Origin of the sequence: uncultured Gelidibacter sp., assembly GCF_947500795.1 — a bacterium.
In the GTDB taxonomy this organism is placed as follows: Bacteria; Bacteroidota; Bacteroidia; order Flavobacteriales; family Flavobacteriaceae; genus Gelidibacter.
The window spans coordinates 115343-230685 of sequence record NZ_CANMTE010000005.1 but is presented as its reverse complement, the minus strand read 5'-3'; the positions used below and the strand labels follow the sequence as shown (position 1 = coordinate 230685).

The 115343-nt window shown below is 38.1% G+C and carries 99 protein-coding genes and 2 riboswitches (1 of these 101 cut by a window edge); of the genes, 26 read left to right on the top strand and 73 right to left on the bottom strand.

The genetic code is table 11. From position 1 onward, the window contains the following. The first annotated feature begins 389 nt into the window (after positions 1-389). The 4 genes from Q0947_RS12965 (at position 390) to Q0947_RS12950 (ending at position 6037) form a co-directional block, all read left to right on the top strand. On the top strand, positions 390-995 hold the full coding sequence (locus Q0947_RS12965; protein WP_299398359.1) for a ribonuclease HII: 606 nt from the start codon (positions 390-392) through the stop codon (positions 993-995). 26 nt (positions 996-1021) lie between these two features. After that, positions 1022-3448 (top strand): ribonuclease HII, encoded by a 2427-nt coding sequence (locus Q0947_RS12960; RefSeq protein ID WP_299398297.1) that lies wholly within the window; start codon positions 1022-1024, stop codon positions 3446-3448. Positions 3449-3558: 110 nt separating this feature from the next. Next, entirely contained in the window at positions 3559-4869 is a 1311-nt protein-coding gene (locus tag Q0947_RS12955) for an OmpA family protein (RefSeq protein WP_299398295.1), read from the top strand. Positions 4870-4987: 118 nt separating this feature from the next. Further along, the gene (locus Q0947_RS12950) at positions 4988-6037 is read left to right on the top strand and encodes a nucleoid-associated protein (protein WP_299398291.1); all 1050 of its coding nucleotides are present in this window, start codon (positions 4988-4990) and stop codon (positions 6035-6037) included. Between the two features lie 493 nt (positions 6038-6530). Here Q0947_RS12950 and Q0947_RS12945 read toward each other — a convergent pair whose 3' ends face one another. The 3 genes from Q0947_RS12945 to Q0947_RS12935 form a co-directional block, all read right to left on the bottom strand. Beyond that, positions 6531-7007, bottom strand: coding sequence for a hypothetical protein (locus Q0947_RS12945; protein WP_299398285.1), 477 nt, complete (start codon positions 7005-7007; stop codon positions 6531-6533). 3 nt (positions 7008-7010) lie between these two features. Next, positions 7011-7727 carry a lipoyl(octanoyl) transferase LipB gene (gene lipB / locus Q0947_RS12940; protein WP_299398282.1) on the bottom strand — a complete coding sequence of 239 codons (717 nt, stop codon included), beginning with the start codon at positions 7725-7727 and terminating at the stop codon, positions 7011-7013. Positions 7728-7995: 268 nt separating this feature from the next. Further along, positions 7996-8154: a YqaE/Pmp3 family membrane protein gene (locus tag Q0947_RS12935; protein WP_299398277.1), complete on the bottom strand. Its 159-nt coding sequence runs from the start codon at positions 8152-8154 to the stop codon at positions 7996-7998. Positions 8155-8295: 141 nt separating this feature from the next. Here Q0947_RS12935 and lysS point away from each other — a divergent pair, with 141 nt between their 5' ends. The 3 genes from lysS (at position 8296) to Q0947_RS12920 (ending at position 13587) form a co-directional block, all read left to right on the top strand. After that, on the top strand, positions 8296-9984 hold the full coding sequence (gene lysS, locus Q0947_RS12930) for a lysine--tRNA ligase (protein WP_299398274.1): 1689 nt from the start codon (positions 8296-8298) through the stop codon (positions 9982-9984). 5 nt (positions 9985-9989) lie between these two features. Beyond that, positions 9990-10895, top strand: a complete 906-nt coding sequence (locus Q0947_RS12925) for an endonuclease/exonuclease/phosphatase family protein (protein WP_299398271.1) — start codon at positions 9990-9992, stop codon at positions 10893-10895. Positions 10896-11115: 220 nt separating this feature from the next. Further along, a complete protein-coding gene (locus tag Q0947_RS12920; RefSeq protein WP_299398267.1) occupies positions 11116-13587 on the top strand; it encodes a zinc-dependent metalloprotease in 2472 nt (823 codons plus the stop codon). 92 nt (positions 13588-13679) lie between these two features. On the opposite strand, the gene Q0947_RS12915 is transcribed toward Q0947_RS12920, so the two are convergent. After that, on the bottom strand, positions 13680-14237 hold the full coding sequence (locus tag Q0947_RS12915) for a GDYXXLXY domain-containing protein (RefSeq protein WP_299398264.1): 558 nt from the start codon (positions 14235-14237) through the stop codon (positions 13680-13682). 4 nt (positions 14238-14241) lie between these two features. Beyond that, positions 14242-15531 (bottom strand): DUF2157 domain-containing protein, encoded by a 1290-nt coding sequence (locus tag Q0947_RS12910; RefSeq protein ID WP_299398262.1) that lies wholly within the window; start codon positions 15529-15531, stop codon positions 14242-14244. Between the two features lie 199 nt (positions 15532-15730). On the opposite strand from Q0947_RS12910, the gene Q0947_RS12905 reads away from it, so the two are divergent. Next, positions 15731-16174 (top strand): hypothetical protein, encoded by a 444-nt coding sequence (locus tag Q0947_RS12905; RefSeq protein WP_299398259.1) that lies wholly within the window; start codon positions 15731-15733, stop codon positions 16172-16174. A 62-nt stretch (positions 16175-16236) separates the two neighbouring features. On the opposite strand, the gene hemL is transcribed toward Q0947_RS12905, so the two are convergent. Genes hemL through Q0947_RS12885 form a run of 4 tightly spaced genes read right to left on the bottom strand, consistent with a single transcriptional unit; the run spans position 16237 to position 19624 of the window. Further along, a complete protein-coding gene (gene hemL, locus Q0947_RS12900; protein WP_299398256.1) occupies positions 16237-17523 on the bottom strand; it encodes a glutamate-1-semialdehyde 2,1-aminomutase in 1287 nt (428 codons plus the stop codon). A gap of 10 nt (positions 17524-17533) precedes the next feature. Beyond that, a complete protein-coding gene (locus Q0947_RS12895; RefSeq protein WP_299398253.1) occupies positions 17534-18376 on the bottom strand; it encodes a glucosaminidase domain-containing protein in 843 nt (280 codons plus the stop codon). A gap of 7 nt (positions 18377-18383) precedes the next feature. Then, positions 18384-19295, bottom strand: coding sequence for a pyridoxal-phosphate dependent enzyme (locus Q0947_RS12890; protein WP_299398250.1), 912 nt, complete (start codon positions 19293-19295; stop codon positions 18384-18386). Beyond that, positions 19292-19624, bottom strand: a complete 333-nt coding sequence (locus Q0947_RS12885; protein WP_299398247.1) for a hypothetical protein — start codon at positions 19622-19624, stop codon at positions 19292-19294. The genes Q0947_RS12890 and Q0947_RS12885 overlap by 4 nt, the downstream gene beginning before the upstream one ends. A 47-nt stretch (positions 19625-19671) precedes the next feature. Here Q0947_RS12885 and Q0947_RS12880 point away from each other — a divergent pair, with 47 nt between their 5' ends. From Q0947_RS12880 to Q0947_RS12865, 4 genes are all read left to right on the top strand, one after another. Beyond that, positions 19672-19833 carry a DUF5522 domain-containing protein gene (locus Q0947_RS12880; protein WP_166643253.1) on the top strand — a complete coding sequence of 54 codons (162 nt, stop codon included), beginning with the start codon at positions 19672-19674 and terminating at the stop codon, positions 19831-19833. Positions 19834-19847: 14 nt separating this feature from the next. Next, entirely contained in the window at positions 19848-21842 is a 1995-nt protein-coding gene (locus Q0947_RS12875; RefSeq protein ID WP_299398356.1) for a urocanate hydratase, read from the top strand. Positions 21843-21860: 18 nt separating this feature from the next. Beyond that, positions 21861-22409, top strand: a complete 549-nt coding sequence (locus tag Q0947_RS12870) for a DUF4136 domain-containing protein (RefSeq protein WP_299398244.1) — start codon at positions 21861-21863, stop codon at positions 22407-22409. A gap of 130 nt (positions 22410-22539) precedes the next feature. After that, positions 22540-24210: a SulP family inorganic anion transporter gene (locus tag Q0947_RS12865; protein ID WP_299398242.1), complete on the top strand. Its 1671-nt coding sequence runs from the start codon at positions 22540-22542 to the stop codon at positions 24208-24210. 49 nt (positions 24211-24259) lie between these two features. Here the strand turns inward: Q0947_RS12865 and Q0947_RS12860 are convergent, their stop codons facing one another. From Q0947_RS12860 to Q0947_RS12770, 19 genes are all read right to left on the bottom strand, one after another. Further along, positions 24260-24523, bottom strand: a complete 264-nt coding sequence (locus Q0947_RS12860; protein WP_299398241.1) for a hypothetical protein — start codon at positions 24521-24523, stop codon at positions 24260-24262. Between the two features lie 61 nt (positions 24524-24584). Then, on the bottom strand, positions 24585-26669 hold the full coding sequence (locus Q0947_RS12855; protein WP_299398239.1) for a thiamine pyrophosphate-dependent enzyme: 2085 nt from the start codon (positions 26667-26669) through the stop codon (positions 24585-24587). 154 nt (positions 26670-26823) lie between these two features. Next, positions 26824-28131, bottom strand: coding sequence for a dihydrolipoamide acetyltransferase family protein (locus Q0947_RS12850; protein WP_299398237.1), 1308 nt, complete (start codon positions 28129-28131; stop codon positions 26824-26826). 118 nt (positions 28132-28249) lie between these two features. Further along, positions 28250-28846 (bottom strand): transferase hexapeptide repeat family protein, encoded by a 597-nt coding sequence (locus tag Q0947_RS12845; protein ID WP_299398235.1) that lies wholly within the window; start codon positions 28844-28846, stop codon positions 28250-28252. A 125-nt stretch (positions 28847-28971) separates the two neighbouring features. Beyond that, positions 28972-29724, bottom strand: coding sequence for an enoyl-CoA hydratase/isomerase family protein (locus Q0947_RS12840; RefSeq protein ID WP_246919249.1), 753 nt, complete (start codon positions 29722-29724; stop codon positions 28972-28974). 45 nt (positions 29725-29769) lie between these two features. After that, positions 29770-30054: a GIY-YIG nuclease family protein gene (locus tag Q0947_RS12835; RefSeq protein ID WP_299398233.1), complete on the bottom strand. Its 285-nt coding sequence runs from the start codon at positions 30052-30054 to the stop codon at positions 29770-29772. A gap of 60 nt (positions 30055-30114) precedes the next feature. Next, entirely contained in the window at positions 30115-32613 is a 2499-nt protein-coding gene (gene paaZ / locus Q0947_RS12830; protein ID WP_299398230.1) for a phenylacetic acid degradation bifunctional protein PaaZ, read from the bottom strand. A gap of 179 nt (positions 32614-32792) precedes the next feature. After that, positions 32793-34004 carry a 3-oxoadipyl-CoA thiolase gene (gene pcaF / locus Q0947_RS12825; RefSeq protein ID WP_299398227.1) on the bottom strand — a complete coding sequence of 404 codons (1212 nt, stop codon included), beginning with the start codon at positions 34002-34004 and terminating at the stop codon, positions 32793-32795. A gap of 158 nt (positions 34005-34162) precedes the next feature. Next, positions 34163-35026, bottom strand: a complete 864-nt coding sequence (locus Q0947_RS12820) for a neutral zinc metallopeptidase (RefSeq protein WP_299398225.1) — start codon at positions 35024-35026, stop codon at positions 34163-34165. A 54-nt stretch (positions 35027-35080) separates the two neighbouring features. Continuing rightward, positions 35081-35488 carry a hotdog fold thioesterase gene (locus Q0947_RS12815; RefSeq protein ID WP_299398223.1) on the bottom strand — a complete coding sequence of 136 codons (408 nt, stop codon included), beginning with the start codon at positions 35486-35488 and terminating at the stop codon, positions 35081-35083. Positions 35489-35578: 90 nt separating this feature from the next. Next, positions 35579-36760, bottom strand: a complete 1182-nt coding sequence (locus tag Q0947_RS12810; protein ID WP_299398348.1) for a 3-hydroxyacyl-CoA dehydrogenase NAD-binding domain-containing protein — start codon at positions 36758-36760, stop codon at positions 35579-35581. A 57-nt stretch (positions 36761-36817) separates the two neighbouring features. Continuing rightward, positions 36818-37180: a four helix bundle protein gene (locus Q0947_RS12805; RefSeq protein WP_299398222.1), complete on the bottom strand. Its 363-nt coding sequence runs from the start codon at positions 37178-37180 to the stop codon at positions 36818-36820. An 80-nt stretch (positions 37181-37260) separates the two neighbouring features. Next, positions 37261-38040: an enoyl-CoA hydratase-related protein gene (locus Q0947_RS12800; RefSeq protein WP_299398220.1), complete on the bottom strand. Its 780-nt coding sequence runs from the start codon at positions 38038-38040 to the stop codon at positions 37261-37263. A 103-nt stretch (positions 38041-38143) separates the two neighbouring features. Next, on the bottom strand, positions 38144-38644 hold the full coding sequence (gene paaD, locus Q0947_RS12795; protein ID WP_299398218.1) for a 1,2-phenylacetyl-CoA epoxidase subunit PaaD: 501 nt from the start codon (positions 38642-38644) through the stop codon (positions 38144-38146). 86 nt (positions 38645-38730) lie between these two features. Next, a complete protein-coding gene (gene paaC, locus Q0947_RS12790; RefSeq protein ID WP_299398216.1) occupies positions 38731-39486 on the bottom strand; it encodes a 1,2-phenylacetyl-CoA epoxidase subunit PaaC in 756 nt (251 codons plus the stop codon). 91 nt (positions 39487-39577) lie between these two features. Next, positions 39578-39865 (bottom strand): 1,2-phenylacetyl-CoA epoxidase subunit PaaB, encoded by a 288-nt coding sequence (paaB, locus tag Q0947_RS12785; protein WP_133757339.1) that lies wholly within the window; start codon positions 39863-39865, stop codon positions 39578-39580. A gap of 139 nt (positions 39866-40004) precedes the next feature. Further along, on the bottom strand, positions 40005-40961 hold the full coding sequence (gene paaA, locus Q0947_RS12780; protein ID WP_299398212.1) for a 1,2-phenylacetyl-CoA epoxidase subunit PaaA: 957 nt from the start codon (positions 40959-40961) through the stop codon (positions 40005-40007). A gap of 158 nt (positions 40962-41119) precedes the next feature. Beyond that, positions 41120-42193, bottom strand: a complete 1074-nt coding sequence (paaE, locus tag Q0947_RS12775; RefSeq protein ID WP_246919281.1) for a 1,2-phenylacetyl-CoA epoxidase subunit PaaE — start codon at positions 42191-42193, stop codon at positions 41120-41122. A gap of 217 nt (positions 42194-42410) precedes the next feature. Then, positions 42411-43001, bottom strand: coding sequence for a TetR/AcrR family transcriptional regulator (locus Q0947_RS12770; RefSeq protein ID WP_299398208.1), 591 nt, complete (start codon positions 42999-43001; stop codon positions 42411-42413). A 69-nt stretch (positions 43002-43070) separates the two neighbouring features. Here Q0947_RS12770 and Q0947_RS12765 point away from each other — a divergent pair, with 69 nt between their 5' ends. Then, positions 43071-43379 carry a rhodanese-like domain-containing protein gene (locus Q0947_RS12765; protein WP_299398206.1) on the top strand — a complete coding sequence of 103 codons (309 nt, stop codon included), beginning with the start codon at positions 43071-43073 and terminating at the stop codon, positions 43377-43379. Here the strand turns inward: Q0947_RS12765 and Q0947_RS12760 are convergent. The 3 genes from Q0947_RS12760 to gldB are packed head-to-tail and all read right to left on the bottom strand — an operon-like array spanning position 43374 to position 45287. Next, positions 43374-43985 carry a DUF4230 domain-containing protein gene (locus Q0947_RS12760; protein WP_299398344.1) on the bottom strand — a complete coding sequence of 204 codons (612 nt, stop codon included), beginning with the start codon at positions 43983-43985 and terminating at the stop codon, positions 43374-43376. The two genes, Q0947_RS12765 and Q0947_RS12760, sit on opposite strands and share 6 nt — an antisense overlap. 7 nt (positions 43986-43992) lie before the next feature. Beyond that, positions 43993-44328, bottom strand: coding sequence for a gliding motility protein GldC (gene gldC / locus Q0947_RS12755; RefSeq protein WP_299398203.1), 336 nt, complete (start codon positions 44326-44328; stop codon positions 43993-43995). Beyond that, a complete protein-coding gene (gldB, locus tag Q0947_RS12750; protein ID WP_299398201.1) occupies positions 44328-45287 on the bottom strand; it encodes a gliding motility lipoprotein GldB in 960 nt (319 codons plus the stop codon). The genes gldC and gldB overlap by 1 nt, the downstream gene beginning before the upstream one ends. Before the next feature lie 96 nt (positions 45288-45383). Between gldB and nadE the strand changes: the two genes are divergently transcribed. Then, positions 45384-46172 (top strand): NAD(+) synthase, encoded by a 789-nt coding sequence (gene nadE / locus Q0947_RS12745; RefSeq protein ID WP_299398199.1) that lies wholly within the window; start codon positions 45384-45386, stop codon positions 46170-46172. 150 nt (positions 46173-46322) lie between these two features. Then, a complete protein-coding gene (locus Q0947_RS12740) occupies positions 46323-46952 on the top strand; it encodes a response regulator transcription factor (RefSeq protein ID WP_299398197.1) in 630 nt (209 codons plus the stop codon). Positions 46953-46954: 2 nt separating this feature from the next. Here Q0947_RS12740 and dnaG read toward each other — a convergent pair whose 3' ends face one another. From dnaG to Q0947_RS12670, 14 genes are all read right to left on the bottom strand, one after another. Continuing rightward, entirely contained in the window at positions 46955-48922 is a 1968-nt protein-coding gene (gene dnaG / locus Q0947_RS12735) for a DNA primase (RefSeq protein ID WP_299398194.1), read from the bottom strand. Positions 48923-49084: 162 nt separating this feature from the next. Next, on the bottom strand, positions 49085-50062 hold the full coding sequence (locus tag Q0947_RS12730) for a polyprenyl synthetase family protein (RefSeq protein WP_299398190.1): 978 nt from the start codon (positions 50060-50062) through the stop codon (positions 49085-49087). A 183-nt stretch (positions 50063-50245) separates the two neighbouring features. Further along, positions 50246-51286 (bottom strand): 23S rRNA (adenine(2503)-C(2))-methyltransferase RlmN, encoded by a 1041-nt coding sequence (rlmN, locus tag Q0947_RS12725; RefSeq protein ID WP_299398188.1) that lies wholly within the window; start codon positions 51284-51286, stop codon positions 50246-50248. Between the two features lie 239 nt (positions 51287-51525). Then, positions 51526-52575, bottom strand: coding sequence for a tRNA preQ1(34) S-adenosylmethionine ribosyltransferase-isomerase QueA (queA, locus tag Q0947_RS12720; protein ID WP_299398183.1), 1050 nt, complete (start codon positions 52573-52575; stop codon positions 51526-51528). Positions 52576-52758: 183 nt separating this feature from the next. Continuing rightward, the gene (locus tag Q0947_RS12715) at positions 52759-53991 is read right to left on the bottom strand and encodes a 3-phosphoshikimate 1-carboxyvinyltransferase (RefSeq protein WP_299398178.1); all 1233 of its coding nucleotides are present in this window, start codon (positions 53989-53991) and stop codon (positions 52759-52761) included. Between the two features lie 154 nt (positions 53992-54145). Further along, positions 54146-54472, bottom strand: coding sequence for a nucleotide pyrophosphohydrolase (locus Q0947_RS12710; protein ID WP_299398174.1), 327 nt, complete (start codon positions 54470-54472; stop codon positions 54146-54148). 1 nt (position 54473) lies between these two features. Further along, positions 54474-56483, bottom strand: a complete 2010-nt coding sequence (locus Q0947_RS12705) for a hypothetical protein (RefSeq protein WP_299398170.1) — start codon at positions 56481-56483, stop codon at positions 54474-54476. 4 nt (positions 56484-56487) lie between these two features. Next, positions 56488-58389, bottom strand: a complete 1902-nt coding sequence (locus Q0947_RS12700) for a DUF3857 domain-containing protein (RefSeq protein WP_299398166.1) — start codon at positions 58387-58389, stop codon at positions 56488-56490. Positions 58390-58441: 52 nt separating this feature from the next. After that, positions 58442-58894, bottom strand: coding sequence for a D-aminoacyl-tRNA deacylase (gene dtd / locus Q0947_RS12695; RefSeq protein ID WP_299398161.1), 453 nt, complete (start codon positions 58892-58894; stop codon positions 58442-58444). 111 nt (positions 58895-59005) lie between these two features. After that, entirely contained in the window at positions 59006-59953 is a 948-nt protein-coding gene (gene rsgA / locus Q0947_RS12690; protein WP_299398156.1) for a ribosome small subunit-dependent GTPase A, read from the bottom strand. Between the two features lie 256 nt (positions 59954-60209). Beyond that, positions 60210-61292: a bifunctional 3-deoxy-7-phosphoheptulonate synthase/chorismate mutase type II gene (locus Q0947_RS12685; RefSeq protein WP_299398151.1), complete on the bottom strand. Its 1083-nt coding sequence runs from the start codon at positions 61290-61292 to the stop codon at positions 60210-60212. Positions 61293-61390: 98 nt separating this feature from the next. Next, positions 61391-62242: a prephenate dehydrogenase gene (locus Q0947_RS12680; protein WP_299398146.1), complete on the bottom strand. Its 852-nt coding sequence runs from the start codon at positions 62240-62242 to the stop codon at positions 61391-61393. Between the two features lies 1 nt (position 62243). Then, positions 62244-63389 (bottom strand): aminotransferase class I/II-fold pyridoxal phosphate-dependent enzyme, encoded by a 1146-nt coding sequence (locus Q0947_RS12675; protein ID WP_299398143.1) that lies wholly within the window; start codon positions 63387-63389, stop codon positions 62244-62246. Beyond that, positions 63386-64213: a prephenate dehydratase gene (locus Q0947_RS12670; protein ID WP_299398138.1), complete on the bottom strand. Its 828-nt coding sequence runs from the start codon at positions 64211-64213 to the stop codon at positions 63386-63388. The genes Q0947_RS12675 and Q0947_RS12670 overlap by 4 nt, the downstream gene beginning before the upstream one ends. A gap of 669 nt (positions 64214-64882) precedes the next feature. Here Q0947_RS12670 and gldA point away from each other — a divergent pair. After that, positions 64883-65776: a gliding motility-associated ABC transporter ATP-binding subunit GldA gene (gene gldA / locus Q0947_RS12665; protein ID WP_299398133.1), complete on the top strand. Its 894-nt coding sequence runs from the start codon at positions 64883-64885 to the stop codon at positions 65774-65776. A 6-nt stretch (positions 65777-65782) separates the two neighbouring features. On the opposite strand, the gene Q0947_RS12660 is transcribed toward gldA, so the two are convergent. The 19 genes from Q0947_RS12660 to Q0947_RS12570 all read right to left on the bottom strand — a co-directional run bounded on the left by Q0947_RS12660 (position 65783) and on the right by Q0947_RS12570 (position 88943). Continuing rightward, entirely contained in the window at positions 65783-66532 is a 750-nt protein-coding gene (locus Q0947_RS12660; RefSeq protein WP_299398129.1) for a head GIN domain-containing protein, read from the bottom strand. A gap of 10 nt (positions 66533-66542) precedes the next feature. Further along, the gene (locus tag Q0947_RS12655; RefSeq protein ID WP_299398126.1) at positions 66543-67637 is read right to left on the bottom strand and encodes an acyloxyacyl hydrolase; all 1095 of its coding nucleotides are present in this window, start codon (positions 67635-67637) and stop codon (positions 66543-66545) included. A gap of 99 nt (positions 67638-67736) precedes the next feature. Beyond that, positions 67737-68693: a methylenetetrahydrofolate reductase [NAD(P)H] gene (gene metF / locus Q0947_RS12650; protein ID WP_299398121.1), complete on the bottom strand. Its 957-nt coding sequence runs from the start codon at positions 68691-68693 to the stop codon at positions 67737-67739. A gap of 145 nt (positions 68694-68838) precedes the next feature. After that, a complete protein-coding gene (gene metH, locus Q0947_RS12645) occupies positions 68839-71514 on the bottom strand; it encodes a methionine synthase (protein WP_299398116.1) in 2676 nt (891 codons plus the stop codon). Positions 71515-71567: 53 nt separating this feature from the next. Continuing rightward, on the bottom strand, positions 71568-72569 hold the full coding sequence (locus tag Q0947_RS12640; RefSeq protein ID WP_299398111.1) for a homocysteine S-methyltransferase family protein: 1002 nt from the start codon (positions 72567-72569) through the stop codon (positions 71568-71570). A 50-nt stretch (positions 72570-72619) separates the two neighbouring features. Continuing rightward, a riboswitch (SAM riboswitch) is annotated at positions 72620-72760 on the bottom strand. A gap of 57 nt (positions 72761-72817) precedes the next feature. Next, positions 72818-73705, bottom strand: a complete 888-nt coding sequence (gene cysM, locus Q0947_RS12635) for a cysteine synthase CysM (protein ID WP_299398339.1) — start codon at positions 73703-73705, stop codon at positions 72818-72820. Then, positions 73705-74490: a serine O-acetyltransferase EpsC gene (gene epsC, locus Q0947_RS12630; protein ID WP_299398107.1), complete on the bottom strand. Its 786-nt coding sequence runs from the start codon at positions 74488-74490 to the stop codon at positions 73705-73707. Before epsC ends, cysM begins: the two co-directional genes overlap by 1 nt. A 38-nt stretch (positions 74491-74528) precedes the next feature. Then, positions 74529-75578 carry an NAD(P)/FAD-dependent oxidoreductase gene (locus tag Q0947_RS12625; RefSeq protein ID WP_299398103.1) on the bottom strand — a complete coding sequence of 350 codons (1050 nt, stop codon included), beginning with the start codon at positions 75576-75578 and terminating at the stop codon, positions 74529-74531. 1 nt (position 75579) lies between these two features. Further along, entirely contained in the window at positions 75580-76155 is a 576-nt protein-coding gene (locus Q0947_RS12620; protein WP_299398100.1) for a bifunctional precorrin-2 dehydrogenase/sirohydrochlorin ferrochelatase, read from the bottom strand. Between the two features lie 3 nt (positions 76156-76158). Next, on the bottom strand, positions 76159-76926 hold the full coding sequence (gene cobA / locus Q0947_RS12615) for a uroporphyrinogen-III C-methyltransferase (protein ID WP_299398096.1): 768 nt from the start codon (positions 76924-76926) through the stop codon (positions 76159-76161). A gap of 51 nt (positions 76927-76977) precedes the next feature. Further along, positions 76978-79071: a HEPN domain-containing protein gene (locus Q0947_RS12610; RefSeq protein ID WP_299398093.1), complete on the bottom strand. Its 2094-nt coding sequence runs from the start codon at positions 79069-79071 to the stop codon at positions 76978-76980. Between the two features lie 138 nt (positions 79072-79209). Further along, positions 79210-80457, bottom strand: a complete 1248-nt coding sequence (locus tag Q0947_RS12605; protein WP_299398088.1) for a GTP-binding protein — start codon at positions 80455-80457, stop codon at positions 79210-79212. Positions 80458-80570: 113 nt separating this feature from the next. After that, complete coding sequence (gene cysD / locus Q0947_RS12600; protein ID WP_299398083.1) at positions 80571-81476, bottom strand: sulfate adenylyltransferase subunit CysD; 906 nt, start codon at positions 81474-81476, stop codon at positions 80571-80573. Positions 81477-81488: 12 nt separating this feature from the next. Next, on the bottom strand, positions 81489-82103 hold the full coding sequence (locus tag Q0947_RS12595; RefSeq protein WP_299398079.1) for a phosphoadenosine phosphosulfate reductase family protein: 615 nt from the start codon (positions 82101-82103) through the stop codon (positions 81489-81491). After that, complete coding sequence (locus Q0947_RS12590) at positions 82103-82378, bottom strand: DUF2061 domain-containing protein (protein WP_299398334.1); 276 nt, start codon at positions 82376-82378, stop codon at positions 82103-82105. Before Q0947_RS12590 ends, Q0947_RS12595 begins: the two co-directional genes overlap by 1 nt. Before the next feature lie 119 nt (positions 82379-82497). Then, positions 82498-82911, bottom strand: coding sequence for an Rrf2 family transcriptional regulator (locus tag Q0947_RS12585; protein WP_246919389.1), 414 nt, complete (start codon positions 82909-82911; stop codon positions 82498-82500). 18 nt (positions 82912-82929) lie between these two features. Beyond that, entirely contained in the window at positions 82930-84105 is a 1176-nt protein-coding gene (locus Q0947_RS12580) for an aminotransferase class I/II-fold pyridoxal phosphate-dependent enzyme (protein ID WP_246921458.1), read from the bottom strand. 79 nt (positions 84106-84184) lie between these two features. Further along, positions 84185-87580 (bottom strand): bifunctional aspartate kinase/homoserine dehydrogenase I, encoded by a 3396-nt coding sequence (gene thrA, locus Q0947_RS12575; RefSeq protein ID WP_299398069.1) that lies wholly within the window; start codon positions 87578-87580, stop codon positions 84185-84187. 70 nt (positions 87581-87650) lie between these two features. Next, positions 87651-88943, bottom strand: coding sequence for an aminotransferase class I/II-fold pyridoxal phosphate-dependent enzyme (locus Q0947_RS12570; protein WP_299398064.1), 1293 nt, complete (start codon positions 88941-88943; stop codon positions 87651-87653). A 120-nt stretch (positions 88944-89063) separates the two neighbouring features. After that, positions 89064-89186, bottom strand: a riboswitch (SAM riboswitch). 395 nt (positions 89187-89581) lie between these two features. On the opposite strand from Q0947_RS12570, the gene metK reads away from it, so the two are divergent. Next, the gene (gene metK / locus Q0947_RS12565) at positions 89582-90877 is read left to right on the top strand and encodes a methionine adenosyltransferase (protein ID WP_299398062.1); all 1296 of its coding nucleotides are present in this window, start codon (positions 89582-89584) and stop codon (positions 90875-90877) included. Between the two features lie 126 nt (positions 90878-91003). On the opposite strand, the gene Q0947_RS12560 is transcribed toward metK, so the two are convergent. From Q0947_RS12560 to Q0947_RS12550, 3 genes are all read right to left on the bottom strand, one after another. Then, entirely contained in the window at positions 91004-92551 is a 1548-nt protein-coding gene (locus Q0947_RS12560) for a M20/M25/M40 family metallo-hydrolase (protein ID WP_299398057.1), read from the bottom strand. A 295-nt stretch (positions 92552-92846) separates the two neighbouring features. Beyond that, the gene (locus Q0947_RS12555) at positions 92847-95603 is read right to left on the bottom strand and encodes a carboxypeptidase-like regulatory domain-containing protein (RefSeq protein WP_299398053.1); all 2757 of its coding nucleotides are present in this window, start codon (positions 95601-95603) and stop codon (positions 92847-92849) included. A gap of 41 nt (positions 95604-95644) precedes the next feature. Next, the gene (locus Q0947_RS12550; RefSeq protein ID WP_299398048.1) at positions 95645-96523 is read right to left on the bottom strand and encodes a GLPGLI family protein; all 879 of its coding nucleotides are present in this window, start codon (positions 96521-96523) and stop codon (positions 95645-95647) included. A 214-nt stretch (positions 96524-96737) separates the two neighbouring features. On the opposite strand from Q0947_RS12550, the gene Q0947_RS12545 reads away from it, so the two are divergent. The 3 genes from Q0947_RS12545 to ppk1 all read left to right on the top strand — a co-directional run bounded on the left by Q0947_RS12545 (position 96738) and on the right by ppk1 (position 100299). Then, a complete protein-coding gene (locus Q0947_RS12545) occupies positions 96738-97517 on the top strand; it encodes a hypothetical protein (protein WP_299398044.1) in 780 nt (259 codons plus the stop codon). Between the two features lie 2 nt (positions 97518-97519). Next, the gene (locus tag Q0947_RS12540) at positions 97520-98134 is read left to right on the top strand and encodes a deoxynucleoside kinase (RefSeq protein WP_299398040.1); all 615 of its coding nucleotides are present in this window, start codon (positions 97520-97522) and stop codon (positions 98132-98134) included. A gap of 116 nt (positions 98135-98250) precedes the next feature. Next, complete coding sequence (gene ppk1 / locus Q0947_RS12535) at positions 98251-100299, top strand: polyphosphate kinase 1 (RefSeq protein WP_299398036.1); 2049 nt, start codon at positions 98251-98253, stop codon at positions 100297-100299. Between the two features lie 57 nt (positions 100300-100356). Here ppk1 and Q0947_RS12530 read toward each other — a convergent pair whose 3' ends face one another. The 4 genes from Q0947_RS12530 to Q0947_RS12515 all read right to left on the bottom strand — a co-directional run bounded on the left by Q0947_RS12530 (position 100357) and on the right by Q0947_RS12515 (position 105749). After that, positions 100357-101361: a phosphatase domain-containing protein gene (locus Q0947_RS12530; RefSeq protein ID WP_299398032.1), complete on the bottom strand. Its 1005-nt coding sequence runs from the start codon at positions 101359-101361 to the stop codon at positions 100357-100359. A 1-nt stretch (position 101362) separates the two neighbouring features. Next, positions 101363-102628, bottom strand: a complete 1266-nt coding sequence (locus tag Q0947_RS12525) for an MgtC/SapB family protein (protein WP_299398028.1) — start codon at positions 102626-102628, stop codon at positions 101363-101365. 81 nt (positions 102629-102709) lie between these two features. After that, a complete protein-coding gene (locus Q0947_RS12520; protein ID WP_299398025.1) occupies positions 102710-105100 on the bottom strand; it encodes a sodium-translocating pyrophosphatase in 2391 nt (796 codons plus the stop codon). A gap of 121 nt (positions 105101-105221) precedes the next feature. Beyond that, entirely contained in the window at positions 105222-105749 is a 528-nt protein-coding gene (locus Q0947_RS12515) for an inorganic diphosphatase (protein ID WP_299398020.1), read from the bottom strand. Between the two features lie 318 nt (positions 105750-106067). Here Q0947_RS12515 and Q0947_RS12510 point away from each other — a divergent pair, with 318 nt between their 5' ends. Next, positions 106068-106598: a hypothetical protein gene (locus tag Q0947_RS12510; RefSeq protein WP_299398015.1), complete on the top strand. Its 531-nt coding sequence runs from the start codon at positions 106068-106070 to the stop codon at positions 106596-106598. A gap of 20 nt (positions 106599-106618) precedes the next feature. Here the strand turns inward: Q0947_RS12510 and Q0947_RS12505 are convergent, their stop codons facing one another. Beyond that, positions 106619-109117 carry a DUF5686 family protein gene (locus Q0947_RS12505; RefSeq protein ID WP_299398010.1) on the bottom strand — a complete coding sequence of 833 codons (2499 nt, stop codon included), beginning with the start codon at positions 109115-109117 and terminating at the stop codon, positions 106619-106621. Positions 109118-109192: 75 nt separating this feature from the next. Further along, positions 109193-110170 (bottom strand): pyruvate dehydrogenase complex E1 component subunit beta, encoded by a 978-nt coding sequence (locus Q0947_RS12500; RefSeq protein WP_299398006.1) that lies wholly within the window; start codon positions 110168-110170, stop codon positions 109193-109195. Positions 110171-110391: 221 nt separating this feature from the next. On the opposite strand from Q0947_RS12500, the gene Q0947_RS12495 reads away from it, so the two are divergent. The 5 genes from Q0947_RS12495 to Q0947_RS12475 form a co-directional block, all read left to right on the top strand. Further along, on the top strand, positions 110392-111138 hold the full coding sequence (locus Q0947_RS12495; RefSeq protein WP_299398002.1) for an electron transfer flavoprotein subunit beta/FixA family protein: 747 nt from the start codon (positions 110392-110394) through the stop codon (positions 111136-111138). Positions 111139-111208: 70 nt separating this feature from the next. Next, a complete protein-coding gene (locus Q0947_RS12490; RefSeq protein ID WP_299397998.1) occupies positions 111209-112171 on the top strand; it encodes an electron transfer flavoprotein subunit alpha/FixB family protein in 963 nt (320 codons plus the stop codon). A gap of 199 nt (positions 112172-112370) precedes the next feature. Next, positions 112371-112979 (top strand): bifunctional nuclease domain-containing protein, encoded by a 609-nt coding sequence (locus Q0947_RS12485; RefSeq protein ID WP_299397993.1) that lies wholly within the window; start codon positions 112371-112373, stop codon positions 112977-112979. Between the two features lie 12 nt (positions 112980-112991). Continuing rightward, positions 112992-114701 carry a nucleoside transporter C-terminal domain-containing protein gene (locus Q0947_RS12480; protein WP_299397990.1) on the top strand — a complete coding sequence of 570 codons (1710 nt, stop codon included), beginning with the start codon at positions 112992-112994 and terminating at the stop codon, positions 114699-114701. A gap of 213 nt (positions 114702-114914) precedes the next feature. Further along, positions 114915-115343: the 5' portion of a thymidylate synthase gene (locus Q0947_RS12475; protein ID WP_299398330.1), read on the top strand. Its footprint extends 396 nt past the window's final position; the window shows 429 of its 825 coding nt (coding positions 1-429); its start codon is at positions 114915-114917; its stop codon lies beyond the right edge, outside the window.

Genomic DNA, 115343 nt, shown 5'->3' with positions numbered 1-115343 from the left:
CTTTACCACTTACCTATTTTTTTAACATTTCTATTGCATTTTTATAAATTTTTAATTGCAAACATTTCACTTTAGATAGTACGTCATAAATTTTTATTTTTTAACATTGGTTTTTCTTAAGATTAATTGAAATTGAAGAATCAAGCACCAATTTTTTAAGTTCACAATCAACTTGAAAATATTGGACAATTAGTTTTAAAAATAAATCTCGAAACACAGATGATTTTCAAATTGGAATAATCAATAATGAGCTGGAACCCAATTCAAGTTCACATCTATTTTTATTTAAAACCTTAACCAAAATATCCAAGCACATAAAAAAGCGATTAAATAAACCTTACTCAGAATGGATTATTTTAAAATTCTAACTTTGCCTAAATTTTTAACAGATTTTGAAACTTCAACTTTCTTATACTTTAGATCCATTTGAATGTGGCACAGATGAAGCTGGCCGTGGTTGTCTTGCCGGACCAGTTACCGCTGCAGCCGTCATATTGCCCCAAGATTTCGAGAATTTAATTTTAAACGATTCAAAGTTGCTTTCGGAATTAAAGCGCAACAACCTAAAGCCTCTAATTGAACAAGAAGCCGTCTCATTTGCAGTTGCCCATGTTTTCCCTGAAGAAATTGATGAGATTAACATCTTAAACGCTTCTATTTTGGCGATGCACAAAGCCATCGGCAATTTAAAAACTTCACCTAAATTTATTAGTGTGGACGGGAATCGCTTCAAACCGTATGCTAACATTCCGCATCAAACCATTATTAAAGGAGATAGCAAACACATGAATATAGCTGCAGCCTCAATTCTCGCAAAAACGAACAGAGACTTATATATGTCTAAAATTCATGAAGAATTCCCAATGTACAATTGGAAACAAAACAAAGGCTACCCCACTAAGGAGCATCGCGAGGCCATCAAAAGGTATGGTATTACCAAATATCATCGGAAAACCTTTAGATTATTACCACAACAATTTCAATTAGACCTCTAACTTTTTATATTTGCAAGAAACCCTCTATGAGAACAATTTGGTTATTACTTACGTTTATTCTCGTTATTAGTTGCGACACCGATTCCAAGCAACATTCCAATCTCATAAATTTGGTTCCCAACAACAGCTCTGTAATTGTCAGAACCACCTCCATAGCCGGTTTAAAAAACGTATTTAAAAATAACAGCTTGCTGAATCAGTTTTCAGGCAAAACAATTCAGAACTTAAATTCAAAGCTGGATTTCCTTGACCATCTCAAACCTTCAGACGAGGTTTTGATGACTTTTGGAAAACTTAAATCCGATAGTCTCCAAGTTTCAATCATCACAAAATACCACAAGGATCTTTTTAATCTCGATTCTGTTCCTAACCATTCCAGAGAAACGTTCACGTCTCAAGGAAATTCCTTGACGAAAACGACTATTGACAACACCATTATATATAGCGTTATAAAAGACAGCATATTCTTTGCTTCCAATGACAGGTCACTCACAGAATCTGCATTTCAGAAAAAAGAGTCCGATCCTGAACTAAATCGACTGTACCAAACTATAGGAACAGGAACTTCCGTATCAATAATCGTTAACACAAAAAACAAAGCTTTTAAACCGCATCTATTTATAGATAAAGAGCTCAACACCGTCCAACTCACCAATTACATGCTTTTGGATGCTGATTTAACTCAAGATCAACTAAAATTTGACGGCATCACCACTGCAAAAGATTCGCTAAAAAGCTTAATCAATGTTTTTAAAAATACAACGCCTCAAGAAAATCAATTACCAAATATCGCACCGTCAGATGTTGATGGGTTTTTAAGTTTTACATTCAACAATTATAAGATTTTTAATGAAAATCTCTCCGCATTTAGAACTCCAGACTCCGTATTGGACACGTCCATCTTTGAAAGTGTTCTGGAAGTTGGAACCTTCGATAAAAATGAACATCAAGCGGTATTTTTAAATAGTATTGATGCGCCAAACATGAGCAATTTTTTGGGTATTCAAAATACCATTGAAACCTATAGAGACATTACCATTTACGGCTATGACCAGCCAGCATTATTCTCGAAGGTTTTTGGCCCATTTATCAATTATAAAAACGCCACAAATTATATTAGAATTGACGACTATTTTGTGTTTTCAGACCACATTGACTTACTGAAAGACGTAGTGAGTAGTTTTCAAAATAGTACTACGCTTTCAACCTCGGCGACTTTTGAAGACATGATGGAGCAACTAAGTGACGAATCTTCACTCTTTGCTTACACTAATGCCGATCAATTAAAATCGATTATCAATTCAAATTTTGATCTTGAAACTGCCGTAAATCCGGATGGTTTTAATGCCTCCGCTATTCAGTTTGTATATGATACTGATTTTGCGCACGTGCACGCCATCAGCCAGAAAAACAAGAAAAAATTGACTTCTACAGCCGTTTACGAAGATATGAGCGTGACTTTAGATGCCGATTTATTGACAAATCCGCAGTTTGTAAATAATCACACCAACAACCAAATGGAAGTGGTGGTACAGGATGTCAACAACAACTTGTATCTCATTTCTAAGGACGGAAAAGTGCAGTGGAAAAAGCAATTACAAGGAAAAATATTAGGCCGCATAGAACAGCTGGATATTTTTAAAAACGGCCGACTCCAATTGGCATTTGCGACTCCTAATGAAGTATATGTTTTAGATCGTGAGGGCAAAAACGTTAGCGGATTCCCATTAAAATTTAAGGATCAAATTACCCAACCGCTTTCTGTTTTCGATTATGAAAACAATCGCGACTACCGCTTAATGGTCACGCAAGGAAAATCAGTATTGATGTATGATAAAAGAGGGAAAACGGTTTCAGGATTCACCTATAAAAAAGCCGAAAGCACCATTAATACGCAACCGCAACACTTCCGCATTGGCAGAAAAGATTACATTGTATTTGTTCAGGGCAAGGAGCTTGAAATCTTGAGCCGCGTAGGTAAAACACGCGTGAAAATTAAAAATAATATCGACTTTAGCGATAGTGGCATCTTCCTTTACAACAACCGATTTACAACTACCACGGCTAAAGGTGACCTCATTCAAATTGATGAAAACGGCAAACTCTCCAGCGTGAATTTAAGCTTGGGTGAAAAGCACGCCATCACCTCCACGAGTAAAACCTTGGTAACGCTTTCTGAAAACATTTTACATATAAAATCGAATAAAGTAGAACTGGATTTTGGTGAATACACACCTCCAAAAATATTTTATGTTAACGATAAAATCTATGTTTCAGTTACAGATTTACAGGCCAAAAAAGTGCATCTTTTTGATAGTTTAGGGAAACCAATTGACAACTTCCCAGTTTATGGAAATTCCACTATTGACCTTGATAATATTGATAAGGATAAACGCCCAGAATTTGTGACCATTGGCGACAAAAACAGCATCATCATTTATCAGATAAATTAACCGTTAGTTGCCAATCACACGCAATTAACAACCAACCATACTATTTGTTCTCATTAATCAGCTGGTTTTCACTATGTTAAACCTTGCTATTAATTAATAAATTACTGAGAATGAGAACAGTTATGAATTTTAAAAACCTATTGGGCACAGTTCTAATAGGTTTTTTTTTAGTGCCTAGCGCTAATGCACAAATATTAAAGCGGTTGCAAAAAAGTGCCGAACGCACCGTGGAGCGCAAATTAGAACAAAAAACAGAAAAAGAAACTGGGAAAGTGATGGACTCCATTCTTGAACCGAAAGACCGATCGTCTACCAAAAAATCTCCGACTGATACACCAAAAACTTCAAATGACACTTCGGAAAACACTTCTGCAGAATCTCGTAAGAAAAATGTGTCCGACGATTTAGAAGTGTACAGTAAATTTGATTTCGTTCCTGGTGACAAAATTTTATTTTATGATGATTTTTCTCAAGATTTCGTTGGAGATTTTCCTTCAAAATGGAATACGAATGGTACCGGGGAAGTTGTAAAAATAAACAATGTGGAAGGCAATTGGTTTGAATTAAAATCAGGACACAACGTCTTCTATGTACCTGATTTAAAAAACTTACCTGAAGATTACACCATAGAGTTTGACATTGTAACCCAAGGTCTAGATAAGGAAACGAGCTCTAGCGCCTATTTGCAACTATTTTTGAGTGATACCGACAAACTTGTAACAAGCACCGCTAATTATATTCAAAGCTCTTTTTCCTTATGCCAGTACAATTCCTATGGTATCCATTCTACCAATTACTTCAATGGAAAAAGTGGCGACATCACTAGCAATGCTACTGCGGATATTAGAAAAGATTTACTGAACCAACCCCACATAGCCATTGCAGTTACAAAGAATAGATACCGTGTTTGGGTGAATGAAAATAAACACTTGGACATTCCTCGAATGATCGAAGAACTCAACGTTTTAAATCACTTAAAATTAAGTGTTTTAGGCACAAAAGAGGGCAAAGAACGCATTTTCATTAGCAACCTTAGAGTAGCTGAAGGCGGTGAGGACTTAAGAAGAAAACTCATCTCTGAAGGAAGAATATCAACAAATGGTATCCTGTTCAATTCTGGTTCATCCAAAATAAAACCACAGTCGCTCGGAATTATATTGCAAATTTCCCAAGTCTTACGACAGGACGAAAACATGAAACTCAATATTGTGGGACACACAGATTCTGATGGCAGTAGTGATGCCAATTTAAAGCTATCCAAAGAACGCGCCCAAGCCGTTAAAGACGCCCTGGTAAATCTCTATAACATTCCTGAAAGCCGACTTCAATCAGACGGAAAAGGTGCAAGCAACCCAGTTGCAGACAATACCACGCCCGACGGGAAAGCGCAAAACAGACGTGTTGAATTTATTACCCTCTAACCGCACAATAAGCATCGTCAGACACTATAAACGCCAAGGAATTTTCTTTGGCGTTTTTTTGTTGATTTCAATCAATTTTATGTAGTATTGTACACCTCAAAAAAGTAAATATTTAACGATGATCAAACGCACCAAAGCCTCGCTTTCAAAAGCCATTCTTCATAAAGTTGGTAACAAATTTAATAGCACTAAAAATGCATTTTCTGAACAGGAGCTTGACTTTGATGAAATCAGTTACGATTTGATGTTGCCGTATTTACTGCGACCTTTTGGAAGTTTAGTTGAGAGTTATCGATTCAATCACCATTCCAACATCAGCCTTAACGAAATTAACAGCTATGCATCCCAATTATTTGCTGATGAAAGCAATTTCGTAGAAGTTTCAAAGCACATCGTTACCCATCTATTTGAGCAGAGCAATTCCGCACAAATTAAAACAGGAGATGTTTTAGTGTGTCTTTTTAACGACATTCAGTATGAGGATTTATTTGTGAATGCCGTGGGGATTTTCAAAATTGAAACACGTGCTGAATTTTTCCAAACCTATTTGGAAAACAACAGTTATGACATTATCACCCAAAAAGGGATTCCAACCAAAAAAGTGGATAAAGGCTGTTTAATTTTAAACACTTCTGACACGGAAGGGAACATTGTTTTGAGCGTTGACAATAATTCTTATGACACCCAATATTGGATTAAGCATTTCTTGAATGTCAAATATCCGGACGATCATAATCAGCATACTAAAAATTATATAGAGCTCTGCAGAGATTTTTCTGAAGATATTTTAAAACCTACCTACGGACTTCAGGAACGAAGCACATTTTTAGCGAAAACCATTGATTTTTTCAAGGAAAACGAAGTCATAAACGTTGAAAATTTCAAAGATGACGTTTTTGAAGATGACACTTACAAGGAGCTTTTTGACGATTATAAAAAAGGCTTTGAAACGGATCATTCCTTAGTCATACGAAATCAATTTGACGTCTCCGAAAGTGTCTTAAAGAAGCAAAAACAGAAGATAAAAACTGAAATCAAACTCGATACCAATATCCAAATCAAGTTAGATGTTGATGCGCCAGACGCTTCCGCAGAATATTTGGAACGCGGATATGATGATGTTAAAAAAATGCACTACTACAAGGTGTTTTTTAATGAAGAAGGATAGAAGGGGATTGAAAGGATTGAAGATTGGGGATTGAAGATTGCAGATTTTTGATTGTTGATTTTGGAGTTACGATTGACGATTGACGATTGTAAAATTTTTGGAAATTTAGAATTAGTCTACCAATTTCTTTACTGAGCAACTATCTGCCGAAGGTTGAGGATTGAAGATTGTTGATTGTTGATTTTGGAGTTACGAGTTACGATTGACGATTGTGAAATTTTTGGAAATTTAGAATAAGATGACCAATTTCTTTACTGATTAATTATCTGCCGAAGACTGAAGACTGAAGATTGATGATTTTTGATTGCTGATTGGTGATTTTCGAGTTACGAGTTACGGGTTACGATTGTGAAATTATCGAAATTTCGAGTAAGGTGACCAATTTTTTTACAGATTAATTATTTACTGAGAACTGCCCACTGTCTACTGCCTACCGCCTACTGAAGACTGCCAACTGAAAACTGCCAACTGCCTTCTAAAATCTGAAAACCACCTAAAAAGCATCCCCTTTAATCTCCTCTATCTCAGCATGCCGATTGGCAAATTTGTGAATCTGAATCATTTTATTGAGATAAAACGCTTCAAGAAGTGTCCAAATTCCTGTAATAAACAAAGGGATTATAAATGCAAGTATGATAGCGTATTCACTCCAATTCCCTAAGCTACTCATCAAATAGATGAGATAAAGAGACATCCCTAAATAAATGATTCCAAACGCAATATCCAGCACCCAAAATAAGGGTTCCACTGTTGGTATGGCTGATTGCTGTTTGAGTAACTTATAAAAACTTTTCGTTTTAAAATGGAAGATAAAACTGCAAACACCAAAAGCGGTCATCCCAATAGGAATCCACATGGTATATTCAAAAGTTAGTTTTTCGAAAAGTAAAACATAGGAAATCAATCCACCAGGAAAAAGTGCTAAGGGCACAACAACAAACAATAACATTATTTTTTGGATGTGCCCCATAGTTTAAAAAGTAACTTTTTCTTGATGTGGCACCGCTTCGAAGAGCTTTAAAAAGTGCTTTAAGAGTTTGGCTTTAATTTCAGCCTCGTCTACCTTATCAACACCCAATTCGACATTTAATGTCGTTACGGCTTTCCCACGAATACCACACGGGATGATATTGTCAAAATAGCCTAAATCAGCGTTGACGTTAAGTGCAAATCCGTGCATGGTTACCCAGCGACTTGCTCTAACTCCCAACGCACAAATTTTTCGCGCAAAAGGTGTTCCTACATCCAGCCACACACCTGTTTCTCCAGGGCTGCGTTCCGTTTTGAGTCCGTACTCCGCAAGGGTCAAGATGACCATCTCCTCTAAAAAACGCATGTATTTATGAATGTCCGTAAAAAAGTTCTCCAAATCGAGAATTGGATAACCCACAACCTGTCCCGGTCCGTGGTAGGTGATATCGCCGCCACGATTTATTTTATAGAAGGTTGCTCCCTTTTGGGTGAGTTGCTCTTCACTTAATAAAAGATTAGAAAAATCGCCACTTTTTCCTAAGGTATACACATGGGGATGCTCTACAAACAACAAATAATTCGGCGTTTCCAAAGCAGCCTCTTCTCTCCTATTTTTGATTTTAGTAGCCAAAATAGATTGGAACAATTCCTCTTGATATTCCCAAGTTTCTTTGTAATCCTTGTGGCCCAAATCTTGAATGTCAATTGTTTTATTCATAGGATACAAAATTAAACTATTTTGGATGGATGATGGGTTAAGTTAGGATGAAAAAAATCTAGACTTAAAGTTGAAGTCGTATGAAGTTTGAAGAAGGGTGAGTTATTCCACAAAGTCACACAAAGAAGCACAAAGTTCCACAGAGCGCCACTCTTCAAAATTTTATTCTACTAAAAACCGTCAACTGAAGACTGCCTACTGAAAACCGTCAACTAAAGACTGCCTACTGAAGACTGAAAACTGAAAACTGCCAACTGAAGCTGAATCACTACCGTTTCGGATTATTTAATATTACCAATGCTGCAATTACGCCAGGAACCCATCCGCAGAGCCATAGTAAAAACACAATAATAATGGACCCGCAACCTCGGTCAAGCACGGCCAATGGTGGACAAAAAATAGAAAGCAATACTCTCCAAATACTCATAATTTTAATGATTTTGATGATTGATGTACCAATAAGACGCAAAATTATCCAAATTGTTACTTTTAGAAGGCAATCTATCCCTTAAAGTAGGCTGTTAATTTTTGTAAATAGTGTAATTTTGCAATTCAAAAATTTTACAGCATGCAACTTTCAGAACAAGAACTTATCCGTAGAGAGAAATTAGACAAATTACGTGAGTTGGGTATCAATCCATATCCAGCCAATTTATATCCTGTAGACCATACTTCCAAACAGGTAAAGGAAAAGTTTGAAGAAGGCAAGAAGGTTGTTATTGCTGGCCGATTGATGTCAATGAGAGTCCAAGGAAAAGCTAGTTTTGCTCAAATACAGGATTCTGAAGGCAAGATTCAAGCGTATTTCAACAGAGATGAAATCTGTACAGGAGACGATAAAACCAAATACAACGAAGTGTTCAAAAAACTGTTGGATTTTGGTGATTTTGTTGGCCTCGAGGGCGAACTGTTCAGCACTCAAGTGGGCGAAAAAACAGTAAAAGTTAAAGATTTTACACTTTTAAGTAAATCTCTAAAACCGTTACCATTACCAAAAGAAAAAGACGGCGTTATTTATGACGCGTTTACAGATCCTGAGCAACGTTACAGACAACGTTACGCTGATTTGGTGGTGAACCCGAAAGTTAAAGAGGTTTTCATTAAACGTACCAAATTATACAATGCCATGCGTCAGTTTTTCAATGATGCAGGGTATTTTGAAGTTGAAACCCCTGTGTTACAACCAATCCCAGGAGGTGCAGCAGCACGCCCATTTATAACACATCATAACAGTTTGGATATTCCGTTATACATGAGAATTGCAAACGAATTGTATCTAAAACGATTAATCGTTGGTGGATTTGACGGTGTTTATGAATTTTCTAAAAACTTCAGAAATGAAGGGATGGACCGTACGCACAACCCGGAGTTCACAGCAATGGAGATCTACGTGTCTTATAAAGATTACAATTGGATGATGGAATTCTGTGAGCAGTTATTGGAGCATTGCGCCGTAGCTGTTAATGGCACCACTGAGGCTACTTTTGGAGAGCACAACATCAACTTTAAAGCGCCTTATGCACGCGTTACCATGACCGATTCTATCAAACACTTTACAGGTTTTGATATTACAGGGAAAACGGAAGACGAAATTAGACAGGCAGCTAAAGACATGGGTATTGCAGTAGACGATACGATGGGTAAAGGGAAATTAATTGACGAGATTTTTGGTGAAAAATGTGAAGGCAATTACATCCAACCAACTTTCATCACAGATTACCCTAAAGAAATGAGTCCGCTGTGTAAAGAACACCGCGACAATCCTGAGTTGACGGAACGTTTTGAATTAATGGTATGTGGTAAGGAAATTGCGAACGCCTATTCAGAATTAAACGATCCTATTGACCAACGTGAACGTTTTGAGCACCAAAAAGAATTGGCTCAAAAAGGTGATGATGAGGCAACAGGAGTGATCGATTATGATTTCTTACGCGCTTTAGAATATGGGATGCCTCCAACATCAGGAATGGGTATCGGGATGGACCGTCTTATCATGTATCTGACCAACAATCAGTCGATACAAGAAGTTTTATTCTTCCCGCAAATGAAGCCAGAGAAGAAAGCTGTAGCCATGACGGATGAGGAAAAAGCAGTATTTGCTATCTTAAAATCTAATGCACCTATCGATTTAAATGCTTTAAAAGCACAATCTGGTTTGAGCAATAAAAAATGGGATGCCACCATAAAAGGATTGACCAAAAACAACTTGGCCAAAGTGACCAAAACAGACGATGGTTTGTTTGTTGACCTCGCATAAAAACCATGAAAACATCTAAATTAATTATAAAAGCATGTGCAGTAATTGCATATGCTTTTTTGTTAATAATGCATTTTATAGTCAAGGATCATTTCCAATTTTTACAGATTTTCTTTTACGCATTTCCGCTACCTATTTTGATATTCTTGGGATGCGTGATCACCCTTCTATTCTATAAAACAAGGACCTATTTTATTGCAGGACTTATTCTGATTTTAGGCTTAACCGCTTATTGGTTCAGCTCCTCCTATAATTTTTCAAGGCATACGGACATTCCTGAAGACGCCACAACAGTGTTGTTTTGGAATGCTGCAGATGGATGGGAACTTCCTATTGATGTGCTTGTAGAACGCATATCAATCATAAAACCCGATGTGATTGGTCTTGTGGAAACGCAATACGCTTCGGAAGATGACCTAGAACTTTTATCCTCTACCTTCCCATCTTACGAATTTCGAATCCTAGGAGGCTTTATGATGGTGGGCGTCAAAGGAAGCATAACCAAAGCTGATTACCTAATGGAAAACGCCAGCTATCATGTCAATTTCATAGAAGCACAATTGCCTAGCGGTGCTATTTCATTTGCCGTTACTGATATTTTCCAAAGTCCAACCATGGACAAGAAAAAAGCAATCGGCACCGTTTTAAAATTGGCTTCTCAAAGAAACACTGATCTTATTGTTGGCGATTTTAATGCGCCTCGAGAAAGTGTCCATTTTAAAGCTTTTGAAAGAGATTATACAAGGTTTTCTAACTACGGACAAGGTTTTACCGCCACTTGGCCCTTCGAAATCCCGCTGCTGGAGCTTGATCAAATTTTCGCAAGAAAACCGATGACTCCTATCCTACTCAAAAAATTTAATTATCCTGAATCTGATCATGCCATGCTCGTAGGATATCTTAAAAAATAGCATAATAAATTCTTCTAAAGCTTCAATTTTTTTTATTGGTAAATCGGTTATCACATCATTAAAATGAAACAAAGATTTCAGCGCTAACACCCTTGCAATTGTTAAAAATATATTAAAATATTTAGCAACACTTCAAGTACGTTAGGTATTGTGTATTTTCCCTTTTTTAATTTTCAAAACTCCTAACATCGTGAAAAAAATTACCCTAAGCGTAATGGTTATGGCTTCTTTTTTTCTAGTTACATCTTGTGCAACTACAAAAAAAGCATCTAAATCATCACCTGCCGCTACTGCTGACTCAAGTGCAGCAAAAAAACCTGGAAAAGATGACATCCAGCCCTACAACAAAGTCATTACAAAGGATGCCAAAAGTGATCCTGGATTATTTACTGTCCACAAAGTAGATGAAAACTACTTTTATGAAATTCCAGATTCATTATTTGAGCGCGAAATGCTTATGGTTACCCGAATTGCTAAAACGGCCAGTGGCCTAGGTTTTGGTGGCGGTAAACAAGACGAGCAAGTGTTGCGTTGGCAAAAAAAGGACAAAAGAGTTTTACTTCGTATGGTATCTCACAGCGTCGTTGCCAATGACACCCTTCCTGTACATGAAGCGGTTGTGAATTCTAACTTTGAACCGGTTATTTTCAGCTTCCCTATTAAAGCTATCGGCAAGGATTCTTTGTCTACAGTTATTAATGTGACGGACTTATTCAGTAAGGATGTAAAACCATTTGGATTACCAGATCGTCCAAGAAAACAATATAAAGTAACCCGTTTGGATAGCGATTTATCATACATTGAAAGTATAAGAAGTTACCCTTTAAATATTGAATCTCGCCATGTAAAAACCTATAGCGCAAGTGAGCCGCCATCAAATGCTGCAAGTGGTGCCATTTCTATAGAACTTAATAACTCTATGGTGTTGCTTCCAAAAGTTCCAATGAAACGCAGAATGTTTGATCAACGTGTTGGTTGGTTTACAAGTGCACAAATTGATTATGGTTTAGATGCTCATGAAAGTAAAAGAGTAACTTATTTAGACAGATGGCGTCTTGAAGTGAAAGATGAAGATATTGAGAAATTTAAGCGTGGCGAATTGGTAGAGCCTAAAAAACAAATTGTTTACTATATAGATAGAGCTACCCCGCAACAATGGCGTAAATACATTAAGCAAGGAATCGAAGATTGGCAAGTCGCTTTTGAAGCGGCAGGTTTTAAAAACGCCATCATCGCAAAAAATCCTCCAACGATAGAAGAAGATCCAGACTGGAGCCCTGAAGATGCCCGTTATTCTGTAGTACGCTACTTGGCTTCTCCAATCCCTAATGCCAATGGTCCTCACGTAAGTGACCCAAGAAGTGGTGAAATTTTAGAAAGTGACATCAACTGGTACCATAACGTAATGACGTTGTTACGCAACTGGTTCTTTGTTCAAACAGCAGCTATCAATCCTGATGCACAAACTGTGAAATTTAAAGATGACATCATGGGACGTTTGATCCGTTTTGTGTCTTCTCACGAAGTTGGCCATACATTAGGTTTACCTCACAACATGGCAAGTAGTTCCGCTTATAAAGTGGACGATTTACGTGATCCTGAATTCACTAAAAAATACGGAACTGCACCATCTATTATGGATTATGCACGTTTTAATTACATCGCTCAACCAGGTGATGAAGGTGTTGCATTAATGCCGAATATTGGTATTTATGACAAGTACGCCATCGAATGGGGTTACCGTCCTATTTTAGATGCTGAAACTCCAGAAGACGAAAAGAAAACTTTAGACAGCTGGATTCTTAAGCATGCTGGAGATCCAATGTATCGTTTTGGAAGACAACAAAGTGGTGGTGTCATTGACCCAAGTGCTCAAACTGAAGACTTAGGTGATGATGCTATGAAAGCAAGTTCTTACGGAATTGCTAACTTAAAACGCATTGTTCCAAACCTTATCAAATGGACTGCTGAAGAAGGCAAAGATTATAGCGATTTAGGCACGATGTACGAGCAAGTCTTAGGCCAATACAACCGTTATATGGGTCATGTAACTGCAAATATTGGTGGTGTTTATGAAGTTTATAAAACTTACGATCAAGAAGGTGCAGTCTACACGCCGGTTGTAAAAGAAAAACAAAAAGAGGCTTTACAATTCCTTCAAAAAGAATTGTTCGATACTCCTGAGTGGTTAATAGACACTGAAATTTTCAACAAAATTGAATTTGACGGTACTTTAGAGCGCATCAGAGGCATGCAAATCAACACGCTTGATAACATTCTCGATTTTGGAAGAATGCAACGTATGATTGAAAATGAAACTACTAACGGTAGAGATGCTTATGGTTTATTAAACATGATGCAAGATTTACGTAAAGGTATTTTTAGCGAATTGAACAGCGGAAAAGCTATAGATGCATACAGAAGAAATCTTCAAAGAGGATATATTGACCGTATGAACTATTTGATGACTAAAGATCAAACGCCAGTTCCTTCTCAATTTAGACGTTTTGTTTCTAGAACTAATGTTGATGTAAATCAATCTGACATCAGAGCGATTGCAAGAGCAGAACTGAAAACGTTAGAAAGCGCTATCAGAGCTGGTTTGTCAAGAACCGGAGATACGATGAGCAAAATCCATTTAAGAGATGCTTTAGAGCGTATTGATGCGATTTTAAATCCATTGCGCAAATAGTATTTAAATCTTATGTATATAAAAATGCTTCAAGAAATTCTTGAAGCATTTTTTATTTTAGATCTATTCTGAGCTGTTCTTACTTTGAAAACTTACTCCTTTTCAACATATTCAGCAATGGGAATGTTATTGATAAACACATTCTCAAGCACACCCCTTCCATTTAAAACATACACCAAAGCATAGGTGTTATTGACCACTGAATCCCGCTGTGCTTTAACATGCGCTATCTCCGCATCATAAGCTTTGGTTTCATTCATGTAAAACTCATCAAAAGGCAATGAAAAAGTTACCGTTTTATCATGGGCATTATACCAATTAACTTTTGCCTTAACGTAATTTTGATGATTAGGAGTGTCTTTTGAAATACGATGCAACTTCGCAAATCCTAAAGAATCAGTTGCCAATGAAAGGTAAATTGGAGCGCCATAAACCCACGTCGAATCAGTGGAAGCAGCCGAATTAAGTTTATAATTCAAATGAATATATTTTCCCTTAAAAGGATCGGACGGATCTACAGGTGCTGTTTTAAACCTATAAGCAGTTCCTTTGCTGATGACTTTTTCTTGATCGAAAATCATTTTGGCAGGGACCAATAGTTGGGCCAAAACCACCACAACAAACATTAAAAATACAGGTATTGTTTTCATCGTTTTAAGCATTAGTTTTTACAGCAGATTTTTTCCGTTTCAGCATCACATAATTCGTTAGAAAAAATCCAATTCCGACACTTACAAACAGAAGCCCTCTGATGACATAACTCATATCAGTATCAAAAAAACGACACACAATCAAGGCCGTAATGATGAGCAATCCGTAATTAAGGATTCCAAAATGGAATTTGTCTGCACCTGTTTTTATGGTGATTAATCCGAGCGTCAGTACGAGCATATTAATAAGAATGGTTGCAGCCAACGCAAAAGTCATCCCGCTAAAAAACAATAGTGTAAATAGAATAAATACATAGTGAAAAGGGTTTATCCATTGTAGCAATTGACGTGAATTAAGATACATCAGCACTGCCAACGCAATACCGAATAGAATCAGCGTCATAAAAAATTCTCGCGACGAAAACAATTCTGTAGTCCATTCAAAATCCCAAACGCCATTAAAACTCATTATTAAAAGCATCACCACAGTACCGACAGAGCCTAACACCAAATATCCATTCCGTCTTAATTTTTGGGCGTCAAAAATGGGAAGTTTCCCAATATTATAAAAAAGACCAAAAAGAATGACATACATCAAGTATCCCAATTCGCCATGACGCTCTAAAAAAGCGCCTAAAGTGATGACCACACTCAAGGGCAGCAGCCAATTAAAAATGGAAACCATATTAGATTCCGGTCTATCTTTTAACATCATTAAATAATGTGGCATCACAAATGCAAACAGCACAAGAAACCACCATGGCGCTTCAGTTGGCGGATTGAATCCATAACCCATACTACACGCATAAAACGTTGAAAAAACAATATGGAGTATAGCCACCGCATTCGATTTTAGCAAATAAATTAATGGCATACAGAGGACAATCCATGTTAGAACATACACACTTAAATCTCCAGGAATATTATAAATCTGACTCACCAGCGCGATACTTGAACCTACCGCAAAAAAGAGAAATGTGCCCGTAGCTTCGTTCCAAGTGGTACCTTTCCTTTTCAAAATAGTATAGCCTGCCAATATCTGTCCAATTACTAAAGGCAAAAATGCGAGAACAGTTTTCAGAGTTCGTGAAAAATCATCCCAATTATGAGCCAATATTAAGATAATCCCCAGGCCAACCAATAACGACCCCAAAACCCCAAAAACAGTAAATAGCTTATTTGGCGAATCTGACTCTTGTGAATTGTAATAAGCTCTAATTCTGGAAGCAGTTTCTTCTGAAATAACCTGATTCTTGACCAATACTGGCAATTCATCAATAAATTTTGATTTCATGTATTCTTGTTTACCTGTTAAATGTAACTATTAATTCTTTTAAAGCGCATTACATGGCTTAATAAACAAAGACCAAGTCAGACATATCAAACGCTATAACTGGCCTCTAAAACACGTTTAATCAAACTCTAACACAGCGCTCAGTTAAACCTTTCCCGAAATTATCAGTCCAAGCAGTATAATCTTAATAGAAGACATTATGAAAAAATTAGTTATGATATTAGTGGCTTTTGCGACGTTACAAGTTTCCGCACAAGAGCATAAAAGAAACATGAGTAAAGAGCATGCTGAATCTAAAATGCACTATACTCCTGAAGAATCAGCTCAGCTTAAGGCCAAACAAATGACTTTAAAACTTGACTTGAATGATAAACAACAGAAAGAAGTTTCAGCTATCTTTTTAGAAGAAGCGAAATTCAGAGCGAATAAAAAAGCTGCCATGTCTAAGGATAAAGCAGAACAATCGATGTCTAAAGAAGAGCTCTTAAAAATGAAAAATGAGCGTTTGGACCGTCAGATTGCGATGAAGAAGAAAATGAAAACGGTTTTATCTGCAGAGCAGTACGAAAAATGGGAGAAAATGAGTCAAAAACGAACTCGTAACAGATCTCATATGAAAGATCACGACAAGAAGAAACAGTAATTTTAAGTTGGTTAGAATTATTAAAAAAGGGATTTAAAATAATTTTAAATCCCTTTTTGCTATTATAAATCTTTACAAACAGTATCGACTGCTTTAATAGTCGCATCGAGGTCTTCGTAAGATAGTGCATCACTAATAAACCAAGTTTCGAAGGCACTTGGCGCAATATAAACACCTTCCTTAAGCATCCCGTGGAAAAAGCGTTTAAAGCGTTCATTATTTGCTTTTGCTGCCGTTGCAAAATCTACCACTTCGTGAGATTCAAAATGGATGGAAATCATAGAGCCCGTTCTATTAATGGTATGTTCTATGTTATTCGCCTCAAGTGCTTTCGCAATCCCTTTGTGTAAATACTCAGTTTTTTCAGCCAAACGTGTAAATACAGCGACGTCTTTATCCAAATGTTGCAACATCGCCAATCCTGCCGCCATAGCTAATGGATTCCCGCTTAACGTTCCTGCCTGGTATACTGGACCATTTGGCGCTAAATAATCCATAATTTCATTACGCGCAGCAAATGCACCTACTGGCAATCCGCCACCAATGACTTTCCCGAAGCACACAATATCAGCATCTACATTAAACAACTCTTGTGCACCACCTGGAGCTAGCCTAAAACCGGTCATCACCTCATCAAAAATCAACAGCACATTGTGTTCATCACATACCGCTCTCAATTTCTTTAAAAAGTCGTTTTTTGGAGGAATACATCCCATATTTCCGGCAACTGGCTCAATAATGATACAGGCTATTTCGCCTTTATTCGCTTCCAACAATTGCTTTACGTTATCTATATCATTGTAGGTTGCCAAGAGCGTATCTTTTGCAGTACCTTGAGTAACCCCTGGACTATTAGGCGTTCCAAAAGTGACGGCACCAGAACCAGCAGCGATTAAAAACGAATCACTATGCCCATGGTAACAGCCTGCAAACTTGATGATTTTATCTCTTTTAGTATAACCACGCGCTAATCTGACAGCACTCATACAAGCTTCTGTACCAGAATTAACGAATCGTATTTTGTCAATATTAGGAACCATAGACGTTGCCAATTGGGCAATTTCTGTTTCTATAGCGGTTGGCATTCCAAAAGAGGTGCCTTGTTTCGCTTTTTCGATAACCGCATTCACTACGGGTTCAAAAGCGTGACCGAGGATCATTGGACCCCAAGAATTTATATAATCGATGTATCGATTACCATCTTCATCATGCACATAGGCACCTTTGGCTGATTTCGCGAAAATAGGCGTACCACCAACGGCTCCAAATGCTCTTACGGGCGAATTAACGCCACCTGGAATAACTTTTTCTGCTTCCTTGAATAAACTACTACTGCGTTGATATAACATTGAACTAAATTTATTTTACAATGAGAATTTGGCCAACCTGTAAATTTGAGTTGGTCATTCCGTTGAGTTTCTGTAATTCCTGAACTGAAAGATTATAGCGTTTTGACAGGGAATACATGGTGTCTCCCGGCATTACTTTATGTGTCAAATTATTCGCAATTTCTGATGTTTTGTTTCTCGGTTTTCTCTTACCCAAAACTTCCTCATCAAAAATATACAATTGAAAACGCTCAATAAGACTGATTAATTTTTCAGGATATTTTCTATCAGTTGCATATCCTGATTCTCGCAAACCTTTTGCCCAACCTTCATAATCATCCAAATCCAATTTAAACAAGTCCGCATATCGGCCGCGAGAGGTTAAAAATTCTGAGTGATCTTGAAATGATTGCTCTGCGTGTGGGTATTTTCTAAAACATTCCTGAGAAGCATCATCATCGTGGTAAATTTTATCTCCTGTCCACCCATGGCATTTAATCCCAAAATGATTATTGCCTTCTACAGCCAACCGGCCTCTACCCGATCCTGATTCCAATATTCCTTGAGCCAAGGTGATACTCGCTGGAATTTTATGCTGGCGCATATTGTTTTTAGCCACTTCACTGTAGTTAGCAATATAGACTTCGGTAATGTTTAAATTACCCGTTGGCCTTGGTGCAGTCGCCACAGGCGGAACAGTTTCCGTTCTTTTATCAGAAGGTTTAGAAATAGCAGGACGCTCCTTTCTAACAATAACACGTTCAGTTCTTGGTTTAGAATTTTTCTTTTTGGTAACAATACGTTTTTTACCACCACAACTTGCCAGCATCAAAGCCAACATCAAAACCATTACTATCCTTAAACTAAACTTCATAATCACATTAACTAATTAAGGGCATTTGCCTCTTTTTCAACACCGTATTCATTCCTGAAATTCCTTGCAGTCCTCCTGTATGGACTACCAAAATCTTGGCATCCTTTGGGAAATATCCTTGGTGCAACAAATCCATCACACCAAACATTAACTTTCCCGTATAAACAGGGTCTAAAGGAATTCCGAAATCGGCCTTAAACTGATTCATAAAACTGATTAATTCAGGATTTATTTTAGCATAACCTCCAAAATGATAATCGGTGATGAGTTCCCAGTTTGAATTTTGGGCAAATTTACTAATTTCTTCTCTTAAAAAGTCACCTTTTAACGCCGGAAACCCTAGAATCTTTTGATGTGGTTTTGAGGCATTAATAATCCCAGAAATAGTACCTCCGGTTCCTACAGAACAACAGATGTAATCATAATTGAAATCGTCTTCTGATAGAATCTCTTCACATCCTTTTATAGCCAATTCATTAGTGCCTCCTTCAGGAATCAAATAGAAATCTCCAAATTCCTTTTTTAAATTCCGAATAAAACCCTCCGTCATTTTTACGCGGAAGATTTCACGTGTCACGAATTTAAACCTCATGCCACAACTTTCAGAAAATTTTAGTGTCGGATTGGTAGCAATCTTATCTACAAGTTCCTCCCCACGGATCACGCCTATGGTTTCAAACCCGAATTCCTTCCCTACTGCAGCAACTGCCGAAATATGATTGGAAAATGCACCTCCAAAAGTCAATAAAGTCCGTTTCCCTTCGGCCTGTGCCTGCTCGAGATTGTACTTTAACTTGCGGTATTTATTTCCAGAAATTTGAGGATGGATCCGGTCATCTCTCTTAATAGCCAACACCTGATGGGTACTATTATCTAAATTTAGAATTTGATTTTCGGAAAGTTCTAATTTGAATCTCATGGTTTACAAAGATATTTCAAAAAGTTCCAAAAGGGACGTTTTTTAAGAAAATCTAAGTGCGCTTCATTGTGATATGCTTCGCGCTCAAAAGAGATGTTTCTATAGGCCAAATACCAATTTTTATAACGGGCATAGCGGACAAAAAACTCCAGTCCGTACCATAGAAAAAAAGGTAAAATTAGGAGTTCCACTTGCTGTCTGAGATGGATGCGCTCATGGTTCACAAATACTCTATCAAGCTTGAGCTGGGCATATTTTACAAACACAAAAGGAAACAGCGTAATGCCAGTGAATCCTTTAGGAACCATAAATTTTGAAACTAGAATCATACATTTACGCCTTCAAAAATCTTTCCAATTTACACTATATTTGTAATATGAAGAAAATTATCCCTGTTGAAGAAGGTGATTATTACCTAACACCGGAAGGCTATCGCTGCTTTACAGAACAATACCATCTGAAACGCGGTTATTGTTGTGAAAGCGGCTGCAGACATTGCCCATACGGTTTTGATAAGAAAAAATTAAAGACAAACTAATGCAAACAACCTCCATTTCTTTTAAAGATCAAATTTTAGAAGGTATCCCAAGTGTTTTACCACCAGCAAAACCTTATGATGAGACCATCAATCACGCGCCAAAGCGTAAAGATATTTTATCTGATGAAGAAAAAAAGCTGGCCTTACAAAATGCCTTGCGTTATTTTGAACCAAAACACCATGCAGAACTGCTACCTGAATTCAAGCATGAATTAGAGACCTACGGTCGAATTTATATGTACCGTTTGCGTCCTGATTACAAAATGTACGCCAGACCGCTTGATGAATATCCGGCAAAATCAAAACAGGCCGCTGCCATTATGTTGATGATTCAAAACAATCTCGACTATGCCGTGGCACAACATCCGCATGAATTGATTACCTATGGTGGCAATGGTGGTGTGTTTTCAAATTGGGCACAATACCGATTGACCATGAAATATTTGGCTGAGATGACGGATGAGCAGACTTTAACCATGTATTCTGGGCATCCTATGGGATTGTTCCCAAGTCATAAGGAAGCGCCAAGAGTTGTGGTGACCAATGGGATGATGATTCCTAATTATTCCAAACCGGACGATTGGGAGAAATTCAATGCCTTGGGAGTGACGCAATACGGACAAATGACTGCCGGAAGCTATATGTACATTGGTCCACAAGGTATTGTTCATGGTACAACTATAACTGTTTTAAACGGATTTAGAAAAATAAAAAAATCTCCAAAAGGGAATTTATTTGTCACCTCAGGTTTAGGGGGAATGTCTGGAGCACAACCAAAAGCAGGAACAATTGCTGGTTGTATTACAGTTTGTGCTGAAGTGAATCCGAAAATCACCCAAGTTCGTTTAGATCAAGGTTGGATTGATGAAAAAATCACCGATTTAGATGCGTTGGTTGCACGTGTTAAAAAAGCGAAAGCCGATAAAGAAACGGTTTCTATCGCCTATTTAGGAAATGTTGTAGACGTTTGGGAAAAGTTTGACCAAGAAAGTATCCAAATTGATTTGGGAAGTGATCAAACATCACTCCACAATCCGTGGGCTGGAGGTTATTATCCTGTAGACATCTCTTTTGAGGATGCAAATGAAATGATGGCCAATAACCCGGATTTATTTAAAGAAAAAGTTCAGGAAACCTTACGTCGTCATGCAGATGCCATTAATAAGCACACAGCCAAAGGCACATATTTCTTCGATTATGGAAATGCCTTTTTACTTGAAGCTTCCCGTGCAGGTGCAGATGTAATGTCGGATAACCCAACTTTAGGTAGAGAATTTAAATACCCAAGTTATGTACAGGATATTATGGGACCGATGTGTTTTGATTATGGTTTCGGACCTTTCAGATGGGTGTGTACTTCCGGAAAACCTGAAGATCTTGCAAAAACTGATCAAATTGCTTGTGATGTTTTAGAGGAGATCAAAAAGCATTCGCCTGAAGAAATTCAGCAACAAATGACTGATAATATTCAATGGATTAAAGGTGCACAGGAAAATAAATTAGTGGTAGGTTCTCAAGCTAGAATCTTATATGCCGATGCTGAAGGCCGTACTAAAATTGCCAAAGCTTTCAATGATGCAATTGCGAATGGTGAGATTGGCGCTGTTGTTTTAGGACGCGATCATCATGATGTTTCCGGTACCGATTCACCATACAGAGAGACCTCAAATATTTACGATGGTTCCCGTTTTACTGCGGATATGGCCATTCAAAACGTTATTGGAGATAGCTTTAGAGGCGCTACTTGGGTGAGTATTCATAACGGTGGCGGCGTTGGTTGGGGCGAAGTCATGAATGGCGGATTTGGTATGGTTCTTGATGGTAGTAAGGAAGCTGAAAGACGCTTAAAGTCTATGCTGTTTTGGGATGTCAACAACGGAATTTCAAGACGTAGTTGGGCAAGAAATGAAGAGGCTATTTTTGCTATTAAGCGTGCCATGGAAGCGGAGCCAAATTTAAAGGTAACTCTTCCAAATCTAGTGGACGCTGATTTATTGAACTCAATATGAACCTAAATAAAATATGCAATGAATAGAATAATTAAAATAGTTCCCGTGTTGATGCTGTTTGTTTTAATGGCGTCCTGCAGCTCCGTTAAAGTCGCTTCTGATTACGACAAGAACGCCGATTTCAGCCAATTCAAAACCTTTGCTTTCTACAAAACAGGCATTGACAATGCAGAAATTAGCGATCTTGATAAACGTCGTATTTTAAGAGCTATCGAAGCCGAATTGATGGCAAAAGGATTTACAAAATCTGAAAATCCTGATATGTTGGTTAGCATCTTCACCAAATCCCGTGAAAAAGTAAATGTTTATAATAACAACTATGGTTATGGACCTTATGGCTACGGTTGGGGATGGAGTCCTTACTATTGGAATTCTGGCTTTAATTCAGTGTCCACTTCAACAGAAGGCACGTTATATGTCGATTTGATAGATGCCAATAAAAAAGAATTGGTATGGCAAGGAATGGGAGTCGGTTTTATCTCTCAACAAATGGAGAAAAAAGAAGAACGCATCAAAGAATTTGTAGCAAAAATCATGGAGAAATACCCTCCAGGAATGGCTAAATAAAAGAAAAATTACACTGTTTTTTAAAAAGCATCTGACCTCAAATCAGATGCTTTTTTTGTTTTTAAGCGTATCTCAAAAGTAAGCTTCCGCTCAAAAAACCTATATTTGCACCCGTCTAAACGCAAAATTTATGATATTTAGTCAAACTACAAGACAAAACTTTACCCAAAATCCCAAAAACGATATTCTTGCAGGTATTACAGTATCATTAGCAATGATTCCTGAAGTTGTCGCCTTTGCATTTGTCGCTCAAATAGATCCGTTGGTGGCATTATCAGGGGCATTTATTGTGGGATTAATAGCCGCTTTATTTGGAGGCCGACCTGGATTGATTACCGGTGCTGCTGGGGCTGTTGCCGTTATTTTTGTAAATCTTATTACTGAAGGGCATTCTAAAGGCATGTTATTTGACACGCCCGTAGACAATATGGGTTACTTCTATTTGTTGGCCGCCGTCATTTTAATGGGCTTAATTCAAATTGGCGCTGGAGTACTTAAATTAGGACGTTTTGTGCGCTTGATTCCACATTCTGTAATGATGGGATTCGTGAACGGACTGGCAATTGTCATTTTCCTAGCGCAAGTGCGTATGTTCTCTCACAAAGAATTAGAAATTGGCGTTGACGGAGTAAAAAAATACATCAATATCCCAATGCAAGGCACGGAGCTATATACAATGCTAGGCTTAGTGGGATTGACCATGGCAATTATCTGGCTACTCCCTAAATTAACCACAAAAATCCCTGCAGCTTTAGTGGGAATTCTGGTTACAACAGCGGTTGTTATTTTTGGTGGTTTGGATGTAAGCACTGTCGGTTCCTATATCATAGAAGGTGGTGGTGAAGGTATGAAAGGTGAATTCCCAACACCAAACACAGAACTTTGGCAAAACTTACCTATCAATTTAGATACGCTCATGTTCATCCTTCCTTATGCCTTTTTAGCGGCCTCTGTAGGACTTATAGAGTCTTTAATGACCATGAACCTTGTGGATGAACTTACTGAAACTAGAGGTGATGGCAATAGAGAATGTGTTGCGCAAGGTGCAGGAAATATGGTCAGTGGCCTATTTGGTGGCACCGGTGGCTGTGGTATGATTGGTCAAACGGTAATTAACATTAACGCTGGCGGAAGAGGACGTTTATCAGGAATCGCGATGGCGTTAACTTTATTGACCTTTATTTTATTTACTGCACAATACATTGAACAAGTACCTATTGCTGCGTTAGTAGGTGTTATGTTTATGATGGTGATTGAAACATTTGCATGGTCTAGTTTTAGAATTATGCGAAAAATTCCAGTGGCTGACGCTTTTGTACTCGTTGTAGTATCCGCAGTCACGGTTATTTTAGATCTTGCAATTGCTGTATTTATTGGTGTGATTCTATCGGCACTTTCATTTGCTTGGAAAAACGCCACAATGATTAGAGCCCGCAAACGTATTAAAGACGATGGCACTAAGGTGTACGAGATCTGGGGTCCATTATTCTTTGGCTCTGTTCAGAATTTCAATACGAAGTTTGATGTTAAAACCGATCCCCAAAATGTAGAAATAGACTTTGTAGAATCACGTGTAAGTGATCATTCAGCCATTGAAGCCATTTACAATTTAGTCAACAAATACGAAGCTGAAGGCAAAACCATCACTCTAAAACATTTAAGTGAGGATTGTAAGGTGTTACTTTACAAAGCAAGTCCAAAATTTAAAGAAGTGATTATTGAAGACATTGATGACCCAAGGTATTATTTAGCTGCGGATCCTGAGAAATTCACGAAACCACTTTCAGAATATAAGTTATAAAAAAAAGCGACTCCATTGAGTCGCTTTTCTTTTTGTAAAATCTAATAAATTAGTTGTCGTCATTATCAGTTTTGACTTTAACTTTTACGTCGCCGTCATCTTCTTTTATTTTGACTTTTTTGTTATCAGTTTCCATTTTTATCTTAGAGTCACCGTCATCTTCCTTCACCTTTATCTCGGCGCCTTCTGCCTTCATTTCATCAATGATACGTTCACTTTCTGTACGAACATCTTTCTCTTCAGTGTCTCTACAAGAAGTTAATGACACAGATAGGAATAATGCCATAAAAGACATAAAAATTACTTTTTTCATAAATATTGGTTTTAGTATATGGTGAAAAGTAAGCAATAACTTTCAACATCAGCAACTTAAATCAATAATTTAGTAACTCATTTATTTTAGCCTTCACCTTTTCGGTGGATGGAATCATCGTTTCTTCCAAGGTTGAATTCAAAGGAATCGCAGGCATGTTCTCACTTCCGATGGTCATTACTGGTGCATCCAGATACCTAAAACATTCCTCTTGAATTTTCCCAGCCAACGCTCTCGCAAAACTATTATTTGAAGGTTCTTCAGTGACCACCAAACATTTTCCTGTTTTCTTGACCGATTTCATCACTGTGTCCTCATCCAAAGGAAATAACGTTCGCAAATCAATCACTTCAATTTGTTCTTTCATGCCTAATGCTTCTGATGCATTCATGGCCCAATGGACGCCCATTCCGTAAGTCACAATGGTTAAGGTTTCAAGGTTTTCCTGTTTCCAAATTTCCTGAAGCACCCACGCTTTCCCAAATGGCAATACATAATCTTCAGCTGGCTCTACGGATGTTGCGCCTTTTGTTCCTGGAACTTTACTCCAATACAGTCCTTTATGCTCCAAAATAACCACAGGGTTTGGATCGTAATAGGCGGCTTTCATCAGTCCTTTTAAATCGGCACCATTACTTGGATAGGCAATTTTAATGCCTCTGATATTTGTGACAATACTTTCTACGGATGACGAATGATAAGGCCCACCGCTACCATAAGCGCCAATTGGCACACGAAGAATCATACTAACCGGCCATTTCCCGTTAGACAAATAACAACTTCTGCTGACCTCCGTAAATAATTGATTCAAACCAGGCCAAATGTAATCGGCAAATTGCACCTCAACAATTGGTTTTAATCCCACGGCACTCATCCCGACGGTTGACCCTACAATAAAGGCTTCTTGAATTGGCGTATTAAAAACGCGATCATCTCCAAATTTTTGTGCTAAAGTGGCTGCTTCTCTAAACACACCACCTAATCTACCGCCAACATCCTGTCCGTAAAGCAAACACTCTTTGTGCTTTCGCATTAATTCTTCTACAGCAAACAAAGCACAATCGACCATCACCACTTTTTCCGAGCCTTTCGGAGAGCGCTCCCCTACTTCTTCTGTAATAGGCGTTGGCGCAAAATCGTTGGTAAATAAATCTTCAGGTTTTGGATCTTCAGCGGTTAACGCTTTCTCAAAATCTTGCTGAACCTTGGTTTTCGCTTTATGTTCAATATCTAAAATGTCGTCTGCCGCAATTCCGGCATCTACTAACTGTTGTTTAATTACCGGGTAAGGATCACGCGTTTTAGCCTCTTCCAAATCATCACGATACCATTCCATACGCACGCCAGACGTGTGATGGTTTAATAAAGGCACTTTAGCATGGACTAAAAATGGTCGGCGTTCTTCGCGAATAGTTTTGATGACTTTTTCAAGGGCTTCATAACTTTCTTCAAAGTTGGCCCCGTCAATTGTTATGGCTTCTAAACCATTAAAACCTTTGGCGTATTCAAAGGCATTTTGGGCTCTAGTTTCCGCAGCATTGGCTGAAATATCCCAACCATTATCTTGTACTAAATACAGAATTGGCAACTTTTTTAAAACTGCCATCTGGAATGCTTCGGCAACCTCGCCTTCAGTTACGGACGCATCACCAAGACTACACACCGTAATCGGTTTAACATCTCTGGTCTCTGAAAATGGCGATTGTTTAGCCGCTTCATCTTCTATCTTTTGTAGCTCTTTATATTGCATTCCCATTGCAACACCAGTTGCAGGAATAGCCTGCATTCCCGTTGCGGATGATTGGTGTGGAATTTTCGGTTTGTCGAAATCCTTTAAACTTGGATGCGCGTAATAGGTGCGTCCTCCAGAAAACGGATCGTCTTTTTTTGCAAGTAATTGCAACATTAAATCGTGCGGTTGTAATCCGAAAGACAATAACATCGCATCATCTCGGTAGTACGGAAACGCATAATCTTGTGGCAATAACTGCATGCCCACCGCAATCTGAATGGCTTCATGACCTCTAGACGTGGCATGAACGTATTTTGAAACCTGTTTAAAATTAGCCTCGTACAATTCGGCCATGGCCTTGGCGGTACAAAGGTTTGAAAATGCTTTTTTTAAAATATCTTTACTTACTGACATGTGTTATGTTTTGGGCGTTCGGGCGGGTTTTTCACTGCAATTTAGCAAAGCGGTATCACGAATACCTATTTATCAAATACAAGTGAGATTCGTAATTCCTAACGCAAATTTAAGATTTGACAAAATCTACATATGTGTCAAGCCTTATGTATTATTATATTTCTCTATTGATATCAAATTGCTCAAAATAATCGGCTACACGACGTACAAAACTTCCTCCCAAAAAGCCATCCACAACACGATGGTCAAAAGATAAGGATAGGTACATCATGCTTCGGATGGCAATCTCATCACCTTTTTCTGTTTCCATCACTTCAGCGCGTTTTTTGATGATTCCCAAAGCTAAAATGGCAACTTCCGGCTGATTGATAATCGGTGTTCCCATCACACTTCCAAAAGTCCCCACATTGGAAATCGTAAAAGTGCTCCCTTTTATATCATCGCCACCCAATTTATTTTCTCGGGCTTTATTCGCCATATCATTGACGTTTTGCGCTAATGTTTTTAAATCCTTTTGATCCGCGTTTTTAACCACGGGAACAATTAAATTTCCACTTGGCAATGCTGTGGCCATCCCGATATTGATATCTTCTTTAACGATGATGTTATTGCCATCGACAGAAGCATTGATGTTTGGAAAATCCTTGACCGCTTTCGCCACGGCTTCCACAAATAATGGCGTAAATGTTAAGCGCTCGCCATATTTTTCTTCAAAAGCTTTTTTGTTGGCATTTCTCCAATTGACCATGTTGGTCATATCGGTTTCTACATAGGCGGTCACGTGTGGTGAGGTGTGTTTCGAATACACCATATGATCTGCAATCATTTGACGCATCCGGTCCATCTCAATGATTTTCCCTTTGCCTTTATCGAATTTTAATTGGGGAATACGGTACGCCGTTGGATCTTGGGTTACCGGTTGGGCGAATTTGTAAGGTCGGCCGTCTTCTATGTAATTGAAGACATCGCTTTTGCGCAATCGGCCTTCATGTCCTGTGGCTGGAATTCGCGCCAATTCTTCAAAACTGATGTGCTGTTCTTTGGCTATTTTTTGGATTAACGGCGAAAAAAAGGTGTTGGAGTTTGAAGTTGAAAATGAACTTGAACTTGAAGATGAAGGAGTTCCTCCTGATTTTGGCTGTGGTTTTTGTTGGGTGGCCTTTTGCTTTTTCGGAAGCGTCTCGACTGCGCTCGACGTGACAACCTTTTTACTTTCTGATGTGGTCACTTCTAAAACTGCGATGACTTGACCTACGGGCACGACATCTTTGGCTTTAAAGAGGGTTTTCACCAAGGTTCCCGATTTTGGGGCCGGAACTTCATTATCTACTTTATCAGTCGCAACTTCTAAAATGATGTCACCTTCTTCAAAGGAATCACCTTCATTGATGAGCCAATTGATGATGGTGCCTTCTGTAATGCTTTCGCCCATTTTGGGCATTGTTAAGTCAAATTTTGACATTTTATAATCTAATTTTCTTTTTTAGTTAACTCTTGCGTTAAGGATTGCAGCGACATCCTTTTTTGTTTTTCACAAAAAAGATATAGCGGAAAGCCTGACCCTTTTGGGTAACGCCCAACTATTGCTTCATAAAATCACGAAGCGTTTTATAAACATCTTCCTGCATTTTCATATGCTCCGGAACTTCTCGTAATGGTTCCACTGCCCTTAAACTTTCATGACAATCCGTTGGTAATTGCTGATACAATTGTGTGCCTTTAGTTTTCCATGCGATCATCTCGTCACTCACTTCTTTGATCACTTTTGCGGGATTCCCCACCACCAGACTTCGCTTTGGAATAATGGTTTCGGCCTTAACAAACGACATGGCTCCAATGATACTTTCATCACCTATTTCAGCGTCATCCATTATGACGGCATTCATTCCGATGAGGCAATTTCTGCCCAAATTAGCGCCGTGAATGATGGCGCCGTGGCCCACATGTGCGCTTTCTTTTAAGGTGATGGATTTTCCTGGAAACATATGCACCGTACAATTTTCCTGAACGTTGACACCGTCTTCCAAGATAATTTGACCCCAATCACCACGAATTGCCGCTCCCGGTCCTATATAACAGTGCTTGCCGATGATGACATTGCCCGTTACGGCCGCGAGTGGATGTACGAAGCTACTTTCGTGAACGACTGGTGTGTAGCCTTTGAAACTGTAAATCATGGTGATTGCTGATTGTTGACCCGCCCGAACATGCCTTTTCGGTACGGGCGGGTTGTTGATTGTTGATTAACGATTGTCGATTTTTGAATTTCTTATATTGAATTGTCCTAACCGTAATCCGCTATTTATTTAAATCCTTTTAATTTTTCTTTGGTGAACTCGCTTAAGACCAAACGACCGCTGATTGCTGCACGTTCCGCCAATAAATCATCCCAGTCGTCAGTGCCACTCCAGAATACTTTTTTCATTTCTACCATCGCCTCCGGATTGTAAGTACACAAGTGCTCTGCCGTTGCTTTTACTGCAGCGTCAAGCTCAGCGGTGGACTCATAAACTTGGGTAAACAGGCCTTTTTCCTTTGCCCAATCGGCTGGATAAAAGGTGTTAGCGTCAATAGCAATTTGCGACATAGCGCTCAAGCCCATTTTACGCTCAATAGCAGGTCCAACCACAAATGGTCCGATGCCAATATTGAGCTCACTTAATTTAATAGCTGCAAATTTACTTGCCATGCAATAATCGGTTGCTGATGCCAATCCGACGCCGCCGCCTACAGTTTTACCTTGAATACGCCCGATAATGAATTTTGGACATTTACGCATTGCGTTTATGACGTTGGCAAATCCTGAAAAGAATACTTTCCCGGTAGCTTCATCATTGATGTTTATTAATTCTTTAAAACTCGCGCCTGCACAAAAAGTGCGTTCGCCACCACTTTTAAGAACAAGTACTTTTATGTCGTCATTTTTGCCTGCGGCAGTAATGGTGTCCGCTAATTCTGCCAACAAATCTCCTGGTAGGGAATTGTGGGCAGGGTGAAAAAATTCAATGTAGGCAACTTCGTTTTCTATGGTTTGTTTTACGTAGGGTTGTGTCATCACATTTATGTGTTCCCATGGCAATGGGAATCTTTTAATTGTTAGTTATAAATTTTGATACAAATCCTTCCATTCCGGATTTGACTTTTCTATTAATTCAATTTTCCAAGCTCTGTTCCATTTTTTCAATTGCAATTCTCTCTTTTTCGCATCAACTTCACTTTCAAGATGCTCAACATAAACAAGTTTGTCTAAGTTATACCTCGCAGAGAATGTACCAGGATGAGCCTTATTAATATGTTGATATATTCTCCGTTTTAATTGCTTGGTTTCTCCTATATACAATACACCATTAGGTTTATTTGTTATGATGTAGACGCTCCAAGACATAAATTACACTTAATTATATGAGACACCCGATTTCTCGGGTGCTTTGAGCAGTTTAATCTTCTATAGAAGATTAAACTGCTCAAAGTGATGATTCAAATGCTTCCTTTCCAAAAGATAAGCTTCATACCTATTCAATTCTCCAAACACTAAATTCTTCAATTTAGCTTCTGGATGTTCTTTATAAAACTCTAAATATTTTGCTCTCTGTTCAAGAAACTTCTGTTTTGCCGTCTCCAAATCTGGGTGAATTAAAGCTTCCAACTTGCCTTTTTCGAGTGTTGGGAAATTGGTGTTCTTTGGAAATTTCTCGTAGTTATATAAACTCGCGTGAACTTTCTCCAGAATTTTCTCTGGCGTCGCCACTTCAAAATCCTGAATTTCTCCAGCGGCAATTTTATAGGTGTATTCCAGATGCTCCAACATGTGTTGTGGCGTCATGATGCCCCATTTCGGCTTCAGGTCTGGCGTCAACTTTGACAGATAATTTTCAATAGTTTCATCCGTCATTTCAACAAAAACTTCTTGTTTTTTCTGAACCATGGTTAGAATTGTAGCAACGGCTACCAATTCATCTGCACTGTCAAAGACCTCAACAAACCATTTGACAATCCCACTTGGATGTTCTGCGGAAGCGACATCTCTGTCCACTTTCTGCTTACAGGTTAAACGCACATAAATGGTGTCGTTATGGTACAATGGACGAAGGAAACGACAGTCCTCCAATCCGTAATTGGCAGCCACTGGACCTTTGTTAGGATAGACAAACAATCCTGCAGCAGCGGCAATGATAAAGTAGCCGTGAGCTGTTCGTTTTTCAAAAATACTGCCGTCAAGAGAAGTAATATCGGTATGGGCATAAAAATGATCCCAGGTCAAATTGGCGAAATTGATAATATCCGTATCCGTGAGGGTACGTTTATGGGTTTTTAAAGACATTCCTGCTTCAATGTCTTCCCAATGGTATTTGAACGGATGCTGTTCCGCTTCCTTATATTTAGCGTTGGCTTGATAGATGCCAGTGATTTCAGTTAACGTTGTTGGCGAACCTTGGATAGCGGTACGTTGCAAGTAATGCTTGATACCACGCACACCGCCCATTTCTTCGCCACCTCCTGCTCTACCTGGTCCACCGTGTACCAAATTTGGTAAAGGCGACCCGTGTCCGGTACTTTCTTTGGCCATTTCACGATTGATGACCAAGATGCGTCCGTGGTGACTTGCCGCGTTGATGACATAATCTTTAGCGATTTTATCGTCATAAGTTGCGATTGAAGACACCAAGGAGCCTTTCCCCATTTGGGCCAAAGTAATGGCTTCATCTAAATTTTTATAAGGCATAATAGTACTTACCGGACCAAATGCTTCCGTTTCATGAACAGCCAAATTTTGAAATGGATGATCTTCACGAAGTAAAATCGGACTTAAGAAAGCGCCTTTTTTGGCATCAGCGCCTATGGTTTCTATTTTATCTAAATCGCCATAAACGATGCTTGCCGTTTTAGCAAGTTCCTGAACGCGATCTCTTACTTCATTGGCTTGATCTTTACTGATTAAAGCGCCCATGCGTACTTCTTTCAGTCTAGGATCTCCAATAGTGACTTTATCTAGGGCTTTTCCTAATGCTATTTGAACATCTTCCACAAGATTTTCAGGAACGATAACACGACGAATAGCGGTACACTTCTGTCCACATTTAACGGTCATTTCGTTACGGACTTCCTTGATAAACAAATCGAATTCAGGTGTTCCCGGAAGTGCGTCTTCACCTAAAACAGAACAGTTTAAGGAATCGGCTTCCATATTGAAAGGCACTGATTCTTCGATAATGCGCTTATGGGATTTTAGAAGTCGTCCGGTAGTCGCAGAACCTGTAAAGGTGACCACATCTTGAGATTCGACTGTATCTAAAATTGCTCTTGCAGAGCCTGTAATTAACTGTAAAGCGCCTTCTGGTAAGATTCCAGAAGCGATGATTTCACGAACAACAGCTTCCGTTAAGAAGGAACCGTTTGTAGCAGGTTTCACTACTGCAGGCACGCCTGCCATCCAGTTGGTCGCACATTTTTCCAACATTCCCCAAACTGGGAAGTTAAACGCATTGATATGAATCGCAACGCCGCGTTTTGGCACCATAATGTGGTGCGCCATAAAGCGTCCACCTCGAGATAAATCGATAGGTTCTCCTTCTACGTGATACGACTGATTTGGGAAGAGTTTTCTTAATGACGCATTGGCAAATAAGTTACCGAATCCGCCTTCAATGTCAATCCAGCTGTCCACTCTGGTGGCTCCTGTTCTATAACTTAATTCATAAAAGGCTTCTTTCCTTTTGGTGAGATAAAGCGCAAGGCTTTTCAACATATTGCCACGTTCCTGAAAAGTCATTTTACGCAATACTTCGCCGCCTTTGGTGCGTCCGTAATGCAAAATTTCAGCAAGATCTAATCCTTGCGTATCAGAAAGCGCCACGACTTCTCCTGTGATGGCGTCAAACATAGGAACGCCTTCTCCCATTCCTTCAATCCATTGCCCTGTGACGTAATTTTGTAATTTTTTCATAGTAATGCCCACAAAAGTGGATATCTTATTATTAAATTATGTACTCTAATTTTTATGTAGCGACCTCGTTCTATCATGCCTGACCGCTTTAGGGATGTAGGCATTGTTGGAGCTCCTCTCCTGATTACATCGGGAGAGAGCGACTACCGAAAGCCCGACCTTTGCGGATCGCCCAAATACTACAAATTCGCGTTTTCAATGATGGCTGCGTAGCCTTGACCAACACCAATACACATGGTAATTAACGCATATCTTTTTCCAGTTTCTTGTAACTCTAGAGCTGCTGAATACGCTAATCGGGTCCCCGTCACACCAAGCGGGTGGCCAATGGCGATGGAACCACCATTAGGGTTTAACCGTGGATCATTATCTTCCAATCCCCAAGCTCGCGTACAGGCTAATGCTTGTGCCGCAAAAGCCTCATTGAGTTCGATAATATCCATATCCTCCATGGTCAATCTGGCTTTTGCCAAGGCTTTATTAGAAGCTTCAACAGGACCGATGCCCATGATTCGTGGTTCTACACCAACTACCGCAGAACTTACAATGCGGGCTAATGGTTTTAGATTGTATTTTTTTACAGCAATTTCTGAAGCGATAATCGTTGCAGCTGCACCATCATTTAAACCTGAAGAATTTCCCGCAGTCACACTACCACCTTCAGCCTTGAACGCACCACGCAATTTTCCTAATACCTCCATTGACGTGTTTGGCTTCACAAATTCATCTTTAGAAAATTGAATAGGATCCTTTTTGCGCTGTGGAATTTCGACCGTCACAATTTCTTTTGCTAATCGACCATTTTCTTGCGCTTTTGCAGCTTTCATTTGACTCCAATAGGCAAATCTATCCTGATCTTCACGCGAGATATTGTACTGCTCTACTAAATTTTCAGCAGTTTGGCCCATACCATCGGTACCATATAGCTTTTGCATCTTCGGATTTACAAATCGCCATCCAAAACTAGAATCGTACATTTTAGCATCGGTACCAAACGCACTTGACGGTTTCGCCACCACGTATGGTCCGCGAGTCATGTGCTCAACACCACCCGCAATAAACAGATCACCATCACCCGCTTTAATCGCGCGGTTGGCTTGAATAATAGCAGAAAGTCCTGAACTGCATAAACGGTTAACGGTTTCACCCGGCACTGTAACAGGCAGACCCGCCAAAAGAGACGCCATTCTTGCAACGTTTCGGTTATCCTCTCCCGCTTGATTCGCGCAACCTAAAATAACATCTTCATAAGCTTCCTTTGGGATGTTTGGGTTACGTTTTACGAGTTCTTCTATCACTAATGCCGCTAAATCGTCTGTTCTTATTGTTGATAATGCGCCTTGATAACTTCCAATTGGTGTTCTAATACCGTCTATGATGTATGCTTCCATGTATGAATTTGAAGTCGAAATTGAAGTTGAAAATTGAAACTTCAATTTCGAATTAATGTTTTTAATGTTTTAAATGTCGAATATCGAATGATGAATACAAAAACTATGTTTTCATGCTTCTATCCGTTCGAAATGATTCTTTAGTTAATTATTTTGATTTAATTCATGATTTCAGAAAAGGTATCGCCTTGCTTGATATCGCCGGTTTTATAGCCTTTCATAAACCAATACTTGCGTTGTTCAGAAGTTCCGTGGGTAAAACTATCAGGCTGCACGCTGCCTTGGGTTCTTTTTTGAATAGCATCATCACCAACAGCGTTTGCGGCACTCAATGCCTCATCAATATCACCTTCTTCCAAATAATCTCTGTTATGATGCGCCCAAACCCCAGCATAGAAATCTGCTTGAAGTTCTTGTGCTACAGACAACTTATTAGCGCCCGCTTGATTGGTTTGTTGTTGCAACTGTCTGACTTTTTGAGATGTCCCCAAAATGGTTTGGATATGATGACCAATTTCATGGGCGGTTACATAAGCAATTGCAAAATCGCCACCTTTGGCCCCAAAACGTGTTCTTAACTGATCAAAAAAGGATAAGTCCATATACACTTTTTGATCGGCAGGACAATAGAATGGCCCCGATGCCGCACTCGCAGTACCACAGCCACTTCTCACTGCATCCGTAAATAACACTACAGTTGGCTCTTTGTAAGCTCCTAAATTATTCTCTCTAAAAATCTCACTCCAAATATCTTCAGTGTCAACTATGACAGCATTCATGAAGGCTCCGAGTTCTTTCTCTTTTTCAGTCAGTTCACGTTGCTCCCCGCCTTCTGATACGGATTGCGACTGTGTGACTTGTTCTAAAATTGGGGCTAATGTCTGTCCTGTATCACCTCCAAAAAGTTGAAGCAATACCACCACCACAGCGATTAATCCACCGCCAGCGGCCAATTTACCCTTACCGCTCATCCCACGACGGTCTTCCAAATTCCCGCTTTTTCTTCTACCTTGCCATTTCATATTGTTTTGTGTTTAGTGTGAATATAAATTTTTAATAAATTTAAACAATATTGGTTATTCTATCCATTCTTTATTTGTCCTATATACGACGCCTTTAAACAACGCCACTACTTCATTACCTCGCTTGACTTCAATAATATTGAATCCTAATTTGTTTTTAACCTTCTCAATTACAGACTCCGCGGTTATATAATCGCCTTCATTTAACGCTTCAATATGGTTGATGCTGGTTTCAATAGACACCGCATATTTTCCATGGGTATTAGCCGCAAAACCAAAGGCAGTGTCTGCTAATGCATAACTGATGCCGCCATGTGCTTTTCCCATACTATTAAGCATTTCTTTGCGAATAGTCAACCCAACTTTACATCGGCCGAGTTCAGACTCTAAAATTTCGATTCCTAGCCAGGTGCTGTAGGGGTCTTGGTTTAACATTTTAAATGGGATTTTTTCGATGTTCATTACAATTATTTTAGATTGTCGATTAACGATTGTTGATTTTTGAAGTGATCATCCATACTTCAAAAATCTACAATCAAAAATCTGCAATCGTTAATTAAAAAACCTCAAATCTTCTCTACTCATCCTCCGCAACAACGGGCTGCAACGGTAACGGTCTTCATGATACTCATTGTACAATTTGTCCATTTTAGAAACACACCAATCGATGCCTTTTTCATTAGCCCACGCCAATAAGCCTTTTGGATAATTCACCCCTTTGGTCATGGCGTTGTCAATATCTTCTGCGGAAGCGACATTCATATGTAACGCATCAGTGGCTTCATTGATCAGCATGACCAATACCCGGTCGAAAATTTGCTGTGCCAATTGAGACTCTTCGTCTGCGCTCAGAGTGACAATGGGAGTCGGTGCCTCCATAGCGCCTTTTTCATCATATTTATAGTAGCCTCTTCCTGATTTTCTTCCTAAATAACCAGCTTCTGCAAAACGTTTTTGGGTGAAGGCTGGTTTATATCTTGGATCAAAATAGAAAGCAGTGAATACGGTTTCAGTGACGGTATAATTCACGTCATTCCCAATAAAATCCATTAATTCAAAAGGGCCCATTCGGAATCCACCTAATGACTTTAGACTCTTATCTATGGTTGCAAAATCAGCAATACCTTCTTCATAAATTCTTAATGCCTCACCGTAAAATGGACGTGCGACTCTATTCACAATAAACCCAGGAGTGTCCTTTGCAACGGCCACTGTTTTTTTCCAATCGGTGATAATTTTAGTTGCTTTCTCTAATACTTCTTTTGAAGTTTGAATAGCTGGAATCACCTCAACCAATTGCATTAATGGTGCAGGATTGAAAAAATGAATTCCAATACAACGTTCTGGCTTTTTTAAAGATGCCGCGATAGAAGCAATCGATAAACTTGAGGTATTGGAGGCGATAATACAGTCATCAGACACAAAAGCTTCCAATTCTGAAAAGACATTTTTCTTGATGTCTAAATTTTCCACAATCGCTTCAATAGTTACATCAGAATCTGATAAATCCTTTAGCGTGTCGACGTAGGAAATATTGTTTTGAATTCGAGTTTTCTCGGATTCCTCAATCCGCCCTTTAACAACCAATTTTGATAAGATATTTTCTAAAGCGTTTTTTGCTTTATCCAATGCATCTTGATTGGTATCATATAATTTGACTAGACACCCCGACGTTGCCGCAACTTGTGCGATGCCGCTTCCCATAGTGCCACTACCTATAATTCCTACCTGCATCATTGAAGAGTGTTGATTGAAGATTGTTGATTTTTGAAGTATCGTCTCATAAATAAATTAAGATTTTAATTTTGATGATGCCGTTTTAATACTGACAACAAATATGGATATCAATTCGTTATTCTCTTTTAATAAAATATTCAAAGAATCATTATCGGCGATAAGATTAGCGCCATGTTGAATCTTCAAATTGATTAGACATTCTCGTAATTCTTTTAAACAGATTTTCATTTTATGTAAAAAATCGCGAGTGGATTCACCGCTCTGCGCTTCCCCATAATTCAAGGCTGCTGATGTTGCGGATCTTATCAATTGTTTTGCTAAATGTTCGGATGCAAAAGAATTATCGACCTTTTTACAAATCAAAATCACGTCAATTGCAAATTGAATAAGTCGTTCTTCTAATTGATGGGGTCTCATCTTTTTTTAAAATATAGGTTACTGTGATCAGGCCTTTTAACTTCTCAAATCTACAATCAACATTCATCAATCTTTAATAATCATCTACCTTTAAACTCCGGTTTTCTCTTTTCTACAAAAGCGGTAACGCCTTCCAAATAATCATCAGTTTGAGCGGCTTCTATTTGTAATTTAGATTCTAAAGCCAATTGCGCTTCGAGATCGTTGGTCATGGAATTGTTGAATAATTCCTTGATCATTCCCAAGGCTTTTGTTGGCATACTAGCGAGTTTTGAAGCTAGCTGATTGACCTCCTCTTCAAAGCTCTCTAATGGCAGGACTTTGTAAATCATTCCCATTTTTTCTGCTTCCTCGGCCGATATTTTATCACCTAACATGGCTAATGCCAATGCTTTTTGAAATCCGATAAGTCGCGGCAAAAAGAAGGTTCCGCCACTATCAGGAACGAGTCCTATAAGGCTGAATGCTTGAATGAAACTAACTTTTTCATGGGCAACCACAATATCACACGCCAAGGCGATATTTGCTCCAGCGCCTGCCGCTACACCGTTGATGGCACCGATAATTGGTTTTTTAATAGATCGAAGTCGAGTGATTATTGGATTGTAGTGCTCCTCAAGAATTTTTTTAAATCCAGGATTGAGCTCTGGAGAGGTCACTTCTTTTAAATCTTGACCCGCACAAAAGGCTTTTCCATTTCCGGTCAAAACTATTGCCCTAACATCATCATTACTTTCACAAGCATCTAAAACATCGTGGAGCTTGAATGCCATTTCACGATTAAAACTATTGAACACTTCAGGCCTATTAAGCGTGATGATTGCTACTCCGTTTTTAATTTCTAATAGAATTGAATTCATATATTTTTGATATCAATATCGATTGTGAATTTCCAAATCTTGAAGTGAAACCGATTTCAACTTCTTAATTCGCTATTCATAGATCAGTATTCATTATTATTTTTTACTTCAAACATTTAAAATAATCAAAAGGTTCAAGGCAATCTTCGCACTGAAATTGTGCTTTACAAGCTGTAGAACCAAACTGGCTCACCATTTTTGTATTGATTGAGCCACATTGTGGGCATTTCACCAAGCGTTTGCCGTGTAACAAGACATCTTTGTCTGCTTCAGGGCCCAATGGCGCTGCAATACCATAATCCTCCAAAGCTTTTCTGCCTCGTGGCGTAATCCAGTCAGTGGTCCAAGCAGGCGTTAAAATCAATTCTACCTCTGATTTGTAACCGGCGTCTTGCAAGGCTTTTTTAATATCATCACCGATAACATCCATCGCAGGGCAACCGCTGTAAGTTGGGGTGATCTGTACTTTTACAACTTCGTCCTCAATAATTGCAGTGCGTACCACACCCATGTCCATAATTGAAAGCACAGGGATCTCCGGATCGGATACTGTTTCCAGAATCGCAATCAGTTTTGGGTCGATATGTTGTTGGCTTGTGATCATAAATTATTTAAGATTGTTGATTGCCGATTTTTGATTTTTAAAGTACTTCTAAAATCGTCAATCGTAATTCGACAATCAGCAATTTCCTACCATTCCATATTTGGATACGTGCGTTGCATATATTGCAATTCGGTTAATAGATAGCCCATATGCTCCGTATGGATGCCTTTTTTACCTCCTTTTTGGAAGTATTTTGATTCAGGAATTGATAAGGTGGCTTCTTCTAGAATGGCATTTACTTTATCATAGTAAGCTGCTTTTAGTCTTGTTACATCTACACCGATACCTTCTGCAACCATAGCTTTATCTGCGTCTGTTTGATGGAATAATTCGTCAGTATAGGTCCACAAATCGTTGATGGCATTTTGCATTCTTTGGTGACTCTCTTCTGTGCCGTCACCTAAACGCTTAATCCAATCTGTTGAAAAACGTTGGTGATAACTCACTTCTTTAAGCGATTTTGTAGCGATAGCTGCCAAGGTCAAGTCCTTGCTTTTTTGTAACTCGGTCAAGAACAAAAAGTGATACACATCAAACAAAAAGTGACGCGCCATGGTGTAAGCAAAATCCGTGTTTGGTTGTTCTGCCAAAAGTACATTCACGTACTCACGCTCCTTACGAAGCATGGCAATGTCGTCTTCCGTACGGCCATCATTGGCAATTTTAGCGGCATATTGATAATAGCTTCGTACCTGCCCGAATAAATCGAGTGAAATATTGGTGCAGGCAATATCCGTTTCCAAACTTGGGCCGTGACCGCATAGTTCGCCCATGCGTTGCCCAAGGATTAGGGAGTTATCGGCGATGCCGAGGATATAGTGATACAGATTGGTATTATTCATTCTATCTATAATATTGTTGATTGATGATTTGTGATTGCTGATTTTTGAACTTCTGAAATCAAAAATCTTAACTCGTCAATCGTTAATCTATTTACATGTATTTCACCTCATCAGGCAACTCGTAAAATGTAGGATGGCGGTAGACTTTATCTTGGGCCGGTTCAAACATTTCGCCGTTGTGTTCAGGATTGGAGGCCGTGATGTTTTTGGATTCTACCACCCAGATACTGATACCTTCATTTCTTCTGGTGTACACATCGCGTGCATTCTCTAACGCCATCTCCGCGTCAGCGGCATGGAGACTTCCAAAATGGCGATGTTCCAATCCGTTTTTACTTCTGACGAAGACCTCCCAAAGTGGCCAATTTTTTGTTGACATAATTATATCTGTTATTTTGAAATTGAATTGTCATCGATTTCACTCGCTTTACGATAGAAAATTGCGAAAGTGCAATTTCACTCGGTTCTCGATACAAAATTGCGAAAAGCAATTTCACTCGAACTGACAAAATTCTTTTTTATACTGCTTCTTTATCTTTGCGTTCGGCGTTTTTTGATGCGTAGGCCATGGCTGCATCTCGTACCCATGCGCCACCTTCCCATGCGCCTACTCTGGCTTTCATACGTTCTTTATTCATTGGGCCGTGTCCTTTGACCACTTGCCAAAATTCATCCCAATCAATCTCACCAAAATCATAACTGCCGCGTTCTTCATTCCATTTTAAATCGGGATCTGGAATGGTGAGTCCGATTAAATCGGCTTGCGGGACGGTTTGATCAACAAACTGCTGACGTAATTCATCGTTAGATTTACGCTTTAATTTCCATTTCATGGATTGTTCCGTATGTACAGATTCTGCATCTGTAGGACCGAGCATCATTAAACTTGGCCACCACCAACGGTTAAGGGCATCTTGCGCCATTTCTTTTTGCTCTGGTGTCCCGTTAGCCAATTTAATCATGATTTCATAACCCTGACGCTGATGGAAACTTTCTTCCTTACAAACGCGCACCATTGCCCGGGCATACGGTCCGAAAGACGTATTACACAACGGCACCTGATTGATAATGGCTGCGCCATCTACCAACCATCCAATCGCACCCATATCAGCCCAAGTGACTGTTGGATAATTAAAAATGGAAGAATATTTTGCTTTGCCCGAATGTAATTGTTCGTACAACTCATCACGAGAAATCCCTAATGTTTCACAAGCGGAATACAAGTATAAACCATGGCCTGCCTCGTCTTGAACTTTCGCCAACAAGGCTACTTTTCTACGTAACGAAGGCGCCCTTGTAATCCAATTGCCTTCTGGAAGCATCCCCACAATTTCAGAATGCGCGTGTTGCGACATCTGACGGATGTGGGTTTGGCGGTATTTCTCCGGCATCCAATCTTTAGGTTCGATTTTCTCGTCTCTTGCGATCCGTTCTTCGAACTGGGCTTCTAAATTTCTTATTTGTTCTTCACTCATCTTATTCTGTATTAGTGAAATGATTTTTTATGTTCTGATTTGCGTTAAGGATGTAGTCCCGATAACTATCGGGAAGGGTAGCCTGTCTGCCGCCAGGCAGGCGCCCAAATTATTTTTTTTTATAGTAGCAACCTATATCGTTTTAAAAACTTTTAGGACTATACATCAAAATCGACCACCACCTTTTTACTGGTTGGGACGGCCTGACAGCTCAACACATAATTTTGTGCCACTTCCTTATCTTCTAACGCGTAATTCTTTTTCATTTGTACTGACCCTTCCTTCACTTGACACTTGCAGGTGCTGCAAACGCCACCTTTACAGGCAAAAGGCAAATCGGCTCCTGCAGCCAAGGCGCCATCGAGGATGTTGTCAAAATCATCATCCATAATGAAATGGAATTCCTTCCCTCCATCGATAATCGTTACTTGTGTGCCATCAATTCTTTGTTCTAAAACTTCGGCAATATGTTTGTTTTCTTCTTCAGAACTTCCTGTAAAGAAGAGTTCGTAATGGATATTCTCTTTAGGCATTCCCGCCGCTTGCAATTCGTCGCGGATTAAGAAAATCATGTCTTGAGGTCCACAGATGAAGGCATGATTGGTATCAGGCACATCGATGAACGACTTGGTCAACACGGCTAATTTTTCCTTGTCAAAACGACCGTTTAAAAATGGAATATCGCGCTGTTCTTTGGTCAAAAAATAAAAGACCTGAAACCTATCAAAGAACTCATTTTTAAGCTGTTCTATTTCTTCTTTAAAGATAATGGATTTTACAGTCCTGTTCAAATAAAACAATTTAAAGGTACTGTTTGGCTCTTCGTGCAAATGGGTTTTAATGATAGACAACAAAGGCGTAATGCCACTTCCAGCAGCAAAGGCGATATAATTGTTGCTCGCCTCTACATTAACATCTACTGTAAATTCACCGTGTGGCGCCATTACCTCAAGGGTATCACCGATTTTCAAATCATTAAATGCAAAATTTGAAAATACACCATCACGAATGGTTTTAACAGCAACTTTCCACTCGCCATCCAACGGACTTGAGCAAAGCGAATAATTACGTCGAATATCTTCGCCATTAAGTTCCTTTCGCAAGGTCAAATGCTGACCCTGACGGAACTTAAATTTTTCTTTTAGTGCGTCGGGAACATCGAAAGAAATGACAACGCAATCTTTCGTTTCCTTGTATATATCTGCAACTTTAATGTTGTGGAATTCTGCCATAATCCTTTATAAATCCCTTTAAACCAAGAGTTCTGCTATTAACATTCATTTTTTTATCTAACTCAAAGGTTTTCGTAACCCAAGAATAACTAACTAACAACCGTTAGTCTACATGACAAAACTACAAATTAAATTTGATATGTTTTGTTAAAAAAATTTTGGTTTTGATAGACGTGCTTAGATTAAAAGGCACTTTACTAAGCTAAAGACGCAGGAATTACGCTGTAGTGCTTTGATGATTTATTCCGTTTATCAGAACATCACCTAAATTTTTTGCAAGTTCCTGTCTATTGAGATCGTCTTTTTTTGGAAGCCACAGGTATAAAGATCTTAGCGTGGTTAATATGGAAAACATAATAATTTCAGGATTGGAGTCGCGAATTTCCTTAGTTTCTATCCCCGATTTTATAATCTCCACAAAATCCTCTTCGTAATTCTTTCTCAGCGACAAATAGTACTCCAATTGATCTTCAAGATGCATCCAGTCATTATTGAGCGAGGCCATGCCGTAGGTGTTGTGAATAGTAATATTGACATGCAACGAGACAATAGCTCGTAATTTATCAATTATTGAAACGTCTGAATTTTTAATCGTCTCCATGCCATTTGTAAATTCTTCGGCCAAAGAGATTATAATCGATTTGAGAATGTCTTGCTTGGAATCGATATGATTGTAAAGACTAGCTGCCCTAATGTTGACCGCCTTTGCCAAATCGCGCATTGTGACCGCGCTATACCCTTTTTCTTTAAAAAGTTTAGCGGCTGTTTTAATAATTTCTTGTTTGCGAGTTTGGCCTGTACTATTCAATAGTTGAAATTTAAGACTCAAAGTTCTTTGAGTGGTGGATAATTTGTAAATTTAAATAAAAAATAAACTATGGGATTTTTTGACTTTTTATTTGGCAATAATAAAAAACAGCAAGTTCAGGAACTGATGCAAAAAGGCGCCATCATTTTAGACGTTAGAACCAAGAGAGAATGGGATAACGGCCATATTGCCAATGCTAAACATGTGCCTTTAGACGACTTACAAAATCAAGTTGAAAAACTAAAGAAACTGAACAAACCTATCATAACCTGTTGTGCAAGCGGCATGCGTTCAGCCAAAGCTGCTCAAATTTTAAAATCAAAAAACATTGAATCCATCAATGGTGGCAGCTGGCTAAGCTTGAAAAAGAAGTTATAGCTTAATATTCTGTAACTCGTCTGACGACCTGATAGAATTGCCATTGTATTGAAGCGTCCACCCTAATGAACTGGTCAAAATATAGAATTTTGACAATTCACTGATCAGTCGGTTTTGTGCGTTGCTCTTTAAGTTGGACGCCTCAATCTTCTTCATCAGCTGCGCGTTGACTTTATTCTTGATTTTATTGTAATCTTCCGCTTGGAACGGATTCAGGAAATCGGCCGTAACATCATAATATTCAAAATCTGGGCTGATATTGATTTCCTCTTTCGGAATACTTAAGATTTTCAGGGTTTTTGATTTTTCATCCAGTTCATATTGAATCTGGCTCAAGTCATAGGAAACCGTAACATCAGCATTGACCACCACTAAGGCCTTCTTTTCCACATTCACCAAATTGGCAAAAATGGCTTTGGAATTTTTATAGGTGAATACCTGACTGAAATGCCCTTCAGTAACCACCAATTTGCTGACATTCCTGATCTGTTCCTGAATGAGCGCGGAATTCTCCTGTAATATGGTTTCATCTTTATCATTAAAAAAATAGCGATAGCCAAACATCACTACCATTACTAATATCAAGACATACAGAAGTTTCCGCATCATAGGTTTACTTATTAAGTTCTAACTTTTCAGCAAAATAATCACAAAAATCCTTCATGGTTGCCGTCATTTTTTCATCTTGGGTAGCACGATGGAACGTATTGCTCATTTCAACTAACGTCTGATGGAAAAATAGTTTCATTTCATCTACAGGCATGTCTTTGGTCCAAAGATCAATTCTTAAGGTTTCCTGAGCTTTGCTATCCCAAACTGAAAGCATCATGGCTTTAGCTTCTTCATTATCTATGCCACCATCTTGTGCCGTCCAACTTAATTTTTCAGGAATTTTATTTTCATCTAATTCCACATGAAGTTCAATGGTAGAGGTTTTATTCTTTGACATTATTTACGAGGTTTAAATTTTGATTTATTAAAAATTTCGTCCGCATTCTTTTGGAGCATCTCCATTAACGGGACGTCATTGGTATTCATATAGGCTCTGACGATTTGCCATCCCATATATTGCCCTAATCTTCCTGGTGACTCACTATCCAATTCGAGATAAAATTTCGAGAAAGGCGCATCGGCGATAAATCGGCTTGCCAAACTATTATCAGTACTAAACAACAATTCGCGCTCAATAAAATAGCGCCATATTTCACTTTCATTTTCTGCCGCCCAAGCTAACTGTTCTTCTGTATATCCTATTTTATCAGCATCTGATGTAAACGGAATCATCTTATCCTTAAAATACAGCTGCTTTCCAAAATAGACCATATCATCTAAAAGTGTTTTAGGATCTTCCTGAAATATATACTGCTCTGCATAATTTGCGGCTAAATCGCTCACAATTTGAGAGCGTTTCATGTTTTGGGTAAGGAACTTTTGAATGCCTTCATAAAAATGATGATCCGACCCAAGATACGTATCCAAAGAAATCAAGACAATTGTATCGGTCACTATCGTTTTATTTCTGTAGTCCACATCAGAGGTTACCGTAATTACACGCGAGACTTTAAAACTTGTATCGTAATATTTGAGGTGTTGAAAAAGCGACTCAATTGCCTGCTGTTCATTATTGAAATTTGAAAACGTAGATTTCACTTCAGCCACCAATTCATTCTGCAACGTGTCTTTCATTCGCTCTACCCAAACAGAGTCCGGAATACGTTCAGAAAATAAAAAAGGATACTCTGCTTTTAATTTTGGTAAATCACCAGGTTGAGCAGTGCCGAAGGCCAAATCAAAACGCTCGATATTAACGTCTACAACAATTTTAGAAATTTCTTTCTCTATTTGATTATCTTCTTTACAAGCACTAAAAAAAAGCAACAGGACTATTAGAAAACCAGCATTCTTCATGGGCAATTTTTAAAGGTCTTTAATTTTTATTACTTGGGTGATTACTTTATTTTTGTTGTACAAAGGTAGTATTCTTTGTGTTAAATCTTCCAAAAAATGCAAACAGAAAAAGTTATTGATCACATTGTAAATTGGCTAAAAGACTACGCCACTAATGCCCATGTAAATGGTTTTGTAGTAGGTATTTCCGGCGGAATTGATTCTGCCGTCACCTCAATTTTATGTGCAAAAACAGGCCTTGATGTATTATGTATTGAAATGCCCATCCATCAGCCACCAAGCCATGTATCAAGAGGTCAAGAACATATAAAACAGTTAAAATCCAGGTTTGCCAATGTAAAAGACACTTTAGTGGATTTGACGCCCGTTTTTGAGGAATTTAAGACCGAAGTATCTTTAGAAGGAAAACAAACCACTGTAGACATGGCACTTGCCAACACACGTGCGCGCCTCAGAATGACCACACTTTATTATTACGCCGGATTAAAAGGCTTATTGGTTGCGGGAACTGGAAATAAAGTAGAGGATTTTGGTGTCGGTTTTTATACCAAATACGGCGATGGCGGAGTAGATTTAAGTCCGATAGCAGATTTGATGAAAACTGAAGTTTACGAACTAGCAAAAACATTAGGGGTTACTGACTCAATAATAAATGCTGCTCCTAGCGATGGTTTATTTGGAGACGATAGAACTGACGAAGATCAAATTGGCGCTTCCTACCCTGAATTGGAATGGGCGATGACTATGAAAGAAAATGGCAAAACTGCCGATGACTTTGAAGGTCGACAACAAGAAGTTTTCAAATTGTTTACAAGACTTAATAATATTAACCAGCACAAAATGGTTCCGATTCCAATCTGTGAAATTCCTGAAAACTTAAAATAACTATAAATTTTGTAAGTTAATTCACTGAAAATTAGCAAACTTAAGTAAAATTCACCTTTTTTTTTATACATTTACGTAAGGCATCTCCACAAATCGAACCCAAATCTTTAGTATATCAACCGACATGACTAATTAATAAATTGAGAAATTATGATCAAGGTACTGGTTGTGGACAATCATCCCATAGTAAGAGAAGGGCTAACACTACATTTTGATAAAGATCCAGACATAGAAGTTGTGGGTTCGTTGGCTACGGGAATTGAGATTTTCGAATTTATTAGGCGCTTTGAAGTGGACGTATTAATTTCTGAAATTGATCTCCCTGAACTTAATGGAATTACAGCTTTAAGAGCCATCAAGAAAGAAAATACCGATTTAAAAGTGATTATGTTTAGTAATCAACCTGAAGAAATCTATGCTGTAAGCACCATAAAAGCAGGCGCATCAGGCTATCTTTCTAAAACGGTAGACACTGCCACCATTAAAGAAGCCATTCTTAAAGTACATAAAGGTGAAATTTATTTGAGTGAGGCAATGGCCAAACACTTGAACTATAATGATACCCGCAATAAGAAAAGTAAAATCTATAAACGTCTGTCTACACGGGAAGTTGAAGTATTAAAACTGCTGTCTTCTGGTAAAAAGAATAAGGAAATTGCGCTTGAGCTTGACATTAATGAAAAAACGGTAAGCACTTACAAAGCACGACTTTTCAAGAAATTAAACGTGACCAACTTGGTAGACTTAATCCATCAGGCGGAACATATGGGTAACGCTTAGTATTACCCGCCAACTACTTTCCCTAGTTTTTTAGATAAGAGTGTTTTCAAGCGTAAATAATCTCTAACATCTTCCATAATGCTCATCGTATTGGCATCAGGCCGTGTGATATCGTTTTGGTATTCTACCACTTTTTGATCAATTAGGAAACATCTCAGACTTAAAATAGTTTGCGTAACCAATTGTGCAATGGTCTCTTTCTTTTCTTTAGGAACGATATGATTTCGCTCCCAATCATGCAAACTATAGCGCTCGTCATTCATCAAAATAGTAGTGACCTCATTGGCCATATTTTGATCGAGCCTATTGATAAAATCCTTCAATTGAAATTCATTCGATTGGTGCAGGGCTTCAATAATAGTGTAGTATAAATTCTTAAAGCGTTCATCCGAAAATTGCATTTCATCCTCCTGCAAGTCCAAGTAAATCTTTTCAAAAACCTTTGCCTCATGAATTACAGGCTCCAATTTTAACTCGCCAGATTTCTCATCCTCCTTCAGTACCAAATCTTCAAATTGCTCCGTTTCATTACCGTAAAGCAATAGAATTTCGATGATTTTCAATTCGAGTTCATATTGGTGATTCACCTTTTGGGTTGGCTTTTCTGTACGCACCACTTCAAAAGCACGCTGCTCCGGCCGTTGTTGTGGCTTACCACTTTCCGGTGCATCCTTTTTATTGATTTGGGCCAAGGTCGTAAACAAAACCTGCTCACTGATGTCCATAATATTAGAACACTCCCTTATATAAATCTCACGTTTAATAGGATCTGGAATCTTTGCAATACTATTGACGATTTCCCGGATGGTATCTGCCTTTTTTATAGGGTCATTTTTGGCGTCTTCAACTAATAATGAGGCTTTAAACTGAATGAAATCCTTAGCGTTTTCTTCAAGATATTCTGAAAGTTCCTCAAGCGTATTCTGTCTTGCAAAACTATCAGGATCTTCTCCTTTTGGAAATGAACATACCTTAACGTTCATGCCTTGCTCCAAAATCAAATCAATCCCTCTAACAGACGCTCGCAAACCCGCAGCATCCCCATCAAAAAGCACGGTAATGTTTTTTGTCAGACGATTGATCAATCTTATTTGTTCTGGTGATAAGGCGGTCCCTGAAGAGGCAACCACGTTTTTAACCCCAGTTTGGTGAAATTGGATCACATCGGTATAACCTTCAACTAAAAAGCAATTATCCTCCTTTGCAATGGCCTGTTTTGCATGAAACAACCCGTACAAAATTTTACTTTTATGATAGACTTCACTCTCAGGTGAGTTCAAGTATTTTGCGGCTTTTTTATCGGCTCCTAAAATTCGGCCTCCAAACCCCAAGATTCGGCCACTCATACTATGGATTGGGAACATCACCCGACCTTTAAAACGGTCAAAGCGTTTTTCGTCCTTAACAATGGTCAGCCCGGTTTTTTCAAGAAACTCCAATTGATAGCCTTTTTTTAAAGCTTCATCAGTAAAGGCTTGCCATTCATCAAGAGAATAGCCCAAATTAAAGGTTTTGATGGTCTCATTTGTAAACCCACGTTCCTTAAAATAGCTGAGTCCAATCGACTTCCCTTGATCGGTTTTATGAAGTGTTTTTTGAAAATAGGTGTTGGCAAATTCATTAACCAAATACAGACTTTCACGCTCATTAGCTTCTTCCTTCTGCTCGTTGGTCTGCTCGGTTTCTTCTATTTCAATATTGTACTTTCTTGCCAAATATTTGATGGCCTCAGGATAGGTGAAATGCTCGTGCTCCATTAAAAAAGTCACCGCGTTCCCCCCTTTTCCGCTACTAAAATCCTTCCAAATTTGCTTCACAGGACTCACCACAAAACTTGGTGAACGTTCATCACTAAAAGGACTTAGCCCTTTAAAATTACTCCCCGATTTTTTAAGGTTGACGAAATCGCCAATGACCTCCTCCACTCGGGCGGTTTCGAATACTTGTTCTATAGAGAATTTTGAAATCAAAGCTTGTCGTAATTTTTTGTAAAAATAGCATAAACAAAGTAAACTTTGAAGGGATCAGGAGAATGACTTTGGAGATAATGAATGGAATTCAAGTTAATCACTGGAATAGATATTTAATCTTGATTATGCCACATTACAGGTCACTTTCAGGCTTCAAGCCTCCTATTTCTTACGGTCAATCACATAATTGACCATCAGCAACAAAGATGCTTTAAATTGTGAATCTGGATAGGTATTGAGGAGTTGTAGGGCTTCCTCTTGAAAAGCCTCCATTTTAGTAACCGCGTAATCGAGTCCGCCTTTACTTTTGACAAAAGCAATCACTTCCTTGACCCGCTTTTTATCTTTATTCTTGTTTTTGACCGAATTGATCAACCAAGATTTTTCCTTTTTCGTACAATTATTGATGGCGTAAATCAGCGGCAAGGTCATTTTTTGTTCCTTGATGTCGATGCCCGTTGGCTTTCCGATGGCTTCATTACCGTAATCGAACAAATCATCTTTAATTTGAAACGCCATTCCGATAAGCTCTCCAAACTTGCGCATGGTTTCTACATCAGGAGAATTGGGCTTTACGGATGCCGCACCAAGACTACAACACGCCGCGATGAGCGTTGCCGTTTTTTGACGTATAATTTCGTAATAAATATCTTCTGTAATGTCGAGCTGACGTGCTTTTTCTATCTGAAGTAATTCGCCTTCACTCATTTCCCTTACGGCAACGGAAATTATTTTAAGAAGGTCAAAATCGTTGTTATCGATGGAAAGTAATAAACCTTTTGAGAGCAAATAATCGCCAATAAGCACGGCGATTTTATTTTTCCAAAGGGCATTAACCGAGAAAAAACCACGCCTTCTATTACTGTCATCAACCACATCATCATGCACCAAGGTGGCGGTATGAATCAATTCAATTACAGCTGCCCCGCGATAGGTACGCTCACTTACATTACCATTATTGACCATTTTAGCCACAAGAAACACGAACATAGGACGCATTTGCTTCCCTTTTCTGTTAACGATGTAAGTGGTAATCCGGTTTAAAAGCGCCACTTTTGAAGACATAGAAAGTAGAAACTTTTGTTCAAAAAGTTCCATTTCATATGCAATGGGCTGCTTTATTTGTTCAACAATTTTCAAGTGTATGTCGTACTGTAGATTTTGATAACAAACGTACTAAAAATGTCAATGATATGCTATTATTAAGCTTAGAAAGACAGGTGCACCGCTCGAAAAAATCATCAAATTGCTCACTTATCTCATCTAATGTTTAAGAAAAATGATAGTGCGTGAAGTCAACCACAATCTTAGAGAAACTAATTTTTAAGATTTATTCGCCAATTGTCCGCAGGCTGCATCAATATCCTTACCTCTGGAACGTCTTACGGTAACGGTAATATTATTTGCTTCCAACATAGAAATATACATGTCTAAGGCGTCATTATCGGCTTGCTGAAACTGACCATCATCAATAGGATTGTATTCAATCAAATTAACCTTGCTCGGCGCAAATTTGCAGAACTTTATCAAGGCATCCACGTCCTTTTTAGAATCGTTGATACCTTTCCAAACCACATACTCATACGTAATGGTATTTTTTGTTTTGGCATACCAATATTCCAAAGCTTCTCTTAAATCGGCCAAAGGAAACGTAGCATTAAAAGGCATAATTGACGTTCTGACCTCATCAATAGCAGAATGCAACGACACCGCTAAGCCGAATTTCACTTCGTCATCCGCCATTTTCTTAATCATTTTAGGAACGCCAGATGTTGAAACGATAATACGTTTTGGAGACATGCCCAAACCTTCTGGAGAGGTGATTTTATCAATAGCCTTCAACACATTATTGTAGTTCATAAGCGGTTCTCCCATGCCCATAAACACAATATTACTCAACGGTCTGTTAAAATATAAGCGGCTTTCTTTATCAATGGCAACTACCTGATCAAATATTTCATCCGGATTAAGGTTACGCATACGCTTCAAACGCGCTGTCGCACAGAATTTACAATCAAGACTGCAACCTACTTGAGACGACACACAGGCCGTTGTACGCTTTGCGGTAGGAATCAGCACCGACTCCACAATCAATCCGTCGTGCAAGCGCACAGCGTTTTTAACCGTACCGTCTGAGCTCCGTTGCATTTGATCCACCTCAATATGGTTGATTACAAAATGATCTTCAAGAACCTGACGCATTTCTTTGGAGATATTCGTCATGTCTTCAAACTTATGGGCGCCTTTATTCCATAGCCACTCATAAACTTGATTCCCTCTAAATTCCTTATCGCCTTGCGCGACAAAAAATTCACGGAGTTGTTCTTTTGATAATGCTCGTATGTCTTTTTTTATTGTTTCCATTGCAATTGCAAAAATAATGAAAGGAAACTACTTGAGGATGAAATTGGGAATGAAACTGAAATTGAAATTGAAGTTGAACTTGAAAGTGAAAATGAATTTAGACACAAAAATGTTATAGCGGATAATTCACTGAAAACTGCGTACTGCAGACTGAAAACTGAAGACTGCAAACTGCAAACTGCCTCCTAAACAAAAAGCCCCATCATTACGACAGGGCTTTTATTATTATTTAATGTTAATTAGAGAATCAACATGGCATCTCCATAAGTATAGAAACGGTATTTTTCTTTCACAGCTTCTTCATAAGCTTCTTTCATGAAATCATGACCTGCAAATGCAGAAACCATCATCAATAAGGTTGATTTTGGTGTATGGAAATTCGTAATCATACAGTTTGCAATACTAAAATCATAAGGAGGGAAAATGAATTTGTTAGTCCATCCTGAAAATTCATTTAGCGTGCCGCTTGACGATACTGAACTTTCAATAGCTCTCATAGCCGTTGTACCAACAGCACAAACTCTCTTTTTCTTAAGTTTGGCATTATTTACGATATCTGCCGCTTTTTGATCAACGAAAGCCTCTTCACTATCCATTTTGTGCTTAGACAAATCTTCAACCTCCACTGGATTAAATGTTCCTAATCCAACGTGAAGTGTCACCTCAGCAAAATCGATTCCTTTAATTTCCAAACGCTTTAATAAGTGTTTAGAAAAATGCAACCCTGCAGTAGGTGCTGCAACAGCGCCTTCGTTTTTCGCGAAAATAGTTTGGTAACGCTCCTCATCTTCTGGCTCTACATCTCTTTTGATGTATTTAGGAAGTGGCGTTTCACCCAATTCAGTTAATTTTTGGCGGAATTCCTTGTAAGAACCATCATAAAGGAAACGCAAAGTACGACCTCTTGAAGTGGTGTTATCAATAACCTCAGCTACTAACGTTTCATCATCACCAAAATATAATTTATTACCAATACGTATTTTACGAGCTGGATCTACCAAAACATCCCATAAACGTTGTTCCTCATTAAGTTCTCTTAATAAAAACACTTCAATACGTGCTCCGGTTTTCTCTTTATTACCGTATAAACGCGCAGGAAAAACCTTCGTATTGTTAAGGATCATGACATCTCCTTCATCAAAATAATCAATAAGATCCTTAAACAATTTATGCTCAATCGTCTTGTTTTTTCTGTTCAAGACCATCAAACGCGCTTCATCTCTATTTTCAGAAGGATGTTCAGCTAATAATTCTTCAGGAAGTTTAAAATTAAATTGGGATAATTTCATGTTTAAATGTATTTATTTTAAATGATCAGATCTATCTGCCAGCAGATCTCAGGAATACCTTTTCTATCATCTCGCCCGTGTCAAACTCAGGTATAAGTATTTCACCACGCGATTTGTATAGATTTTTTGCAGGCTGCAAATATACAATCTCAAAGTAGGCGTTGTCAAGTAAATGACCGATTATTATTTTGATATTTTAAATCCGATGGTTTTTAGATCATCCCAAAATTTAGGATATGATTTCGAAACCACCATGGCGTCTTCAATTTGAAGATCCGTTTTTAAGGCTAAAGGCGCAAAAGCCATTGCCATCCTATGATCATGATAGGTAGCAATACTCACATTTGCATTAATTTGTGTAGATGATTTTAGTACCAACGAGTCATTTGTAATATCAACTTGAGCTCCCAATTTTTCAAGTTCTGTTTTTAAAGCCACCAATCGGTCAGTTTCTTTGATTTTTAAGGTGTGTAATCCTGTCAAATAACATCCAATACCCAATCCAAAACAGGTTACCGCTATAGTTTGTGCAATGTCTGGCGCATTTTGAAGTTCACAATCGATAGATTCCAATTGGCATTCAGACTGTTTTAACAGGGCAATGGAGTTACCACCAAAGGTCGTCTCTACGCCAAAATCTTTATAAATGTTAGCCAGCACTGAATCACCCTGCAAACTGTCTTTTTTATAATAAGACAAGGTAATTTCCGTTCCGACAGGACTCAAGGCAACGATGCTGTAAAAATAGGACACTGATGACCAATCGCTTTCAACTGTCAATACCTGTTGTTGCTGATTTAGTTTTACAAGTGGACTGACTGTTATGATATTATTTTCAAAAGTGGTTTTGACACCAATTTGATTGAGCAAATTCAAGGTCATGTTGATATATGGAACGGATGTAATTTCGCCTTCTAAAGTTAATTGCAACCCGTTTTTGAGTTTTGGAGCAATTAGCAATAACGCTGAAATATACTGACTGCTCACATTCGCTTTTAATGAAACTTTATCTTTTGAAAGTGCTTTTCCATTGATTTTTAACGGCGGACAACCTTCCGTTTGGAGATAAGAAATATCAGCGCCTAAGGTATTTAAAGCTTCTACCAGGACCTGAATTGGGCGTTCTTTCATTCGAGCGGAACCGGTAATCGTAATTTCCCTTCCTTCTTGCGTAGCAAAAAACGCGGTCAAAAATCGCATTGCGGTACCAGCGTGAGACACATCGATTAAATTTGAGGTTGATGCCAATGCTTTTTGCATCACTTCAGAATCGTCAGAATTGGATACATTTTGAATCTCCAACTCAGGATATAGTGCTTGTAAAAGCAAGAGTCTATTGGATTCGCTTTTAGATCCGGTAATGACAATTTTTGAAGGATTTTCTACTAAAGTCGATTTATGAAGAGTGAACACCATGTCTTTAAAAATTTCAGTCTACGAAAATAGAAAAGCAAATCCATAATGCCTCCAAAAGATGCATGAAGTTTCATTAATAAAAGCAAAAATCCCCATAAATAGAAACCAATATTTCTATTCATGGAGAATTTATATTCTTAAGATAAAAGATGCGTTACTTCAACTTTTCGTTGTTATGGTGCCTATCATGATCACGCTTTGTCTTCTTTTCCATTTTCTTATCAAAAGCTTCTTGCAAATCAATACCCGTTTGATTAGCCAAACACAATACTACAAAAACAACATCGGCCAATTCCTCACCCAAATCTTTGTCTTTATCACTTTCCTTTTCACTTTGTTCGCCATAACGACGGGCAATAATCCTGGCAACCTCTCCTACTTCTTCAGTAAGTTGTGCCATGTTTGTCAACTCATTAAAATAGCGGACCCCATGATTTTTGATCCACTCATCTACATTTAATTGCGCGTTTTTAATATCCATGTTATATCTTTTTCAGAACAATTTTCTCAGTTTGTTTCTCTGTCATCAATTGATAAAACGCTTTAAAATCATCATATTCATTAGGCAAAATTAAAGGTTGTTTCAAATCAACCGATATAACAAACTGCAACATTTTTCCATTTTCATTTGCAATATACTTAAACTCACCTTCACTTCCATTAAACTGAACCATAGAACTAGCAGGCATAGATTCTACCACATACCCTTCTGGAAGCATGATGTTAACTTGGTATCTGTCATTGAAGGGGTAAATATAATCAATAGGAAAATCTCTTTTATCTTGCTTAAATGGGTTTTCCTTAAGAGCAAAAAACAACATAGGCGTCACGAAAACCTTATCCCCTATTTTCTCAATGCCACTTTTTAAGTTGTAATCATATCCATAGGCAATTGGTTGATCGATATTGTCCATATCTTTAATTTCATAATTGGACACTTCAATTTCACCCTTACCTTTTTCAACATCCATAAGCTTTTCTTCAGCATTGAAATTTTGATATTTGGTTCTAAAATCTTTGGCTGCAAAAGAGTTCATTTGATGTTTCACTTTGCCTTCAATTGTAAGATCGTCATTTATTTTAGCATTTAACAACACAACTTCCCTTACAGATTCTTTAGGCGTCAAATCAAACCAGGTTGAACTGCCCGATTCTCTAATAATTCTCCCTTGCCAATTAATGGCATGTGTTGGGAGGACATTAGGCGTTGCAAATTTATCAGTAGCGTCCAAAACAATCACATCATCACGAACCTCAACGGCAGCAATCACATAATTAAATCCGCCAGTACCAGGGAATAATGGAATATCATTAGCTCGTGTACTAATCAACATTGGGTTGGCATTTAAATTAGCAAATCGCAACATCGATGTGAGCATTAAATTAATATCTGCAACATTCCCAACCCCATCCTTGTAAGCTTTTCTAACCCCATTTTCAGTCAAATACCCGTTATAGTTATTCCATTTCACCTTAGACTTGACAAAATTGAAGATCAAATTAATTTTTTCAGAATCGTTTTTAGCATCCTTAATGAGTGCTGTAACATCATCCTTATAATAGTTGTCTTGCTTTAATTGTGCTCCAAATTCCGAGTCATCATAAATCGTTTTGGAGACTTCATCCCAAGAGGTAGCGTAGCTTGTAAATTTACCGCTTGGATCTCTAAAAAAAGCATATTCCCAAACCAACTTGGTTCTGTAAGTATTGAGATTACTCACAAATTCTTCGTCTCTAAGTGCAGGAACGTTTTTTAACTTTACTTCGGTTTTATTCTCTTTAAACTCCCATTTATCGCTAGAAAAGTTCGTTTTACTAGTTTTTCCATCATGTTGCCTATTTTTACTGTCTATAGTTTCTGTTCGGAGCAACTGAGAATCCGTAATTTTTGGGATATAAGTAGCTCTTGGATTCACGAATTTATTAAAGTTGAAATATTCTGGAATTCTTGCTGAAATTTCCAGCTCCTTAATAGGAATACCATACTGTAAATTCATGTCGTCAATGCCGATATATGGAGAGGTCACGCGATATTCAAATTCAATCACACAACCTTCACTAATATTAGGCATCGTGAATTTCTCTAAAGTCCAATATTTACTTACTTTTTCAGTAAAAACCCCATCTCTTTTAAGTTTGGTTTCTTCAATCTTTCCATTTACCAAGTTATAAGTAACCGCTTTAAGACCACCTACCGCTTCTTTTTTTGACCCGTTATCTCGAAGGCGAATCTCTTCTGTGGCCCAATCAAAACCATCTTTATTATAAATTTTTATACGCTTATACACATCAGTTACCTGAACAAATCCATCAGTGGAATTGTAATTATAATAGGTTTTCTGATTGAGATATAAAATTGTTGCATTTGCTTCGGGATCTTTCGGATTTTTAACTTCATGAAGTTCTTCCTTTGACACTTTCCCAAATCTGAAGTCTTGAGCATTAGACCAATTAAAGGCCAGAAAAACAAATAGGTAGATGATTTTTTTCATGGGGTTATGATTTTGATTTTAATATAATTCTCGAATTATCGTGTTTAACGACCTCTAACCAAAAGCTTCTGAAGGCTTCGTAATCTTCCTTTTCATAAGCCCCTTTATTTAAGATAAACGTACGATTAAATACTAAACTGTTGTCTGAATTTTTAACGATAGAAGACGCATATTCACCAAATTGGGTTTTGAGATGTACAGCGTCTTGCAATGCTTCAACTTCAAAGTTTTCAGGAATTGAAATCTCATAGCTATCCTTATCATGAAAACCACGCTCAATTTCAAAAGGCAATTTTCTATCACGATAACGCGGTGGAACGGCCGATAATACATTGAAGAAATTCGGACTTAGCAACAATCTGTCTCCTGTGATGGAAGCATATTTTTTAGCACTTAATTCAATATTTTCAGTGAATGTTATGGACTCTTTATCATTATTATAAACCATAGAGAGCATATCTAAATTATTGATATAGCTCCAATACTCTTTATAGTGAAGTGCTTGTTCTTTTAAAGGTTTATTTTGGACGCCTTCATGATGACCATATTGAGTGCCATAAGCGTTCATCTGAATGTTGGCCTTAAAATCGCCATCGGCAGATAATACCACCTTTGCTTTGGTATCTAATAGGTTTTCTGCTGCGCTATACACTTTTGTATGCACTATTTTTCCACCTTCTGGAGTTAAAATAAGTGCATCTCTATCATCAGTAAAATTGGCGTTGTAACCAAAAGGAGACGTTTGACTCGTACATTCAAGCCAAATATAATCATCTTCAACAGGCAGACTCAAGATCACATGATTACCTTGAATTGATGAAAATGTGGCATCTATATCTTCAATATCAGGTCCGCCAAAAATTACCGTATAATAACTTTCAACACCAACCTCATTTAGTAAGGCCTTGGTATAATTTGTCAACCCTTTACAATCACCATAACCCAACCTGTGCACATCCGTTGCCAACATAGGCTTCCACCCTCCGATGCCAACTTGCACGCTGATGTACCGTGTTTTATTCTGCATATATTGATATACTATTTTAGCTTTCTCAATAGCAGTGGTTGCATGAGCTGTGAGGGCTTTGATTTCAGATTTAACTTCAGCAGGAAGCGCTTGCGTGTCCATAACCAGAGTTTCATTCATCCATTTCCCGAAATCGCTCCAATTATTATTTGAACCTTTAACACCTTCCATCTCAAACTTGGTTAAAGTCGCTTTTAGGTTGGGAGCGAATTGAATAAAATCCGGACTATAAGATTCTGATTTTAATGCGGATAAATTAGTTGCCTTATAAGAGAAGTCGCTCAATTTTTCAATACCAAAAGTTTCGAAGTTATTGGTCTTAGTTTTGATTTCAATACCTGAGGGATTACTGATTTTATAACTCGCGTTCTCAGTGCTGGTAAAATAACCTTCAATTGGCCTCCAACCTGGCACAAAACCTGTAGAATTGTAGTCAACTTCGGTCTCAAATACTATGGTGTAAGGATAATCCGTAGGTGTATATCTCAAATATTTAACACGACTATCAGTATACAGTGAAACGCCATCAACAGCACTCACATCTTCAAAATCGTTCTTTTTTATTTTTTTAATTTCCTTTCCGAATGAATTATAGATGCGCGCTTCCATTTTCTTGATGGAAACATTTTCATCATACCCCATTACAGCCCCAACTTTAGAGTTGCCGGAAGAATTTAACACGGTTACAATCCGCTTATTGGTATACACCATTTTATTGTAAGATTTGACTTCAATATGAACGTCATTTAGTCTTACAACAGCGTTAGCGTTTTCAATTAAATCAGTGGAAATGTTATGGAAGGTCAGTAGTTTCTCATCCTGTGCCACACAAAGAATAGGAAAAACCAAGACAAAAATTAAGCGGTAAACTTTGATCATGGAGGCTTGTTAGAAAGCTAATTTAGAACTTTTTAACAAATAACCTAATAGTTTACTCCAAATTTTTAGAGTCTATAATTATAGTAACAGGACCATCATTTAACAGCTCAACTTTCATATCAGCGCCAAATTGACCTGTCTGAATCGTCTTACTAAGTTGCGCTTCCAGTTGTGCTATGAATTTTTCATACAATGGAATTGCCACTTCAGGTTTGGCAGCCTTAATATAACTAGGTCTGTTGCCTTTTTTAGTTGACGCATGAAGGGTAAATTGACTGACCACGATGGCGTCTCCGTCCACATCAATAAGCGAACGATTCATAATACCTTGGTCATCTTCAAAAATACGAAGATTGGCTACTTTCCGCGTGAGCCATTGGATATCCTCCAGTGTATCTTCATCTACAATACCCAAAAGAATTAATAACCCGTTGCCTATGGAAGCTACTTTCTCATTAGCGATGGTGACACTTGCTTTGGAAACTCTTTGAACAACTACTTTCATGATTAGTGAGGTCTCGGAAAGAAAAATTTTAATTAATTAACCAATTGTAAAACGGTGTAAAAACTAACTGCCAACTGAAGACTGAGAACTGCCAACTGAAGACTGAATCCTTTACTTCATCCATTCTTCCGTACGATAATGCTCATCATCACCTTCTAAAATCTGCAGGTAACTTCTGTATCGGGAAAATGAAATTTCATCTTTATCTAGAGCGTCTTTTACAGCGCAATGTGGTTCTTCAACGTGGAGACAGTTATTGAACTTACAATCCTGTTTTAAGGCAAAAAATTCTGGGAAATAATCGCCAATTTCTTCCTTATCCATATCTACCACACCAAAACCTTTAATTCCAGGAGTATCGATAATTTTTGCACCGAAACCTAAATCGTACATTTCCGCAAACGTAGTGGTATGCTGACCTTGCATATGTTGCATGGAAATTTCTTTGGTTTTAAGATCTAAATCAGGTTCTATAGCATTGACCAAAGTCGATTTCCCAACGCCCGAATGCCCAGCAAACATGCTTGTTTTATCTTTCATCAAGCCTTTTAAATGCTCAATATTCTGCCCCGTCATTGCAGATACTTCTATACACTCATACCCTATTTTTCGATAAACAGATTCCAGATATTTAACTTCCATCACGTTATTCTCATCGTAAGTATCCATTTTATTGAATACTAATACTGTTTTAATCCCGTACGCTTGCGTAGTGACCAAAAAACGATCTATAAAACTGGTAAGTGTAGGCGGATTATTGATGGTTATGAGCAAAAACACCTGATCAATATTTGAAGCGATGATGTGCGTTTGCTTGGAAAGGTTCACCGATTTACGAACAATATAGTTTTCTCTGTCGTGAATGGTGTGAATAATGCCTGTAGTAACATTATCTAAGGTTTCGATATCAAAATCCACCACATCTCCAACCGCAATGGGGTTAGTGCTTTTGATGCCTTTCAGTCTGAATTTCCCTTTTATTCGGCAATCATACACAACACCCAAATCTGTTTTTACGGTGTACCAACTTCCTGTGGATTTATAAACTATTCCTGTCATTAATCTAATTTAAACAACAAAATAACAATTTTTATGTGTAGAAAGCGCAATTCTGGAGTTTAAAGTTATCGAAAAAACTAGCGACATTAGAATTCGTTCAATGCGTTTGATAAAAATATAGAATTTTCAAAACACCCGTATAATATTCTAGATATTAAAGAGCTCTTTATTTCTTATCAGATGAAGCGGCGTCGAGATTTTTCATATAAAAACCTCAACGTCACTCTTCCGATAGTTACGCGATATTTACTAAGAACTAAGCGTTGATAATTTTCTCTTGATGATTGATAGATTCTTGGTGAATGGCTTTAAACATTTTAAGGATAAATTCCTCACTCAATCCGTTTTGCTCACCTTCCAATACCATTTTACCCAAAATTTCATTCCAACGTTTGCTTTGCAACACGGCAACGTTTTTCTGTTTTTTCAAGGCGCCAATTCCGTCAGCAATTTTCATACGCTTGCCCATCATCTCAATAAGTTGATTGTCTACAACATCAATTTGAGCTCTCAAATTATTCAAATTGGTATTGTATTCCGCTTCTGGATCTGATTCTTTTCTAATTTTCAAATCGGACATCATTTGAATCAATGCTTTTGGTGTGACTTGCTGTGCTGCATCACTCCAAGCCGCATCAGGATCGGTATGCGTTTCAATCATTAGTCCGTCAAAATTTAAATCTAAGGCTGTTTGCGACACGTCAAAAATCATATCGCGTTTTCCAGTAATGTGCGATGGATCGTTGATTAATGGTAAATCAGGGAATTTGGTTTGCAATTCAATTGCCAATTGCCATTCCGGATTATTTCTATATTTTGTTTTATCATAGGTTGAAAATCCTCTGTGGATGGCTCCCAATCTTTTGATATCTGCAGAAGCTAAACGCTCAATGGCTCCCAACCAAAGTGGTAAATCTGGATTGACCGGATTTTTAACCAATACAATTTTATCTGTTCCTTTTAAGGCATCAGCAATTTCTTGAACAATAAAAGGGCTTACGGTAGAACGTGCACCAATCCAAAGTAAATCAATATCATGCTCCAAAGCTAATTCAACATGCGCTCTATTGGCTACTTCTGTTGCGGTTTTCATACCCGTTTCAGCTTTCACCTTTTGCAGCCATTTTAGACCCAACGCACCAACACCTTCAAACATTCCTGGGCGTGTACGTGGTTTCCATATTCCTGCCCTATAATAACTCACATCCGTATCTTTTAACTGATGGGCGATGCCTAAGACTTGTTCTTCTGTTTCTGCGCTACATGGGCCTGCAATGACCAATGGGTGATCTAATTTTAAATCATCCAACCATGTTCTTAACTCTTTCTTGTTTTCCATGATATTCTTAATTACTAATTCAATTCTTTATTTAGACGAGAAAAAGTCACAAAAATTAAATCTCTGTTCTCGTCTCTCTTTTCTCTATTCTATTTTCTCTATTCTATCCCGTTTAATATGTCCTTAATGTGATTGGTGTTCTTCATTTCTGAATAAATAGCCTCAAAATCATCATCATGCATGAGCGCCCTGAATTTTGTCAGATTGCTGATGTATTCATCCAAGGTTTCAAGGACGTTGGCTTTATTCTGTTTAAAGATTGGTGTCCACATTTCAGGCGAACTTTTTGCCAAACGCACGGTTGATGCAAATCCACTCCCTGCCATGTCAAAAATATCCCGTTCGTTTTTCTCTTTATCGATGACCGTTTTTCCTAACATAAATGCACTGATGTGCGATAAATGCGACACATACGCAATGTGTTTGTCGTGTGCTTCCGGATTCATATAGCGAATGCGCATGCCCAAATCTGTTAACAATTGCAACGCTTTTTCTTGAAGCTTAAATGCTGTTTTTTCAACTTCACAAATGATGTTGGTCTTGTTTTTATACAATCCTAAAATAGCGGCTTTTGGTCCAGAGAACTCAGTTCCTGCAATGGGATGTGTTGCTAAAAAATTACGCCGTTTCGGATGCTGATCAATCGCCTTACAAATTTCAGCTTTTGTAGAGCCAACATCCATCACCAAAGCATCATCAGATACCAATTCCAAAACTTTTATGATTTCCGTCACTGCCGCATCAACAGGAATGGACATAATGACCAAATCGGCATGTTTTAAATCTTCATAGGTGGCTTTGGCATCAATAACCTGTAACTGAAGTGCTTCGTCCAAATGAGCATCATTACGATCAATTCCGAACACTTTTATTTTGGGATCGTGTTGTTTAATATCAAGCGCCAAACTACCGCCAATCAATCCAACACCTATGACATATATATTTTTCATATTATTTTACTCTTGCAATCGCTTCATCTAATTCCTCTATCGGAGCACACAATGAAAACCGGATATATCCTTCGCCATTGCTTCCAAAAATGGTTCCTGGTGCCACAAATATGGAGTGTTCCTTTAAGATCATATCAATATAGGCTTCAGCAGTTTTTTGTGCTGGTAGCTTTGCCCAAACAAACAAGCCTGTGGCATTCTCATCATACGTACATTTTAAGGCGGTTGCTAATTCCCATACTTTTTTACGGCGTTCTTCATAAACGCTGTTCAAACTAATGAACCACATTTTTGAACATTTTAAGGCTTCAATAGCACCTTTTTGAATGCCGTAAAACATACCAGAATCCATGTTACTTTTAACCTTTAAAATAGCGTCAATATATTCAGGTCTTCCTGCTACCATCCCTACACGCCAGCCTGCCATATTGAAGGTTTTACTTAATGAATTCAACTCCAAGCAGACATCTTTTGCGCCTCTGTATTTCAAAATGCTTCGCGGATAATCATTCAGCACAAAACTGTACGGATTATCGTTAATGACCAATATATTATGACGTTTTGCAAAGGCAATGATGTCTTCAAACACCTTATTGCTAGCGGTTGCTCCTGTTGGCATATGAGGGTAACTGATCCACATCAATTTCACTTTTGATAAATCACTTTTTTCTAAAGCGATCAAATCAGGGCACCAATCATTTTCAGCTACTAAATCATAAAAAACAGGTGTCGCACCAACAAGTCTTGTTACAGATTGATAAGTTGGATATCCCGGATTAGGGATCAAAGCCTCATCACCTTCATTCAAAAAAGCCATAGAAATGTGCATGATACCTTCCTTACTTCCCATTAACGGCAACACTTCTGTCAATGGACTTAAAGATACGCCAAAATGTTCTTTATAGAAGCCCGTCATGGCTTCTCTTAATTCTGGCAACCCTTGATAACTTTGATATTTATGTGCCACGGCGTCGTTCAAACTTTCTGTCATTGCTGCTATAACGCGAGTTGGCGGCTCTAAGTCTGGACTCCCAATTCCTAAATTAATAATTGGTTTTCCTTGCGCCTTAAGCAAATTAACTTCTCTCAATTTCTTAGAGAAGTAGTATTCTTCAACTGTTTGTAATCGGTTTGCGAAAGTGATCATTGTCGTGCATTTTTATATTCGCCCAAAACTTTAAAGTCTTGTGCCATAATTTCCATTATTGATTTGGCTTTTTGATAATCTTGATACGCTTCGAAAGTGACATCCACAAAAAATGAATATTTCCAAGGTGTTTCGATTTTTGGCAAGGATTGAATTTTTGTAAGGTTTAAATTGCAATCGCTCATCACATTCAAAATAGACGCTAAACTGCCGCGTTTATGATCTAATTCGAATTTTAAAGATGCTTTATTCACTCTTACTTCGTCAACTTCAGAACTAGATGTTTTGGCGATAACAAACCTCGTTTCATTGTGTTTAATAGTTTGGATACTTTCTGAAATAATTTCCAATTCGAACAACTCTGAAGCCAAACGACTTGCAATAGCGCCCACATTTTTTAATTGGTTTTGTTGAATGCGTTGGGCTACCTCAGCAGTATCTTTATCCTCCACCAATTTGATATGCGGATATTTTTTAAAAAACTCCTTACACTGCAATAATGCCATGGGATGGGAATACACCTCATGAATATCCTCGATAGATTGCCCTGCCAATCCCATTAAATGATGCTGAATGTCTAAATAATGTTCTCCAATAATTTGTAGATGGTTATTGTCAATCAACGCATAATTAGGGATAATGGATCCGGCAATTGAATTCTCAATGGCCATAATAACAGCATCTGTTTTGTGGGTTAACACACTTTGTACAGCGCCGTCAAATGTTAGACATTCGTCCACCTTTACTGGAACATCAAAATATTGCATGGCAACGATATGATGAAATGACCCTTTAATTCCTTGTATGGCAACAGATTTTATCATGTGTTTATTTTATTTCGTTCTTCGAACTCATAACCAATCTTGTAAAATGATCCAATACAAATAATTAACTTAACAGCTGTAAACTTTCAAAAGCACCCCGCCTTTCAGCGGGATTAGTTCAACTAGTTCATTTTATTTCGTTCTTCGAACTCATAAAACATGCTTGTTGCTGAATTGAATTCAATGGCCTCAAAATTTTACAGATCCCGCCTTTCGGCGGGATTAGTTCAACTAGTTCATTTTATTTCGTTCTTCGAACTCATAACCGAAAACGATAAAACAAACATATTTTCACTCTGAACCCAATGATCGTAAACCTTCAAAAGGATCCCGCCTTTCAGCGGGATTAGTTCAACTAGTTCATTTTATTTCGTTCTTCGAACTCATAAAATGAACGTTTCACTAACAAAAAAAGTCCCGATTTTCATCGAGACTTTTACATAAAATTTATAAGTTATAAATTACACATACGAAGTCTCGTTCCTTTTGCTAAAAAAGAAATAATTCCAAGTTTGATATGTGTAAACTGCTGTTCTCATTATTTGATATCGCTAATGTAACTAATAAATCGAATAAACAAAATGTTTTTTTTGTTCTTTTTATATTACAACGATTTCGTTAATTCATTACATATCAAAAATGCTTATTTTTGACCAAATATCTTGAAGCATGTCCATTGAAGTCACTCATCTAACTAAATTATACGCTGATCAAAAAGCGCTTAACAATATTTCTTTTAAGATTAATAAAGGCGAAATTGTTGGATTCTTAGGGCCAAACGGTGCTGGAAAATCTACGATGATGAAAATTTTGACCACCTATATTGATGCCACTGAAGGTGGTGCTAAAGTGAACGACTTTGATGTGCAACAGGACGCTCGTGAGGTACAAAAATGTGTTGGGTATTTACCAGAACACAATCCGTTGTATTTGGATATGTATGTTAAAGAATATTTAGCGTTTAATGCCAATGTATATAATGTCTCTAAAGAGCGCATTAAAGAAGTGATTCAACTTACAGGACTATCTCCTGAAGCCCATAAAAAAATAGGTCAGCTTTCTAAAGGCTACCGTCAGCGTGTTGGATTGGCAAATGCTCTGTTACACAATCCTGAGGTGTTGATTTTAGATGAGCCTACTACAGGTTTAGATCCAAATCAGTTGGTCGATATACGTGAATTAATCAAATCTTTAGGGAAGGAAAAAACAGTATTTCTATCTACGCACATTATGCAAGAAGTAGAAGCAATCTGCGATCGGGTTATCATCATCAACAAGGGAGAAATTGTTGCCGATAAAAAACTCACCGATTTAAAAGCTGATCAAGCACAAATAATAGAAGTAGAGTTTGATTACCGTGTGGAAGACGTATTGTTGAATCGTTTAAAACATATTGAAAATGTAAAGAACACGCACGACTTTATTTATGAATTGACCTTTTCAACTAAAGAAGATATGCGTCCGAGCGTTTTTGATTTTGCGCATGACAACGGCTTAAAAATCCTGCAACTGAATCAGAAAAACAAGAATCTAGAAAGTTTGTTTAGAGAATTGACGGCTTAAAAAAGCTTACTCTATTTTTAACCGTCCTTTATACACTGCTTTTACATCAACCACAGGTGGCTCGTTGACTAAAATAACGTTTCCTGTACTCCTGATTTCGCCAGTTATGGACGCTTGCGGATTAAGGATCATGTCATTACTACTGCGATGAAAAACCTTAATATTTTGAACAATAAGGTTTCTACCCTCAAAACGAGAATCGCCAGAACACGATTCTAACAGCATGTTTTCAGCAGTTCCGCTTAAATACATGTTTGATATATTATTGTTTCGAACCCATAAGTTCTTACAATTAAGGTCCATTCTGAAGTCTCCCGCCGTGTTGTATTTTCCTTTTTCCTCAGTATCATCAGAAAATATTTTAAACTCCGGATAGTTTAAAACGCCATCACTCACCACAGGCAATCCTGTACTAGACCTGATAAACGTAATATTTGGCGAACTCACATACACCTTTGTGAGACCATAGTTTCTAGCAATATTACAACTGTTATTATTTTTTAGGATGAGCTGATCGCCTTCTACTTTTATGGAAATACCATCCAACAGATTTTCGCCTGTTTCCACCGTCACTTTTTGTTCAGGCGCTTCTTTAACTATGAGCTGCACCCGATCATAAACAACAATTTCAGTAAACTCCGAAACAACAACCTCCTTTTGGATGATTGCTCCCGATGCTAAAAAACAATCAGGCACAGAATTACCGTTGCATGAAGGCAATAAGGTTGTAATACATATGTATAGTAATTTCTTCATGTTTTTAATTTTATAAGCGCACACCAATTCCAAATTCTACCGCTTCTGCTTTTGCTGCATGCGCCTTTAATGTGATCGCTCCAAAAAACTGATCTCCAAAATAGCGTTTCAATCCAATTCGGTTATAGACACGCCCTTCAAAATCGTATGGATAGTAGACGTAGTAGCCCAATTGTGTTAGAAAAGACATTTTATTAATGAACAATTCATGGCCAACAAAAACGCCAAATCTTTTATAATCTGTATTAGGATCAATGTTTCGTTCTTGATATGCCACCGAATAATAATAGATCAATTCCTTTAAAAACTGCGCAAAAAATGCTTCTGTTCCTACATGCAATGCACTTTTCCTGTTAATCCGCTTATCCGCATAAAAAGCTAAATTATAAAAAGGAAACTGTCCGGTTCCGACAATATCACTTTCATTAACCCCAGCACTAAATGCGATATTATATTTAATTTTCTCGGTGAATTCCTTACTTTCTGTAGACGGTTGAAACTCGGGTTCCTCCTTATACCCAATCATATAATTGGCACCCACATTAAAAGCGAAGGTATTCGTAGAACTGTTTGGTGCTTTAACGTTGGCATTAGAATAATGGATGAGCGAAAGTCCTGCCTGAACCCCTAAGCCCTCAAACAGATTCTCTTTTTTATAATTAAACATGAGGTAGGTGGAACTCATCAATTTTGAGCCATACGCAATGTTCGAATAATTAGTCTCCCTATCATAAGGGTTCGTAGTGTAGGCAAGACCTTGACCGATTCTAAGGTTTAAGTTTCGTTTTAAAAAATAGAAATTATAATGCGCTGACACCCCATAATTTTCACCCAAATACGAATCTTTCATATCCTGATAAATGAATGAAAAGCCCCAATCTGGATAATTGTAGCGACTTTCCCAAGGTTTGAATCCGTAGGTTTTTTTATTAAAACTTAAAATGACTCCTGAGGGATGATCTGTAATAAGATGTGAAATTCCCGCATTATGTTGCAAGATGGTCCCGTAGAAATAGTTGGCGTCAAGAGTGAACACATCCGGTTCTTCCTGAGAAAATACGATCGCATTCGTTAAACACAATAAACCTACTATTAGACGCCTCATTAATTTAAATTAAGCGGCAAATTTAATGCAATAATTAAAATTGCGCTGCTTGTAGGAATCTATCTTTTAGATTTACCATTTAAAAGACTCTTGTGGTGCTTAGAAAATTTGCGATGCTATCGTTTGAATATTATCGCTTTTCCCCATGGAATAATAATGCAACACCGGAATGTCTGCTTGTTGCAATTCTTTAGATTGTTGGATACACCACTCAATGCCCACTTGTTTCACTGCTGCATTGTCCTTGCATTTGATAATCTCTAAAATCAAATCTTCAGGCAAATCCACATGAAAACGATGTGGCAACAAATTCAATTGCTTTTTTGTAGCAATCGGTTTTAATCCTGGAATGATGGGAATCGTGATGCCTTCAGTTCGGCATTTCTCGACAAAATCGAAGTATTTCTGATTGTCAAAAAACATTTGGGTCACGACATATTCGGCGCCATTCTTAATTTTCTTCTTTAAGAAGTGAATGTCACTTTCTAAACTCGGAGATTCCATATGCTTTTCAGGATAGGCGGCTACGCCAATACAAAAGTCGGTTTTAGAGGAATTTTGGAGTTCTTCATCCAAGTAAACGCCTTCATTTAAAGCACTAATTTGTTGCACCAAGCCATTAGCATACTCATGACCATCTTTTTCTGGCCTGAAATAAGTTTCCGTTTTAACGGCATCCCCGCGCAACGCCATCACATTTTGAATGCCTAAAAAGTCTAGATCTATCAGAAAATTCTCAGTGTCTTCTTTGGTAAATCCACCACACAAAATATGCGGAATGGCATCGACTTTATATTTATTTTGAATGGCCGCACAAATACCTACGGTTCCTGGTCGCTTCTTTACCACTTGTTTTTTGAGCAGGCCATTTTCTTGTTCTTTAAACACATACTCTTCGCGATGGTAAGTGACGTCAATAAACGGCGGTTTAAATTCCATCAATGGGTCAATATTATCAAAAATTGATTGGATGTGCTGCCCTTTTAATGGTGGTAAGATTTCAAAAGAAAATTGTGTATTTCCGTTCGCTTGTTTAATGTGATCTGTTACTTTCATGTGTATTTTCCCCTTAAGTGGGATTTTTTTGCCACGAATACACGAATGTTTTCTTGGCCGTTTTATTATTTTTTAACTTCTCTATGTAGCTATGCGTACCTTCTGTGAACCTCTGTGAAATTTTCTTCACAACCACCAACTGACTTTAATCCGCCAAATTAGGATTCAACCATTTTTCCGCTTCCTCATTGCTAATGCCGCGTCTTTTGGCGTAGTCTTTCAATTGGTCTTGGGTGATTTTCCCAAGTCCGAAATATTTGGATTCTTTGTTTCCAAAATAATAGCCTGAAACACTTGCGGCTGGCCACATCGCTAAGCTGTCTGTAATTTCCACACCAATATTTTCCTTCACCTGCAACAGCTTCCAAATTGTTTTTTTCTCCAAATGGTCAGGACATGCAGGATACCCTGGTGCGGGGCGAATGCCTTTATAGCTTTCTTTGATCAATTCATCATTAGATAAATTCTCATCAGAATCATAGCCCCAATGACTGGTTCTCACTTCCTTATGTAGATATTCAGCAAAAGCTTCCGCAAGTCGGTCGGCTAGCGCTTTAATCATAATCGAATTATAATCATCGAGATCCTTCTCATATTGCTTGGCTAATTCTTCCGTTCCAAAACCAGTAGACACACAGAAACAGCCCATGTAATCCTGTTTTCCTGAATCTTTAGGCGCTATAAAATCCGCTAACGCAAAATTCGGTAGGCCTTCCCGTTTTTCTAATTGTTGACGCAAGGTTAAAAAGGTGACTTGTGTTTTTCCTGAAACATCGTAGATTTCAATATCATCATCATTAATGGTATTTGCGGGGTACAATCCGAAGATGGCCTTTGCTTTCAAGAGCTTTTCATCCAACACTTTTTTCAATAAGGCTTTTGCATCAGCAAACAACTCCGTCGCTTGTTCACCCACGACCTCATCTGTAAGAATTTCAGGATATTTACCATGTAAATCCCAACTTCTAAAAAACGGACTCCAATCAATAAAATCCTCTAATTTTTTAAGCTCAAAATCTTCAATAATCTGAACGCCCAATAGGTTAGGTTTGACAATTTCCGTAGTGTTCCAATCGATTTTAAATTTTCGTTTTCTGGCTTCTTCAATAGTCACAAAATTTTTCTGTTTGCCTCGCTTTAAAAACTGCTCTCGAAATTTTTCATATTCTTCACGAATTTGCTCTTTATAAACGCGATTGTCCTTTTGAAGTAAATTACCCACCACGGTTACTGCTCTCGAAGCATCATTAACATGCACGACAGTATGCCCATAATTTGGGGCAATTTTTACGGCAGAATGTGCTCTAGACGTAGTCGCACCGCCAATCATTAGTGGAATATTGATGTTCTTTTTTTCCATTTCTTTGGACACGTACACCATTTCATCCAAAGAAGGCGTAATCAATCCGCTCAACCCAATAATATCGACATTCTCTCTGATGGCGGTTTCAATGATTTTCTCCGGTGGCACCATCACTCCTAAATCGATGATTTCATAATTGTTACAACCTAAAACGACACTCACAATATTTTTACCAATGTCGTGAACATCACCTTTAACGGTCGCCATTAAAACCTTGCCGGCAAACTCCTGCTTTCCATCTTTTTCTGCTTCAATAAACGGTTGTAAATAGGCTACTGCCTTTTTCATAACCCGCGCCGATTTGACTACTTGGGGAAGAAACATTTTACCGCTTCCAAAGAGGTCTCCAACAACGCTCATCCCAATCATTAAATGGCCTTCAATAACCTCAATAGGTTTTCCCGTTTGCTGACGCGCTTCCTCTACATCTTCAATAATAAAAGTTTCAATTCCTCGCACCAGCGCATGCGTAATACGGTCTTGTAAGGCGTCTTTTCGCCATTCCAAAATTTTTGCAACATCTTCTTTCTTATCCCCTTTAACGGTCTCTGCAAAATCCAACAAGCGTTCAGTAGCATCCTCGCGTCTATCAAACAATACATCTTCAACATGCTCCAATAGATCCTTCGGAATTTCATCATAAATTTCCAACATGGTTGGGTTGACGATTCCCATATTCATCCCATGTTGAATGGCGTGATATAAAAATGCCGAGTTGATGGCTTCCCGAACAACAGTATTTCCTCTAAAAGAGAAAGACACGTTACTGACACCACCCGAAACATTGGCGTATGGTAGATTTTCTCGAATCCATTTGGTTGCCTTAAAAAAGTCCAAGGCATTTAATCGGTGCTCGTCCATACCGGTAGCCACGGGGAAAATATTAGGATCGAAAATAATGTCCTGAGCAGGAAATTTGACCTTATCCACTAAAATATCATAGGAGCGTTTGCATATTTCAATCCGCCTATCCAAAGTATCGGCTTGGCCATCTTCATCAAACGCCATCACAATTACTGCGGCGCCGTAGCGCTTTACCAATTTGGCTTGTTTGATAAAAGTCTCCTCGCCTTCCTTTATACTGATGGAGTTGACCACTGATTTCCCCTGAACCACTTTTAGGCCCGCTTCAATGATTTCCCATTTGGAACTGTCAATCATAATCGGCAACTTGGCAATATCAGGTTCTGAAGCAATTAAATTTAAAAATTTGGTCATTGCATAAACGCCGTCCAACATGCCTTCATCCATATTGACGTCTATAATTTGGGCACCGCCTTCCACTTGATCACGTGCTACATCTAAAGCTTCACTATAGTTTTCGTCTTTAATAAGTCGCAGGAATTTTCGTGACCCTGTAACGTTGGTGCGTTCACCTACATTAATAAAATTGCTCTCAGGAGTCACAATTAATGGTTCGAGTCCTGAAAGTGTTAGGTATTTCTTAGTCTTGCTCATGTTCTTTTTGATTTTCACCCTTCCGACTTCCCTTGAAAAAAGGGAAGGATTTTTTAAATACTTACTTCAATTTTTCGAGGTGCGTAATTTTTTGCGGTGTCTGCAATTTTCTTAATGTGTTCTGGGGTGGTTCCGCAACAGCCGCCTATAATATTGACCAAACCATCTTTCAGATAATTTTCAATTAAAACCTTCATCTGATCAGCAGTTTGCTCATATTCGCCAAACGCATTAGGCAGACCAGCATTGGGGTGGGCTGACGTGTAAAATTCAGTTTCGTTAGATAAACGTTGCAAGTAAGGCTGCAACTGATCAGCACCCAGTGCGCAATTAAATCCGACACTGAGCAATGGAATATGTGAAATGGATAATAAAAACGCTTCCACCGTTTGTCCTGAAAGTGTACGTCCAGAGGCATCGGTGATGGTCCCGGATACCATGATAGGAATATCAATGTTCCGTTCTTCCTTAACTTCTTCAATAGCAAATAATGCAGCTTTTGCATTTAAGGTATCAAAAATGGTTTCGACCAAAAGGACATCTACGCCGCCATCAATCAAGGCTTCCACTTGTTGCTTATAGGCAACGCGCAATTCGTCAAACGTAATGGCTCTAAATTCAGGTTTGTTAACATCAGGTGATAAACTCGCCGTTTTATTGGTAGGCCCAATGCTTCCGGCAACAAATCGGGGTTTGTCAGGATTGGCTTTCGTAAATTCTTCCGCAACTTGTTTTGCAATTTTAGCCGATTCAAAATTCAGTTCGTAAACCAAATCTTCCATGTTATAATCCGCCATAGCAATAGTAGTTCCTGAGAAGGTGTTCGTTTCCACAATATCAGCACCCGCCTCAAAATACTTGCGGTGAACCTCGGCAATTGCTTGTGGTTGGGTGAGCGATAACAAATCATTATTGCCCTTAACGGAGCTTGGATAATCTTTAAATCGCTCGCCACGGAAATCTTCTTCTGAAAAATTATAGCGCTGAAGCATAGTACCCATAGCGCCATCTAAAACTAAAATTCGGTATTGTAATGCGGTTTTTATATCTGACATTCTTGTAAAAAAATAAAAATGTCATCAGGAAAGTGAGGAAAAATACACTTTGGTTATCTGTCTAAATCCTGAATTAAATTCAGCATAAAGTAGAATTTAGCACCTTCTTATTGAGATTCCTGCCTACGCAGGAATTTTAAGGGTTGCTAAGGCTTCATTGGGTCTATTCCCTCTGCCTTTCGTGATAACAATTATTAATAGTATGAACTAAGGGCGAATTTAAGTCATAAAAAATGGTTTACCAAGTTTTAAGCAAATAAATCTGACGACAAATATCTATCGCCGATATCGCAGATGATGGCAACGATAATACCTCGATCTAAACTTTCTGCCACTTTTAATGCCGCAGCTACGGAACCACCACTACTCATACCAGCAAAAACACCTTCTTCTTTTGCCAATCTATTAGTAGTAACTATGGCTTCTTCTTCACTCACCTCAATAACCTCATCTACTTTAGAGCGATTGAAAATTTTGGGAAGATACGCTTCAGGCCATTTGCGAATTCCGGGGATTTTAGCACCGTCTTTAGGTTGCGCACCAACAATAGTAATGTTTTTATTTTGCTCTTTAAGAAATGTTGAAACCCCCATGATGGTTCCTGTGGTACCCATTGCGGATACAAAATGTGTGACTTCGCCGTTGGTATCTCGCCAGATTTCAGGGCCGGTACTTTTATAATGGGCTTTCCAATTGTCGTCATTTGCGAATTGGTTCAGCATGAAATAGCCTTTTTCTTTCTCGAGTTTTTCGGCAAGATCTCGAGACCCCTCAATCCCATCATCAGCTGGGGTTAAAATTAATTCGGCGCCGTAAGCACGCATAGTTTTAATCCGCTCTTCAGTCGAATTCTCTGGCATAATCAAGATCATTTTAACGCCTAACAATTGCGCTATAAAAGCCAATGCAATGCCTGTATTGCCGCTAGTGGCTTCTACTAAGGTGTCGCCTTTTTTAATATCACCCCGTTTTAAAGCTTCAGAAATCATATTATAGGCGGCACGGTCTTTCACACTTCCTCCTGGATTCTTGCCTTCTAATTTTAAAAATAATCGCACCCCTTTTTTAGAAATGATATGTTTCACTTCTACAAGTGGTGTGTTCCCTATTTGATCTATTATCGATTGACTTTTAATCATTTGTTGCGCGTGCTAATCTTAATTTCTGTTTGATAAGTTACTAACGAATTCTCTGGAACGGATTGCGTAATCCATACGTTAGCACCAATGGTACTATTGGCACCAATAACAATATCGCCTCCCAAAACGGTAGCGTTGGCATAGATGGTGACGTTGTCTTCAATGGTTGGATGTCTTTTGGTGTCTGAAAACTCCTTTTTAATTTGAATACCACCCAAAGTGACCCCTTGATAAATTTTCACGTTACTTTTGATGATGGCCGTCTCACCTATAACAATGCCCGTACCATGATCTATATAGAATGAATCGCCAATGGTGGCGCCGGGATGAATATCAATGCCGGTTAAACCGTGCACATGCTCACTCATCATTCGAGAAATGACGAAATATTTCAAATTATATAGGGCATGACTAAGTCTATGGATGGCAATCGCGTGAAAACCAGGATAGGCCAAATAGACTTCCGTTAAACTTCGTGCAGCAGGGTCGCCTTTTTCAATAGCAATGGCGTCTAAATCTAATTTTTCCCGTATAGTACTGAATTGTTTTTCAAATTGCAACCATGTTTCTTCACCATCCTCTAATTTCAGTTTCTTGGTAATCTTAAGAAAAGTGTCCTTTACAAACTGACAGTTATGATTCCGATATTCTTCATCAAACAGCATATAAAACAAGGCGTTCGTGAAGGTTTCTATAGGATCTTTCAAACAGATATTAAAAGTTTGAAACTGGTTGAGATGATGCGATACTTTACTCATATATTGATATTGCGTGTTATTCATAATTGTAATATCAAAATTAAGCATTTATTTTCTGCCATTTATTGAATCGCTTGCACAACTGCTTTTGGTGCTTCTTTTCGAGATCCATCAAAACCATTAATGCCACTGACCGTTGTGTACTTAAGTACATACTTTTTACCAGGATTAATGATTTGATACGCTGATTGGCACATGAGCGTTGCTTCATGAAAGCCACACAGAATCAACTTTAGTTTTCCAGGATATGTATTAACATCGCCTATGGCAAAAATTCCCGGAATATTGGTTTGATAGTCAAACGTATCCACCTTTATGGCATTCTTTTCAATCTCCAATCCCCAACCTCCAATTGGTCCCAATTTTGGCGACAATCCAAAGAGTGGAATAAAATGGTCCGCTTCATATAAAATTTTCGCTCCGTCGTGTTCTATGGTGACGCCTTCCAATCTTTTGTTACCGTGTAAAGCAGTAACTTCAGAGGGTGTGATAAGATTGATTTTTCCTAACAACTTTAATTCCTGCACCTTTTCTACGGAATCTAAAGCGCCCCTAAATTCATTACGTCTATGGATGAGTGTCACTTCTTCTGCAATATCAGCTAAAATGATACTCCAATCTAAGGCTGAATCCCCACCTCCAGAAATCACAACTTTTTTATTTCTGTACACTTCAGGATCTTTAATAAAATAGTCGACCCCTAAATCTTCGTAATACGCAATATTGTCAATCAAAGGTTTTCGAGGCTCAAATGACCCTAATCCGCCAGCAATAGCTACAATTGGCGCATGATGTTTGGAGCCTTTATTTGTCGTGATTATAAAACTACCATCTTCTTGTTTTTCTATGGTTTCTGCACGTTCGCCTAAGGTAAAGCCCGGTTCAAATTGTTTGCCTTGTTCCAACAGGTTTTTTGTTAGATCGCCCGCCAAGATATCAGGAACACCTGGAATATCATAAATGGGTTTTTTAGGATATAATTCTGAACACTGGCCACCTGGTTGGGGTAATGCGTCAATCAAATGGCATTTGAGTTTTAACAATCCGGCTTCAAAAACGGTAAATAGTCCTGTAGGTCCTGCTCCTATTATTAAAATGTCTGTTGTAATCATGTTATTTACTAATTAAGGTTTCGGTTATTTTGTTGAGTGCATGCACTTTTTGCTCAAAATTTCCTTTTATTGTTTTTCTGTACTGATTTAAATTTTCTACCATTGCATTCACATCTTCTGGAATGACATCTTCAAAAAACTGACGTAGTCGTTTCGCTGTTGTTGGCGATTTTCCGTTGGTAGAAATGGCTATTTTGACGTTGCCTTTTGTAACGATGCCAGCGAGGTAGAAATCGCAATACTCTGGCGTATCCGCAACATTTACCAATAAATTTCGTCGTTTTGCATCGCTATAAACTTGCTTGTTGACCTCCAAGTTATCCGTGGTGGCTATCACCAAGTCTTTATCGCATAAAAACGCATCATCATAGGCCATGACGATCAGATTGATGTTGAATTGTGCCGCAAGCGTTTTGACCTCATCTCTAAAAAAAGGAGCGACCATCTCTACATTGGCATTGGGACTCGATTTTAATAAAAAGGTGAGTTTTTCTAAGGCTACATTGCCACCACCCACTATAAGGGTTTGGATGTGATGCATTTTTAAGAAAATAGGATATAAATTATTTCGTTCCATGGTTTATGCCGTTAGGAGTAGATGGTTTAGGTCTGTTAATGCCGAATCGAGTTGGACCCGTTGGTTAACCACTTCGCCAATAACAATAATTGCGGGGTTGGCAAGGTTCTGTTTTTTGACAATATCACAAATAGTCGCTACCGTACCAACTCCAAATTTTTCATCCTTTGTGGTTCCATTTTGAATGATGGCAACGGGGGTGTGCGCTTTCCCTTCCGTTGAAAACACAGCAACAATTTCAGACAGTTTACCCATGCCCATTAAGATGACGACCGTTGCTGTAGATTGGGCAGCAAGTTTGACGTCATTAGACAATTGATGCGATTTCGTGGTCCCAGTAATGACCCAAAAACTTTCAGAAGCGCCCCGTTTTGTCAATGGAATCCCTTGGTAGGCAGGCACGGCTAAAGCTGATGATATACCTGGCACCACATACGTTTCTATCCCGTGTTGACGCGCAACATCAATTTCTTCTGCACCACGACCAAAAATAAAAGGATCTCCTCCTTTTAATCGGAGCACATGTCCGTGCGATTTAGCCCGTGCCACAATCAGATCGTTAATTTGATCTTGCTGATAGGCATAACATCCTTTGCGTTTACCTACAAAAATAAGTTCTGCCTGTGGCGATGCATGGTCTAATAAGGCCACATTGATTAAGGCGTCATATAAAATAACATCAGCAGATGCAATCGCTTTGATAGCTTTTAAAGTGATGAGTTCCGGATCTCCTGGCCCTGCACCAACGACTGTTAATTTTGGAGTTTTCATTTTTTTGTTTTTTGAAACCTACAAAGCTTTGAAAACTTCACAGATTGGATTTTAAATTGCAACGGATTGTTTCTGCGCTCTATAAGCTCTTGCTGTGGCTAAAAACACAAAGGCGTTTTTAATATATGCCTTAGCGAAGGCTTCTGTTGGCGCATTTTCCTTAATTTGATAGATAATTTCTGAAAAAGACGTTGCCAAACTTATTTTCTTGGAGTCAATAAACACTTCATCAAACTGACTGATAATTCCGGCCTGGGTATTTGTAGTGATATCCTCAGAAATCAAGAGCGCTTTTGCCGTATTTACCATAGCACTGTAGGCAAAATAGATGGCGTTGGAATATACTTTATGACCTAAAGCTTCCTTGGCCCTATCAATTTTTTCTTCACTTTCCAAAAACAAGGTAGCTATCAAATCAATCATTACACCCGCACATTCGCCAATTCCAATGGCCTTTACGTAAGCTTCATTGGTACCCCAATCAATAAAATCGTCCTGAGATAAATTGGTTACGTCAGACAAGTCGGTTAAAAGATTATAAAAATACTTTTCGCCTTGGGCTATATAATAATCCAAGAAAGCTTGACCATTGGCATTAGCTTCAAAATCATTCAAAATTCGGCGTAAAGCATCTGGTCCTCTTTTGCTTGGGATTTTTACCACTTTGTCTGCATATACGCCTTTCCCGTTCCCTAAATTTCCGCCGCCAAGCAACACTTGAAGTGCAGGCGCCACGAGTTTTTCTGGAGTTCTGACAGACATGCCCTGAAACCCGATATTGGCCATATTGTGCTGACCACAAGCGTTCATACAACCGCTAATTTTAATGACCAAATCATTATTATTGACATAGTGTGGATACTCGCTTTTAATGACCCGCTCCAATTCTTCCGCAATGCCTGTACTACTGGCAATACCTAAATTACAGGTATCTGTACCGGGACATGCCGTAATATCAACCGCTTTATTATAGCCCACTTCCGTAAAACCAAGGTTATCTAATTCTTGATAGAAGTAGGGTAACAAGTCTTCATTCACAAACGGAATAAGAATATTTTGACGTAAGGTCAATCGGATTTCTCCTGCGGCATACTTCTCAACTAAATCAGCCAACAAACGCGCTTTATCAGTATAGAAATCGCCCAACAAGACTTTTATTCCTATAGCCACATAGCCATTTTGCTTTTGAGGAATGACGTTGGTTGATTTCCACAGATCAAAAGCCTCTTTATTTTTGAGGATTACTTTAGGCATTTCAATGTCGGCGGGTACTGAAATTGGATAATCTTTAACATCAATAGGAATAGTCGTTTGCGCAATTGCTTCTTGTTCTTCATCAACCAAACGCTTAAACTCTTCTAATCCAATAGCATTAATTAGGAATTTCATACGGGCCTTTGCGCGACTTTTACGTTCGCCATGACGATCAAACACTCGTAACACGCCTTCCATCAGTGGAATAATTCTGTCTGTTGGCAAAAATTCATAAAGCACATCTGCAAGTCGTGGTTGTGAGCCCAAGCCGCCACCTAACATCACTTTAAAACCTCTGACACCGTTGTCAGTTTTTGCAATAAACCCTAAATCGTGCATGTAGGACAAGCCCGAATCTTCATCGGAAGCCGAGAAGGACACCTTGAATTTCCGTCCCATTTCTTGACAGATAGGATTTCGCAAAAAGAATCGAAACACCGCATCGGCATAAGGCGAGACATCAAAAGGTTCGTTGATATCAATCCCTGCCGTTTCGCTTGCCGTAACATTTCTTACGGTGTTCCCACAGGCTTCACGGATGGTCATCGCATCTTTTTCTAACTCAGACCAGAGTTCTGGCGTTCTGTCAACATCCACATAATGAATTTGAATGTCCTGCCGTGTAGTGATATGTAATCGTCCGCGGGAATATTCGTCAGAAACATCCGCAATCCGTTTTAATTGTTGACTCATCACCTTCCCGTAGGGCAACTTGATACGCACCATCTGCACCCCTGGTTGTCTTTGCCCATAAATACCGCGTGCCAACCGCACACTTCTAAATTGATCGTCATCAATCTTGCCATATTTGAAGAGCTCAATCTTTTGGGCTAAATCGATAATGTCTTTTTCGACGACTGGATTTTCTAATTCTGTTCTAAAACTTTGCATAAAAAGTCCCTATTAACCGTCCATTTTGACTGCGGTTGATGCAGGCTCAGGAAGGAATTCTAACTCGGGTAAGCGAGAATATTGTTAGTAATCTGTTTTATAAAACCAGCTAATTCCGATTTTGTGGGAGTGAAATTTTTACTGAATAAAACCCGCACCAACGGTATTATTGGATTGTGAATCGATTAAAATAAACGAGCCATTGGTCCTGTGATTTTTGAAAGGGTCGAAAAATATGGACTTATTCAACTTAAATGTGACAGAGGCGATATCATTCATCCCTAAGGCACTTATATGTTCTTCAATGCCTGAATAGTCTGGATGAATCTTATGGTGGATGACATCTACCTTTGCCAGGACTTTATTCACGCCGTGTTGTAACACATATTTATTTCCCGTAACTAAATTTTGCGAATCCATCCAAGAAATGGTCGCGGTAAACTGTTTGTCAATAGTTGGCAAGTCGTCAACTTTCACTAACATATCCCCTCTACTCACATTGATATCATCTTCTAAAGTAATGGTCACTGAAGAGCGTCTTGAAGCCGTTTGGTAAGATTGGTCATACAGATAAATCTCTTTTATTTTTGACTTGGTTTGTGATGGCAAAGCAACCACCTCGTCACCAACACTTAATTCACCTCCATATACTTTGCCCGCATAGCCCCTGAAATCATGGAATTCTTCCGTTTTGGGCCTGATCACATATTGCACAGGAAATCTTGGAGTCCCTACATTATAAACATCTTCAGTATCTAACAGTTCAAAGTGCTCCAACAAGGTTTGTCCTTTGTACCATGGCGTGTTTTTAGATTTATGCACGACATTATCACCTTTTAACGCACTTACCGGAATGAAGGTGATGTTCTGATCTTGATAATCCCGTTTCTGCATCAAGATTTCAAAATCAGCCTTGATCTTGTTATAGATGTCTTCAGAAAAATCGACCAAATCCATTTTATTAATCGCCACGATCACCTCTTTGACCCGCAATAAATTATTAATAAAGAAATGACGGTTGGTTTGTTCAATAACGCCTTTTCTGGCATCAATTAAAATGATGGCCGCTTGTGAAGTAGAAGCGCCTGTAACCATATTTCTTGTGTATTCTACATGGCCAGGGGTATCGGCTATGATATAACTCTTGGTTTGTGTGGAGAAATAGATGTGCGCCACATCAATGGTGATGCCCTGTTCTCTTTCCGCTACCAATCCATCCGTAGCCAAAGAAAAATCGAGATAATCGTAACCTTTTTGTTTGCTAGTTTTCTCTATGGCTTCGAGTTTATCACTCGTTAATGATTTTGTATCGTAGAGGATTCTTCCAATTAAAGTGCTTTTTCCGTCATCTACACTTCCTGCTGTTGCAATTTTTAAAACTTCCATATTTTTTAGTATTAAGTATTAAGTAGGTTGTATTAAGATTTTACGCACTTTATACTTATATGTTTTACTGATAATTCATTTCGTACTTAATTCTTTGTACTAACTTCTTAATACTAGAAGTACCCTTGTTGTTTACGTTTCTCCATGGCTGCTTCTGAACGTTTATCGTCAATTCGCGCTCCACGTTCTGAAATGGTGGACTCTCTGATTTCCTGTACTACAGAAGCAATATCAGCCGCATCTGAAAGCACTGCAGCGGTACAACTCATATCTCCAACCGTTCTAAAGCGTACCAATCGTTCTTCAACCACTTCATTTTCATCTCTGTATACCACCTCATCATCTGAAGACCAAATCAATCCATCCCTTAAAAATGTTTCTCTGGTGTGGGCAAAATAGATGGATGGTATTTCAATATGTTCTCTTTCGATGTAAGACCAGACATCCAACTCAGTCCAGTTAGAAATAGGAAACACCCGTACATTTTGTCCCAAATGAATTTGACCGTTTAACATATCAAATAATTCTGGACGCTGATTTTTCTCGTCCCATTGTCCAAAATCGTCCCTTACAGAAAAAATACGTTCTTTAGCTCTCGCCTTTTCTTCATCTCTTCTGGCGCCTCCAATACACGCATCAAATTTAAATTCTTCAATAGCATCTAAAAGCGTTGTGGTTTGGAGACTGTTTCTGCTGGAATATCTGCCTGATTCCTCTTTAACTTTTCCTTCGTCAATAGAATCCTGTACATTTCTCACAATTAATTCCAACCCCAACTCTTTAACAAGTCGATCTCTAAATGCGATGGTCTCGGGAAAGTTATGACCGGTATCAATGTGCATTAAGGGGAACGGTATTTTAGCCGGATAGAAGGCTTTTTGCGCCAATCTCACCAATGTGATAGAGTCCTTCCCCCCAGAAAATAATAGGACGGGTTTTTCAAATTGTGCAGCTACTTCCCTAATGATATAAATAGCTTCATTTTCTAACGGGTTAACTTTTGAGGTATCTTTTGTCATAAGTCTATTTTTTTAGGCATGTAAGCCACATTCTCTGTTCTCTAATTGCTTTGTTGGATCAAAATACTTGAACTCATTAGGCAAATTATGTTCAATTACATACGCATTAAGCTCTTCATCTGACCAATAGTAAAATGGACTCACCTTTATAATTCCGTCAGCCGCTTGAGAGACAATATCAATACTATTTCTAAAAGCCGTTTGGCCTTTGCGCAAATTTGTGAACCACAAATCAGGCTGGTGCTCCGCCATAGCCCTTATAAAAGGCTCAAGTTTTACCTGCTCAGTAAAAAGTTTATGTTTTGGATCATCAACATGAGGGATTCCTAATACGACATCCCGATGGGCAGTGGTCTGCTTCGGGACGTACAAATGAATATTTAAATTCAATTGTTTGATAATTATTTCAGCATGTTTGTAAGTTTGCGGGGTATTGTAACCCGTATCACACCAGATCACTTTCAAATCCTGTTTAACGGTGGTGATAGCATGCAAAATTGCAACTTCATAAGGTCTGAAATTGGTTGTCACCACCGGATTCTTGGCAAATTCAATTGCCCATTGGATGATTTCCGACGGCGTTTTAGTCCGTAATTCCGAATTGATCTGTTCTATATTTATGTTCATTATTTCCCCCATTTTATTGTATTCCACGCACGTTCATGAAAAAAGTATAAGGCCATTTTTGAAACCAGCTCTATTGCTCCTATTGAAAATGCCAAGGCTAACGTCCCGGTTATGACATAGGAAATGACCACGGTAGCCAATGTTCCTACAACGCGCCAACTAATGGTTTTTAATAAGGTTCGTTTGATATTTTCTTTAGTTTCCAAACCCGTACTTGTGGTAGTCTCGCTTTGTTCTTGTCTTATATCAGATTCAAAAATCGTGTCCATTATGATAACTATTTTATTATTTTACTTTACTCCTATAGATTTAGTAGGGTAATATGCAAACCTAAATATTATTTTTAAATAGGGCAACCTGAAATCAATAAAAATAATAGTTTTTTTTTGCGGATTTAATAACTGATCAAGTCGGCTAAAGAGGTTTCTCCGTATATTTTTAAATTACTATCCCGCACCCGAATCATCAGATGATGTACGGCACATGCTGTCTCATCTGGGCAGTCCGCGCACTTTTCGTAATAATTTAAACTTACACAAGACACCATGGCAATAGGTCCTTCCAATACTCTCATGACCGTGGTCATTTTAACATCTTTTGGATCCTTAAGCAGATAGTAACCCCCAGCTTTTCCTTTTTTAGAGCCTAACAGTCCACTTTTACGAAGCGTTAGTAGAATGCTTTCTAAGAATTTAAGCGAAATATTTTCCATTTCAGAAATGGTCGCAATTGATACTGGAACGCCTGTCTCCTGCTTGGCAAGATAGGTGAGAGCCTTTATTCCGTATTTCGTCTTTTTTGAAAGCATCCCGCAAAGATACTTTTTTTAAACATATTCTAATGCCTGTTTCAAGTCAGCAATAATATCATCCACATGTTCTAAGCCCACTGAAATTCGAACCAATCCGTCAGAAATCCCAACTTCCAATCGGTCTGCTTCGCTTAATTTACTATGGGTGGTACTTGCCGGATGCGTGGCTATAGAACGTGTATCGCCTAGATTAGCCGATAGTGATAGCATTTTTAATTGATTTAAAAATTGCCGTCCTGCCTCTATGCCTCCTTTTACTTCAAACGCGACAACATTTCCACCTTGTTTCATTTGCTTTTTGGCCAACGCGTATTGCGGATGGGATTTTAAAAATGGATATTTAACTAACGCCACTTTGTTTTGCGTTTCTAAGAATTCGGCTACCTTCAATGCATTTTCACAATGTCTATCTACCCTCACGCCCAACGTCTCTAAACTTTTAGAAAGAATCCAAGCGTTAAACGGCGATAATGCAGGGCCTGTATTTCTGGAAAAGAGATAGATTTCTCGCATCAAGTCTGCCCGTCCTACAGTAACGCCCCCTAACACACGCCCCTGACCGTCAATCAATTTCGTGGCGGAATGAATCACTAAATCAGCACCAAATTTGATCGGATTTTGCAAATAAGGTGTTGCAAAGCAATTGTCGATTACGAATATTAAATTGTGTTTCTTAGCGAGAATTCCCAACACCTCTAAATCGAGAATATCAACTGCTGGGTTTGTCGGACTTTCCACATATAATATCTTAGTGTTGGGCTGAATCAAACTTTCAATGTTGTCAACTTCATCCACTTTAAAATAACTGGTTTCTATATTCCATTTGGGTAGAAACTTGGTGAACAAGGTATGGGTAGATCCAAAAATACTGCGCGCTGATACAATGTGATCTCCTGCGTTTAACAAAGCAACAAAGGTTGAAAACACAGCGGCCATTCCAGTAGCAAATGCATAGCCACTTTCTGCACCTTCCAACTTACACATTTTATCTACAAATTCAGAAGTGTTCGGATTGGTAAACCGGCTATAGATGTTTCGCTCTTTTTCTTCAGCAAAAGACGCCCGCATGTCTTCAGCATCTTCAAAAATAAAGCTTGACGTTAAATGTAACGGTGTGGAATGTTCTTGAAATTCTGAACGTTCCATTTGAGTTCTTATAGCGTCCGTTTCGAATTTATGTTCTCTACTCATCATATGATTTTATTAGTCAGATCGAGCGCAGTCGAGATCTCTAGTTTAACCTCTCGACTGCGCTCGAGGGGACAGGATATTAATTAATGTGTTTTGACAATCTCAAAATATCTCCAAAGACACCTCTAGCGGTCACCTCTGCTCCTGCTCCTGCCCCCTGGATTACAATAGGCCGCTCGCCGTAAGATTCTGTAAAAATTTCAAAAATAGCATCGGAGCCTTTAATATGCCCCAACGTGCTATCCAATGGAACCGACACCAATTTGACTTCAAGATGTCCTTTATCCTTTGTAAGGTCACCGGATAAGTCGCCTACATAACGCAACACATGACCTTCCTTTTGTTCCTCTTTTATTGTCTGGAACTTCTCGTCCAATACCTCCAATTGCTCTAAAAACTGTGCGGTAGTAATATCTCTATAGGCTTCAGGAATCAGATTTTCTACAGAAATATCCGTAAACTCATTTTGCAAATCGAGTTCCCTTGCCAATATCAATAGTTTTCTGGCGACGTCATTACCTGAGAAATCTTCTCGTGGGTCTGGCTCCGTAAAGCCTTTATCAATAGTTTCTTGAATGATCGAACTGAACGGTTTGTCCTGAACTGAAAAATTATTGAACAAATAGCTTAACGTGCCTGAAAACACCCCTCTAATGCGGGTGATGTTCTCCCCAGACTCATGTAATAATTTAATCGTATCAATCAATGGCAACCCAGCACCAACCGTAGTTTCGTATAAATAATTCTTTTTGTTCTGCTCTAAATTATCTCTGAGTTCTGTATAAAAGTCATGAGAAATGGTATTGGCTATTTTATTGGAAGACACCAAATCAAATCCGGCCTCAACCAGCGGAATGTAATTATTATAAAACTCAGAACTTGCCGTGTTATCTACAGCAATGAGATTCTCGAGATGGTTTGTTTTTGCAAAATCAATAATATCTTGTACCGTGTAGCTTTCTGAAGTATTCGCTAACGCATGTTGCCAGTTTTCATCAGCTCCTTTTTTATTAAGAAGCACATGTTTGGAATTTGCGATTGCAAAAATATTCAAGTTGATGCCTTTTCGTTTTTCAATATCATCTTTTGATTTTAGAATTTGATTGATCAGCGCACCACCAACACCACCATGTCCGAAAATGGCAATATTGATTTTTTTGGAAACTCCAAATATTTCACCATGAATCACATTAACCGCTTTATGCAAGTGCTTTTTACGCACTACCAAACTCACATTCCTACCCGTTACGGTGTTGTTAAATAATAACGGTGTGATTTGATTTTTAATTAATGCGTTGAACGGTTTATGAAACGATCCCAATTCAATTCCGATAATGGAAATTACCGATACATCATCAATGACCTCAATTTTATTGACATCTTGAGAATAAAAATCATTTTCGAATTCACGTTCAAGGGCAATCACAGCCTGAGTGGCTTTATCGGCATCAATAACTAAACCAATGCCACGCTCAGAAGAGCCTTGCGAAACAATGCTGACACTAATATTATGTTGGCTCAATGCCTTAAATATGCGAGCGTCAACGCCCACTTTTCCAAGTAATCCACGTCCTTCCAAATTCAATAAAGCCACGTTATCCAAAACCGATAAAGACGTCACTTCTTTTGAATTCGCTTTCGCAGAAATCAACGTGCCTTCATCATCTGAATTGAAAGTGTTTAAAATCCGCAGTTTGATATTCTTTTCCAACAACGGAATGATGGTTTTGGCGTGCAATACCGTGGTACCAAAATTGGCCAGCTCATTTGCTTCAGAAAACGACAATTCCCTTATTTTTTGAGCCTCAGTCACCAAGTCAGGATTTGCAGTGTAAATTCCGTTAACATGCGTATAGTTTTGAAGCTCTTCAGCATCTAAATAATTCGCCAATAAGGACGCCGAATAATTGCTGCCATTTCTTCCTAACAATGTTGTTTCGTTTTTGGCATTAGACCCAATAAAACCAGTCACAATATTTACTGTAGTGCCATTATAATTCTTGAAATGTGCCAAAACATTCTCTCGAGATAGTTTTTGATTAGGTTGCGCATTTAGGAAATCATCGTCCGTTTTTATTAGTACTGCTGCATTGGTTGAATTCGCATTAATGTTATCGTTCTTTAATAAAGTCGTAATCAACTTAGCAGAAAGGAGTTCGCCATAAGCCAAAACCTCAGCTTTTATTTTATTGCTATAATCGCCTAAAAGTCTTACCCCGTGAAAAATATTTTCTAAGGCTGCAAATTCCTCTTTAAAATCTATTGTTGGTAAAGGCTCTGTTTGATATGTTTTAAAAGCGTCAAATTCTTCTTGATAATCCTCGCGTCGCGATGCTTTTAATAAGATGTGTTCCAAATCGTCTGTAGCGCTCCCACGAGCAGAAACAACGACGGCAATTTTCTCTTGGTCTTCAACTTTTTTCTTGATGATAGCGATGGTACGTTGTAGTCCTTCACCATTCGCTAAAGATTTTCCACCAAACTTTAATATTTTCATTTTTTTATTTGCTGTATTAGGCCTAAAAATTGGCTCTATAATTTTTTCCAATTGTTCAAATTCTATTAAAAAAGCATCATGCCCGTGGTCTGAATTGATTTCGCTGTAAGTTACATTTGGATGTGTTAATGCGAGTTGCTTTTGAGTTTCCCGATTTTCTTCAGCCGTAAAAAACAAATCTGAATCGACGCCAACAATTGTGATGTTCGAATGGATTGTGTTTAAAATATCGGCATTGTCACCATTATTTTTGGTAACATCAATAGTCTTTAATAACTGATTCATCAGTTTATAAGCAGACAATTGAAATCGCTCCTGCAATTTATTCCCGTGATGTAGTAACCAACTTTCCACATTAAAGATTTCCAAGTCGTCATTTTTACTGCGTTGAAAGCGCTCTTTAAACGATTTTGGCGTTCTGTAGCATAACATGGCATGCATGCGGGCATCATGAACAGGATTGCTGGAATTGACTAAAAACTGCTCTTGAATTTGACAATTGGCAATCAGCCAGTCGGTCGATTTCCAATCGGTTGCCACAGGAATAAGATGTTCGGCCAATTTTGGAGATAAAAACGCCATTTCCCAAGCAATACCGCCGCCTAATGAACCACCAATTAAAGCAAAAACTTTAGTGATTTTTAATTGTTTCAACCCTTCTAAAAATAGTTTGGCAATATCTCGGGCAACAAAATCTTTATAATTATCAATCAGGAATCCGTCATACCCATTTCCAGGGATATTGAACGATAAAATAGTATACACACTGGTGTCAATCACTTTATCAGGACCAATCAAATCCAACCACCAGCCACCTTTTCCAGCAACATTGCTATTTCCTGTCAACGCATGATTAACCAATACGATAGGTGCTTCGTGCAAAGGCTGACCAAATAGCTCATAAGACAGTTGAATGTCTACGTCGGTACCATTTTCAGTGGTGTACTTTTTAATTTCTAGAAAATTCAATGGAATCATAGAACACGTATTAGGATGATTAAAAAAAGCAAGTCTGCATTAAATACGCTGACTTGCTTTTAAAGAATTCTTAAGCTTCTACCTTTTCTTTGATCAGTGCGAACACTTGTTTCAAATCGGCTTTTAAATCATCAATATGCTCTAATCCAACTGACAAACGGATCAAGTCTTTAGTCACTCCTGTGGTTTCCTGAGCTTCATCAGATAATTGTTGATGTGTGGTACTTGCTGGATGAATGATGAGCGATTTGGTATCCCCAATATTAGCTAACAAAGAAAATAATTGTGTTTTATCGGCAATGGTTTTAGCCGATTCATAGCCACCAATGACACCAAAGGTCACGAGTCCGCTTTGCCCTTCTGGCAAATATTCTTCAGCTAAAGCTTTATACGGACTACTATCAAGTCCAGGATAATTAACCCAAGTCACTTCCTTTTGCTCTTGTAACCATTTGGCCAATTCCAACGCATTTTTACTATGTTGTTTGATACGTAATTCTAATGTTTCCAAACCTTGAATAATTTGAAACGCATTAAACGGACTCAAAGCAGAGCCATAATCGCGCAAACCTTCAATACGCACTTTAGCAATAAACGACGCTTCTTTTAAAACATCCGTATAAACCAATCCGTGGTAACCTGCAGAAGGCTCAGTAAATTCTGGGAATTTTCCATTGGCCCAATCGAAAGTTCCGGCATCAATAATTGCTCCTCCAAGGGCAGTTCCATTACCGTTTACGTATTTTGTTAAGGAGTGAATGACAATATTGGTACCGTGTTCAATAGGTTTTACCAAATACGATGTGGCGATGGTATTGTCTACAATTAAAGGCACTTTATGAGCTTTTGCCTGTTTAGAAATCCCTTTGATATCCAAGACATCCAATTTTGGGTTTCCTAGAGATTCAATAAAGAAGACGCGTGTGTTCTCTTGTGCTGCTTTATCAAAATTTTCTGGATCGGACGGATCTACAAACGTTGTAGTGATACCGTGTCTTGGTAAGGTTACACTTAGTAAATTGTAAGTCCCTCCATACAAGCTGCTAGATGCCACAATATGGTCTCCCGCTCTCAAGAGCGTTAAGAGCGTTGTTGCAATTGCTGCGGTTCCTGAAGCGGTTACAACTGCTGCAATTCCGCCATCAAGTGCTGCTAAACGCTGCTCTAAAATGTCGTTGGTAGGGTTGTTGATTCTCGTGTAAATGTTTCCAGGTTCCGCCAATGCAAATAAGTTTGCTGCATGGTCTGAATCTTTAAAAACATACGCTGTAGATTGATAAATTGGCACTGCTCTGGTGCCTCCATTTGCTTGAACATCGTGTCCTGCGTGCAACGCTTGGGTTGCGAATTTGTGTGTACTCATTTTTCTAATTTTTTTGAGTTAATAAATGAATTAAAACAAAAGCCAAATGCGTCATCACTGACGTACCAAATAGAAAAATGTTAAAAAGAAAAATTATAATTACAGATGAGTAATTATGTTTAGTTATCTATCCAATTAGCCGATAAATGAATCAGCAATTAAGTAGAATTTAGCACCTTCACTATTGCTAGAGGGTTGCTAAGGCTTCATCGGGTCTAATCCCTCCGCCTTTCTTGATAACACTTCAATAAGTTTTTGAACTTTGTGAACACAAATATTGCAACACAAAAATTACAATTCCAAATTAATTGCGGTTTAATTTTTAAAAACACCGTTTCCAGACCCTCAAAACACAGTCATAACACTAGCATTTACAGTGCTTTACACGAATCCATTTTAAATTGAAAAAATTTTAAAACGTTAATTTTAAACGAAATAATTTTAAAAGGATTTGCCATCCGTTTAATTTTTTTACTTTTGCCACATATTAATTGAGAGGAAAGATTTGACTGATTGCAACCTCTTCCAATAGATTTAAATTTTAAATCGAACTTGGGACTAAAAATGCTAAAGGCAGTGGAAACTACCTTCGACGCGCAACGTCAAATCTTCCGTAAACCTATAATAAACAAAAGGTTATGGCGTATTTATTTACCTCAGAGAGCGTTTCTGAAGGACATCCTGATAAAGTAGCAGATCAAATTAGCGATGCATTAATCGACAATTTTTTAGCTTTTGATAAAGACTCAAAAGTAGCGTGTGAAACTATGGTCACTACCGGCCAAGTTGTACTTGCAGGCGAAGTGAGATCAAACACCTATTTAGACGTACAAAAAATTGCTAGAGATACCATCAACAAAATTGGCTACACCAAAGGTGCCTATATGTTTGATGGCAATTCTTGTGGTGTATTTTCTGCAATCCACGAACAATCTGAAGACATCAATAGAGGTGTAGACAAGGCAAACAAGGAAGAGCAAGGTGCTGGAGATCAGGGTATGATGTTCGGGTACGCTACTAATGAGACTGAGAATTATATGCCATTGGCATTAGATCTTTCACATCGTTTGATGATTGAATTGGCTGCTTTACGTAGAGAAAATAATGAGATCACCTATTTACGTCCAGACTCAAAAAGTCAAGTGACTATTGAATATAGTGATGACAATGTACCTCAACGTATTGATGCGATTGTAGTGTCTACACAACATGACGATTTTGTAAAACCAAAATCAAATTCAAAAGCTGATATTGATGCTGCTGAAATTGAAATGTTGGAGAAAATCAGAAAAGACATTATCGAAATTTTAATTCCGAGAGTTGTTGCAGGTCTTCCTGAGCATATTCAGGTTTTATTTAATGATGACATTACCTACCACATCAACCCTACCGGGAAATTTGTAATTGGTGGACCACATGGTGATACCGGACTTACAGGCCGTAAAATTATCGTAGATACTTATGGTGGAAAAGGTGCTCATGGTGGTGGTGCTTTTAGTGGCAAAGACCCTAGTAAAGTTGACCGTAGTGCTGCATATGCGGCGCGTCATATTGCTAAAAACCTTGTTGCTGCTGGTTTGTGTGATGAAATTTTGGTTCAAGTAAGTTATGCTATTGGTGTTGCACAACCAACCTCAATTTATGTGAACACTTATGGAACGTGTCCTTATAATTTGACAGATGGTGAAATTGCTGAGAAAATTTTCGGGATTTTCGATATGCGTCCAGCTGCAATTGAAGAACGCTTGAAACTACGTCAACCAATGTATAGTGAAACGGCTGCTTATGGCCATATGGGACGCGTTAATGAAACGGTTACAAAAACTTTTGAGCAGTTTAACGGCGAATCGATAACGCTTGATGTAGAATTGTTTACATGGGAAAAATTAGATCGTATTGACGAAGTGAGAGCTGCATTTGGGATTTCTGAGTAGTACAAAGACCGCTGCGCTATTAGAATTAAGAGCGCTGCGCTGTTAGAAATAAAACTCGAATTTTTATAAAACAAAAAACCTTCAACATTGCTGTTGAAGGTTTTTTTATAGGATGAATTTAAGGAATTAATCCAAACCACCTTTACGCTCTGGAGAACGTTGTGTTGGCCATTCCATTTGTTTTCCTGTACGCTCGCTTACAGGTAAAATAATTTTTTCTCTTGAAACTTTCGTGTCATCTTCACTAGCCATATAGGTTAAGATAGCGGTTAAAATAGCGTTGCTTCTCACGTCGTCAAACACAATTTTATCATAAGTATCTCTGTTAGTATGCCATGTGTAATTCCAGTAAGACCAGTTCAATGAACTTAAGTTAAACGCAGGTGCGCCAGCCGCTACAAACGATGCATTATCAGAACCACCACCACTTGGAGAACCAGGGAAATTAGTTTCAATATGCTTCGTAATTTCTTTTGGAGCTGCACTTAACCAACGTGTTAAATACTCATATGAATGTAAGAATCCTGCACCGTTCATGTTCACTACACGACCTGTACCATTATCTTGGTTAAATACCGCTTGGATATTTTTTACGATTTCCGGATGATCTTCAACAAAAGCTCGTGAACCATTTAAACCTTGCTCTTCACTACCCCAGTGACCTACTAAAATAGTACGTTTTGGGTTTGGATAAAATTTCTTCAACAAACGCATAGCTTCCATCATTACAAGTGTTCCCGTTCCGTTGTCAGTTGCTCCTGTAGCACCATCCCAAGAATCGAAATGTGCAGAAAGAATCACATATTCCTCTGGTTTCTCAGTTCCTTTTATCTCTGCAACAGTATTAAATGTTGGCGCTACACCTAAATCTTTAGATTCTGCAACCACTTTAATTTTTGGTTTATCACCATATTCTGCCAAACGGTATAACATGCCATAATCTTCCAATTCTAAATCGATTGTTGGAATCTTTTTGGTTCTTGATGAGAATATTTTATTCGCTCCAAATCCTTTAGACCAATACGAAGACACAATACCTACAGCACCTGCATTCTCTAAAGCTTCAATGATAGAACGAGAGTTGTAGCCTGTTCTTTTCATATTTTCTCTAAATTCATTAGATAATGAATCGCGATCTTTTTTCATTTTTTCAAATGATTCTGGCGTTGCAAATTCTTCCCAGTTATAGTCAGGGCGTCCAGTGATTTGGTATTCTGAAATCATGACGAATTTACCTTTGGCATTTTTCAACCAGTTTTTAAATTCCATTGAATCTTTTACCGTTGGAAGTGTAATCACCTCAGCAGTTACACCTTTAGGCCCTGTACTTGGGCTCCAAGCTAATTGCATCCCCTTCAAACTTTGAACACGTGGCGATACCATATCAATATGGCTGATGCCACGTTGCCATGCTTTCCATTCGCCATACTGTTGATTTTCTGCCTGAATTCCCCATTTTTTATAGGTTTCCACAGCCCAATCATGTGCCTGTTTCATCTCTGGTGTTCCCACCAATCGCGGACCGATAACATCCAATAATTCATGCCCTAAATGTTCCAATTGGGAATTTTCAGTAGCCTCTTTAATCATGTTTTCAATAACTGCATTTTTCTGTTGAGCGGATACAGTTAACGTAGCGCACAAAACGAATGCGCTCAAAAAAAGTCTTTTCATTTCTAGTAGATTTATTTAGTATTTTAAGCGTATGAAAATACAACTATTAATTAATATACACCTCCTAAAACCCTCGAAAAAGTACTATAAACACTCATATTCTTCTTAAAAAAAGTTAAAATTCCTTCGTATTCCCACTGCTATATTTTCCCTGCATTTTATCAACCTAAAAAAACAACCTACACCTGTAGGATTTATCATTTAAAACCTTTGAAATTGCTTCGAGAGAATCCTAAAATAAAAAAAGGCAACCTCTTTCGAAATTGCCTTTTTGCAGTGTTAAATTCTAATCTGATTATAAAGTGTAAATAAATCTGAAAGTCACAAATCGTGGTAGAACGAATGTTTCTGAACTGTAAACTGAAATGTTATTCGATCCGTTGTTGATATTGGAATCTATGTTCAGTAAGTTGGACGCTCTTAATTCATATTCCCATTTGGCATCTTTATCCTTTCTATAGGCCAAACTTGCGTTCCATGTTTGGTACGAATCTGAAGGGCCAACATCACTATTTTGCTTGGTATAGGAATAGTCTGTTTTAAATGTAAAGGCATTCCAGATATACGCATCAAATTCTATAGATGGTGAGTTAGTGGTAAATTTGGACTTGTTAGTTCCTTGGTTATTATCAGTTACACGGTACTGATATTTTAAAGATACATTTGGAGCTTTCTTAAAGTTGGTCCTTAATTCTGGACTGTAGCTTTGAGAAAAACTTTCATTAATCGATCTTCTATCCTGGATAAATTGATTGCTTTTACTGTAGTTATAATTCACGCCCATGCTTGCTCTCAACTTTCCAAACGTACGTTGTATACGCCCAAATGCCGACACACTTTCATCTGCAAAGTTGGAATTAAAGTAAGTGCTGGTTCTAATAACATTGTCAAACTGAGTGACTGATCTAATTTGATCAATGTTCTTATTATAGTTAAGCGACGCAAAAATGTTGGTGTAATTAAACAAATTAAAACTGAAATAACGCAAACTTAAATTGTGAGACAAGGCGTTTTGCAAATCTGGCGTCCCGTACTGAATGCTGTTATAATTATTTAAGATCAATCCTTGAGCTAACCTCGTCACATCCGTAAAGGAATTTTGCATGTTATATCTAAAGGTTAAACTTTCGCTCTTCTTAAATTGAATTAAGGTTTCAAAATCAGGTAAGATCTTAAAGAAATTGTCTTTATAAGCTTCTCCAAATTGGGTGTTATTATTTCCATAGGCATGCAGCGAAAAACCTGGTGTAAAGGTGAATTTACCTGATTTCAATCTGTAATGAACCCCTAAATAGACATCGCTAAAATTGTACTCGGTATCATTTTCATTGCGTATGGAATTCCCATCGCTGTCCGTAATATTCGCTATTGGATCAAAGTAAGATCCATCATCTAAAAATTGAAAAATATTAGAGTCGAATTGTTGATTACTTAAGATAGTTCCCAACGTAAAGTTGATATTACTCGTTGCATTCAAAATATAATAATAGTCCAACTTCGCATCCAATTGATTGGATTTAATGCGACGTTCCTGATTCAAATTATATCCAAATTGATCTCTATTTAAACCTAAACCTTCCGCCGTATTATCAAAAGCATCGCGTTCATTTGGCTGACCATCATTATTGGTAGGATCGTTTACCAAAAGTGCATTGTAAAATGGATCTTCGTCCTTCAGCAAGTGCTGTGCTTCAAAAGCGAAAATATGTCTTTCGTTTAATGTGTAATAGTAATTGACATTTTGATTGATGCTAAACGGTTTGGCTTTATCCAATTGATTGGTGTTCCCAACTACCGAAGAAAAGATGCCATTAGCTTCAGAATCGTCTGAAATTCGTCCTAAAACATCATAATCTAACTGGTTATTGGAATCTGGCTTATATCTTAAACTCAATTTTGCCAACCCTTGATTTGTAGCTTCACGGCCAATTTCTACCTTTTCCTCATCAGGAATTCCTAAATCAGAATCGGTGTACCGCACAAAACTTTCGCGACGCGTTTTTAATCTGTTGCTATTATATATTGCGAATCCGCTTATATCCAAAGCTTTGTTAGGTGCATAACTAAAATTGAAAGCCGTTAATTTAGATTGTATTGTTTGCGCATTCCCAAGATTGGTTAAACTTCCCAAACCATTATCCCCTAAATTAATAGTTGTACCACTGCCGCCGCTTGGTCGTCTAAATCCGCCGCCAAAATTTCTAATATCACGACCTGTCAATGCAACTTCTCCCGTGTTATTCAAATCGCCAATAACATTAATACTGTACTTTGGGCTATAATAAAATAATTTGGGCTGCACTAAATACAACTCATCATTTGGGGTTGGTGCAAATCCGCCGCCAACGGTGACGTTACCAAACCAAAAGTTCTCTTTCCCTTCTTTCAGTTTGATGTTGATGGCCACATTATCCTGGTTATTTTGGACACCACTTAACTGACCAACTTCGGCGTAATTACGCAACACTTGTATTTTATCGACGGCGTTTGATGGAATATTTTTAGTGGCTAATTTTGAATCGCCATCAAAAAAATCCTTTCCATTCACCATTAATTTATTAACGACTTTACCTTCAATTTCGATTTTTCCATCGGCATTAATTTCAACACCTGGCAAATTCTTTAAAACGTCTTCAAGTTTACGTTCGGTACCTTTATTGAAAGAATCGGCATTATAAGTTAAGGTATCACCTTTAATCGTTACCGGCATTTCGTAGGTTAACTGAATTTCATCAAGAGTATTATCATCTTTTAAAGTGAAGTTTTTTGTAATATCCGCTTCTTTAGCACTCAAGACTTCTTCAAAGGTTTTCATGCCGATATAACTGACCTGAATGGTATAGGTGTTATTTTTTGTCAATGCGAGTTGATATTGTCCTTGACTATTGGTGATTCCGTAAGATTCCAATCCTTTGGTTTCTTGATTGATGGCAATTACGTTTGCAAGTTCTAATGGGTTGCCGATACTATCTTTTACAACACCTTCTAATTTGAGTTGCGCAAAAGTGTTTCCTACTACAAAAAGTAGCGCCAACATTATGAAATGTTTCATTTTGAAATTTTTGATTTGGTTAGTTAAGTTGGTAAGTTTATTTAGTTACGGCCACGACCTCTACCGCCGAACATTTCACGCATTTCTTCGGTTTTTTCCTTAACGATTTTCTCGTATTCTTCTTTGGTAACTTCTTTACCTTTTGAAGGCGCTTTAATGTCTATTTTATCAGAAGGATTGATTTCAATTTTTGTACATAAAATTGTAGTGCGCCCTGCATTAACCTCCAAAATTAACCCTGGAAGACCCCAATACTCGCCAGGACCTTGGTTCACCGGAATCTGTGGGGTGTACCATGCCGTAATGACAATCTCTTTTGGCACTTCAAGTTCGTCCGTAGTCGTGTTAGATTTTGTAGAATCTTTAGATTTGTTGCCCTCATTTCGCTGATCGTTATCTCGATTACGACGTCTCATATTTGCGAAATCTAAATCATCACCTTTTTTAATTGCCGTAGCTTTAAAGCTTAAGTACTGACCAATTTGTTTGGATTCATTTTCCATTTTCCATTCCAATTGTGGGATGGAATCCTTGATTAAAAACTGTTTCCCAAAAAACTCCTGATCTTGGATCAGTTGCTGCTCTTTTACATTTTTATATTGAGGCCCGGCTGTAAAGCTACTCATCATGCCGCCCATTCTACCGCTACCACCGGCACCTGGAGCTTCTAATTTTTCTACTTCCTTATAAATAGATTCCGTTCTATTAAAGCTTAAGATATAAGATTTCTCCAACATACTCTTCATACGTTCCGCCATCATTTTCTTCTGCTGTTCGCTCATTTGGTTGCCACCAAAATTGCTCATATCCATTGTAGTTTTGGACATGTAATGTGCCCTACCCTGAAAGTCTTGCGCCATCAGTGTCCCGGAGGCCAAAAGAATTAAAAACGAAAAGAATTTAATTGAAAGTGATTTCATAATTTATTTGATTAAGATGCCGTGCTGTAAAACAACACTTTGTGTCGATTGGACTCATAAAAGGTGAAATAGTTAAAACTCCAAATGTTAAAACTCTCTTAAAAAACAACATAGGCTATTAAAATTCTGTCTTTTGTGTGAATGATTGATCTTCAGTATTTCATTAAAAGTAAATCTGATAATTATAATTGAATTTTGTAATTTTCAATCCATAATGAAAAGCCTCGTATACCTTCTAGTATTTCTTTCAACTCCTCTGTTTTCACAAGAAAAAATTGAGACGACAGCTTTAGCCAGCAAACCTTTAAAAGCAGATCAGATTATTCAAATCGATAATTTTGGAACTGTTTTTTATCTCTTAGGTAACGTCATTTACAAAACCGAACCCACAAAGGACTACACGTATAGCAATGTGCAGTTAGGGACTATCACTTCGGCACACGCTTTCAATCCGTTAAAAATTCATGTTTTATATAAGAATTTCAATACGGTTGTTGTGTTGGACAATCGGCTTTCTGAAATTTATAAAATTGACTTCAACAACATCCAACCTTATAAAAATGTAACGCATACTTCTACCGGATCGGATAACACCATCTGGATCTTTAATCAGGATGCACAACAGTTAGAGCTATTCGATTTTAAATCCAATCAGACTAGAGCCACAACAATGCCAGTACAATCGCATGTTTTAGATCTTAAAAGCAACTACAATTACAGTTGGTTGTTGACTGAAGATTATTTGTACACCTACAATTATTTTGGTAGCACTATTTCAAAAATTAAAAACGAGGGCTTTATAAAATTGGAAGAATCGAATGGAAATTTAATTATTCAAACTAAAAACGGGCTCTATTTTTTAGCCAAAGAAACCGCTCAACTTACACCTATTCAACTGCCTGAATTGTTGATAAAACAGTTTTTAGTAACCAATGAAACCTTGTATATTTACACCGATGAAACACTTCATCAATTCCAACTAAAAACAAATTAAATATGCATGTTGCAATCGCCGGAAATATTGGTGCAGGGAAAACCACGCTTACAAAATTATTAGCCAAACATTACAGATGGGAACCCCAATTGGAGGATGTTGTTGACAACCCATATTTGGACGATTTCTACAACCAGATGGAACGTTGGAGTTTCAATTTGCAAGTCTATTTTTTGAATAGCCGTTTTAGACAAATCTCTTTAATACGCGAAAGCGGTAAGGATATTATTCAGGACCGAACCATTTATGAAGATGCTCACATTTTCGCGCCTAACCTTCATGCTATGGGCTTAATGACCAACCGTGATTTCGAAAATTACAGGTCTTTATTTGAGTTGATGGAATCTTTTGTTCAAGGTCCGGATCTTCTTATTTACTTGCGCAGTTCAATTCCTAACTTAGTGAAGCAAATTCACAGCCGCGGTCGTGACTATGAAAACTCCATCAGCATTGATTATTTAAGCCGATTGAATGAACGTTATGAAGCTTGGATTCATGGCTACAATAAAGGGAAGCTTTTAATAATTGACGTTGATAATTTAGATTTTGTTGCAAATCCTGAAGATTTAGGAAGCATCATCAATACGATTGATGCTGAGATTAATGGCCTATTTTAGGACCTTATCATTTTTCTAACATTTTTTTGGTCATAAAATCGTAATTTTCCAATCCTGAATTTCAATTAAAAATAATTAACGGCTCCAATAAGGGAGAAAATTATCGATACTTATTTATGGCATTACCACTTTATAACTCTAAGTATTACCACCGGGATCTCTCTTGGTTACGCTTTAATCACCGTGTCTTGCAAGAGGTTGCAGACAAGAGAAATCCACTTTATGAGCGCATAAAGTTCATGGCTATTTTTTCATCTAATTTGGATGAATTTTTTAGAGTAAGGGTTTCCGATATCAGACAAATTAAGGATTTAGACAAATCGTTGCGCCGAAAATTGGTCACAAAACCAAATCGTGTGCTTGCTGAAATTAAGGTACAAGTTGACATCCTTCAGCAGGAATTTGGCAAGCTTATTCAAAATGAAATCATTCCCGATTTAAAAAAAGAAGGGATTCATTTAATAAAACATTCAGACTTCTCAGCAGCTCAAAAAAAAGCAGCTGAAGCCTATTTTGAATCGACTTTAAAGTCTAAAATAGATTTAGAGAAAACGATTTTTTCGACCAAAGATTCAGTATTTGTAGAAAATGAAAGCTCCTACATTACGGCGTTGCTTTCAAAAGATTCGTTTCAAATTGTTCAAATTCCAAAAGATGAGCCTCGCTTTTTTGTATTTCCAGGAGATTCTTCAACGGATAAAGGACAACATTATATCACCTTTATTGATGACATCATCAAATACAATCTTTATAAAACACATTCAGAACTCGACATCTCGTTTTACGCGGTAAAAATTTCTCGCGATGCTGAACTTTATATAGAGGATGAGTTTTCAGGGAATCTGATGGAAAAGATTAAGGAATCGCTTCCAAAAAGAGAAACTGGTCAAGCTACTAGGGTTTTAATTGACCAGCGTATGCCTGAAAATTTCCAAAACGTCTTAAAAAAAGCTTTAGACGTGACGCATGTGGACATTATTTTAGGTGGAACCTATCATAATTTCAAGGATTTTTTCGGTTTCCCAAATCCAACAGAAAAGGATTTCTCATTTAAGCCACTACCTCCAATTGACCATCCGGCAACCTCAAAATTTAAAACGATGTTTGAGGCCATTGACACGAAAGACCAATTGATGCATTATCCGTATCAGTCTTTTGAACCGGTGATTAAACTTTTGGAAGAGGCAGCAGAAGATCCACAAGTGACCACCATAAAAATGACCTTGTATCGTGTTGCTGAAGAGTCAAGACTGAACAATGCCATTGCGAAAGCGGCAAAAAACGGTAAAAAGGTTATTATTTTTATTGAGGTGAAAGCCCGTTTTGACGAGCATAACAATTTGAAATGGGGCGAAATTTTTAAAGAAAACGGCGCTCAAGTACTTTATAGCTATCCTGGAATTAAAGTACATTCCAAAATTCTATACATAGAGCGTCAAATTGGGGAAGAAATCAATCCGTATTGCTACATCGGAACTGGGAATTTCAACGAAGATACGTCAACCCTTTACACCGATTTTGGTTTGATGACCAACAATAAAAAGATAACTGAAGATCTAAATAAACTATTTTTAGTCCTGGAGGGCATTTTTATCGTTCCTAAAGCGAAAAAACTACTGATTTCACCCTTTACCATGCGCAACAAATTTGTGAGTTTGGTAGAAAAGGAAATTCATTTGGCGCAAGCAGGCAAAGAAGCTCATATCATTTTAAAAATGAATAGCCTCGAGGATAAAAAAATGATCAAATTGCTCTATGAAGCCAGCAATAAAGGGGTGAAAATCGATTTATTGGTGAGAGGCATGTGTAGTTTGGTCCCCGGCATTAAAGGCCAGAGTAAAAACATAAAAGTGACGAGTATTTTAGATCGCTTTTTAGAACATGGCCGTGTTTATATTTTTGGAAATGGCGGCGAGGAAAAAATGTTTATCGGTTCTGCCGACTGGATGACGCGTAATTTAACGCATCGTATTGAGGTGGTGACACCAATTTTAGACCCGGACAACTTTAAGATTATTAGAGATGTTATCGATATTCAATTGGCCGATACAGTTAAAGCCAGAATTATTGACGCTGAACAAAAAAACGAGTACGTAAAAATCGGTAAAAAACCTGAAATCAGATCTCAATATGAGATTTATGAGTATATAAAAAAATTGAAGTAGCATTAATTTCGCTCTCAAGAATCTAACCTCACAGACCATGATATCTGTGAGGTTTTTTTATGCAATAAAGCCGTTTTCTCGCGCGTGCTCAATAGCTTCCTTGCTGCTATTTACCAATAGCACCGGAACCGTTTTGTAATTTTCATATAAACTTTTTACCCGGAACATTTTCTTTTTATGTTTTACACTTCTCAAATAAATGGCTAAGATTCGGTCAGGGTAAAGCTCTGCAATCTCCAGATAGATATCGGCATCGCGCTCGCCACTATCGCCTATCAGAATAAGTTTTAATTCTGGATAAGTCTTGAGGATGTTTAAAATCTCACGTTGTTTCTGTGGCTTTTCGGCATTTTTCTTCCGATTCAAAAAATTACCGAAATCACGAAGTAAGATGGGACCTTTAGGGAAATTGTTCTTTTTTAGAAAAAACTCCAAATAGCGGTACATATTCCAAGGGCTATGGCTCACATAAAATATCGGATTGGCCTCTTCCCCACTCTTTCCACGGTGCAACTGGTGATAAAATTCGGCAGCACCTTCCAAAGGTGAACGTTTGGAGGCTCTTTTCAGAAATGTGTTGTAAATAACCCGCCATTTAAGAATGGAGACCAAGCCCGTATGTAAAATGGTATCATCAATATCACTCGCCACGCCGAATGAAATTTGCTCTGAAGGAATCAGCATTTCACCAGGAAAACGGTTTTCTAACTGAATGACTCTTGTGTTTGTAAAATCTTTATAGGCCAATTCAAAAGACAACCAACCTTCTTCGTTAGTTAATTCATCTAAACCTTCTATATTGAAATCGACCAAAAAATACCCTTTGTCATCAGTAACGGTTTCAAAAATCCTTCCGTTAGGTAATTTCAGAAGCAAGGTTGTATTTCTTATTTCATCAGTTTCAAAGCGCTTGTAAGCGTTGATTAAAAGTTTTATTGGATGCTTCCCTTCCAAATCAATAGATTCGTCTTCCAACGCCCTACCTCTAACGTATAAATGCGATGACGTGCCATAACTTTGAAAAACAATAACCTGTAAAGGGTCTTTTTTGAATAATCCCATATTAAAAATGCCAAGTATCTGGCCAAAGCCATAAAATTAATAATCCTGTAATTAAAGCTATTCCGAACACCATTATTACCCATTTCGCCATTTCTTTTGCCCCAATTACAATCGCCATAACCCCTTTAAAAACGAGGTTTGATAACGCCGCCAATAAAATCAATCGCCAACCTAAATCTGTTTCTAACCGATCAGACTTCATCATTTGGGATAAAGACAACGTAATGGCATCAACATCAGTGAGTCCACTAATTATTGAAACGATATACAATGCATTATCACCAAATTGTCGTTTTGTAAAAGCTACCAATAGTAGGATAAACCCATACAGCAGCCCAAAAATGATGGCGCTTTTAAATTGCGCGGGATTTTCAGGCTCAGGCATTTTTTCATCCTTCGACTCTTTATTCACCAAATAAAACAAGCCGATAGACAAGAGTGCTACAATGACAATTTCGGCAAGAATCGGCAGAAATAACCTACTCAATTTCTCTGGCACCACTACTGCAATTTCAACAAGCACACGAATCATCGAGACCATTGACGCAGTTGTTATTACAAAAATGGCCATTTTACTAATAGACGCCTGATCTTTGGTCTTTCTGGCATAACTTACAGTTGTTGCTGTACTGCTAATCAATCCGCCCAAAATACCATTGAAAATGATTCCCATTTTCTTATCGACGAGTTTATAGATAAAATAACCGAACACACTTATACCAACAATAAGTGTGACCATGAGCCAAATGTTTTTCGGATTGATAACATCCAAAGGGCCGAATGTTCTGTCCGGTAAAATAGGAAGGACAATCAAACTTATCCCCACCAAGGTCATAATTGCCGATAAATCTTTATTACTTAAACTATCTATAAAGTCATGCAATTTCTCTTTTATGTAGAGCAACACAGCCATAGTGGCACCCACAAATACACCCACCAACTGACTTCCCATCACAAGATAGGCCCCAATGGCAAACATTAAGAGCGCAGCTACTTCAGTGGTCTGACCAACATCAGCTTGATCAAATTTTTTGACTTTTATGAAATTCGCCATCATTAGCATGGCAGCCACACATAGCCCTAAAGCAGGAAGAATAAACGGATTGTCATATTCGCGGGACAGAAATCCTGCCATGACGCCCAACATGGATATTAAGGTAAACGTCCGTACACCGGCCATTTCACTTTTACTCCGCTGACGTTGCAAGCCTACTAATAAGCCAAGTCCAAAGGCGATACCTAATGTGGTTAAATCGTCGTAGTTCATAAAGACTAAGTTACTAAAAAAAGAAAAGGCTACATCATTGAGACATAGCCTTTATTAAGAATTTTAGTACAAATGTTTGTTCTATTTATTTTTCTTCAGATTGTCTATGGCAGCTCTTACTTCTTCCAAAGTACCTTCCACAACACGTTCTTCTTTCATAACTTTACCATTCTCGGTAAAAGTTCTAGTAATAACAGCCTTCGCGTTATCAGCATCTACTGTTACCATTTCAACATCAAGAGCATCAGTAACACCATTAGTACCCTCAACAAACTCCGTTTTAACAACGGCAGTTTCAATAGTATGACCTCCTAAAATTGGAGCGATTACCAATCCAATTAAACAGGTCAACTTAATTAAAATATTCATTGATGGTCCGGAGGTATCCTTAAAAGGATCTCCAACAGTATCACCCGTAACGGCCGCTTTATGTGCATCAGAGCCTTTATAGGTCATTTCGCCATTGATTAATACACCAGCTTCAAAAGATTTTTTAGCGTTGTCCCAAGCGCCACCAGCGTTATTTTGGAAAATAGCCCAAAGCACACCACTTACGGTAACACCAGCCATATAACCCCCTAGCATTTCAGCAATCGCTAAATTGTTCATTCCGAAAATCATCGGCACAAATGCAATAACCAAAGGAAAACCAATAGTCAACAATCCTGGCAGCATCATTTCTCTTAGGGACGCTTCAGTTGAAATAGCCACACATTTATCGTATTGAGGTTTCCCGGTACCTTCCATAATTCCTGGAATTTCCCTAAACTGACGACGTACTTCTTCAACCATTTGCATGGCTGCTTTACCTACAGCATTCATCGCAAGCGCTGAAAACACTACAGGTACCATTCCACCCACGAACAACATCGCCAAAACAGGTGCTTTAAAAATATTTATGCCGTCAATTCCTGTAAATGTTACATAAGCCGCAAATAAAGCCAATGAGGTCAGTGCCGCGGAGGCAATAGCGAAACCTTTACCAGTAGCAGCGGTGGTATTTCCAACAGAATCCAAGATGTCCGTACGCTCTCTTACAATAGGATCTTGCTCACTCATTTCAGCAATACCCCCTGCGTTATCAGAAATAGGTCCGAAAGCATCAATAGCTAACTGCATGGCCGTAGTTGCCATCATTGCTGATGCCGCTAATGCTACACCGTAGAATCCTGCAAATGCATAAGAGGCCCAAATGGCGCCAGCAAATAATAATACAGATGGAAAAGTAGAGATCATTCCTGTTGCTAAACCTGCAATAATGTTAGTTCCTGCACCAGTACTCGATTGTTGTACAATTTTCAAAATAGGTTTTTTACCCAAACCTGTATAATACTCTGTTACGGATGAAATGACTGCACCCACAACCAAACCAACTAAAGTAGCATAGAAAACACGCATTGAAGAAATATCCTGTAGTCCTTCACCAAAGAAATTCATCTGCATGGTTTCTGGCAACATCCAAGTTACCAAAGCGAAACAAGAGATTGCAACTAATGCAATAGACACCCAGTTACCAAGGTTTAAAGCCCCCATAACTTGCGCTTCCTTGGCGTCGTTACTTTTTATTTTAACCAACATCGTTCCGATTACAGAAATAATAATTCCCGCGCCTGCAATTGCCATTGGTAGTAAGATTGGACCAATACCGCCAAATCCATCGGAAATAGCGCCGCCCATATCTTTAATTACATAATTACCAAGCACCATAGCTGCTAAAACAGTTGCAACATAAGACCCGAATAAATCGGCTCCCATACCAGCAACATCACCAACATTATCACCAACGTTATCTGCAATGGTTGCAGGGTTACGCGGATCGTCCTCAGGAATACCCGCTTCCACTTTACCAACTAAATCGGCACCAACATCGGCAGCCTTAGTATAGATTCCACCACCAACACGCGCAAATAATGCAATAGATTCTGCACCAAGCGAGAAACCAGCAAGGGTTTCCAAAACAATGGTCATGTCCATAGTGTTGGTCCAGGTACTCCCCATAAAGAACCAAAAGAAAATTATAAAGAATGTAGTTAATCCTAAAACTGCCAATCCAGCAACACCAAGTCCCATAACAGTTCCACCTCCAAAAGAGATTTTTAGTGCATTTGGTAAACTGGTTTTTGCCGCCTGTGTAGTTCTAACGTTAGTTTTAGTAGCGATTTTCATCCCAATATTTCCTGCGAAAGCTGAAAATACTGCTCCAAAAATAAAAGCAATTACAATGAGCCAATGTGTTGTTGGAACGATTACTGAAACGATAGCAAGCAATACACTCACTACGACTACAAAAATTGCCAGCAATCGGTACTCTGCATTTAAAAAAGCAAGGGCGCCTTCATAGATGTGATCTGAAATTTCTTTCATTTTACCATCTCCAGCGTCTTGTTTCATAACCCAAGACTTCTTTATTAGCATGTAAATTAATCCTAAAGCGGCCATTGCAATAGGCATATAAATCATCAGTGATCCCATATAATTAGTTTAGTTAAAAAGTGTTAAACGATTGCTAAAGTAATTAAAAAAAACACCGATAAACAAGAAAACCCCTTATGTAATATAAGAGGTTTTGAATATTTAATAAATTGGAACTCTATTAGATGGTAAAATTCCCGTTGGTTTTGTGCTCGCTATTTTCATAACGCTCCACACATTTTTGTAGAATGTCGTATGCTTCTTTTGCATCTCCCCATCCTCCAACGTCAACTTTTTTCTTTTCTAAATCTTTATAAACTTGGAAGAAATGCTCGATTTCTTTTATTTGATGTGGGTTCACATCACCCAAGTCGTTAAGGGTATTCCAAATAGGATCAGAAACTGGAACACAAATGACTTTCTCATCGTTTCCTTTTTCATCTGCCATATGGAACACACCAATAGGTTTTACTTCCATTACGCACATTGGGAAAGTAGGTTCAGTACCTAATACCAAAACGTCTAATGGATCTCCATCTAAAGCTAAAGTTTCAGGAATGAAACCGTAGTCAGCAGGATACATCATAGAAGAAAACAACAAACGGTCAAAACGGATTTTCTTTAATTCAAAATCGTATTCGTATTTGTTACGGCTTCCTTTTGGTATTTCAATCAACACATCAAACGTGCTTTTTCCTTTTGGACTCATGATATTTTTTATTTTAGTAGCCTTTTTAATAGCGGCTTATGTTAGTCGTTCTTCAATTTTTTCGGCGTGCAAAGATACGCAACTCTTTGTGATCTGCAATTTTAGGCTACAGTTATTTTGAAACAAGCAGTTAAACCTTGTAATTATTACGAATGCTATTATACCAGTCACACTCTAACAACCCTCGAATATTTATTGTGACTGTGGTCAAAACATTGTATTTTGTGGTAGTTGATTTTGTGACGCTACTTATAGTTTAAACTCGCATTATTTAAGCGAAAATCACTTCTTTTGAAGCAGAATTAAGAGAATAACCATATGACACAAGATATATTAATAGGAATAATCGCTGCATCACTTATTTGGATCATCATCCTTTTGATTGTTAATTCACAACAAAAACAGAAGCAGATGGCCGCATTGAGGGCGATAGAAATTGATTTTGAGAAAGAAAAAAATCAGATTCTCGATCAAATGCGCACCGAAAAGCAATCCGAATTTGAAAAAGGCTACCTTTCTGGCGCTGAAAAATCAGATTTTATAATTCATGTGGAACCCTATAAAAACATTGATGGGAAACGCACGTATTTCCAAAATAGTCAAGTGGTCGAAATCGGATACATCTACAGATTGTTTGTAAAAGGCGTACCCAGTTTAGATCCGCACATTCAAATTGTTGAACGCATAAAGATGAGCGAATTGAATGAGAAAAATGTCGATTCTGCCATAGGTAAATTAGAACTCATTCTCGACAAAATCCCAAGTCCACATTTAAGATTAGCCGGCAATTTGAAAGAATTCGGGAAGGGATTATTAAAAAACATCAAAACCAAACGTTTGGATCCTTAAGGAAAACGCTGGATGATACCTTAAAAATTAAAACCAAAACTTCCCGTAACTCCAAAACGACGCGCGTCTGGATTATCCAGATAGTTACCTCTAAAATTAAAGTCGATACGGAACACTTTAAAAATATTCCCCACGCCTACACTGTATTCATAATACATTTTATCGGTTGGTGCCAAATACACCAATCCTGAGGCATTCAAATCGCGGTTTTCTTGCGACACTTCTCCCCAAACACCTCTGATTCCTACTATTTCACGTAGATTTAATTTTCTCAAAAATGGAATTCTTGAAAAGAATCGGCCGTTAAAATTGTGCTCTAAGTGAAGTGAAGCATAAGTATCAGTCACGAATTCATAATAATCCAATTGTGAAAAGGTGTTGTAAATTGAAAAATAGGATTGATTTCCAGGCACCACATTTAACAATCCTAAAGGTACTTCCCCAAAGGTTTTACCTGCTTCAATAGTAGTTGTCAATCGGCCATAACCACCAACTTGCCACGGTTGGATATAGGAAAATTGAACTTTGGTATAATCAAAATCGCTCTTTAAAATAGTTCTGTCCCCTCTTGTAACTTGCGCAAACAGCGTTGGAAAACCATCATTGGCAAGGCGGCGTTCCACGCCATATCCAGTCATTTTTCGTCCTGGAAAATAAGACACTGAGAAGGCATTTTCATACTGCACAATTTCTGACTCGGTAGTAGTTTGTGTTTCATCAGTATAATAATCCAAACTAAAAGTGTCAGAAGCTGAACTCAATGTTCTGTACGTACCGCTCAATCGAAACACAAGGTTTCTCACCGGCTCCAACTCCATCGCTACCGTAGTTAAATTCACGTTGGTCAACTTATCATTGGTGCTTGTCCCAATAAGCGAAGAGGAGGCCAAACTACGTCCTAAAATGTCTGTGGAAGAGGTTAAATTGGCGCCAATCTGCTCTACATCTCTCCTATTTCCAGCGGAGATAATAAATCGGTTCTTTTTATCGAGCAACCATTTACCAGAAATACCATATTTGAATTTATCATCTCTAAATCCGTATGCCAAAAAGCCTTCTACACGCCAAAGGTCATTCGGTCCAAAATAAGTTCTACCGCCAGTTCTAATCCGGACACCTTCAACTTCATTAAAACCAAAGGTGGAGAATATAGGACCATAATCAAAATTGATCTCCGTGAATTCCACATATCCTGAAGCTAAGACCGCTCCTAAATTGTATAAACGTTTGAACTTTTTGACGGTTTTAAGCGTGTCCAACATTTTATAGACGCCCTTTTCATCCTGACTTAAAGATTCCATTCGGTTTTGCTCCCAAAAGTCATCATCCCGATTATAAACATCTTCGTTAAAGCTGTAGACTTCCTTGCTATAAAACTTGTCTACCTTAGGAATATCGAAGGCATAATTATCGTACAAGGTGGTGCGTTTTCCGTAAATACCACGAGATTTCTCCTTTTTATTAAAAGCAAAATCCGACATGAAATAATCACGCTTAATCAAGAATATAGAATCATTTAAAACCTCAAATTCCTGTTCAATATAGATTTCCTTAACCCAGTTGATATTGGCGCTTTTTGATGCCTGTAAATTGATTTCCTTGATAGCAAATGTGGTGTCATTCACCCAAAAATCGCCTTTAAAGGTCAACTCATTCTTGCGACGCGGATAGTAAATAATATTGTAGCACCATTTGTTGTCAATAAATGCACTGTCTTTAAGCACGTAATTATAAGTGTTGATTCCGGTTTTAGAAAGCGGACTCACAAAGCTTTTATCGAAAAATTTGAGGTAATTATCATACACATCAAAGTCAGAATAAAGGTCATCCACAAAATCAATAATCATCTGATTGTTGCTAAATCCGGAGTTTTTATTCCCTTTAAGATCTTCCTTTTCCTTACCCTTAATATTATCACCAAATACCTTGCTTCGCGCCTCATTGATGAAAATTGGCAAGTAGGTTTTACCAGTCACTTTACTTGTGTCCACTTGATCAAAAACAAACTCCATCCCTCTGAACAGTTTGCTTTTAATTAACGCACTGTCAATGGTATTGATGTCAAATTCAACCTTTTCGTACTTGTCATATTCGTACTGCTTAAATTGGCGCAATCCGTTTTGTCGTTTGCGTTCCCAAATCTTTTTTAAGATGGCAATAGCGGGGTTTTCACTCTCTTTTTTGGATTGCTTTCCTGTTACAATATAGACCTCATCCAATTGCCCGGCAGCTTCCTTAAGAATGAATTTCAACTCATAGTTGACCTTCTTGGTCAACGGAATTTCTAATGTTTCGTAGCCAAGAAAAGAAATAATCAGTGTATCATAAGTGTTGTTCGATTCCAGATAAAACCGACCATCTTCATTGGTAATGGTGCCTTCGGTAGACCCTTTAAATAGCACATTGGCATAGGCAACGGAAAGATTATTTTCATCAAAAACAACACCGCTCACTTTAGTTTGAGCGAAGACGGAACACATTCCGAAGAAAAAAAACAGGACACTCAGAGATAGTTTCATAAGACAAAAAAACTTCATTAACACAAATGCCAATGAAGTTTTGATAACGCAAACCCGATGGTTATCGGGAGCAGATTATTTATACATTACTTTTTTGACAGCTTTTACCACTTCATCACTGTTAGGCAACCATTCTTCCAAAAGAACTGGAGAATATGGTGCAGGTGTATCCGCTGTATTTATCTTGATAATTGGAGCATCCAAATAATCGAAAGCTTCTGACTGCACAATATAAGTAATCTCAGTAGCGACATTTCCAAAAGGCCATGCTTCTTCTAAAACTACCAATCTGTTTGTTTTCTTAACCGATTTTAAAATAGCTTCCTTATCTAAAGGACGTACCGTTCTTAAGTCGATAATTTCACAAGAAATACCTTCTTTTTCTAATTCATCAGCTGCTTTGTAAGCTTCCTTAATGATTTTACCAAAAGAAACGATCGTTACATCTGTACCTTCACGCTTAATCTCAGCAACACCTAATGGAATGGTGTACTCACCTTCTGGCACTTCACCTTTATCACCATACATTTGCTCACTTTCCATAAAAATAACAGGATCGTTATCGCGGATAGCTGATTTTAAAAGTCCTTTTGCATCATAAGGATTTGAAGGCACTACAACTTTAAGTCCTGGTGTATTTGCAAACCAGTTTTCAAAAGCTTGGGAATGCGTTGCACCTAACTGACCTGCAGAACCTGTTGGCCCTCTAAAAACGATAGGACAGCTGAATTGTCCACCAGACATTTGTCTGATTTTTGCAGCATTATTTATAATTTGATCAATACCAACTAAAGAGAAATTAAACGTCATATACTCTACAATTGGGCGACATCCGGTCATGGTAGAACCAATAGCTACACCAGCAAAACCAAGCTCTGCAATAGGTGTATCAATAACACGTTTAGGACCAAATTCGTCCAACATTCCTTTAGATGCTTTATAGGCACCATTATATTCTGCAACTTCCTCACCCATTAAATAAACGGTCTCGTCACGGCGCATTTCTTCGCTCATGGCTTCACAGATAGCTTCTCTAAATTGAATCGTCTTCATGTCTAATTTTTAAATCAATTAGCAAAAGTAAGAATAAAAGAAAAACTAAAACGAAAAGAATTATTTAAAATTTATTATGCATGCATAGTAAAAATGTCATCTAAAATAATTAACTTCGTATCCTGTTCAATAGAAGACAGTTTTCAGTGTTAGATATGGTTATATTTTAAGATAAAACCATATTTTGCCTAAAAAACTAATAATATAATAAATTATAAAAGATGAAAATACTTGTATGTATTAGTCACGTACCTGATACGACTTCAAAAATTAATTTTACCGATGGCGACACTAAATTTGACACTAACGGTGTACAATTTGTAATCAATCCGAATGACGAATTTGGTTTGACTCGTGCCATGTGGTTTAAAGAGAAACAAGGTGCTACTGTAGATGTTATTAACGTTGGTGGTCCTGAAACAGAACCTACTTTGCGTAAAGCATTAGCTATTGGTGCTGATAGCGCTATCCGCGTGAACACGCCTGCGACAGATGGTTTTGCCGTTGCTAAACAATTGGCAAACGTGGTAAAAGATGGTGGTTACGATTTGATTATTGCGGGTCGTGAGTCTATTGATTATAATGGCGGAATGGTTCCTGGGATGTTGGCTGAATTGCTTGGCGCAAACTTTGTAACCAACTGTATCAGCCTTGAAGTTGATGGCACAAATGCTAAAGCTGTAAGAGAAATTGATGGTGGAAAAGAAACTGTTTCTACAACTTTACCTTTAGTTATTGGAGGTCAAAAAGGATTGGTAGAAGAAAGTGATTTGCGTATTCCAAACATGAGAGGTATTATGCAAGCACGTCAAAAACCTTTAAGTGTTGTTGAACCAGTTGATGCAACAAAGGAAACCTCAACGGTAAAGTTTGAAAAACCAGAAGCAAAAGGTGCCGTTAAATTGGTAGCTCCTGATAATTTGGATGAATTGGTAAACTTACTTCACACAGAGGCAAAGGTCATCTAATCATCACTATTTAAGCACCAAATACCAAAACATGGAATTTGGGATTTTTAATTTGAAAACTTAAAAAATTATGTCAGTTTTAGTATATACAGAATCCGAAGAAGGAAAATTCAAGAAAGTCGCTTTTGAAGTGGCATCTTATGCAAAAGCCGTTGCTGACCAAATGGGAACTACGGTAACTGCAATTACGATTAACGCCAATGATGTTTCAGAATTAGGAACTTACGGCGTTGATAAAGTATTAAAGGTTAACGATTCAAAATTAGACGCGTTTAACGCAAGAACATATGCCAACATTATTAAGCAAGCAGCTGAAAAAGAAGGCACCAAAGTAGTTGTGGTAAGCTCAAGTGCAGACAGTAAATATTTAGCGCCTTTATTGGCTGTTGGTTTAGATGCTGGTTATGCATCTAACGTGGTTGAAGCGCCAACTAGTGCCTCTCCATTTACCGTAAAACGTACTGCCTTCACTAATAAAGCATTCAATTTCTCAACAATTGATACCGATGTGAAAATTGTAGGTGTTTCTAAGAATGCATTCGGATTGAAAGAAAATTCAGCAAGTGCAGCGGCAGAAGATTTTTCACCGTCAATTCCAGAAAATGGTGTTCACGTAGAATCTGTTGATAAAGCGACCAATACTGTAACCATTGCAGATGCTGAGATTGTTGTCTCTGGTGGACGTGGCTTAAAAGGTCCAGAAAACTGGGGCATGATTGAAGAATTAGCGCAAGTTTTAGGAGCTGCAACAGCGTGTTCAAAACCAGTATCTGATTTAGGCTGGAGACCTCATAGCGAACACGTAGGCCAAACAGGTAAACCGGTAGCCGCTAATTTATACATCGCAATCGGAATTTCAGGAGCCATTCAACATTTAGCAGGTATCAATGCCTCTAAAGTTAAAGTTGTTATCAACTCTGATCCTGAAGCTCCATTTTTTAAAGCAGCAGACTACGGTGTAGTTGGTGATGCTTTTGAAGTAGTGCCAAAACTCATAGAAAAATTAAAAGAATTTAAGGCTCAAAACGCATAAATTTCTTAACTTGTAGCAGCAACACGACTGGTGCAAAAAATAGTTGCCATAAATACATGACCAAAATCCTAATTTTAGGATTCATGTATTTGTGGCAATAATTTTCAAAATTCTTTTTCTATAGGGACTTCCCAAAAAAATTATGTGGAACACAGTTGGTAAAGTCCCAATTTAAACAGTTATTTGCCTTTTAATTTATATGAGTTTAGTCCGATTAAACATAAAGGGAATATCCTATAGCCAAACACAAAACGGTGCGTATGCCTTGATTTTGAACGAGGTAGATGGCGACCGCAAACTCCCTATTGTAATTGGTGCATTTGAAGCACAATCTATTGCTATCGCACTCGAAAAGGAAATACGCCCTCCGCGTCCTTTAACTCATGATCTTTTTAAAAATTTCGCTGACCGTTTCGATATTATTGTCAAACAAGTAATCATTCACAAATTGGTAGATGGTGTTTTCTACTCCAGCCTCATCTGTGAACGCGATAAAATTGAAGAAATTATAGACGCCAGAACAAGTGATGCCATTGCCTTGGCACTCCGTTTCCAGGCTCCTATTTTTACCTATAAAAACATCTTGGATAAGGCGGGAATCTACCTTAAGATCAATCCGAAAAATGATGATGAACAACAGGACAGCATTCTTTTGGACGATTTGGTAGCTGAAGAAATAGAAACTACCATTCAAGACAACTACAAAAACAAAACTCTGGAAGAACTTCATTCTTTATTGGAGCAAGCCGTTTTAAGCGAAGATTATGAAGTGGCAGCAAAAATTAGAGATGAAATTTCCAAACGCTAAACGATCTACTAAATGAAACATTTCTTTTTAGCTTTTACGGCTATTTTTTTTGGATTAACAACACTAGTAGGGCAAAGCATAGAGAAGAAATGGCAGTTTGAAGCAGTTCAAAACGACCAAGGTGTCAATCTCTACAACGTCAATAAAAATACAGATGGGCTATCTCTCAATGATGGCGACTTCACATTCTTCCTAGAGGCAAAAGATAGTGCCCAATTTGAAGGAAACTATATTACACAAAACAAATTACTCGTACTTTATTACGATACACCTTCTGAGGTTATCAAGCATTTTACAGTTGAAACCTTAACGGATTCAACTTTGGTGCTTCAAGATACTAAGGACGTCAATTATATTTTTTCAACTCCTAAAGACACCTTAGTAGTAACTGAAGCAGCTACAAGCGGCATTATTCCTAGTCAGGGATTCTCAATGAACAGCTTATTACGTGGCGCCTTAGGAATGTTTGTTTTATTATTACTATCCTATATTTTAAGTCAAAATAGAAAAGCCATCAATTGGAAAACTATTGGCTTCGGATTGGCGGCACAATTGTTATTGGCTATTGGGGTGTTAAAGATTCCTTTTATCCAAAAGACCTTTGAAATTGTTGGAAAAATGTTCGTAAAAGTCCTCGAATTCACACAAGCAGGTAGTGAATTTCTACTTGGAGGCATGATGGACATTAGCAGTTTCGGGTTTATCTTCCTTTTTCAAGTATTACCAACCATCATTTTCTTTTCGGCTTTAACATCTCTATTATTTTATTTGGGCGTCATCCAAAAAATAGTAGCAGGAATGGCTTGGGTATTGACTAAGCTCTTAAAAATATCAGGTGCGGAAAGTTTAAGTGTCGCCGGTAATATCTTTTTAGGACAAACCGAAGCGCCTTTAATGATCAAGGCTTACCTCGAAAAAATGACCAAATCTGAAATTTTATTGGTCATGATTGGTGGAATGGCAACAGTTGCTGGTGGTGTATTGGCTGCATACATCGGATTCTTGGGTGGCGAAGATGAAGCTTTAAAATTGTTTTATGCGAAACACCTCTTAACAGCATCTGTAATGGCTGCTCCTGGAGCGATTGTCATCTCAAAAATGTTGTATCCGCAACAAAAAGAAATCAACTCTGAAATTCACGTGACGCAAGATAATATTGGCTCTAATATTTTAGATGCGATTGCTAATGGAACCACTGAAGGATTAAAATTAGCTGCTAATGTTGGTGCGATGCTTTTAGTGTTTATCGCTTTTATTGCCATGATCAATTACGGATTCGGTAAAATTGGAAACGTGACTGGTTTAAATACGCTTATCGCCAATAATACCCCTTACTTGGCCTTATCATTAGAATTTATCTTAGGTTACATCTTCTCCCCTTTAATGTGGTTGATTGGCGTAGCTAAAGAAGATATGGCACTGATGGGACAATTATTGGGAATCAAATTGGCAGCGAGTGAATTTGTGGGCTATATCCAATTAGCAGAATTGAAAAACGTGGCTAGTGCAACCCATTTAAAATTTGAAAAATCCATCATTATGGCAACGTATATGCTATGTGGGTTTGCGAATTTCGCATCTATTGGTATTCAAATTGGAGGGATCGGATCATTAGCGCCAGGACAGCGTAAAACCTTATCTGAATTTGGTTTGAAAGCACTTATTGGCGGTACTATTGCCTCTTTGTTATCTGCAACAATTGCAGGTATGATCATTGGATAATTTTTCCAGACGAGACATAACTCTTAAAGTTAAGATGTGGTGAATTCTATTTGCATTCGATAGTAATATCCTGCAATTGAAACCATTTAACTTCTCCTTATCGTACTTTAACACACAGATAACTTCGAGAAGTACTTTACTTTCTTTAATTTTGCCTCAGCAGTAAAATGAAAGTTTAATTTAATGAGATTCCCACTTTCGTGGGACGTAAGCATGAAACAATATCACGACCTCGTAAAACACGTATTAGAGAACGGAACCCAAAAAGGCGACCGTACAGGAACAGGCACCAAAAGTGTTTTTGGATATCAAATGCGTTTTGACCTTAGCGAAGGTTTCCCTATGGTAACCACTAAGAAACTTCATTTAAAATCGATTATTTACGAGTTGCTTTGGTTTTTAAAAGGTGATACCAATATCAATTACCTGACAGAAAACGGAGTTAGAATCTGGAATGAATGGGCTGATGAAAATGGCGATTTAGGTCCGGTTTACGGTCACCAATGGCGAAATTGGAATAGTGATGAGATTGACCAGATTAAAGATATTGTAGAAACGCTTAAAACCAATCCGAACAGCCGACGCATGTTGGTATCGGCATGGAATCCATCGGTTTTACCAGACACGTCTAAATCATTTTCA

What these genes read in the sequence shown, in the direction of transcription:
- cobA (WP_299398096.1), bottom strand. Translation starts at nt 76,926, where the DNA reads ATGAAAACTCCAAAATTAACAGTCGTTGGTGCAGGGCCAGGAGATCCG.
- gldB (WP_299398201.1), bottom strand. Translation starts at nt 45,287, where the DNA reads ATGAAGAATGCTGGTTTTCTAATAGTCCTGTTGCTTTTTTTTAGTGCT.
- Q0947_RS12520 (WP_299398025.1), bottom strand. Translation starts at nt 105,100, where the DNA reads ATGGGATCACTGATGATTTATATGCCTATTGCAATGGCCGCTTTAGGA.
- Q0947_RS12945 (WP_299398285.1), bottom strand. Translation starts at nt 7,007, where the DNA reads ATGGGGCACATCCAAAAAATAATGTTATTGTTTGTTGTTGTGCCCTTA.
- Q0947_RS12640 (WP_299398111.1), bottom strand. Translation starts at nt 72,569, where the DNA reads ATGTCAGATATAAAAACCGCATTACAATACCGAATTTTAGTTTTAGAT.
- Q0947_RS12525 (WP_299398028.1), bottom strand. Translation starts at nt 102,628, where the DNA reads ATGAACTACGACGATTTAACCACATTAGGTATCGCCTTTGGACTTGGC.
- Q0947_RS12550 (WP_299398048.1), bottom strand. Translation starts at nt 96,523, where the DNA reads ATGAAATCACTTTCAATTAAATTCTTTTCGTTTTTAATTCTTTTGGCC.
- Q0947_RS12885 (WP_299398247.1), bottom strand. Translation starts at nt 19,624, where the DNA reads ATGATTCTAGTTTCAAAATTTATGGTTCCTAAAGGATTCACTGGCATT.
- Q0947_RS12850 (WP_299398237.1), bottom strand. Translation starts at nt 28,131, where the DNA reads ATGTCAAAATTTGACTTAACAATGCCCAAAATGGGCGAAAGCATTACA.
- Q0947_RS12925 (WP_299398271.1), top strand. Translation starts at nt 9,990, where the DNA reads ATGAAAACATCTAAATTAATTATAAAAGCATGTGCAGTAATTGCATAT.
- Q0947_RS12805 (WP_299398222.1), bottom strand. Translation starts at nt 37,180, where the DNA reads ATGAGACCCCATCAATTAGAAGAACGACTTATTCAATTTGCAATTGAC.
- Q0947_RS12490 (WP_299397998.1), top strand. Translation starts at nt 111,209, where the DNA reads ATGTCAGTTTTAGTATATACAGAATCCGAAGAAGGAAAATTCAAGAAA.
- nadE (WP_299398199.1), top strand. Translation starts at nt 45,384, where the DNA reads ATGCAAACAGAAAAAGTTATTGATCACATTGTAAATTGGCTAAAAGAC.
- Q0947_RS12560 (WP_299398057.1), bottom strand. Translation starts at nt 92,551, where the DNA reads ATGAAAAGACTTTTTTTGAGCGCATTCGTTTTGTGCGCTACGTTAACT.
- Q0947_RS12855 (WP_299398239.1), bottom strand. Translation starts at nt 26,669, where the DNA reads ATGTCAGTAAGTAAAGATATTTTAAAAAAAGCATTTTCAAACCTTTGT.
- Q0947_RS12500 (WP_299398006.1), bottom strand. Translation starts at nt 110,170, where the DNA reads ATGAAGACGATTCAATTTAGAGAAGCTATCTGTGAAGCCATGAGCGAA.
- Q0947_RS12530 (WP_299398032.1), bottom strand. Translation starts at nt 101,361, where the DNA reads ATGGGATTATTCAAAAAAGACCCTTTACAGGTTATTGTTTTTCAAAGT.
- Q0947_RS12820 (WP_299398225.1), bottom strand. Translation starts at nt 35,026, where the DNA reads ATGAAATGGCAAGGTAGAAGAAAAAGCGGGAATTTGGAAGACCGTCGT.
- gldA (WP_299398133.1), top strand. Translation starts at nt 64,883, where the DNA reads ATGTCCATTGAAGTCACTCATCTAACTAAATTATACGCTGATCAAAAA.
- metF (WP_299398121.1), bottom strand. Translation starts at nt 68,693, where the DNA reads ATGAAAGTAACAGATCACATTAAACAAGCGAACGGAAATACACAATTT.
- Q0947_RS12660 (WP_299398129.1), bottom strand. Translation starts at nt 66,532, where the DNA reads ATGAAGAAATTACTATACATATGTATTACAACCTTATTGCCTTCATGC.
- Q0947_RS12920 (WP_299398267.1), top strand. Translation starts at nt 11,116, where the DNA reads ATGGCTTCTTTTTTTCTAGTTACATCTTGTGCAACTACAAAAAAAGCA.
- paaB (WP_133757339.1), bottom strand. Translation starts at nt 39,865, where the DNA reads ATGTCAACAAAAAATTGGCCACTTTGGGAGGTCTTCGTCAGAAGTAAA.
- Q0947_RS12915 (WP_299398264.1), bottom strand. Translation starts at nt 14,237, where the DNA reads ATGAAAACAATACCTGTATTTTTAATGTTTGTTGTGGTGGTTTTGGCC.
- Q0947_RS12810 (WP_299398348.1), bottom strand. Translation starts at nt 36,760, where the DNA reads ATGCAGGTAGGAATTATAGGTAGTGGCACTATGGGAAGCGGCATCGCA.
- Q0947_RS12545 (WP_299398044.1), top strand. Translation starts at nt 96,738, where the DNA reads ATGAAAAGCCTCGTATACCTTCTAGTATTTCTTTCAACTCCTCTGTTT.
- epsC (WP_299398107.1), bottom strand. Translation starts at nt 74,490, where the DNA reads ATGAATAACACGCAATATCAATATATGAGTAAAGTATCGCATCATCTC.
- Q0947_RS12865 (WP_299398242.1), top strand. Translation starts at nt 22,540, where the DNA reads ATGATATTTAGTCAAACTACAAGACAAAACTTTACCCAAAATCCCAAA.
- Q0947_RS12620 (WP_299398100.1), bottom strand. Translation starts at nt 76,155, where the DNA reads ATGGAACGAAATAATTTATATCCTATTTTCTTAAAAATGCATCACATC.
- Q0947_RS12765 (WP_299398206.1), top strand. Translation starts at nt 43,071, where the DNA reads ATGGGATTTTTTGACTTTTTATTTGGCAATAATAAAAAACAGCAAGTT.
- lipB (WP_299398282.1), bottom strand. Translation starts at nt 7,727, where the DNA reads ATGAATAAAACAATTGACATTCAAGATTTGGGCCACAAGGATTACAAA.
- ppk1 (WP_299398036.1), top strand. Translation starts at nt 98,251, where the DNA reads ATGGCATTACCACTTTATAACTCTAAGTATTACCACCGGGATCTCTCT.
- Q0947_RS12625 (WP_299398103.1), bottom strand. Translation starts at nt 75,578, where the DNA reads ATGATTACAACAGACATTTTAATAATAGGAGCAGGACCTACAGGACTA.
- hemL (WP_299398256.1), bottom strand. Translation starts at nt 17,523, where the DNA reads ATGTTATATCAACGCAGTAGTAGTTTATTCAAGGAAGCAGAAAAAGTT.
- Q0947_RS12845 (WP_299398235.1), bottom strand. Translation starts at nt 28,846, where the DNA reads ATGATTTACAGTTTCAAAGGCTACACACCAGTCGTTCACGAAAGTAGC.
- Q0947_RS12960 (WP_299398297.1), top strand. Translation starts at nt 1,022, where the DNA reads ATGAGAACAATTTGGTTATTACTTACGTTTATTCTCGTTATTAGTTGC.
- Q0947_RS12740 (WP_299398197.1), top strand. Translation starts at nt 46,323, where the DNA reads ATGATCAAGGTACTGGTTGTGGACAATCATCCCATAGTAAGAGAAGGG.
- rsgA (WP_299398156.1), bottom strand. Translation starts at nt 59,953, where the DNA reads ATGACAGGAATAGTTTATAAATCCACAGGAAGTTGGTACACCGTAAAA.
- Q0947_RS12815 (WP_299398223.1), bottom strand. Translation starts at nt 35,488, where the DNA reads ATGAACATCGAAAAAATCCCATTTAAAATGTTAAACCAAGACCCCTAC.
- Q0947_RS12705 (WP_299398170.1), bottom strand. Translation starts at nt 56,483, where the DNA reads ATGAAAAAAATCATCTACCTATTTGTTTTTCTGGCCTTTAATTGGTCT.
- Q0947_RS12670 (WP_299398138.1), bottom strand. Translation starts at nt 64,213, where the DNA reads ATGATAAAATCTGTTGCCATACAAGGAATTAAAGGGTCATTTCATCAT.
- cysD (WP_299398083.1), bottom strand. Translation starts at nt 81,476, where the DNA reads ATGACAAAAGATACCTCAAAAGTTAACCCGTTAGAAAATGAAGCTATT.
- Q0947_RS12890 (WP_299398250.1), bottom strand. Translation starts at nt 19,295, where the DNA reads ATGAGATTCAAATTAGAACTTTCCGAAAATCAAATTCTAAATTTAGAT.
- Q0947_RS12480 (WP_299397990.1), top strand. Translation starts at nt 112,992, where the DNA reads ATGAAACATTTCTTTTTAGCTTTTACGGCTATTTTTTTTGGATTAACA.
- Q0947_RS12685 (WP_299398151.1), bottom strand. Translation starts at nt 61,292, where the DNA reads ATGGAAAACAAGAAAGAGTTAAGAACATGGTTGGATGATTTAAAATTA.
- Q0947_RS12585 (WP_246919389.1), bottom strand. Translation starts at nt 82,911, where the DNA reads ATGCTTTCAAAAAAGACGAAATACGGAATAAAGGCTCTCACCTATCTT.
- Q0947_RS12580 (WP_246921458.1), bottom strand. Translation starts at nt 84,105, where the DNA reads ATGAGTAGAGAACATAAATTCGAAACGGACGCTATAAGAACTCAAATG.
- lysS (WP_299398274.1), top strand. Translation starts at nt 8,296, where the DNA reads ATGCAACTTTCAGAACAAGAACTTATCCGTAGAGAGAAATTAGACAAA.
- paaA (WP_299398212.1), bottom strand. Translation starts at nt 40,961, where the DNA reads ATGAGTGAAGAACAAATAAGAAATTTAGAAGCCCAGTTCGAAGAACGG.
- Q0947_RS12840 (WP_246919249.1), bottom strand. Translation starts at nt 29,724, where the DNA reads ATGACACAACCCTACGTAAAACAAACCATAGAAAACGAAGTTGCCTAC.
- Q0947_RS12610 (WP_299398093.1), bottom strand. Translation starts at nt 79,071, where the DNA reads ATGCAAAGTTTTAGAACAGAATTAGAAAATCCAGTCGTCGAAAAAGAC.
- Q0947_RS12675 (WP_299398143.1), bottom strand. Translation starts at nt 63,389, where the DNA reads ATGATCACTTTCGCAAACCGATTACAAACAGTTGAAGAATACTACTTC.
- rlmN (WP_299398188.1), bottom strand. Translation starts at nt 51,286, where the DNA reads ATGGAAACAATAAAAAAAGACATACGAGCATTATCAAAAGAACAACTC.
- Q0947_RS12605 (WP_299398088.1), bottom strand. Translation starts at nt 80,457, where the DNA reads ATGGAAGTTTTAAAAATTGCAACAGCAGGAAGTGTAGATGACGGAAAA.
- gldC (WP_299398203.1), bottom strand. Translation starts at nt 44,328, where the DNA reads ATGTCAAAGAATAAAACCTCTACCATTGAACTTCATGTGGAATTAGAT.
- Q0947_RS12515 (WP_299398020.1), bottom strand. Translation starts at nt 105,749, where the DNA reads ATGAGTCCAAAAGGAAAAAGCACGTTTGATGTGTTGATTGAAATACCA.
- metH (WP_299398116.1), bottom strand. Translation starts at nt 71,514, where the DNA reads ATGAGCAAGACTAAGAAATACCTAACACTTTCAGGACTCGAACCATTA.
- Q0947_RS12485 (WP_299397993.1), top strand. Translation starts at nt 112,371, where the DNA reads ATGAGTTTAGTCCGATTAAACATAAAGGGAATATCCTATAGCCAAACA.
- Q0947_RS12710 (WP_299398174.1), bottom strand. Translation starts at nt 54,472, where the DNA reads ATGGATATTAAAAACGCGCAATTAAATGTAGATGAGTGGATCAAAAAT.
- Q0947_RS12950 (WP_299398291.1), top strand. Translation starts at nt 4,988, where the DNA reads ATGATCAAACGCACCAAAGCCTCGCTTTCAAAAGCCATTCTTCATAAA.
- Q0947_RS12570 (WP_299398064.1), bottom strand. Translation starts at nt 88,943, where the DNA reads ATGAGTACACACAAATTCGCAACCCAAGCGTTGCACGCAGGACACGAT.
- thrA (WP_299398069.1), bottom strand. Translation starts at nt 87,580, where the DNA reads ATGATTCCATTGAATTTTCTAGAAATTAAAAAGTACACCACTGAAAAT.
- Q0947_RS12955 (WP_299398295.1), top strand. Translation starts at nt 3,559, where the DNA reads ATGAGAACAGTTATGAATTTTAAAAACCTATTGGGCACAGTTCTAATA.
- Q0947_RS12895 (WP_299398253.1), bottom strand. Translation starts at nt 18,376, where the DNA reads ATGAAGTTTAGTTTAAGGATAGTAATGGTTTTGATGTTGGCTTTGATG.
- Q0947_RS12715 (WP_299398178.1), bottom strand. Translation starts at nt 53,991, where the DNA reads ATGGTGTTCACTCTTCATAAATCGACTTTAGTAGAAAATCCTTCAAAA.
- paaC (WP_299398216.1), bottom strand. Translation starts at nt 39,486, where the DNA reads ATGAATAATACCAATCTGTATCACTATATCCTCGGCATCGCCGATAAC.
- pcaF (WP_299398227.1), bottom strand. Translation starts at nt 34,004, where the DNA reads ATGGAAGCATACATCATAGACGGTATTAGAACACCAATTGGAAGTTAT.
- Q0947_RS12905 (WP_299398259.1), top strand. Translation starts at nt 15,731, where the DNA reads ATGAAAAAATTAGTTATGATATTAGTGGCTTTTGCGACGTTACAAGTT.
- Q0947_RS12880 (WP_166643253.1), top strand. Translation starts at nt 19,672, where the DNA reads ATGAAGAAAATTATCCCTGTTGAAGAAGGTGATTATTACCTAACACCG.
- Q0947_RS12870 (WP_299398244.1), top strand. Translation starts at nt 21,861, where the DNA reads ATGAATAGAATAATTAAAATAGTTCCCGTGTTGATGCTGTTTGTTTTA.
- Q0947_RS12495 (WP_299398002.1), top strand. Translation starts at nt 110,392, where the DNA reads ATGAAAATACTTGTATGTATTAGTCACGTACCTGATACGACTTCAAAA.
- Q0947_RS12680 (WP_299398146.1), bottom strand. Translation starts at nt 62,242, where the DNA reads ATGAAAAATATATATGTCATAGGTGTTGGATTGATTGGCGGTAGTTTG.
- Q0947_RS12510 (WP_299398015.1), top strand. Translation starts at nt 106,068, where the DNA reads ATGACACAAGATATATTAATAGGAATAATCGCTGCATCACTTATTTGG.
- Q0947_RS12860 (WP_299398241.1), bottom strand. Translation starts at nt 24,523, where the DNA reads ATGAAAAAAGTAATTTTTATGTCTTTTATGGCATTATTCCTATCTGTG.
- paaD (WP_299398218.1), bottom strand. Translation starts at nt 38,644, where the DNA reads ATGATCACAAGCCAACAACATATCGACCCAAAACTGATTGCGATTCTG.
- Q0947_RS12540 (WP_299398040.1), top strand. Translation starts at nt 97,520, where the DNA reads ATGCATGTTGCAATCGCCGGAAATATTGGTGCAGGGAAAACCACGCTT.
- Q0947_RS12700 (WP_299398166.1), bottom strand. Translation starts at nt 58,389, where the DNA reads ATGATCAAAGTTTACCGCTTAATTTTTGTCTTGGTTTTTCCTATTCTT.
- queA (WP_299398183.1), bottom strand. Translation starts at nt 52,575, where the DNA reads ATGAAATTATCCCAATTTAATTTTAAACTTCCTGAAGAATTATTAGCT.
- Q0947_RS12935 (WP_299398277.1), bottom strand. Translation starts at nt 8,154, where the DNA reads ATGAGTATTTGGAGAGTATTGCTTTCTATTTTTTGTCCACCATTGGCC.
- Q0947_RS12760 (WP_299398344.1), bottom strand. Translation starts at nt 43,985, where the DNA reads ATGCGGAAACTTCTGTATGTCTTGATATTAGTAATGGTAGTGATGTTT.
- Q0947_RS12910 (WP_299398262.1), bottom strand. Translation starts at nt 15,531, where the DNA reads ATGAAATCAAAATTTATTGATGAATTGCCAGTATTGGTCAAGAATCAG.
- Q0947_RS12505 (WP_299398010.1), bottom strand. Translation starts at nt 109,117, where the DNA reads ATGAAACTATCTCTGAGTGTCCTGTTTTTTTTCTTCGGAATGTGTTCC.
- Q0947_RS12835 (WP_299398233.1), bottom strand. Translation starts at nt 30,054, where the DNA reads ATGTCTTGGAGCGTCTACATCATAACAAATAAACCTAATGGTGTATTG.
- paaE (WP_246919281.1), bottom strand. Translation starts at nt 42,193, where the DNA reads ATGGCAGAATTCCACAACATTAAAGTTGCAGATATATACAAGGAAACG.
- dtd (WP_299398161.1), bottom strand. Translation starts at nt 58,894, where the DNA reads ATGAAAGTAGTTGTTCAAAGAGTTTCCAAAGCAAGTGTCACCATCGCT.
- paaZ (WP_299398230.1), bottom strand. Translation starts at nt 32,613, where the DNA reads ATGAAAAAATTACAAAATTACGTCACAGGGCAATGGATTGAAGGAATG.
- Q0947_RS12800 (WP_299398220.1), bottom strand. Translation starts at nt 38,040, where the DNA reads ATGAATTCAATTCTATTAGAAATTAAAAACGGAGTAGCAATCATCACG.
- Q0947_RS12595 (WP_299398079.1), bottom strand. Translation starts at nt 82,103, where the DNA reads ATGAACATAAATATAGAACAGATCAATTCGGAATTACGGACTAAAACG.
- metK (WP_299398062.1), top strand. Translation starts at nt 89,582, where the DNA reads ATGGCGTATTTATTTACCTCAGAGAGCGTTTCTGAAGGACATCCTGAT.
- Q0947_RS12655 (WP_299398126.1), bottom strand. Translation starts at nt 67,637, where the DNA reads ATGAGGCGTCTAATAGTAGGTTTATTGTGTTTAACGAATGCGATCGTA.
- Q0947_RS12555 (WP_299398053.1), bottom strand. Translation starts at nt 95,603, where the DNA reads ATGAAACATTTCATAATGTTGGCGCTACTTTTTGTAGTAGGAAACACT.